101 protein-coding genes (2 of these 101 running past the window's edge) are annotated in these 114,175 nt (G+C 71.2%); 48 read left to right on the forward strand and 53 right to left on the reverse strand.

From position 1 onward, the window contains the following. The 7 genes from AB0I28_RS13555 to AB0I28_RS13585 all read left to right on the forward strand — a co-directional run. Positions 1-1,534, forward strand: the 3' portion of a protein-coding gene (locus AB0I28_RS13555) for a pectate lyase (RefSeq protein WP_357492931.1). 17 nt of this gene lie to the left of the window's left edge; the window shows 1,534 of its 1,551 coding nt (coding positions 18-1,551); its start codon lies beyond the left edge, outside the window; the stop codon is at positions 1,532-1,534. 135 nt (positions 1,535-1,669) lie between these two features. Next, a complete protein-coding gene (locus AB0I28_RS13560) occupies positions 1,670-4,372 on the forward strand; it encodes a tetratricopeptide repeat protein (RefSeq protein WP_357492933.1) in 2,703 nt (900 codons plus the stop codon). Positions 4,373-4,411: 39 nt separating this feature from the next. After that, positions 4,412-4,846: a GNAT family N-acetyltransferase gene (locus tag AB0I28_RS13565; RefSeq protein ID WP_357492935.1), complete on the forward strand. Its 435-nt coding sequence runs from the start codon at positions 4,412-4,414 to the stop codon at positions 4,844-4,846. Positions 4,847-4,949: 103 nt separating this feature from the next. Continuing rightward, positions 4,950-7,748: a family 78 glycoside hydrolase catalytic domain gene (locus AB0I28_RS13570; RefSeq protein ID WP_357492937.1), complete on the forward strand. Its 2,799-nt coding sequence runs from the start codon at positions 4,950-4,952 to the stop codon at positions 7,746-7,748. A gap of 119 nt (positions 7,749-7,867) precedes the next feature. Next, entirely contained in the window at positions 7,868-9,187 is a 1,320-nt protein-coding gene (locus AB0I28_RS13575) for an ABC transporter substrate-binding protein (protein WP_357492939.1), read from the forward strand. A gap of 58 nt (positions 9,188-9,245) precedes the next feature. Continuing rightward, positions 9,246-10,136 carry a sugar ABC transporter permease gene (locus AB0I28_RS13580; protein WP_357492941.1) on the forward strand — a complete coding sequence of 297 codons (891 nt, stop codon included), beginning with the start codon at positions 9,246-9,248 and terminating at the stop codon, positions 10,134-10,136. Continuing rightward, positions 10,133-10,969 carry a carbohydrate ABC transporter permease gene (locus AB0I28_RS13585; RefSeq protein ID WP_357492943.1) on the forward strand — a complete coding sequence of 279 codons (837 nt, stop codon included), beginning with the start codon at positions 10,133-10,135 and terminating at the stop codon, positions 10,967-10,969. Before AB0I28_RS13580 ends, AB0I28_RS13585 begins: the two co-directional genes overlap by 4 nt. Positions 10,970-10,973: 4 nt before the next feature. On the opposite strand, the gene AB0I28_RS13590 is transcribed toward AB0I28_RS13585, so the two are convergent. Beyond that, entirely contained in the window at positions 10,974-12,002 is a 1,029-nt protein-coding gene (locus tag AB0I28_RS13590; RefSeq protein ID WP_357492945.1) for a LacI family DNA-binding transcriptional regulator, read from the reverse strand. A 126-nt stretch (positions 12,003-12,128) separates the two neighbouring features. Between AB0I28_RS13590 and rhaI the strand changes: the two genes are divergently transcribed. The 3 genes from rhaI to AB0I28_RS13605 are packed head-to-tail and all read left to right on the forward strand — an operon-like array spanning position 12,129 to position 16,739. Continuing rightward, entirely contained in the window at positions 12,129-13,286 is a 1,158-nt protein-coding gene (gene rhaI / locus AB0I28_RS13595; protein WP_357492947.1) for an L-rhamnose isomerase, read from the forward strand. 1 nt (position 13,287) lies between these two features. Then, a complete protein-coding gene (locus AB0I28_RS13600; protein ID WP_357492949.1) occupies positions 13,288-15,312 on the forward strand; it encodes a bifunctional aldolase/short-chain dehydrogenase in 2,025 nt (674 codons plus the stop codon). Next, entirely contained in the window at positions 15,309-16,739 is a 1,431-nt protein-coding gene (locus tag AB0I28_RS13605) for a rhamnulokinase family protein (protein WP_357492951.1), read from the forward strand. The genes AB0I28_RS13600 and AB0I28_RS13605 overlap by 4 nt, the downstream gene beginning before the upstream one ends. Positions 16,740-16,745: 6 nt before the next feature. Here AB0I28_RS13605 and AB0I28_RS13610 read toward each other — a convergent pair whose 3' ends face one another. After that, the gene (locus tag AB0I28_RS13610; RefSeq protein WP_357492953.1) at positions 16,746-18,863 is read right to left on the reverse strand and encodes an Hsp70 family protein; all 2,118 of its coding nucleotides are present in this window, start codon (positions 18,861-18,863) and stop codon (positions 16,746-16,748) included. 502 nt (positions 18,864-19,365) lie between these two features. Between AB0I28_RS13610 and AB0I28_RS13615 the strand changes: the two genes are divergently transcribed. The 3 genes from AB0I28_RS13615 to AB0I28_RS13625 all read left to right on the forward strand — a co-directional run bounded on the left by AB0I28_RS13615 (position 19,366) and on the right by AB0I28_RS13625 (position 23,012). Beyond that, a complete protein-coding gene (locus tag AB0I28_RS13615) occupies positions 19,366-20,058 on the forward strand; it encodes a glycoside hydrolase family 11 protein (protein WP_357492955.1) in 693 nt (230 codons plus the stop codon). Between the two features lie 361 nt (positions 20,059-20,419). Beyond that, positions 20,420-22,279 carry a S8 family serine peptidase gene (locus tag AB0I28_RS13620; RefSeq protein WP_357492957.1) on the forward strand — a complete coding sequence of 620 codons (1,860 nt, stop codon included), beginning with the start codon at positions 20,420-20,422 and terminating at the stop codon, positions 22,277-22,279. 163 nt (positions 22,280-22,442) lie between these two features. Next, a complete protein-coding gene (locus AB0I28_RS13625) occupies positions 22,443-23,012 on the forward strand; it encodes a hypothetical protein (RefSeq protein WP_357492959.1) in 570 nt (189 codons plus the stop codon). An 85-nt stretch (positions 23,013-23,097) separates the two neighbouring features. On the opposite strand, the gene AB0I28_RS13630 is transcribed toward AB0I28_RS13625, so the two are convergent. Then, positions 23,098-23,904 (reverse strand): oxidoreductase, encoded by an 807-nt coding sequence (locus tag AB0I28_RS13630; protein ID WP_357492961.1) that lies wholly within the window; start codon positions 23,902-23,904, stop codon positions 23,098-23,100. 257 nt (positions 23,905-24,161) lie between these two features. Here AB0I28_RS13630 and AB0I28_RS13635 point away from each other — a divergent pair, with 257 nt between their 5' ends. Next, positions 24,162-24,554 (forward strand): universal stress protein, encoded by a 393-nt coding sequence (locus AB0I28_RS13635; protein WP_357492963.1) that lies wholly within the window; start codon positions 24,162-24,164, stop codon positions 24,552-24,554. 291 nt (positions 24,555-24,845) lie between these two features. Then, positions 24,846-25,499 carry a response regulator transcription factor gene (locus tag AB0I28_RS13640; protein WP_357493265.1) on the forward strand — a complete coding sequence of 218 codons (654 nt, stop codon included), beginning with the start codon at positions 24,846-24,848 and terminating at the stop codon, positions 25,497-25,499. 3 nt (positions 25,500-25,502) lie between these two features. On the opposite strand, the gene AB0I28_RS13645 is transcribed toward AB0I28_RS13640, so the two are convergent. The 3 genes from AB0I28_RS13645 to AB0I28_RS13655 all read right to left on the reverse strand — a co-directional run bounded on the left by AB0I28_RS13645 (position 25,503) and on the right by AB0I28_RS13655 (position 28,812). Then, positions 25,503-27,227, reverse strand: coding sequence for a GAF domain-containing protein (locus AB0I28_RS13645; RefSeq protein ID WP_357492965.1), 1,725 nt, complete (start codon positions 27,225-27,227; stop codon positions 25,503-25,505). Positions 27,228-27,448: 221 nt separating this feature from the next. Then, entirely contained in the window at positions 27,449-28,315 is an 867-nt protein-coding gene (locus AB0I28_RS13650; RefSeq protein WP_357492967.1) for a universal stress protein, read from the reverse strand. A gap of 35 nt (positions 28,316-28,350) precedes the next feature. Then, a complete protein-coding gene (locus AB0I28_RS13655; RefSeq protein WP_357492969.1) occupies positions 28,351-28,812 on the reverse strand; it encodes a cyclic nucleotide-binding domain-containing protein in 462 nt (153 codons plus the stop codon). Between the two features lie 202 nt (positions 28,813-29,014). Between AB0I28_RS13655 and AB0I28_RS13660 the strand changes: the two genes are divergently transcribed. After that, a complete protein-coding gene (locus AB0I28_RS13660; RefSeq protein ID WP_357492971.1) occupies positions 29,015-29,911 on the forward strand; it encodes a universal stress protein in 897 nt (298 codons plus the stop codon). Between the two features lie 131 nt (positions 29,912-30,042). On the opposite strand, the gene AB0I28_RS13665 is transcribed toward AB0I28_RS13660, so the two are convergent. Then, on the reverse strand, positions 30,043-30,570 hold the full coding sequence (locus AB0I28_RS13665; protein ID WP_357492973.1) for a flavodoxin: 528 nt from the start codon (positions 30,568-30,570) through the stop codon (positions 30,043-30,045). 344 nt (positions 30,571-30,914) lie between these two features. Here AB0I28_RS13665 and AB0I28_RS13670 point away from each other — a divergent pair, with 344 nt between their 5' ends. Genes AB0I28_RS13670 through AB0I28_RS13685 form a run of 4 tightly spaced genes read left to right on the forward strand, consistent with a single transcriptional unit; the run spans position 30,915 to position 33,467 of the window. Next, complete coding sequence (locus AB0I28_RS13670; RefSeq protein ID WP_357492975.1) at positions 30,915-31,949, forward strand: zinc-dependent alcohol dehydrogenase family protein; 1,035 nt, start codon at positions 30,915-30,917, stop codon at positions 31,947-31,949. Between the two features lie 18 nt (positions 31,950-31,967). Beyond that, the gene (locus tag AB0I28_RS13675; RefSeq protein WP_357492976.1) at positions 31,968-32,840 is read left to right on the forward strand and encodes an aldo/keto reductase; all 873 of its coding nucleotides are present in this window, start codon (positions 31,968-31,970) and stop codon (positions 32,838-32,840) included. 19 nt (positions 32,841-32,859) lie between these two features. Next, complete coding sequence (locus AB0I28_RS13680) at positions 32,860-33,075, forward strand: hypothetical protein (protein WP_357492978.1); 216 nt, start codon at positions 32,860-32,862, stop codon at positions 33,073-33,075. Positions 33,076-33,080: 5 nt separating this feature from the next. Further along, complete coding sequence (locus AB0I28_RS13685) at positions 33,081-33,467, forward strand: DUF2255 family protein (protein WP_357492980.1); 387 nt, start codon at positions 33,081-33,083, stop codon at positions 33,465-33,467. Here AB0I28_RS13685 and AB0I28_RS13690 read toward each other — a convergent pair. From AB0I28_RS13690 to AB0I28_RS13720, 7 genes are all read right to left on the reverse strand, one after another. After that, positions 33,462-34,184, reverse strand: a complete 723-nt coding sequence (locus AB0I28_RS13690; protein ID WP_357492982.1) for an ABC transporter ATP-binding protein — start codon at positions 34,182-34,184, stop codon at positions 33,462-33,464. The genes AB0I28_RS13685 and AB0I28_RS13690 overlap by 6 nt on opposite strands. Next, a complete protein-coding gene (locus AB0I28_RS13695) occupies positions 34,181-36,010 on the reverse strand; it encodes a branched-chain amino acid ABC transporter ATP-binding protein/permease (protein ID WP_357492984.1) in 1,830 nt (609 codons plus the stop codon). Before AB0I28_RS13695 ends, AB0I28_RS13690 begins: the two co-directional genes overlap by 4 nt. Next, the gene (locus AB0I28_RS13700; protein ID WP_357492986.1) at positions 36,007-36,876 is read right to left on the reverse strand and encodes a branched-chain amino acid ABC transporter permease; all 870 of its coding nucleotides are present in this window, start codon (positions 36,874-36,876) and stop codon (positions 36,007-36,009) included. The genes AB0I28_RS13695 and AB0I28_RS13700 overlap by 4 nt, the downstream gene beginning before the upstream one ends. Positions 36,877-36,959: 83 nt before the next feature. After that, the gene (locus AB0I28_RS13705) at positions 36,960-38,108 is read right to left on the reverse strand and encodes an ABC transporter substrate-binding protein (protein WP_357492988.1); all 1,149 of its coding nucleotides are present in this window, start codon (positions 38,106-38,108) and stop codon (positions 36,960-36,962) included. 33 nt (positions 38,109-38,141) lie between these two features. Continuing rightward, positions 38,142-38,519, reverse strand: coding sequence for a cupin domain-containing protein (locus tag AB0I28_RS13710; RefSeq protein ID WP_357492990.1), 378 nt, complete (start codon positions 38,517-38,519; stop codon positions 38,142-38,144). 13 nt (positions 38,520-38,532) lie between these two features. Beyond that, positions 38,533-40,275, reverse strand: a complete 1,743-nt coding sequence (locus AB0I28_RS13715; protein WP_357492992.1) for a thiamine pyrophosphate-binding protein — start codon at positions 40,273-40,275, stop codon at positions 38,533-38,535. Continuing rightward, positions 40,272-41,747, reverse strand: a complete 1,476-nt coding sequence (locus tag AB0I28_RS13720) for an aldehyde dehydrogenase family protein (protein WP_357492994.1) — start codon at positions 41,745-41,747, stop codon at positions 40,272-40,274. The genes AB0I28_RS13715 and AB0I28_RS13720 overlap by 4 nt, the downstream gene beginning before the upstream one ends. Before the next feature lie 267 nt (positions 41,748-42,014). Between AB0I28_RS13720 and AB0I28_RS13725 the strand changes: the two genes are divergently transcribed. Genes AB0I28_RS13725 through AB0I28_RS13735 form a run of 3 tightly spaced genes read left to right on the forward strand, consistent with a single transcriptional unit; the run spans position 42,015 to position 44,896 of the window. Beyond that, positions 42,015-42,824, forward strand: a complete 810-nt coding sequence (locus AB0I28_RS13725) for an IclR family transcriptional regulator (protein ID WP_357492996.1) — start codon at positions 42,015-42,017, stop codon at positions 42,822-42,824. 51 nt (positions 42,825-42,875) lie between these two features. After that, positions 42,876-44,087, forward strand: coding sequence for a CoA transferase (locus AB0I28_RS13730; RefSeq protein WP_357492998.1), 1,212 nt, complete (start codon positions 42,876-42,878; stop codon positions 44,085-44,087). Then, a complete protein-coding gene (locus AB0I28_RS13735) occupies positions 44,084-44,896 on the forward strand; it encodes a citryl-CoA lyase (RefSeq protein WP_357493000.1) in 813 nt (270 codons plus the stop codon). The genes AB0I28_RS13730 and AB0I28_RS13735 overlap by 4 nt, the downstream gene beginning before the upstream one ends. Here the strand turns inward: AB0I28_RS13735 and AB0I28_RS13740 are convergent. Beyond that, positions 44,886-46,712: a TIM barrel protein gene (locus AB0I28_RS13740; RefSeq protein WP_357493002.1), complete on the reverse strand. Its 1,827-nt coding sequence runs from the start codon at positions 46,710-46,712 to the stop codon at positions 44,886-44,888. The genes AB0I28_RS13735 and AB0I28_RS13740 overlap by 11 nt on opposite strands. Next, positions 46,705-47,601 carry a shikimate dehydrogenase gene (locus AB0I28_RS13745; RefSeq protein WP_357493004.1) on the reverse strand — a complete coding sequence of 299 codons (897 nt, stop codon included), beginning with the start codon at positions 47,599-47,601 and terminating at the stop codon, positions 46,705-46,707. The genes AB0I28_RS13740 and AB0I28_RS13745 overlap by 8 nt, the downstream gene beginning before the upstream one ends. A gap of 117 nt (positions 47,602-47,718) precedes the next feature. Between AB0I28_RS13745 and AB0I28_RS13750 the strand changes: the two genes are divergently transcribed. After that, entirely contained in the window at positions 47,719-48,372 is a 654-nt protein-coding gene (locus AB0I28_RS13750) for a TetR/AcrR family transcriptional regulator (RefSeq protein ID WP_357493006.1), read from the forward strand. A 43-nt stretch (positions 48,373-48,415) separates the two neighbouring features. Here AB0I28_RS13750 and AB0I28_RS13755 read toward each other — a convergent pair whose 3' ends face one another. The 4 genes from AB0I28_RS13755 to AB0I28_RS13770 all read right to left on the reverse strand — a co-directional run bounded on the left by AB0I28_RS13755 (position 48,416) and on the right by AB0I28_RS13770 (position 52,903). Next, positions 48,416-49,399: a ThuA domain-containing protein gene (locus tag AB0I28_RS13755; RefSeq protein WP_357493008.1), complete on the reverse strand. Its 984-nt coding sequence runs from the start codon at positions 49,397-49,399 to the stop codon at positions 48,416-48,418. A 13-nt stretch (positions 49,400-49,412) separates the two neighbouring features. Next, positions 49,413-51,521, reverse strand: coding sequence for a PQQ-binding-like beta-propeller repeat protein (locus AB0I28_RS13760; protein ID WP_357493010.1), 2,109 nt, complete (start codon positions 51,519-51,521; stop codon positions 49,413-49,415). Between the two features lie 294 nt (positions 51,522-51,815). Continuing rightward, entirely contained in the window at positions 51,816-52,766 is a 951-nt protein-coding gene (locus tag AB0I28_RS13765; RefSeq protein WP_357493012.1) for an N-acetylmuramoyl-L-alanine amidase, read from the reverse strand. After that, entirely contained in the window at positions 52,766-52,903 is a 138-nt protein-coding gene (locus AB0I28_RS13770) for a hypothetical protein (RefSeq protein ID WP_357493014.1), read from the reverse strand. Before AB0I28_RS13770 ends, AB0I28_RS13765 begins: the two co-directional genes overlap by 1 nt. Positions 52,904-53,056: 153 nt before the next feature. Here AB0I28_RS13770 and AB0I28_RS13775 point away from each other — a divergent pair, with 153 nt between their 5' ends. The 3 genes from AB0I28_RS13775 to AB0I28_RS13785 all read left to right on the forward strand — a co-directional run bounded on the left by AB0I28_RS13775 (position 53,057) and on the right by AB0I28_RS13785 (position 56,191). Beyond that, complete coding sequence (locus AB0I28_RS13775) at positions 53,057-54,049, forward strand: CehA/McbA family metallohydrolase (protein ID WP_357493016.1); 993 nt, start codon at positions 53,057-53,059, stop codon at positions 54,047-54,049. Between the two features lie 82 nt (positions 54,050-54,131). Beyond that, entirely contained in the window at positions 54,132-54,860 is a 729-nt protein-coding gene (locus AB0I28_RS13780; RefSeq protein WP_357493018.1) for a peptidase E, read from the forward strand. A gap of 149 nt (positions 54,861-55,009) precedes the next feature. Beyond that, positions 55,010-56,191 carry an MFS transporter gene (locus AB0I28_RS13785; protein WP_357493020.1) on the forward strand — a complete coding sequence of 394 codons (1,182 nt, stop codon included), beginning with the start codon at positions 55,010-55,012 and terminating at the stop codon, positions 56,189-56,191. Positions 56,192-56,198: 7 nt separating this feature from the next. On the opposite strand, the gene AB0I28_RS13790 is transcribed toward AB0I28_RS13785, so the two are convergent. After that, positions 56,199-56,591: a hypothetical protein gene (locus AB0I28_RS13790; RefSeq protein WP_357493022.1), complete on the reverse strand. Its 393-nt coding sequence runs from the start codon at positions 56,589-56,591 to the stop codon at positions 56,199-56,201. A gap of 77 nt (positions 56,592-56,668) precedes the next feature. Then, positions 56,669-57,130 carry an Lrp/AsnC family transcriptional regulator gene (locus AB0I28_RS13795; RefSeq protein ID WP_357493024.1) on the reverse strand — a complete coding sequence of 154 codons (462 nt, stop codon included), beginning with the start codon at positions 57,128-57,130 and terminating at the stop codon, positions 56,669-56,671. A 102-nt stretch (positions 57,131-57,232) separates the two neighbouring features. Here AB0I28_RS13795 and AB0I28_RS13800 point away from each other — a divergent pair, with 102 nt between their 5' ends. Further along, a complete protein-coding gene (locus AB0I28_RS13800) occupies positions 57,233-57,850 on the forward strand; it encodes a LysE family transporter (protein WP_357493026.1) in 618 nt (205 codons plus the stop codon). Positions 57,851-57,868: 18 nt separating this feature from the next. Here the strand turns inward: AB0I28_RS13800 and AB0I28_RS13805 are convergent, their stop codons facing one another. The 3 genes from AB0I28_RS13805 to AB0I28_RS13815 all read right to left on the reverse strand — a co-directional run bounded on the left by AB0I28_RS13805 (position 57,869) and on the right by AB0I28_RS13815 (position 61,933). Continuing rightward, positions 57,869-59,965 carry an InlB B-repeat-containing protein gene (locus AB0I28_RS13805; RefSeq protein ID WP_357493028.1) on the reverse strand — a complete coding sequence of 699 codons (2,097 nt, stop codon included), beginning with the start codon at positions 59,963-59,965 and terminating at the stop codon, positions 57,869-57,871. A gap of 151 nt (positions 59,966-60,116) precedes the next feature. Further along, the gene (locus AB0I28_RS13810) at positions 60,117-60,563 is read right to left on the reverse strand and encodes an N-acetyltransferase (RefSeq protein WP_357493030.1); all 447 of its coding nucleotides are present in this window, start codon (positions 60,561-60,563) and stop codon (positions 60,117-60,119) included. An 86-nt stretch (positions 60,564-60,649) separates the two neighbouring features. Further along, on the reverse strand, positions 60,650-61,933 hold the full coding sequence (locus tag AB0I28_RS13815) for an MFS transporter (protein ID WP_357493032.1): 1,284 nt from the start codon (positions 61,931-61,933) through the stop codon (positions 60,650-60,652). 121 nt (positions 61,934-62,054) lie between these two features. Between AB0I28_RS13815 and AB0I28_RS13820 the strand changes: the two genes are divergently transcribed. Together AB0I28_RS13820 and AB0I28_RS13825 are read left to right on the forward strand one after the other, a co-directional pair. Then, positions 62,055-62,558 (forward strand): NAD(P)-dependent alcohol dehydrogenase, encoded by a 504-nt coding sequence (locus AB0I28_RS13820; RefSeq protein WP_357493034.1) that lies wholly within the window; start codon positions 62,055-62,057, stop codon positions 62,556-62,558. Between the two features lie 68 nt (positions 62,559-62,626). Further along, entirely contained in the window at positions 62,627-63,853 is a 1,227-nt protein-coding gene (locus AB0I28_RS13825; protein ID WP_357493036.1) for an MFS transporter, read from the forward strand. 35 nt (positions 63,854-63,888) lie between these two features. On the opposite strand, the gene AB0I28_RS13830 is transcribed toward AB0I28_RS13825, so the two are convergent. The 3 genes from AB0I28_RS13830 to AB0I28_RS13840 all read right to left on the reverse strand — a co-directional run bounded on the left by AB0I28_RS13830 (position 63,889) and on the right by AB0I28_RS13840 (position 65,618). Continuing rightward, entirely contained in the window at positions 63,889-64,197 is a 309-nt protein-coding gene (locus AB0I28_RS13830; RefSeq protein WP_357493038.1) for an AzlD domain-containing protein, read from the reverse strand. Beyond that, positions 64,194-64,913, reverse strand: a complete 720-nt coding sequence (locus tag AB0I28_RS13835; protein ID WP_357493040.1) for an AzlC family ABC transporter permease — start codon at positions 64,911-64,913, stop codon at positions 64,194-64,196. Before AB0I28_RS13835 ends, AB0I28_RS13830 begins: the two co-directional genes overlap by 4 nt. 63 nt (positions 64,914-64,976) lie before the next feature. Further along, a complete protein-coding gene (locus AB0I28_RS13840) occupies positions 64,977-65,618 on the reverse strand; it encodes a 3'-5' exonuclease (protein ID WP_357493042.1) in 642 nt (213 codons plus the stop codon). A 123-nt stretch (positions 65,619-65,741) separates the two neighbouring features. On the opposite strand from AB0I28_RS13840, the gene AB0I28_RS13845 reads away from it, so the two are divergent. The 10 genes from AB0I28_RS13845 (at position 65,742) to AB0I28_RS13890 (ending at position 75,450) form a co-directional block, all read left to right on the forward strand. After that, on the forward strand, positions 65,742-66,272 hold the full coding sequence (locus tag AB0I28_RS13845) for a type II toxin-antitoxin system PemK/MazF family toxin (RefSeq protein ID WP_357493044.1): 531 nt from the start codon (positions 65,742-65,744) through the stop codon (positions 66,270-66,272). A 99-nt stretch (positions 66,273-66,371) separates the two neighbouring features. Then, a complete protein-coding gene (locus AB0I28_RS13850; RefSeq protein WP_357493046.1) occupies positions 66,372-67,016 on the forward strand; it encodes a GNAT family protein in 645 nt (214 codons plus the stop codon). A gap of 145 nt (positions 67,017-67,161) precedes the next feature. After that, positions 67,162-68,661, forward strand: coding sequence for an arylsulfatase (locus AB0I28_RS13855; protein ID WP_357493048.1), 1,500 nt, complete (start codon positions 67,162-67,164; stop codon positions 68,659-68,661). A 13-nt stretch (positions 68,662-68,674) separates the two neighbouring features. Next, positions 68,675-69,892: a class I SAM-dependent methyltransferase gene (locus tag AB0I28_RS13860; RefSeq protein ID WP_357493050.1), complete on the forward strand. Its 1,218-nt coding sequence runs from the start codon at positions 68,675-68,677 to the stop codon at positions 69,890-69,892. Then, complete coding sequence (locus AB0I28_RS13865) at positions 69,889-70,851, forward strand: formylglycine-generating enzyme family protein (RefSeq protein ID WP_357493051.1); 963 nt, start codon at positions 69,889-69,891, stop codon at positions 70,849-70,851. The genes AB0I28_RS13860 and AB0I28_RS13865 overlap by 4 nt, the downstream gene beginning before the upstream one ends. Next, positions 70,848-71,765 (forward strand): HAD family hydrolase, encoded by a 918-nt coding sequence (locus AB0I28_RS13870; protein WP_357493053.1) that lies wholly within the window; start codon positions 70,848-70,850, stop codon positions 71,763-71,765. The genes AB0I28_RS13865 and AB0I28_RS13870 overlap by 4 nt, the downstream gene beginning before the upstream one ends. A gap of 68 nt (positions 71,766-71,833) precedes the next feature. Further along, a complete protein-coding gene (locus AB0I28_RS13875; protein WP_357493055.1) occupies positions 71,834-72,670 on the forward strand; it encodes an alpha/beta hydrolase in 837 nt (278 codons plus the stop codon). A 9-nt stretch (positions 72,671-72,679) separates the two neighbouring features. After that, positions 72,680-73,573, forward strand: a complete 894-nt coding sequence (locus tag AB0I28_RS13880; RefSeq protein ID WP_357493057.1) for an AraC family transcriptional regulator — start codon at positions 72,680-72,682, stop codon at positions 73,571-73,573. Beyond that, positions 73,570-74,766 (forward strand): DUF6357 family protein, encoded by a 1,197-nt coding sequence (locus tag AB0I28_RS13885; protein ID WP_357493059.1) that lies wholly within the window; start codon positions 73,570-73,572, stop codon positions 74,764-74,766. Before AB0I28_RS13880 ends, AB0I28_RS13885 begins: the two co-directional genes overlap by 4 nt. A 42-nt stretch (positions 74,767-74,808) precedes the next feature. Then, positions 74,809-75,450, forward strand: coding sequence for a hypothetical protein (locus tag AB0I28_RS13890; protein ID WP_357493061.1), 642 nt, complete (start codon positions 74,809-74,811; stop codon positions 75,448-75,450). 27 nt (positions 75,451-75,477) lie between these two features. Here the strand turns inward: AB0I28_RS13890 and AB0I28_RS13895 are convergent, their stop codons facing one another. Together AB0I28_RS13895 and AB0I28_RS13900 are read right to left on the reverse strand one after the other, a co-directional pair. Continuing rightward, positions 75,478-75,762, reverse strand: a complete 285-nt coding sequence (locus AB0I28_RS13895) for a hypothetical protein (RefSeq protein WP_357493063.1) — start codon at positions 75,760-75,762, stop codon at positions 75,478-75,480. Positions 75,763-75,766: 4 nt separating this feature from the next. Beyond that, positions 75,767-77,794, reverse strand: a complete 2,028-nt coding sequence (locus AB0I28_RS13900) for a hypothetical protein (protein ID WP_357493065.1) — start codon at positions 77,792-77,794, stop codon at positions 75,767-75,769. A gap of 167 nt (positions 77,795-77,961) precedes the next feature. Here AB0I28_RS13900 and AB0I28_RS13905 point away from each other — a divergent pair, with 167 nt between their 5' ends. Then, positions 77,962-80,406, forward strand: a complete 2,445-nt coding sequence (locus AB0I28_RS13905) for a tetratricopeptide repeat protein (protein WP_357493067.1) — start codon at positions 77,962-77,964, stop codon at positions 80,404-80,406. Positions 80,407-80,479: 73 nt separating this feature from the next. Here AB0I28_RS13905 and AB0I28_RS13910 read toward each other — a convergent pair whose 3' ends face one another. The 5 genes from AB0I28_RS13910 to AB0I28_RS13930 all read right to left on the reverse strand — a co-directional run bounded on the left by AB0I28_RS13910 (position 80,480) and on the right by AB0I28_RS13930 (position 86,803). After that, a complete protein-coding gene (locus AB0I28_RS13910) occupies positions 80,480-81,367 on the reverse strand; it encodes an NlpC/P60 family protein (RefSeq protein WP_357493069.1) in 888 nt (295 codons plus the stop codon). Positions 81,368-81,413: 46 nt separating this feature from the next. Beyond that, positions 81,414-82,046, reverse strand: a complete 633-nt coding sequence (locus tag AB0I28_RS13915; protein ID WP_357493071.1) for a peptidoglycan-binding protein — start codon at positions 82,044-82,046, stop codon at positions 81,414-81,416. A 311-nt stretch (positions 82,047-82,357) separates the two neighbouring features. Further along, positions 82,358-84,796 carry a tetratricopeptide repeat protein gene (locus AB0I28_RS13920; protein ID WP_357493073.1) on the reverse strand — a complete coding sequence of 813 codons (2,439 nt, stop codon included), beginning with the start codon at positions 84,794-84,796 and terminating at the stop codon, positions 82,358-82,360. Between the two features lie 61 nt (positions 84,797-84,857). Next, a complete protein-coding gene (locus AB0I28_RS13925; protein WP_357493075.1) occupies positions 84,858-86,060 on the reverse strand; it encodes a peptidoglycan DD-metalloendopeptidase family protein in 1,203 nt (400 codons plus the stop codon). After that, positions 86,057-86,803 carry a hypothetical protein gene (locus tag AB0I28_RS13930; RefSeq protein ID WP_357493077.1) on the reverse strand — a complete coding sequence of 249 codons (747 nt, stop codon included), beginning with the start codon at positions 86,801-86,803 and terminating at the stop codon, positions 86,057-86,059. The genes AB0I28_RS13925 and AB0I28_RS13930 overlap by 4 nt, the downstream gene beginning before the upstream one ends. Before the next feature lie 479 nt (positions 86,804-87,282). Here AB0I28_RS13930 and AB0I28_RS13935 point away from each other — a divergent pair, with 479 nt between their 5' ends. Then, entirely contained in the window at positions 87,283-88,926 is a 1,644-nt protein-coding gene (locus AB0I28_RS13935; RefSeq protein WP_357493079.1) for a discoidin domain-containing protein, read from the forward strand. Here AB0I28_RS13935 and AB0I28_RS13940 read toward each other — a convergent pair. The 3 genes from AB0I28_RS13940 to AB0I28_RS13950 form a co-directional block, all read right to left on the reverse strand. Beyond that, positions 88,923-91,502 (reverse strand): excinuclease ABC subunit UvrA, encoded by a 2,580-nt coding sequence (locus AB0I28_RS13940; protein WP_357493081.1) that lies wholly within the window; start codon positions 91,500-91,502, stop codon positions 88,923-88,925. The genes AB0I28_RS13935 and AB0I28_RS13940 overlap by 4 nt on opposite strands. 149 nt (positions 91,503-91,651) lie before the next feature. Further along, positions 91,652-92,029, reverse strand: a complete 378-nt coding sequence (locus tag AB0I28_RS13945; protein ID WP_357493083.1) for a DUF4267 domain-containing protein — start codon at positions 92,027-92,029, stop codon at positions 91,652-91,654. A gap of 10 nt (positions 92,030-92,039) precedes the next feature. Continuing rightward, entirely contained in the window at positions 92,040-92,951 is a 912-nt protein-coding gene (locus AB0I28_RS13950) for an alpha/beta hydrolase (RefSeq protein ID WP_357493085.1), read from the reverse strand. A 108-nt stretch (positions 92,952-93,059) separates the two neighbouring features. On the opposite strand from AB0I28_RS13950, the gene AB0I28_RS13955 reads away from it, so the two are divergent. After that, positions 93,060-93,545: a MarR family transcriptional regulator gene (locus tag AB0I28_RS13955; protein ID WP_357493087.1), complete on the forward strand. Its 486-nt coding sequence runs from the start codon at positions 93,060-93,062 to the stop codon at positions 93,543-93,545. 13 nt (positions 93,546-93,558) lie between these two features. Here the strand turns inward: AB0I28_RS13955 and AB0I28_RS13960 are convergent, their stop codons facing one another. Further along, complete coding sequence (locus AB0I28_RS13960) at positions 93,559-93,816, reverse strand: hypothetical protein (RefSeq protein WP_357493089.1); 258 nt, start codon at positions 93,814-93,816, stop codon at positions 93,559-93,561. Between the two features lie 385 nt (positions 93,817-94,201). Here AB0I28_RS13960 and AB0I28_RS13965 point away from each other — a divergent pair, with 385 nt between their 5' ends. Next, the gene (locus tag AB0I28_RS13965) at positions 94,202-94,345 is read left to right on the forward strand and encodes a hypothetical protein (protein WP_357493091.1); all 144 of its coding nucleotides are present in this window, start codon (positions 94,202-94,204) and stop codon (positions 94,343-94,345) included. A gap of 66 nt (positions 94,346-94,411) precedes the next feature. Here the strand turns inward: AB0I28_RS13965 and AB0I28_RS13970 are convergent, their stop codons facing one another. Beyond that, a complete protein-coding gene (locus AB0I28_RS13970; RefSeq protein WP_357493093.1) occupies positions 94,412-94,639 on the reverse strand; it encodes a hypothetical protein in 228 nt (75 codons plus the stop codon). A gap of 153 nt (positions 94,640-94,792) precedes the next feature. Beyond that, a complete protein-coding gene (locus AB0I28_RS13975) occupies positions 94,793-95,755 on the reverse strand; it encodes an NADP-dependent oxidoreductase (RefSeq protein WP_357493095.1) in 963 nt (320 codons plus the stop codon). 91 nt (positions 95,756-95,846) lie between these two features. Between AB0I28_RS13975 and AB0I28_RS13980 the strand changes: the two genes are divergently transcribed. Further along, positions 95,847-96,440: a TetR/AcrR family transcriptional regulator gene (locus AB0I28_RS13980; RefSeq protein WP_357493097.1), complete on the forward strand. Its 594-nt coding sequence runs from the start codon at positions 95,847-95,849 to the stop codon at positions 96,438-96,440. A gap of 42 nt (positions 96,441-96,482) precedes the next feature. Here the strand turns inward: AB0I28_RS13980 and AB0I28_RS13985 are convergent, their stop codons facing one another. Further along, positions 96,483-97,448, reverse strand: a complete 966-nt coding sequence (locus AB0I28_RS13985; RefSeq protein WP_357493099.1) for a WYL domain-containing protein — start codon at positions 97,446-97,448, stop codon at positions 96,483-96,485. Positions 97,449-97,544: 96 nt separating this feature from the next. On the opposite strand from AB0I28_RS13985, the gene AB0I28_RS13990 reads away from it, so the two are divergent. Then, positions 97,545-97,910, forward strand: a complete 366-nt coding sequence (locus AB0I28_RS13990; protein ID WP_357493101.1) for a VOC family protein — start codon at positions 97,545-97,547, stop codon at positions 97,908-97,910. A 130-nt stretch (positions 97,911-98,040) separates the two neighbouring features. On the opposite strand, the gene AB0I28_RS13995 is transcribed toward AB0I28_RS13990, so the two are convergent. From AB0I28_RS13995 to AB0I28_RS14045, 11 genes are all read right to left on the reverse strand, one after another. Then, entirely contained in the window at positions 98,041-98,451 is a 411-nt protein-coding gene (locus AB0I28_RS13995) for an SgcJ/EcaC family oxidoreductase (RefSeq protein ID WP_357493103.1), read from the reverse strand. Between the two features lie 115 nt (positions 98,452-98,566). Next, a complete protein-coding gene (locus tag AB0I28_RS14000) occupies positions 98,567-98,962 on the reverse strand; it encodes a nuclear transport factor 2 family protein (RefSeq protein ID WP_357493105.1) in 396 nt (131 codons plus the stop codon). A 118-nt stretch (positions 98,963-99,080) separates the two neighbouring features. Further along, positions 99,081-99,449, reverse strand: a complete 369-nt coding sequence (locus tag AB0I28_RS14005) for a sigma factor (protein ID WP_357493107.1) — start codon at positions 99,447-99,449, stop codon at positions 99,081-99,083. A 116-nt stretch (positions 99,450-99,565) separates the two neighbouring features. Continuing rightward, entirely contained in the window at positions 99,566-100,201 is a 636-nt protein-coding gene (locus AB0I28_RS14010; protein ID WP_357493109.1) for a carbonic anhydrase, read from the reverse strand. Between the two features lie 79 nt (positions 100,202-100,280). Next, entirely contained in the window at positions 100,281-101,837 is a 1,557-nt protein-coding gene (locus AB0I28_RS14015) for a hypothetical protein (protein ID WP_357493111.1), read from the reverse strand. Further along, complete coding sequence (locus tag AB0I28_RS14020; protein WP_357493113.1) at positions 101,834-103,054, reverse strand: hypothetical protein; 1,221 nt, start codon at positions 103,052-103,054, stop codon at positions 101,834-101,836. Before AB0I28_RS14020 ends, AB0I28_RS14015 begins: the two co-directional genes overlap by 4 nt. Before the next feature lie 249 nt (positions 103,055-103,303). After that, complete coding sequence (locus AB0I28_RS14025) at positions 103,304-104,665, reverse strand: ricin-type beta-trefoil lectin domain protein (protein ID WP_357493115.1); 1,362 nt, start codon at positions 104,663-104,665, stop codon at positions 103,304-103,306. Between the two features lie 95 nt (positions 104,666-104,760). Then, positions 104,761-106,278: a non-reducing end alpha-L-arabinofuranosidase family hydrolase gene (locus tag AB0I28_RS14030; protein WP_357493116.1), complete on the reverse strand. Its 1,518-nt coding sequence runs from the start codon at positions 106,276-106,278 to the stop codon at positions 104,761-104,763. Beyond that, positions 106,275-107,993 carry a ricin-type beta-trefoil lectin domain protein gene (locus AB0I28_RS14035; RefSeq protein WP_357493118.1) on the reverse strand — a complete coding sequence of 573 codons (1,719 nt, stop codon included), beginning with the start codon at positions 107,991-107,993 and terminating at the stop codon, positions 106,275-106,277. Before AB0I28_RS14035 ends, AB0I28_RS14030 begins: the two co-directional genes overlap by 4 nt. A gap of 127 nt (positions 107,994-108,120) precedes the next feature. Next, positions 108,121-109,557: an endo-1,4-beta-xylanase gene (locus AB0I28_RS14040; protein ID WP_357493120.1), complete on the reverse strand. Its 1,437-nt coding sequence runs from the start codon at positions 109,555-109,557 to the stop codon at positions 108,121-108,123. A 62-nt stretch (positions 109,558-109,619) separates the two neighbouring features. Further along, on the reverse strand, positions 109,620-111,554 hold the full coding sequence (locus tag AB0I28_RS14045) for a family 43 glycosylhydrolase (RefSeq protein WP_357493122.1): 1,935 nt from the start codon (positions 111,552-111,554) through the stop codon (positions 109,620-109,622). A 699-nt stretch (positions 111,555-112,253) separates the two neighbouring features. On the opposite strand from AB0I28_RS14045, the gene AB0I28_RS14050 reads away from it, so the two are divergent. Both AB0I28_RS14050 and AB0I28_RS14055 read left to right on the forward strand, forming a co-directional pair. After that, positions 112,254-113,294 carry a LacI family DNA-binding transcriptional regulator gene (locus tag AB0I28_RS14050; RefSeq protein ID WP_357493124.1) on the forward strand — a complete coding sequence of 347 codons (1,041 nt, stop codon included), beginning with the start codon at positions 112,254-112,256 and terminating at the stop codon, positions 113,292-113,294. A gap of 350 nt (positions 113,295-113,644) precedes the next feature. After that, positions 113,645-114,175: the beginning of a sigma-70 family RNA polymerase sigma factor gene (locus AB0I28_RS14055; protein ID WP_357493126.1), read on the forward strand. It continues 999 nt past the right edge of the window; 531 of the gene's 1,530 nt are visible here — the first part of the coding sequence; it begins with the start codon at positions 113,645-113,647; its stop codon lies off the right edge, out of view.

A 114,175-nucleotide genomic window follows, 5' to 3' on the forward strand; every position in this document is an offset into this window, starting at 1 on the left:
ATTACGGCTCTACGCGATGCTGGGCCTCACGGCTCTGGCGGCGCTGTCCGGTGTACTCCTCCTGGTGGTGCCCGGCGCTTCGGCCGCCACCGGCGGCGTCACCGGGTACGCGACCCAGAACGGCGGGACCACCGGCGGCGCCGGCGGGCAGACGGTGCGGGCCACCACGGGCACCGCGATCCACACCGCGCTGTGCGGCCGGGCCAGCAGCAGCACCCCGATCATCATCGAGGTCACCGGCACGATCAACCACGGCAACACCGCCAAGGTCTCCGGCGACAGCTGCAACACCGCCGCCGGCGTGATCGAGCTCAAGCAGATCAGCAACGTCTCGATCATCGGCGTGGGCAGCGGGGCGGTCTTCGACCAGCTCGGCATCCACATCCGCGAGGCGAGCAACATCATCATCCAGAACGTGACCATCCGCAACGTCAAGAAGTCGGGCTCCCCGACCTCCAACGGTGGCGACGCCATCTCCATGGAGAGCGACGTGCGCAACGTCTGGGTCGACCACACGACCCTGGAGGCCTCCGGCGGCGAGTCGGAGGGCTATGACGGCCTTTTCGACATGAAGGACAACACGCAGTACGTGACGCTGTCCTACAGCATCCTGCGCAACTCCGGCCGCGGCGGACTGATCGGCTCCAGCGAGAGCGACCGCTCCAACGGCTTCGTCACCTTCCATCACAACCTGTACAGCAACATCGACTCGCGCACCCCGCTGCTGCGCGGCGGCATCTCCCACATCTACAACAACACCTATGTGGACCTGCACGAGTCGGGGATCAACTCACGGGCCGGCGGCCGGGCGAAGGTGGAGAACAACCACTTCAAGAACTCCAAGGACGTCCTGGGCACCTTCTACACCAGCGAGGCCGGCTACTGGCAGGTCGCCGGGAACATCTTCGACAACGTGACCTGGTCGAGCCCGGGCGAGGACAACAACCCCGCCGGCCCGAACCCGCAGTCCAACACCAGCGTGAGCATCCCGTACTCCTACACCCTCGACGGCGCGTCCTGCGTCCCCGCCGTGGTCGCCCAGACGGCCGGCGCGAACAAGGGCAACCAGGTGTCCGACGGCAACTGCACACCGCAGAGCCCGTCGCCGACGACCACCACCTCGCCGACGACCAGCCCGACCGTCTCACCGTCGCCGACCCAGCCGCCCGACGGCACCAACCTGAGCATCGGCGCGGGCTCCGACGGCTCCAGCAAGGCCGACGGGACCAGCTACGGCAACGTCCGCGACGGTTCCATGAGCACCTTCTGGTCGCCGAGCGGCTCGACCGGCGACATCTCGATCAAGTGGAGCTCGGCCAAGACGATCTCCTCGATCAACATCCGCGAGGCCGCCGGCTCGACGGGCGCGATCGGTTCCTGGCAGGTCGTGAACGCCGGTAACGGCACGGTGCTCAAGTCGGGCAGTGGGGCGGGCGTCATCAGCTTCTCCGCGACCTCGCTGACCAAGATCACGTTCCGGATCACCGGCTCGTCCGGCGTCCCGAAGGTCGCCGAGTTCGAGACCTACGCCTGACCCTCCCGAGGCAGGGCACGGCCACACGGGGACCGTCACGGCGACGGTCCCCGTTCCATGTCGCACGATCCGGACCCAGCGGCGCGATCCGGCTACTCTGAGAGCCGGGCTCATGTCGGCTCAGGGGGTATCGCCGTGCTACCGGAACTGCTCACCGAGGGCTTACTGCAGGCCCTGACCGCGATCTTCGGCGACCGCATCCGGCCCGACCCGGTGACCCGGGCGATGAAGTCGGCGCTGTCCGAGGCGATCAAACGGACCGCACAGGAAACGGGTTCGAGCGAGGCCGAACGGGCCGCCATCGTCGAACTCCTGCGCCGACGGCTGCGCGGACTCGACGCCCGCGCGGCCGCCATCACGCCCGACGTGGAGGGCGACGTCAGCCGCACCCTGACGGCCGCGGTGACCAGCTGGGTGAACGCCGGCGAGACACCGCCGGAGGCGCCCGCCGAGGCAGAGGCCATGATCGAGGCGCTCGACCGCAACATCCGCGTCGCCGTCGCCAAGCACGGCCGTCCCGGCGGGCCGCTGGAGACCTTCCACGACCGCCTCATCGCCACCGGCCGCCACCGCGAGCAACTCGCCGCCATCGACGCCACCCGCGAGGACGTCCGCGACATCGCCCGCCGCATGGACGAGCAGTTCCAGAAAGGCTGGCTGTCGGGAGACCTGTTCGCCCTCCCCGCCTCCGGCGAGGTCGCCGGCCGCGACGAGGATCTGCGCGCCCTCCAAGAACTCGTCGAAGGACACGAGCCCACCCCCGGCCGGCCGCTCGTGATCGTCATCCACGGCATGCCCGGTGTCGGAAAGACGACGCTGGCCACGGCGCTCGCCTGGCGCCTCAGCCGGGCGCAGGGCTGCGACGTCCCCTTCGTCGCCCTGCACGGCTGGGAGGCCGACGCGAACGGGGAACTGCTCCCGCCCGCCGACCCGGCCTCGGTGCTCGGCGAACTGCTCGTCGCCTGCGGTGCGGCCACCGACAACGTCGTGGCCTCACCGGCGATGCGCGCCAACGCCTGGCGCGCCGAGGTAGCGCGACACGGATTCCCCGTCGTCATCCTGGACAACGCCCGCGACGAACAGCAACTGCGCGAGCTGCTGCCGAGTTCGAGCGGCTGCCTGGTCCTGGTCACCAGCCGCGACCGCCTGTCCGGCCTGCGCGCCCACGAGTACCGGCTGCGCACCCTGTCCACAGAGGACACCCGGCGGATGCTCACCACCGCGCGGCCCACCGCCGCTCCCGACGCGGTGAACCGGCTGGCGGCCCTCACCGCCGAACTGCCACTGGCCATCGACATCGTGCTGGCGACCCTGCGCCGCTACGAGGACCTGCCCGTCTCCGACATCGCCGCCGAACTCGCCGACGTGTGGGCGGTGCGTGCCGCGCCCGGCTCCCCGGACGCCGACCTGGAGTCACCGCTCGCCCCTGCGGCCAAGGCCGTCTGGGCGGCCTTCGACATGTCCTACCGGCGGCTGCGCGACGTGGAGCGCCGGGCCCTGTGCCTGCTGGTGCGCAAGCCCGGCCGAACCGCGACCGCCTTCGCCCTCGCGGCGCTGCTGGGCACCACTGAGGCGCGGGCGCGCCTGCTGCTGTCGGAACTCGCGGCGGCCAACCTGCTGGAGTTCCACCACGGTGCCATCTGGCGCTTCCACAACCTCATCGCCGCCTACGTCGCCGAGCGCGCCGCCGCCGACCTCGACGAGGGCCGTTGGCGGCAGGCCTTCCGGCGGCTGCTCACCGCCCAGGCCGAGACCGCCGCCGAGGTCGCCGGGCACCTGCACAGCTCCCCCTACGCCCTCGTGCACCCCGGAGCCGCCGACGGCGGGCCCGAGCACCCGCCGCCCACCGGCGAGACGGTCGCCGCCGCACGGCGCTGGCTGGCCGACGAGCGCGAGAACCTGCTGGCCTCGCTGGTCACCGAACCCGCCGACGACGTGGCACGCTCGGCGCTGGTGACCGTCGCGCTGTCGATCGGCGGGCCGCTGCTCAACCTCGGCTTCACCGACGACGCCGAACTCTGCCACCGCTACGTGCTGGGCACCGGCGAGCGGCTCGGCGACGCGCGCGGGCAGGCCGCGGGCCTCGTCGGGCTCGGCAACGTCGCCCGGCTGCGCGACCAGTACCGCGACTCCACCGGCTACTACGGCCGGGCGCTGGCGATCTATCGCGACCTCGGCGACGACTTCGGCGTCGCCAGGGGTCTCACCGGTCTGGGACACGCGGCCCGGCTCAACGAGCGCTACGCCGCCGCCGCCGGACACTTCGCCGAGGCGCTGGAGATCTACCGGTCCGCCGACGACGCCGAAGGAGAGGCGGGCTGCCTCACCGGTCTGGGCGAGGTGGCCATGATGCGCGGCGACACCGAGGGCGCGGCGGCGCACTACGGCCGGGCTCTCGACCGCTACCGCGAGGCGGGAGACCGCAGGGGCGAAGGCGAGGGACTCTGGGGCTTCGCCGAACTCGCGCGGCTCCGGGAGGACTGGGCCGAGGCCGGCCGCCTCTACCAGCGCTCGCACGGCCTGTACCGAGAGGCCGGTGACCGGCTCGGTGAGGCCGACAGCCTGCGGGGACTGGGGGAGGTGGCGCGGGTCGAGGGCCGTCACGCCGAGGCGGCCGAGCTGTTCGAGCTCGGCCGTGCCCTGCACCGGCGGCTCGGCGACCGGATCGGTGAGGCCGACGCACTGCGCGGACTCGGTGACGTCGCCAGGGACGCCGGTCACCACGACGTCGCGCGCATGCGCTGGACCGAGGCGGCCCGCGTCTACGCGGCCATCGGGTCCTCCTTCGAGGCCGTCGTCGCCGCATCCATGTCCACATTGGGCAAGGACCCGGTGTGATGGCCGTTTTCCATGACTTTAAGGCGGTATCCTCGCGCCATGCCGATCGACGCCGACGAGTACGTCATCTCGACCGACCGGGAAAGACTCGACCTCGACTGGTTGCACGACCGGCTGTCGAGCGACACCTACTGGGCCCCTGACCGCCCGCGTGAGCGCGTGGAACGCGCCCTCGCGCACTCGGTCTGCTACGGCGTCTACCACCCCGACGGCCACCAGGTCGCCTTCGCGCGCCTGGTGACCGACCACACGATCATCGCGTGGCTCGGCGACGTCTACGTCGACCGCAGCGTCCGGGGCACGGGCATCAGCAAGCGGCTCATCGCGCGCATCATGGCCGACGTCGAGCCGATGGAGCTGCGGCGGATGATCCTGTCCACGAAGGACGCCTCCGGCCTCTACGAGCGCTTCGGCTTCGGTCCGCAGGAGGACCGCGACGAGTGGATGCAGATCGTCTGGGACGACCACCTGTAGGGCCCGAGAGTCCGTCGAGGGCGGGCATCGACCTCTTGACGATGACGCGGTGATTGCTGAAAGATCTCCGCTGAATCGTTTCAAGCGTTTGAGGAGTCCCTCCATGCCACGCGCCGCCGCTCCCTCAGCCCCACGTTTCGAACACCGCACGGACGCGGGTCCCGCCCTGGGGGTCGGCACGGCCGTGCCCCGGCTGTCCTGGACGGTGCCCGAGGCCGAGCCGGGCTTCGTCCAGCGCGCCCGCGAAATCCAGATCAGCCGCGCGGGGGAGACGGTCACCGCGGTCGTCGAGTCGCACGAGCAGGTGCTCGTACCTTGGCCGGCCGAGCCGCTGAGGTCGCGCGAGCGCGCCGAAGTGCGCGTCCGAGTCCGCGACGACGAGTGGTCGGGCTGGAGCGAGGCGGGCGTCGTCGAGGCGGGCATGCTGTCGCCCCAGGACTGGACGGCCCGGTTCGTCAGCCCCGGCGCACTCGGCGGACTCGACCGGCCCGCACCCGTCCTCCGCGGTGAGATCGACATCCCCGAAGGGATCGTCAGCGCACGCCTGTACGCCACCGCGCACGGCGTCTACGAGGCCGAACTCAACGGGCGGCGCGTCGGCGACGAGGTCCTGGCCCCGGGATGGACGTCCTACCCCAACCGGCTGCGCTACCAGTCCCACGACGTGACCGAGCTGGTCACGGCCGGCCGCAACGACCTGACCGTCACCCTCGGCAACGGCTGGTACCGCGGCCGCCTGGGCTTCCTGGGACGCCGCGCCCTCTACGGCGACCGCCTGGCGCTCCTGGCGCAGCTGGAGGTGACGACCGCCGACGGAGCCGTCCACGTGCTGGCCACCGACGAGTCGTGGACGGCCGGCGAGAGCCAGGTCGTCTACGACGACCTCTACAACGGACAGCACACCGACCTGCGGCGGCCGGTTCCGCGAGAACCGGACGGAGCCGTCGTGATCGTCGACGCGGATCTGGGACTGCTCGTCGCGCCCGACGGCCCGCCGGTGCGCGTCACCGGCGTACTGCCCGCCGTAGCGGTGTGGACCTCGCCGTCGGGCCGCACACTCGTCGACTTCGGACAGAACATCGTCGGCCGGGTCCGCCTGCGCACACGCGGGCACGACACCGGCCACGAGATCGTCCTGCGCCACGCCGAAGTCCTCGACGACGGCGAACTCGGCGTGCGCCCCCTGCGGACCGCCGACGCGACCGACCGCTGGATCCTCGCCGGGCCCGGCGAGGTCGCGCTGGAGCCCACACTGACCTTCCACGGCTTCCGCTACGCCGAGATCACCGGCGTCGAGGACCTGCGCGCGGCCGACGTCGAGGCGATCGCGGTCGGCTCCGACCTCAAGCGCACCGGCTGGTTCGACTCCTCCCACGAACTCCTGAACAAGTTCCACGAGAACGTCGTGTGGGGCATGCGCGGCAACTTCCTCGACGTTCCCACCGACTGCCCCCAGCGCGACGAACGGCTCGGCTGGACCGGCGACATCCAGGTCTTCTCGCCGACGGCCGCCTTCCTGTTCGACAGCACCGGATTCCTGCGCTCCTGGCTTGCCGACCTGGCCGCCGAGCAGCTGCCCAACGGCGCGGTCCCCTTCGTGATCCCCGACGTCCTGCACGGCGCCGACCCGGCCGCCGCGGCCTGGGGCGACGCCGCCGCCGTCGTCCCCTGGGTGCTCTACCAGCGCACCGGCGACCTCGGTGTGCTCGCCGCCCAGCTCCCCTCCATGCGCGCCTGGGTCGACCGGATCTCGGCGCTCGCCGGCACCGACGGACTATGGGCCGGCGGTTTCCAGTTCGGCGACTGGCTCGACCCCACCGCACCGCCCGAGGCGCCCGCCGACTCCCAGGCCGACCCCGACGTCGTCGCCACCGCACACCTGGCGCACTCGGCGGACCTGGTGGCGCTCGCCGCACGGGCGCTCGGTGAGACCGGGACCGCCGAGCAGTACGAGAAACTCGCCGCGCGTACTCGCGACGCCTTCGCCCGGGAGTACGTCACCGGCGGCGGGCGCGTGCTCAGCGACTCGCCGACCGCCTATGCCCTGGCACTTCAGTGGGACCTGCTCCCCAACGCCGAGCAGCGGCGCCGGGCCGGCGCGCGTCTGGCCGACCTGGTGCGCGCGAGCGGTTTCCGCATCAGTACCGGCTTCGTCGGGACGCCGCTGATCGCCGACGCCCTGACAGCCGCCGGTGAGGTCGGCGTCGCGTACCGCCTGCTGTTGCAGACCGGATGCCCGTCCTGGCTGTACCCGGTGACCATGGGCGCCACGACCGTGTGGGAGCGCTGGGACAGCATGCTCCCCGACGGCCGGATCAACCCCGGCGAGATGACCTCCTTCAACCACTACGCGCTCGGCGCGGTCGCCGACTGGCTACATCGGACGGTCGCGGGCCTCGCTCCCGCCGCGCCGGGATACCGGTCCATCGAGGTGCGGCCGCTGCCCGGATCGCGGCTCACCCACGCCTCGGCGCGGCACCTCACGCCGTACGGACCGGCCGCCGTGTCATGGGAGCGTGCCGAGGGCCGCTTCCGGCTGTCCGTCGAGGTTCCGGTCGGGGTGACCGCCGCGGTCCACCTTCCCGACGGACGGGACTTCCCCGAGGTCGGTCACGGCCGCCACGAGTGGGAGTCGGCCGATCCGTTCGCGGAGGCGGTATCCGGCCGCCGGGCGACCGTCCGCGACGTCCTCGACGACGAGCCCGCGTGGCGCGGCATCGTCGAGGCAGCGGTGTCGGCCGGACTGGCGGCCGACGAGGCGGGCGTCGCCGCGTCGCTGCGCGCCCACTTCGACGCCCCGGCGTCGTCCCTTGTGGACGCGCTGGTCCCCGGCGACGTCGTGCGCGGCGCCGAGGAACTGCGCCGCGTTCTGGGCGCCGCCTTCGACGCAACAAATCCGTGACAAAGGCTTGACGCCCCCGTAACGGGGTCCTAAAGTCAGGCAACTCGATGAATCGTTTCATATCCGTGTCCGGGATGTGGACCCCAGGTATTCCACCCCTTGCCTTGGAGGTATCACCCATGTTCACCGCCAAGCCGCGACGCCTCACGGCGCTCGTGGCCGCCACGGCCGCCGTGGCGATGCTGAGCGCCTGCAGCGCCGGAAGCCTCGGCCCCAGCGACGAGGAGGGCGTCACCACGCTGTCCTTCCTCGTCGACAACGAAGCCTCGACGGTCAAGACCGCCGAGGCGCTCGCCGCCGCCTTCAGCGCGGCCAACTCCGATGTGAAGATCGACATCGAGACCCGGCCGCAGGGCGGCGAGGGCGACAACATCGTCAAGACCCGCCTGGCCACCGGCGACATGACCGACATCTTCCAGTACAACTCCGGGTCGCTCTTCCAGGCGCTCAACCCCCAGCAGAACCTCCTTCCCCTCGACGACCAGTCCTACGTGGACGCCCTCGACCCCGCCTTCAAGGTCACCGTCACCACCGAAGGCAAGCTCTACGGCGTCCCGTCCGGCGGCGCCATGGGCGGCGGGATGCTCTACAACAAGCGCGTCTACGCCGAACTCGGCCTGACCGTGCCCACCACCTGGGCCGACTTCATGGCGAACAACGCCGCGATCGCGAAGGCCGGCCCGGCCCCCGTCGTGCAGACCTACCAGGACACCTGGACCTCGCAGGTCACCGTCCTTGCCGACTTCCACAACGTGCTCACCGCCCAGCCCGACTTCGCCGAGCGCTTCACCGCCAACCAGGCGAAGTTCGCCACCACCCCGGCGGCCCTGCGCAGTTTCCAGAAGCTCCAGGAACTCCACGACGCCGGATACGTCAACGAGGGCTTCGCCTCACTGAAGCTCGAACAGGGCCTCAAGCTCCTCGCCGAGGGCGAGGGCGTGCACTTCCCGATGCTCACCTTCACCGTCGCCACGCTCGCCGCCGCGCACCCCGACAAGGTCGCCGACATCGGCTTCTTCGCCCTCCCCGGCGACGACGCGGCCGGCAACGGCCTGACCGTCTGGGAGCCGGGCGCGATGTACATCCCGACGACCACCACCGACGCCAGGCTGGAGGCCGCCAAGCGCTTCCTGACCTTCGTGGCGAGCAAGGAGGGCTGCGACGTGATGGCCGGCGCCAGCACCCCTTCGGGCCCCTTCGTCGTCGCCGGCTGCACGCTTCCCGACACCGTTCCCCAGGCGATCAAGGACATGCAGCCCTACTTCGACGGCAAGAAGACCAGTCCCGCGCTGGAGTTCCTCTCGCCGGTCAAGGGCCCGGCGCTGGAGCAGATCACCGTCGAGGTCGGCTCGGGCATCCGCCCGGCGATCGAGGGAGCCGAACTCTACGACCAGGACGTGGAGAAACAAGCCCAGCAACTCGGCCTGCCCGGTTGGTAGACGGACTTCGGTCCCGCGGCCGCCGTTCGCGCGGGCGCGGGACCGAGAGGGAAACGACATGACAACGCAAGCGATCCCGCGCAGGCGGCGTCGGCCCGGCGGCCCGTACCCGCTGTGGTTCTACCTTCCCGGCGCGGTCGTCTACGGCGTGCTCTTCCTCGCGCCGACCTTCGCCTCCTTCTACTTCAGCCTCACCCGGTGGAGCATCTTCGACCACTCCTTCATCGGCTTCGACAACTTCGTCCAGTTCTTCCAGGAGCCCGCGCTGGTCAAGGGTTTCACCAACACCTTCGTCTACGCCGTGGTCACCTCGGTGTCGAAAGTGGTCCTGGGCTTCGGCCTCGCCGTCCTGCTGACGTCGCGGATCGTCGCCAGGGGATACCTGCGCTCGGTGGTGTTCTTTCCCGTGCTGGTGTCCACGATCGGCGTCGGCCTCACCTTCACCGTGCTGATGAACCCCGACACCGGCCTGATCAACCGATCGCTGGCCCTGCTCGGCGTCGAAGGCCCGGGCTGGCTGACCGACCCCTCGCTGGCGCTGCTGTCGGTGGCGATGGTCGACGTGTGGAAGGGCGTCGGGCTGGCCACCCTCATCTACATCGCCGGGATCGTGTCGATCCCGCAGGAGTACTTCGAGGCGGCGCGGGTCGACGGCGCCGGCTCGATGGGCGTGCTGCGCCACGTCATGATCCCGCTGGCGCGCCCGGCGACGGTCACCGTGATCATCCTGTCGCTGATCGGCGGGCTGCGCTCCTTCGACCTGGTGTGGGCGATGACCCGCGGCGGGCCCGGGTTCACCTCCGACGTCACCGCCTCGGTGATCTACAAGCAGTACCAGGCGGGCTTCTACGGGCTGTCCACCGCGGGCAACGTGGTCCTGTTCGTGGTCGTCACCGCCATCGTGGTGCCGCTGTTCTGGTTCCTCAACCGCAAGGAGGTCGAGCGATGACCGGCCGCCGCAACAAGAACAACCACTGGCTGAGCACCGTGGCGATCGTGGTGTCGACGGTCGTGTTCGTCGTCCCCTTCGCGTTCATCGCGCTGACCGCCGTCAAGGACCAGTCGCAGGCCGCCGAGCTCGACTTCTCCTGGCCGCGCAACTTCCAGTTCGTCGAGAACCTCGTCGCCGTGGTCGAGGCGCGCGACTACATGCTCATCATCGCCTTCATCAACAGCACCGTCCTGACCGTGTGCAGCGTGGCCCTGATGGTCCTGCTGTCGGCGATGATCGCCTACGTGCTGGCGCGGCGGCGCAGTCGCTGGAACGGGCTGGTGAACTTCCTGGTGCTGTCGGGGCTCATCATCCCGCCGGCGGTCGTGCCGACCATCTGGGTCCTGCAGGGCCTCGGACTCTTCCGGACGATGCCCGGCCTGATCCTGGTCGAGGTCGCCTTCGGCATGTCCTTCAGCATCATGCTGTTCCGCGCCTTCGTCTCGACGGTTCCCCGTGAACTCGACGAGGCAGCGACGCTCGACGGCGCCGGACCGGTGCGGCTGTTCTTCCGGGTCATCCTGCCGCTGCTGCGGCCGGTGGCGATCACCGTGGTCGTCGTGCAGTCGGTGACGGTCTTCAACGACTTCACCAACCCGCTGTACTTCCTGCCCGGCGACGACAACGCCACCGTGCAGCTGACCCTCTACAACTTCCAGAGCCAGCTCGGCACGCGCTACAACCTGCTGTTCACCAACATCCTGCTGATCACCATCCCGCCCCTGCTGATGTTCCTGTTCTTCAACCGGCGCATCGTGGCCGGCATGACGGCCGGGGCGATCAAGGGATGAGTACCTACGCCGGGCGCGACGGCTCGCTGGACCTGCGCACCACCAGTTCGGGGTCGAAGAGGGTGCGGCGATGCTGATGCCCGGCGTCCTCGACCTCTTCGAGCAGCAGCTGGGCGGCGGTCCGGCCGAGCAGTTCGCGCGGCTGCCGCACCGAGGACAGCGGCACGGCCGCCGCCGCAGCGAACTCGATGTCGTCGTAGCCGACGATCGCCATGTCCTCGGGGACGCGAAGGCCGCGCGTGATCAGCTCCTGGAGTACGCCGAGGGCGAGCAGGTCGTTGGCGCAGAACACCGCCGTCGGCCGCTCTCCGGGCGCGATCGCGGCCAGTTCGGCGGCGGCCTTGCGGCCCGCGGCCACGGTCAGGTTGGCGGTGTCGACGACCGTCAGCCGGGCCGGCGGGTTCTCGGCGGCGAACTCGGCGAGGGCGGCCGTCGTGCCCTGGTGCCGGTCGCTCACCTGGGGCAGGGTGAGCGGCCCGCCGGCGAAGGCGATGTGCCGGTGCCCGGTGCGCAGCAGGTGCTCGGCGGCGAGCTGGCCGCCGAGCACGTCGTTGACCGAGACCGAGCAGAAGGCGCCCCGGCCGGCGCCCCGGTCGACGAGCACGACCGGGATCCCGTGCCGCGACAGCCGTTCGAGGCGCGCGGTGGACGACGTGCCGACTGGGGTGATGAGCAGGCCCTGGACGCGTTGCTGTTCGAGCATCTCCAGCAGGCGTTCCTCGCGGGCCGGGCTCTCGCCGCTGTTGCAGACGATGAGCATGCTGCCGGCGGCCTCGACCGTCTCCTCGGCTCCCCGGGTGACGTCGGTGAAGAAGGGGTTGCCGCCGTCGAGGACCACGATGGCGACGGTGCGGCTGCGTCCGGCGCGAAGCTGGCGGGCGGAGTCGTTGCGCACGTAGCCCAGTTCGGCGATGGCCTTGAGCACACGCTCGCGGTTCTCCGGCGTGACCTTCTCGGGACGGTTCAGCACGTTGCTGACGGTGCCGAGCGAGACTCCGGCACGCCGAGCCACCTCTTTGATGCTGGCCGTCATGGCCGCCTTCCGATCCTCGCTCGCAGACGCGCGGCGTTACGCCTCGTCGACTATTGACCGCCAACTTTCCGGCTGTTAGCTTATACGACGTTTGATGAAACGTTTCACTGCCGCTTTGGAGTAGACATGGCCGATCCCGCCCCCGCCTTGCGAACGCAGCAGATCGAAACCCCCTCCTGGGCCTATGCCAACTCCGGCACCCGCTTCCGCGTGTTCCCCCAGCGCGGTGTCCCGCGTGACCCCTTCGAGAAGATCGCCGACGCCGCGGTCGTACATCGTTTCACCGGTGTCGCGCCGAGCGTGGCGCTCCACATCCCGTGGGACCGCGTCGAGGACTACACCGTGCTGGCAGCCTTCGCCGCAGAGCAGGGCGTGCGCCTGGGAACCATCAACGCCAACGTCTTCCAGGACGTCGACTACATGCTCGGCAGCGTCACGCACCCCGACCCGGCCGTCCGCCGCAAGGCTCTCGGCCACCTGCTGGAATGCGTCGACATCATGGACGCCACCGGCTCGGCCGACCTCAAACTCTGGTTCGCCGACGGCACCAACTATCCCGGCCAGGACGACATCCGCGCCCGGCAGGACCGGCTGGCCGAGGCGCTGGAGGCCGTCTACGCGCGGCTCGGCGAGGGACAGCGCATGCTGCTGGAGTACAAGCTCTTCGAACCGGCCTTCTACGCCACCGACGTGCCCGACTGGGGCACGGCGTACATGCACTGCGCACAGCTGGGGGAGCGCGCCCAGGTCGTCATCGACACCGGCCACCACGCGCCGGGGACCAACATCGAGTTCATCGTCGCGGTGCTCCTGCGCGCGGGCAAGCTCGGCGGCTTCGACTTCAACTCCCGCTTCTACGCCGACGACGACCTCATGGCCGGCGCCGCCGACCCCTTCCAGCTGTTTCGGATCATGAACGAGATCGTCGCCGCCGACGCCCTCGACCCGGCCGCCGGCATCGCCTTCATGCTCGACCAGTGCCACAACATCGAGCCGAAGATCGCCGCGATCATCCGCTCGGTCATGAACGTGCAGGAGGCGACGGCCAAGGCCCTGCTCGTCGACCGCGACGCGCTGGCCTCGGCGCAGGGGTCCGGCGACGTGCTCGGCGCCAACGCGGTCGTCATGGACGCCTACAACACCGACGTGCGGCCCCTTCTGGCGCAGGTTCGGGCCGACATGGGCCTCGACCCCGACCCGATCGCCGCCTACCACCGCTCGGGCTACTTCGAACGGGTCCGCGACGAGCGCGCCGAAGGCGCCCAGGCCGGATGGGGCGCGTGACGTGACCGCCGTCGACGACCTCATCGCACGCTCGCACCGGCTCGGCGCCGACCCGAGCACCACCAACTACGCCGGCGGGAACACCTCCGCCAAAGGCGAGGCGACCGACCCGGTCACCGGCCGGCCCATTCCGCTGATGTGGGTCAAGGGCTCCGGGGGAGACCTCGGCACGCTCACCCCGGGCGGTCTGGCCGCGCTGCGGCTCGACCGCCTTCGCGCGCTGACCGACGTCTATCCCGGCGTCGAGGCCGAGGACGACATGGTCGCCCTCCTCGACCACTGCCTCCACGGCCGTGGAGGCGCCGCGCCCTCCATCGACACGGCCATGCACGCACTCCTCGACGCCGTCCACGTCGACCACCTCCACCCCGACGCCGGAATCGCCATCGCCACGGCCGCCGACGGCCCGCGACTGACCCGGGAGATATTCGGCGAGCGGGTCGCCTGGGTGCCCTGGCGCCGTCCCGGCTTTCAGCTCGGCCTCGACATCGCCGCCGTACAGCGCGACAATCCGCGCGCGATCGGCTGCATCCTCGGCGGTCACGGGATAACCGCTTGGGGCGATACCAGCGAGGCATGCGAGGCCAACTCCCGCGAGATCATCGCCACCGCCACGGCCCACATCCGCGAGCACGGCGCGCCCGAGCCCTTCGGCCCGGTCGTCCACCCGCCGCTCGCCGACGCCGAGCGCCGCGCGCGGGCCGCGGCCCTGATGCCGGTGCTGCGCGGGCTCGCCTCGACCGACCGCGCCCAGGTCGGGCACTACGACGGCGGCGACGTGATCCTCGACTTCCTCGCCCGTGAGCGGATGCCGGAACTGGCCGAGCGCGGCACCTCGTGCCCCGATCACTTCCTGCGCACGAAGGTCCGGCCCATGGTCGTCGACCTGCCCCCCGACGCCGAGTTCGATGAGGTCGTGGCCAGGGTCCGCGAACTGCACGAGACCTACCGGGCCGAATACCGGGCCTATTACGAGCGCCACGCCGATCCGGCGAGCCCGCCCATGCGCGGCGCCGATCCGGCGATCGTCCTCGTGCCCGGCGTCGGCATGTTCAGCTTCGGCCGCGACAAGCAGACCGCCCGCGTCGCCGGCGAGTTCTACCTCAACGCCGTCAACGTGATGCGCGGCGCCGAGGCGATCTCGGCCTACGCGCCGATCGGCGAGGCCGAGAAGTTCCGCATCGAATACTGGGAACTGGAGGAGGCCAAGCTCCGCAGGATGCCCGCGCCCGCTCCGCTGGCCACGCGCGTCGCCTTCGTCACCGGAGCCGGGTCGGGGATCGGCAGGGCCATCGCCCACCGCCTGGCGGCCGAAGGCGCCCGCGTCGTCGTCGCCGACCGCGACGGTGACTCCGCGCGCGAGGTCGCCGCCCAGATCGGCGGAGCCGACAGGGCCGTCGCCGTGACGGCCGACGTGACGGACGCCGCGCAGATCGCCCGGGCCTTCGAGGAGGCGGTCCTCGCCTTCGGGGGCGTCGACCTCGTCGTCAACAACGCCGGCCTGTCGATCTCCAAGCCGCTGCTGGAGACCAGCGAGGCCGACTGGGACCTCCAGCACGACGTCATGGCCAAAGGCTCCTTCCTGGTCGCCCGGGAGGCCGCCCGCGTCATGATCGCCCAGGGCATGGCCGGCGACATCGTCTACATCGCCTCGAAGAACGCGGTCTTCGCCGGGCCGGACAACATCGCCTACAGTGCCGCCAAGGCCGACCAGGCCCACCAGGTCCGGCTGCTCGCCGCCGAACTCGGCGAGCACGGCATCCGCGTCAACGGCGTCAACCCCGACGGGATCGTGCGGGGCTCGGGGATCTTCGCCGGCGGTTGGGGCGCGCAGCGCGCCGCCGTGTACGGCGTGCCCGAGGAGGAGCTGGGCGCCTTCTACGCCAAGCGCACGATCCTGAGAAAGGAGGTCCTTCCCGAGCATGTCGCCAACGCGGTGTTCGCGCTGACCGCGGGGGACCTGTCGCACACCACCGGACTGCTCGTCCCGGTCGACGCCGGCGTCGCCGCGGCGTTCCTGCGGTGAGCACCGTGCGAGTCGCCGCGGTCGATCTGGGCGCGTCCGGCGGGCGCGTCGTCCGCGCGGAGGTCGGCGACGGTGTGCTGGATCTGGCCGAGGCGCACCGCTTCGGCAACACGCCGGTGCGCGTCGGCGGCACGCTCCACTGGGACGTGCTGGGTCTCTACCGGGAGACGGTCGACGGTCTGCGGCGGGCCGGGACCCTCGACGGGATCGGCATCGACGCCTGGGCCGTCGACTTCGGCCTGCTCGACTCCACCGGCGCGCTGCTGGGCAACCCGGTGCACTACCGCGACGCCCGCACCGACGACGTCTGGCACGGGGCGCGCGAGCGGCTGGGCGACGAGCGCCTGTACGGCGTCACCGGTCTCCAGCAGATGCCGTTCAACACGCTCTACCAGCTCACGGCGATGGCGGGAACGCCGCAGCTCGCCGCCGCCGAGCGGCTGCTGCTCATCCCGGACCTGCTCGCCTACTGGCTGACCGGGACGATCGGCGCGGAGCACACCAACGCCTCGACCACGCAGCTCTACGACGTGCGGCGGCGGGCCTGGGCGACCGGCCTGGCCGAGGAGGCGGGAATCCGGCCGTCGCTGCTGCCGTCGCTGAGGGAGCCGGGCACCACCGTCGGGCCGGTCGTGGCCTCGGTGGAGCTGCCGGGCGAGCCGCAGGTCATCGCCGTCGGGTCCCACGACACCGCCTCGGCGGTGGTCGCGGTCCCCGCCGCCGACGAGCGCTTCGCCTACATCTCCTGCGGCACCTGGTCGCTGGTGGGCGTCGAGCTGGACGCGCCGATCCTGACCGACGCCGGGCAGGCGGCGAACTTCACCAACGAGGGCGGGGTCGACGGGACCATCCGTTACCTCCGCAACGTCATGGGCCTGTGGCTGGTGCAGGAGTCCATGCGCGCTTGGGGGGAGACCGACGTCGCCGCCCTCGTGCGCGCCGCCGCCGCGGAGCCCGCCTTCGGCTCGCTCGTCGACCCCGACGACCCGGCCTTCTTGCCGCCGGGCGACATGCCGGGGCGCATCCGCGCGGCCTGCCGGGAAACGGGCCAGCCCGCGCCGGTGACGCCCGCCGCCGTCCTGCGGTGCGTCCTGGAGAGCCTGGCCCTGGCCCACCGCCGGGCCGTGCGGCAGGCACAGGCGCTGTCGGGGAAGGACGTCGACGTCGTGCACATCGTCGGCGGCGGTTCCCGCAACTCCCTGCTGTGCCAGCTGACCGCCGACGCCTGCGGGTTGCCTGTCCTCGCCGGTCCCGCCGAGGCGACCGCGCTGGGGAACGTATTGGTTCAGGCTCGCGCGCTCGGGGCCGTCGCCGGTGACCTCACCGCGCTGCGGGCGTTGGTGCGCGGTTCCCAGGCCCTCGTGCGGTATGAGCCGCGCGGTGACGCTGCGGCCTGGGACCGTGCCGAACGGCGGGTGTGGTCCTGAGGGCCCTCACCGCAGCGGCGGCGAGCGCGTCTCCCGAACGCCTGGCAGGCGCGTGAGTCGCACGATGACCAGCACCGCCGGGACGGCCGCGATGACGGCCAGCCACAGGGCGAGTTCGTTGAATCTGTCGGCGACGCCGAAACCGGACCCGTCCTCGGCGACGGCGGCGAAGATGTCGCCGTCGATGACCGGTTCGATCGGCAGGAGCCGGTGCCGGCCGCTGTAGAGCCACGGGATCGAGTACAGGACGGCGATCGCCACCCAGGCCCACTCGAAGGACCGCAGGCGCTGTCGCCTTTCCGGCTCGCCGATCGTTGCCCAGGTCCGGAGGTTCGCCACGAGGACGGCCGGCATGGTGAACACGGCGAGAGTGAACAAGGCGGCGACCAGCAGGTCGGCGCCCATGCCGTCGCTCGCCCTCTCGGCGGCCAGGAGTCCGGTGCCGGTGGGGGAGTGGCCGATGGCGCCGGTCGAGGAGTTGGCGGCGAGCAGGTCGGCCCACCAGACGACGACCACCACGCCGACCGCCGACAGCAGCGCGAGCTGCAGCACGAGGGTGTCGCGGAGCCCTCGCAACGCCGAGGACGGCGAGGCCGGTTCCAACTGCGAGAGGCCGAGCGTCACTCCCGCGACGACGAGGAGTCCACAAAGGAGCGCCCGGATGACGGGGAAGTTCGGGACCCCGGCCGCGATGATGAAGGCGGCTTCGAGCCCGGTGAAGCAGATGACGGCCGTCTGGGTGATCGTGACGGATCGCCGCGTTCCCACGGCTCCGCGGTCGATGCGGACGGCGTTCACGGCGGTCATGACCGCCAGTGCGAGCGCCGTCGGCACGGCGAGGATCGTGATGACCAGGACGTAGGTCGGCGGGGGCTCGATGAGCGCCATCACCAGCCCCGCGAGGCACTGGGCGGACAGCAGCGCGAACTGGAGCCAGTGCAGCGACTTGAGCGCGGTCGGCGCGGGGGGTGGCGGCGGGTTCGCCGGGGGTGGTGCGGTCGGCCATGCCGGCGCGGGGCGTGGAGGTTGCGGTGCCGGTGCCGGTGCCGGTGCCGGTGCGGGCGTGCTGTCGAGGGTCGCGCCGGTCGCGACCACGAGTTCGGGCTGGTCGAGGACGGTCGGGGCGATCCCCAGACCGCGGTGCAGGGTCGTCGCGGTCAGCGGCATCCGGGAGGCCCCGCCGACCAGGAACACGCCGGTGAGTCGTTCCCTGGGGACGTCGGCCGAGCGGATCACCGCCTCGGTGAGGCGGACCGCCTTGCCGAGCAGCGGGCCGGTGAGCGCGTCCAGCTCGGGGCGGGTCAGATGGGTGTCGACCTCCAGGACGGGGACGAGAAGGTCCACACTCGACTGTCGCGACAGACGCTCCTTGGCCCCGCGCACGTCGTCGAGGAACTGCCGCAGCTGCCGGCGTCCGGTGGCGTCCGTGGGATTCATCAGCGCCGACCAGCGCTCGTCGCCGGCGAAACGCCGTCCGATGTGGAGCGTCAGGGCATGGTCGATGTCCACACCGCCGAGTTCGCCCGAACCGTCGACGGCGAGGACCTCGAAGCCCGTCGGCGTCGCCGCCACCACCGACGCGTCGAAGGTGCCGCCACCGAAGTCGTAGACCGCGACGGTCTCGCCCGCGGTGAGCGCGGCGCCGGGCCGCTGTGCGAAGTACCGGGCGGCCGCCACCGGTTCCGGCACGAAGGTGACCGGGCCGAGGCCCGCCAGCTCGCAGGCGTCGGAGAGCGTCAGGCGCCGCACGGGTCCCCAGGCGGCCGGATGCGTGACGACGGTGCGGTTCGGCCGCGCGCCCGCCACCCGCTCCGCCTCCTCGCGCACTCGCCCGAGCACGGCCGCGAACAGTCGCGGCACCTCGAACTCGACGTCGCCGAGCAGGACCGTTCCGTCGTCGACGCGCCGCTTCGGGTTCGGCTCGAAGCGCTCCGGCCGCAGCCGCGCCGAGTGCACCGCGTCCCGCCCCGCCAGCAGCGTTCCCGGCCCCTCCGCGTACACCGCCGAGGGCAGCAGGGGAGAGCCGTCGAACAGCAGGGGAGAGGCGGCCCCACCGGCCGGCCGCAGGACCGCGACGGTGTGGGACGTTCCGAAGTCGACGCCGAGCACCACCGGGGAGGACATTCCGGAACCCTAGCAACAGCAAGGGATCCGACGGCACGAAGCGGGTGGGGGTGATCCGGAGGTCCCCCTCAATGGCAGGCCGGCGGAGTTCGCCGTGAGCCCGCGCTCAAGCGGCGGCGAGTGCTCCGCCGAGATCGCGGGCGCGGCAGGGGGACTCCGCTGCCGACGGCGACGTGGCGAGCATTGCCGAAACTTCCGGAACCATAGTTGGCCGACCAGTGCGGCGCATGCCGAGTTCTCTCCGTTCGATGCTTGCGGAGGACCTGGAAAGACTTCATTCCGCAAAGATCACCCGATTCCGAAACTTCCGGAAAATCATCGCAAGAATCGTTGACAGCCTTCCGAGCGTCCACTTAGTCTTGACTTCCAACTAAACCGTCGCTCACGCCACCTCGTGAGCCGCGGATCCCGGTCCCCGAGCACCCGGGGGCCGCCGCATCCCATCGCGTCGAGCGTCCCGGCGAGTACCGGCCGGCCCCGCCGGCGCACGCAGGGAGGAACAATGTCCGAAGACAACTCGCGCTTAAAACCCTTCAACCGCAGGAGTCTCCTGCTCGGCGGCGCCGCCGCTCTCGGCGTCGGCGCCTCGGCGATGCTGCTGCCCGGCACGGCCCACGCCGACCAGACCGTCACCAGCAACCAGACCGGCACCCACGAGGGCTACTACTACTCCTTCTGGACCGACGCGCCCGGCACGGTGACCGCGGTCCTCAAGGCCGGTGGCAACTACACCGTCAACTGGTCCAACACCGGCAACTTCGTGATCGGCAAAGGCTGGAGCAACGGCGGGCGCCGGACCATCAACTGGTCGGGCAACTTCAGCCCCTCCGGCAACGCCTACATGTGCGCCTACGGGTGGACGTCGAACCCGCTCGTCGAGTACTACATCGTCGACAACTGGGGCAACTATCGCCCGACCGGGCAGCACAAGGGCACCGTCTCCAGCAACGGCGGCACCTACGACATCTACAAGACGACGCGCTACAACGCCCCGTCGGTCGAGGGCAACAAGACCTTCGACCAGTACTGGAGCGTCCGGACCTCGAAGAACTACTCCGGCGGCCAGATCACCACCGGCAACCACTTCGACGCCTGGGCGAGCAAGGGCATGAACCTCGGCGCCTTCCGCTACTACATGATCATGGCCACCGAGGGCTACCAGAGCAGCGGCTACTCCAACATCTGGGTGAGCTGAGGCCCACCGCCGACGGCCGGGGTGCGGGCTACCACCGCGCCCCGGTTCGTCGTGCGCCCCGATGCCCGCGAGGCTGCCCGCCCCTCTCAGCGCCTCCGACCGCTGAGACCGCGCCGCTTCGGAGCCCGTCGCATCGCACCCCAATGTGCGACCCACCAGCACTTCCGCCAATAATCCGACGCTTCCCTTGACCCTGCGCGAGCGCTGGGCGACTCTTCGTCCACGGGCCTCAACCGCCCGTGCCCCTCGTCGCGACGGCCGTCGGCCGCGCGGCGAACCCGCCCTGCCCGAGCGGACTGCCACGACCCGCCAGCAACACCTCCGTCGTGGTGCCCGCATGCCCGCAACCCAAGGAGAGACCATGCATTCGAGCCCTTTAACCCTCGCCCGACGCGCCGCCGTCGCGGCGGCGGCGCTCGCCACCGCGGTCGGCGTCCTCGCCTCGCCCGCCCAGGCCGCACCCGAGACCGGTGAGATCCGGCACGCGGGTGAGGCCACCGCCATCGCCGGCTCCTACATCGTCGTCCTCAACGACGTCGCGGCGTCCGCGGACGCCGGATCCCTCGCCGACGGCTACGGCGCCGATGTCGAGGTCGTCTACACCGACGCCCTGCGCGGCTTCAGTGCCACCATGTCCGAGGCCGACGCCGCCCGGCTCGCCGCCGACCCGGCCGTCGCGTACGTCGAGCAGAACCGCACGGTCACCTTGGCTGGCACGCAGTCGCCTGTGCCCTCATGGGGCCTTGACCGCATCGACCAGCGGGCCCTGCCCCTCGACACCTCCTACACGTACCCGAACACCGGCGCGGGTGTGCGCGCCTACGTCATCGACACCGGAATCCGCCTCACCCACGGCGACTTCGGCGGCCGGGCGGTCTCGGGCATCGACACCGTGGACAACGACAACGACGCCACCGACTGCAACGGCCACGGCACGCACGTCGCCGGCACCACCGGCGGCACCGCGCACGGTGTGGCCAAGGGCGCCACCACGCTCGTCGGCGTCCGCGTGCTGAACTGCGGGGGCAGCGGCTCCTACGCCGGTGTCATCGCCGGCATCGACTGGGTGGCGGCCGACCACGACCTGGGTGAGGCCGCGGTGGCCAACATGAGCCTCGGCGGCGGCTACGACCAGGCCACCAACGACGCCGTGACGGGCGCGATCGCCGACGGCGTGACCTTTGTCGTCGCGGCCGGCAACTCCAACGCCGACGCCTGCGGCGCCTCGCCGGCGAGCACGCCCGACGCCATCACGGTCGGCGCCACGACCGCCGCCGACGCCCGCGCGAGTTTCTCCAACTGGGGAACCTGCCTCGACATCTTCGCGCCGGGCCAGGACATCACCTCGGCGTGGCACACCACCGACACCGCCACCAACACCATCAGCGGCACCTCCATGGCCGCACCGCACGTGGCGGGCGCGGCGGCGCTGGTCCTGAAGGCTTACCCGAGCTACACGCCACAGCAGGTCCGCGACAAGCTCGTCAACGACGCGACCCCCGACGTCGTCACCGACCCGGGAACGGGCTCGGTGAACGAGCTCCTCTACGTCGGCGGAATCAAGCCTCCGCTGCTGGACTTCTCGGTCTCGGTGACCCCCGACTCCGGCTCCACCCTCCCCGGTGGCGTCCTGCAGGCGAGGGTCCGCACCGCCACCACCGCAGGCATCCCGCAGCCGCTGGCCCTCACGGCGTCCGGCCTGCCGGCCGCAACGACGGCCGGGTTCCTTCCGAACTACGTCATCTCGGGCATGTCGTCGAGGCTGACTCTCCAGACGTCGGCGGCCACCCCTGCGGGCACGTACGCGATCACCGTGACCGCCACAGGACTGTTCGGCAGCCGCTCGACGACGTACACGCTGACGGTCATCCGCCCGCCGGGCTGCACGCAGACGAACGACGCCAACTACTCGATCGGCGACAACATGACGGTCGAGAGCCCGGTGACCGTCGCCGACTGCCCGGGCGCCGCCCGGGCCGACGCGACCGTCGACGTCCATATCGTGCACACCTACATCGGTGACCTGATAGTGAAACTCGTCGCGCCCGACGGCACGCACTACTTCCTGCACAACCGTGCGGGCGGGAGCGGCAACGACCTCAACCGGGTCTACAACGTGGACCTGTCCTCCGAGACCGCCGACGGTGAGTGGCGGCTCCAGGTCACCGACGCGGCCGCGGCCGACGTCGGATACATCGACGGCTGGACCCTCTCCCTCTAGCGGCTGAGAACGATGAAGGCGCCCGCCGTGCGAACCCGCACGGCGGGCGCGCCGCCAATTCCCCCGCCCGAGGGAGGCGCCCACCCCGGCGGAGCGAGGCGAGCGGCCCCCGCGCGAGGCGATGCTGGCGGGACAAGGAAATCGACGCGAAAGGCCGTCCAGCATGCCGCACACCTCACGAAATTCCCGACGACTCCGCCGCTGGGGCCTGGCCGCGGTGGCCGGTGTCGCGCTGGCGACCACCGCCGTGGCCGGCGCCGGTGCCAGCCCGGCCGGTCCCGGAAAGCCCGACCCCTCCACCGCCTCCGGGGAGCCTCGGCTGCACGGCTCGGCGGGCGGGCACCTGCCCGAGTTCTTCGGGCAGTGGGCGGGCGACGCGGTCGCCTTCGAGATCGACGCACGGGGCATGACCGGGACCTTCGACGTGTCCCACACCAAGCCCGACGGCGCTTTCGTCGCCGAGTTCGACGGCGACATCACGTGCCTCGCGGTCGGCGGCGACGTCGCGGTCGCCACGGGCGTCATCTCCGCGGGCAGCGCCGACGTGCCCGGCAGCGGGATCACCGACCTGACCGGCCAGAAGGTCGCCTTCACCGTCTACGACGACGGCAGGCAGGACCGCTTCTTCTGGCAGTGGGAGTTCCTCGGCGCGCCCATCAACGACTGCCAGGGCACCGCGCCGGTGTTCGACCCGTCGTGGGGCGGCTTCAAGGTCTCCGGCGAGATGTTCTGACCCGAACGCCGACCGGACGCGGGCGGTCGCCGCGTACGGTCGGCTCACGGCCGCCGACACCGCACGGTGTCGGCGGCCCTCGGGTTCAGTCCGGGAAATCCGCCGCCGCGGCGGTGTCGCGGCCGACCTCCACAAGGGACTCGTAGTCCTTCACCCGCTGCTGGAGCATGTCGACGGCCTGGGCGCCGAGCAGGAGCCGCAGCGGCGGCTCGGGGGAGCGCACGGCCTCGATGATCGCGTCGGCCGCGCGGTGCGGATCTCCGGCCTGATGCCCGGTGACCGTGGGGATGAACGCCCGGTTCTCGGCGACGACCTGGTAGTCGGGGATCGTCACCGGCGACACGTCCAGTGAGCCCGCCGCCCAGTTGGTCCGAAAGCCCGCCGGTTCCACGACCGTCACCTTGACGCCGAGGGGCGCGGCCTCCATGGCCAGCGCCTCCGAGATCGCCTCGACGGCCCACTTCGTCGCGCAGTAGTAGCCGATCGCGGGGAAGACGACGAGCCCGCCGATCGACGAGATGTTGACGATGTGGCCCGAACCGCGCTCGCGCATCCCCGGCAGGACGGCACGGGTGAGGGCGGTCAGCCCGAACACGTTGGTCTCGAACACGGCCCGGATCCCGGCGTCCTCGCCCTCCTCGATCCCGGCGAGGTAGCCGTAGGCGGCGTTGTTGACGAGGACGTCGACCGGCCCGGCGGCGGCGACCGCCGCGGAGATCTGCTCGGGATCGGTCACGTCGAGGCGTAGCGCGAGGGCGTTGTCGCGCTCGGCGAGGTCGGCGATCGCCGACGGGTTCCGGGCGGTGACGACGACGCGGTCGCCGCTGTCGAGGACGCGTTCGGCGAGTGCGCGCCCCAGCCCGGTCGAGCAGCCGGTGATCAGCCAGTTCACGATGTCTCCTTCACTGTCGGTGACACCACTGTGCGCGCGGCGAGAGGGTCGCATCCAGGGCTTTCGCGCTGAATCGACTGCCTCTTCAGGCTCCGCTTCGGTCCGGAACCGGACACGCGCCGACCGGGGCCTCCATGGACTTTGGTCATCGTCGGGCGCCTACCCACGGCACTCCCGCGGACCCGCCGCGCCCTCCGAGAATGGTGACGGGCCGGCCGGCCAACCCGCCGGCCGTCCGGTACCGAGTGGAGACCGCCATGCCCGCTTCCCGCCCGATCGTCGCCGGTGTCGACGGATCGCCGGCGAGTGTCGCCGCCGTCCGTTACGCCGTCCGCCTCGCCGAACGGCGGCGGGCGCCGCTCCACCTCGTGCACGCCTCCCAGCGCCCGGCCGGAGGGTACGACCCCGGCGAGCTCGTCGAGCGGATCCGCGCCGAGCATCCCGGTCTGCCCGCCGTTCATGGCGGGCAGGTCAGCGGGGCGGCCGCCGACGTGCTCATCCAGCTCGGCCGAAACGCCGAGATCACCGTCGTCGGGGCGCGCGGCCACGGCGGCTTCGCCGGCCTGCTGCTCGGCTCGGTCGGCCACACGCTCCTGCGGCACGCCCGCGGCCCGGTCGCCGTCGTCCGGGCGGGCGGGGCCGGGAGATGAGGGTGCTGGTCACCGCCGCGATCCGGTACGCCGACGCCGTCGTGCTCGGCGGCGCCGTCCACTGGTGCGGATGACCGGCGCTCGCGGGCACCGGGTCTTCGGCCGCGACCTCGGCGAGGTCCGCGGGTGGGCGGCCTCGGTCGCCATGTCGATCAAGGCCGAGATCGGCCAGGGCATTTAGTCCTTGATCACCGATGCCCGAGGACGCGTGCGGGCGCCGCGCGTCGGCGGTAGCGTTCATGTCCCGACGTGACCCGCAACCGTGGCGGTCGCGCGGTGAAGGGAAGCGCGATGCCGATCCGGGTGTTCCTCGTCGACGACCACGAGTTGGTGCGGCGCGGTCTCAGCGACCTGTTCGAGTCAGAGGCCGACCTCGAGGTCGTGGGCGAGGCCGCCTCGGTGGTGGAGGCGCTGGCGCGGATTCCCGGCTCGGAGGCCGACGTGGCGATCCTCGATGTGCGCATCGGCAAGGGCGACGGCGTCGAGCTGTGCCGGGACCTCAAGTCCGTCCAGCCGGATCTGAACTGCCTGATGCTGACCTCCTTCGACGACGACGAAGCGCTGTTCAACGCGATCATGGCGGGTGCCTCGGGCTTCGTGCTCAAACAGGTTCTCGGCGCCGACCTGGTCGACGCGATCCGGACGGTGGCCGCGGGGGGTTCGCTGCTCGACCCTCGCGCCGCCGCAGCTCTCATGTCCCGCCTGCGCCGCGAGCAGGAACAGGCCGACCCGTTCAAGACCCTCACCGAGCAGGAGCGCGCCGTCCTCGAACTCATCGGCGACGGCCTGAGCAACCGCGAGATCGCCAAGAAAATGTTCCTGGCCGAGAAGACCGTCAAGAACTATGTATCCCACTTGTTGGCAAAACTCGGCATGCGGCGCCGCACCCAGGCTGCGGTCCTCCTCACCCGCCTGCGGTCAGGGGAACGGGACCGGGGCGAGTAGCCGCTACGGCAGGGGCACTCGCCAGGCGAGGCGCGTTCCTCCGCCGTCGCCGGCGGTGACGGTGAGGTGACCGCCGAAGGACCCGGCGCGTTCGGCGAGGTTGGCCAGGCCGCTGCGCGCGATGTTCCCGGGCAGCCCGCGCCCGTCGTCGCGGACGTCGATCGTGAGGTGGTCGGTGACGTCGACGGTGACGATCACCGACGAGGCGCCCGCGTGGCGGATGACGTTGCTGATCGCCTCGCGCACCACCGCCTCGGCGTGCACCGCGAGCTGCGGCGGGACCATCGTGTCGACCGCGCCCGACATGCGCACCGAGCAGGTGACTTCGGTGTCGGCGGTGCGTTCGGTGACGATGTCGAGGAGCCGGCGCCGCAGGCTGCCCGCCTCGTCGCCGGTGGAGTGCAGGTCGAAGATGGAACCCCGGATGTCGCGGACGGTGTGGTCGAGCTGCTCCACGGCCGAGCTGATCCGCGCGCGCACCTCCGGATCGGTGACCCGCCGGACGGTTCCCTGCAGGCTCATGCCGACCGCGTAGAGGCGCTGAATGACCTGGTCGTGGAGGTCGCTGGCGATCCGGTCGCGGTCGGCGAGGACGTCCAGGAGCCGCCGGGTCTGCTGCCGGTCGGCGGCCTCCAGCGCCAGCGCCGCCTGGTCGGCGAAGGACGCGAGCAGCGGGACCTGCTCACTGTCGAAGGGGACCGCGCCCTTCTCCTTTATGGCGAGCAGGACACCGCTGATGCGCTGTGTCGAGCGCAGCGGTACCGCCACCGCCGGGCCGAGCGCTCCCGGGTGCCCGCCCAGCTCCGCGCCGAGCAGTTCCTCCAGGTCCGGCACCGGCATCGGGGAGCCGTCCCGTGCGACGGCGAGCAGCTCGGGCGAGCGCGTCGCCGCCGAGGTGGCGACGAGCGGGTCGATGGTGTCCCCGGAGCCGGTCCGGACGGTGAGCACCTCACCGGAACCGTGCGTGTCGATCAGGATGAGGACGCTGTCGGCGCGGCTGAGCTGCTTGGCGTGGCGGGCGACGAGTTCGAGCGCGTCGTCGGTCGAGACTCCTGACAGCAGCTCCGAACGCACCTCCGAGGAGGCCGCGAGCCAGCCCTGCCGAAGTTTCGTCTCCTCGAAGAGGCGGGCGTTCTCCACGGCGAACCCGGCCGCCGAGGCAAGCGCACCGAGAACGATCTCGTCGTCGGCGGTGAACTCCGTCCCGCCGCGTTTCTCGGTCAGGTACAGGTTCCCGAAGACCTTGTCGCGCACCCTGACCGGCGCGCCCAGGAAACTGTGCATCGGGGGATGGTTGGCCGGGAAACCCACCGAGGCCGGATGCGCGCTCAGGTCGGGCAGCCGTATCGGATGGGGGTCGTCGATGAGCAGGCCCAGCAGGCCCCGGCCTTCGGGGAGGTGGCCCATCTTCTGCCGCTGTCCGGGATCGATGCCGACGTAGACGAACTCGCTGAGCCCTTCGTGCGGCCCGAGAACACCCAGCGCGCCGTAGCGGGCGTCGACGAGTTCGACGGCGGCCTGGACGATCCGCTGGAGAGTGGAGTCGAGTTCGACGCCGGCGCCGACGGCCATGATCGCGTCGATCAGGCCTTGCAGGCGGTCGCGGGTCTCGGCGATCTCGTCGAGCCGGTCGCGGACCTCGTCGAGGAGCTCGCCGAGCCGGAGGTCGGCCAGGCGTGCGGTGGCATGGCGGCCCGACTTGTCGGGCTCACCGGCTTCTTCGGCCATGCTCTGCTCCCGTCGTGCCGTCGGCCGCGGGCCGGTCCGGTCGGCGCCGACAAGAATCCCACGGCCTCCGCGCCCCGGCCACCCCGGGCGAGGGCGGGTTCCTTCGCCATCTGACGCCGCCGTGGGAACGCCGGTGACCACGTCATTCTACGAAGACGCGAGTGGCCGGAGCCCGCTCGCGCGAACTCCGGCCACTGATGAGGGCCCCCGTGGCGGGGCCGTCAGCCGTCGTTTTGGTCCCGCACCTCGCGCGGGTGGACCACGGCGATCGGTCCGTAGGCGTGGTGCAGCAGGGTCCGCCCGACCGAACCGAGGAGCATCCCGGTGAAGCCGCCCATTCCCCGCGAACCGACGACGGTCAGCGCCGCACTGCGGCTGCGGGTGATCAACCGGAAGGCCGGGTCCATGCCCTCCACGGCCTGGCCGTCGACCTTCAGGTCCGGGTGGCTCGCCGTGAGGCGGCGCACGGCGTCGGCGACGATCTCCTCGGCCTTCGGCCGCTCCTCATCGTCGCCGGGCGTGTGGAAGCACAAGACCTCCAGCACCGTCCCGCGCGAGAGCGCCTCGTCGGCGGCGAACAGCAGCGCGGACTCGGAGCCCTCGGAAGCGTCGTAGCCCACCGCCACCGGCGCGTCCTCCGCCCGCTCGCCGTCCCGGTCGTGGACCACCACGACCGGGCCGCTTCCGTGCCCGGCGACCTGCGTGGACACCGAACCGAGGAGCAGGCCGGCGAAGCCGCCGTGGCCGCGCGAACCGATCACCGTCACGGCCGAGCCCGCCGAACGCTCGACGAGCGCCGCGGCTGCCGTGCCGTCCACGAACTCGCCCTCGACGTCCAGGCCCGGGTTGTCCGCGCGGACGCTCTCGACGAGTTCGCGGAGGATCCGCTCGGCGTGCTCGCGCATTTCGACGTCGGACGGGTCGCCGGCATAGGCGAGCATCGGGTAGCTGTACAGGGGGTTGAGGTAGGCGTGCACGATCCGCAGCGGCGCCCCGCGCCGGGTGGCGATCGCCGCGGCGTGGGCCGTCGTGGCGGGGCTGGAAGACGAACCGTCGACGCCGACGGTGATCGGCGGTGACTCGGTCATGGGAATGTCCTTCCGGAGGTGTTGCGGGGGAGTGCTCACCTGTCGGCGCCGTCGGGCCGCGCCGGTGGGGAGGCCGATAGCCGGGCGCGCGTGGCCTGCAACCGGCTGAGGAGGACCGCGAACAGCGCTTTGGTGACCGCGTGGCCGAGGCTCGGGTCGGCGTCGGTGAAGTTCTTCAGGCGGTCGGTGTCCAGCAGGATCGCGGTGACGTCGGTGACCGCCGTCGCGGTGAAGTGCCAGCGGTAGGGCGGCACCAGCCACGACCAGCCGAGCACGTCGCCGGCACTGAGCGACTCGACGGCCGGCGAGGTCCCGTCGTCCAGTGCGACCCGCCCTGACGTGATCAGCCAGCAGCCCCACGCCGGCGTGCCCTCGTCGAAGAGCCGGTCACCCGTCCGGTAGCGCACGTCGCGAGCCGTCGCCGCGACCTGGGCGAGATGGTCTCGCTCCAGGTCTTGGAACAGCGCGAAAGCGCCGAGTTCGGTCAGAGTCGCCATGATCATCGCCCTCCACGGTGTCAGGAGTCCATACCCCCAAAGTGCGCTGTCCACACGTCGGCGTACAGGGACGCCTGGTGGCTGCCGGCAGGGACTTTCGGCCCCGCCGACGGAGGTCCCTGTCCCAACGGGGTCCAAAGTCCCTGCCGAGAGCCCTGTTTCGTCCCTGACGTCACGGTCGGCGCCGCCGGATGCTCGATCCATGCGATCCCACCCCGAGAAACTCCCGGTCGTCGTCGGCGTCGACGAGGACCCCGAGAGCGTCGTGGCCCTGCGCTGGGCGGCCGAGGAGGCGGCCGCCACATCGAAGGAACTTGTCGTGGTGCACGCCTTCGAGTGGCTGACGGCCGTCGCCCGCCTCGGCCGCGACGACCATGACTTTCCTCTTTACGGCGAACACGCCGATCCGAGCGCCCGCACGCAGTACGTTCGCCACGCCGAGGGGTTGTTGGAGACCGCCGCCGGCATCGTCGCCGAGACCGGGACGGGCGTCGGGGTCTCGACGAAGAACATCGAAGGCAGACCCTTCGAGGTCCTCAGCGACGAAGCGCGCGACGCTTCACTTTTGGTTCTCGGCAGTCACGGACGAGGGCTGCTCGGCCGCATGCTCCTCGGCTCGGTCAGCAACGCCATCGCCTCCGACCCGCCCTGCCCCGTGGCCGTCATCCGCCCGCATACCCGCGCCGTACCGGTCGAGGTCACCGACATGCCGGTCGTCGTCGGATTCGACGCCACCGCCGCCTCCCACGCGGCACTCGCCTACGCCGCCGAACACGCGGCCCTGCGCGGCGCGACTCTCGTCGTCGTGCACGCCTTCCAGCCGGTCGGCCAGCGGGCCGCCGGCAGCGTCGCCGGTCAGACCGCCCGCCGCGCCGAGCTGCTGCGAGACCACGTCGCACCTTTCGTGAAGGACCACCCCGCCCTCAAGGTCACCTGCATCGTCACGGAGAAGCGCGCCGCGCAGTCCCTCGTCGAATGGTCGACGGCGGCCCGGCTCGTCGTGGTCGGCACCAGCGGAAGACGCTCCCACACCGGCTCGGTCAGCCAGGCCGTGCTGCACCACTCCTGGTCACCTGTCGCCGTCGTCCCCGAACCCTGAAGTGAAGAGGCAAACGCCATGACCCTTCGAGAACCCGTGACCATGACCGGCACCGAGACCAAAACGGGGTGAGGTAGGCGCCGGCGGCTGGAGCACGCCTGGTCGCGACACCGTCGGCCCGTAGGCCGGCGTCACACCAACCCAGCCCCGCGCAGCCAGTCCTCCACGGCCGCGCCCGCGTCGGCGGACTCCTCTCCGCGGACGGCCAGCCCCGTGCCGATCTCGGCCGAGGGGAGCGCCGTCCGGTAGTCCTCGTCGACGCCCGCCATCCCGCTGACCGCGTAGGTGACGAAGGGCAGGACGGTCTTGCCCGTGAAGTCGAGGCCCTCGACGAAGGTCGACATGATCATCGGTGCGCGGACGTTCCAGACGGGACTGCCGATCAGCACGGTCCGGTAGCCGGACAGGTCGGGCAGGGTGCCGGCGATCTCCGGTCGCGCGTCGGTTTCCTGCTCCTCGACGTTGCGGTCGACCGTCTCGTCGTAGTCGTGCGGGTAGGGGTCGGCGGCCTCGATGCGGTAGACCTCGCAGTCGACGCGCTCACCGATGAGACCCGCCACGACCTCGGTGTTTCCCACTTCGAGGACGGTCCTGCCGCCTTCGAGGTAGTTCTCTCCCGCCCGCGAGAAGTAGGCGAGCAGGATCCCGTCGCCGGACATCGGTGCCTCCTCCGAACCGATCGGTGCCGGGGGACGCTCCGCACAACCGGCCAGGGACGCGCCCGTGAGCAGGGCGGCTCGCAGAACCGTGCGTCGCGTCGACCCGACCATGATCGTCCCCTTCGCCCGCCGCCGTCCGGGAAACGACCCGGAGGGGCCGCCTGTCGTTCCACGTTAGGCGAGCGGTGACGGGTGAAGCAGGTACTGGCGTTACCTGGAACGACAGGCACTGCCCCGGCCGGCGGAAGAGGCGTTAGCTGGACTCGGCCGTCTCGGCGGCCCGGCCCGCCTAGGCTGATTCCCAGCGTCGGTGAGGCCCTGAACAGCGAGAAGGGTTTTCCAGTATGCGAGCTACGTTCATGTACGGCGCGGGCGACGTGCGGATCGACACGGTCCCCGACCCCGTCCTCCAACAGCCGACGGACGCTCTGCTCCGCGTGGTCGCCGCCTGCGTCTGCGGTTCGGACCTGCACCCCTACCACTCGATGCCCGCGGGCGAGGCGTCCCCGATGGGCCACGAGTTCATCGGCGTCGTCGAGGAGACCGGCTCGGAGGTCTCGACCGTGCGCACCGGCGACCTGGTGATCGCCCCCTTCGCGTGGTCCGACGGCACCTGCGAGTTCTGCCGCGAAGGCCTCCAGACCTCCTGCCTGCACGGCGGCTTCTGGGCCGGCGACGGCATCGGCGGCGGGCAGGCCGAGGCGATCCGCGTGCCGCTGGCCGACGGAACCCTCGTCAAGGCGCCCGTCGGGGAGGACTCCGAGCTGCTTCCCGGCCTGCTGACGCTGTCCGACGTCTACGGGACCGGCCACCACGCAGCCAAGACCGCCGGCGTCGAGCGCGGCGACACGGTCGTCGTCATCGGCGACGGCGCGGTCGGGCTGATGGCCGTCCTCTCGGCCCGGCGCCTGGGCGCCGAGCGGATCGTGCTCATGGGACGGCACAAGTCCCGCACCGACCTCGGCATCGAGTTCGGCGCGACCGACGTGGTCGCCGAGCGCGGTGAGGAGGGCATCGCCAAGGTCCGCGAACTCACCGGCGGGCACGGCGCCCGCAGGGTCCTGGAGGCCGTCGGCCACATGCCCGCCTACGAGCAGGCCGTCGGCGTGGTCCGGCCCGGCGGCGTGATCTCTCGCGTCGGCGTGCCGCAGTACTCCGAGGCTCCGGTCGGCTTCGGCAGCCTGTTCGGCCCGAACATCACCCTGACCGGCGGCCCCGCCCCGGCCCGCGCCTACATCGAGGAGCTCATGCCCCACGTCCTGGACGGGACCGTCCAGCCGGGCAAGGTCTTCGACCGCACCGTCGACCTCGACGGCGTCCCCGACGCCTACCGCGCCATGGACCGCCGCGAGGCCCTGAAAGTGCTCATCCGCCCCTGACACCGGGAGCCACACGACATGAACCTCACCCTCAACAACGGCGTCGAGATGCCCGCACTGGGCTTCGGCGTGTTCCAGACACCGCCCGGGGAGACGGTCGAGGCGGTCCGCACGGCCCTGTCGACCGGATACCGCCTGATCGACACCGCCGCGGCCTACGGCAACGAACGCGAGGTCGGCGAGGCGATCATCCGCTCCGGCCTGCCGCGAGAGGACGTGTTCATCGAGACGAAGGTCTGGATCAGCGACTTCGGCTACGACCAGACCCTGCACGCCTTCGACAAGAGCGCCGGCAAGCTCGGCGTCGACCGGATCGACCTGTTCATCCTCCATCAGGCGCTGCCCGGCCGCTTCGAGCTCACCCGCGAGGCCTACCGCGCGCTGGAGACCCTGCTCGCCGACGGGAAGGTACGCGCGATCGGCGTCAGCAACTTCATGCCCGACCACCTCGACGCGCTGCTGGAGAAGGCGACGGTGGTTCCGGCGGTCAACCAGGTCGAGGTGCACCCCTACTTCACGCAGCCGGACGTGCGGGCGGCCGACGAGGCGCGCGGCATCGTCACGCAGGCGTGGTCACCGATCGGCGGGATCACCAGCTACCGGGGCACCGGGACCAGCACCTTCGACGACCCGGCCATCGGCGAGATCGCCGCCGCGCACGGCAAGACCCCCGCGCAGGTCATGATCCGCTGGCATCTGCAGGAGGGCCGCTCGGCGATCCCCAAGTCCGTGCGCGCCGAGCGCATCGTGGAGAACTTCGACGTCTTCGACTTCGAGCTCACCGACGACCAGATCGCCGTCCTCGAGGGCCTCGACACCGGCGTCCGGGGCGGTCCGGAGCCCGCCGACGTGACCCTTGAAACCTTCGGCCGGGACATCCCCGAGGCATGAGCGGGAGGGAGGAGACCCGATGAGCGACGGCAGCGCCGAACGGACACCGCGCACCTGGCTGATCACCGGTGTCAGAAAGCGAGGGGCCATGGAGATCCTGACACCGCCGCCTACCAGCAAGGCGCCCGCCGAGTGGTTCACCGGCGACCCGGAGACGCCCGAGACCGTGTGGGGAGCCAAGGTCGGCGACGACGAGTACAACGGCCCGCGCGAACGCCCGAGCCAGGGAGGATGACCGTGATGACGGCCTGGACGAGTGCCGAACTCGGCACGATCGAGGAGACCGACGAGCTGGACCTGCGCTCGGAGCGCGCCGACGGCAGCCTGCGCGACCCGGTGACCATGTGGGTGGTCCGCCACGGCGACGCGGCCTATGTCCGGCCCGTCAAGGGCCCCGGCGGCTGGTACCGGGGTGTCCTCACCCGCCATGAGGGCAGCGTCAGCTGCGGAGGCGTCACCAAGGACGTGACCTTCGTCGAAGTCGACGACGACCCGGCGCTGAACGCGGCCATCGACGACGCCTACCGTGCGAAGTACCGCAGGTACGCCGACGACATCGTCGGCTCGGTCACCAACGACCTGTCCCGCTCGGCGACGCTGCGTCTCGACCCGCGCCGACCGTCATAGCCCGAGGTAGATCTTGCGCACCCTGGGGTCGTGCTGCAACTCCTGCGAGGTCCCCGACAGCGCCACCGCGCCGTTCTCCACGACGAGGCACTGCGAGGCCGCCTCGAAGGTGAGCTTCGCGTTCTGCTCCACCAGGACCGTGCTCAGTCCTTCCCGGTGCAGCCGCTGGAGTACGGCGAGGATGTCCTCGACGAGCTTGGGCGACAGGCCCATCGACGGCTCGTCGAGGAGGAGCAGCCGGGGCCGCGACATGAGGGCGCGGCCGATGGCGAGCATCTGCTGCTGCCCGCCGGAGAGCGCTCCGGCGAGGCGGCCGCGCATGTCGCGCAGCATGGGGAAGAGGTCGTATGCCTCGTCGAGGCGGGACCTGGTCGCCTTGTTCCACGGCCGGCAGTAGGCGCCGAGGAGGAGGTTCTTCTCGACGCTCAGCCCGACGAAGACGTGGCGGCCCTCCGGCACGTAGCCGATGCCGTGGCGGACCATGTCGTGCGCCTTGACCTTGGCGAGGTCGGTGTCGCCGAAGCGGAGTCCGCCGACCGTGCGCGGCACGAGGCCGAGCAGTGCCTTGAGGGTCGAGGTCTTCCCGGCGCCGTTGGCGCCGATGACGCCGACCGCCTCGCCGGCCGCGACGTCGAAGCTGATGTCGCGCACCGCGTAGACGCCTCCATAGTGGACCGACAGGTTCCGGACGCTGAGAGCGGCGGGTGCCTCGTTCATCGTGTCTCCGTACGGGTCGCCTGGGGAACGTCGTGGGACATCGCCGAGTCGCCCAGGTAGGCCTCGATGACCTGTGGCGCGACGGCGACCTCGGCGGGCGTGCCCTCGGCGATGACACCGCCGCCGGCGAGCACGGTCACGTGGTCGCACAGGGACATGACCAGTCCCATGTTGTGCTCGATGATCACGACGGTGACACCGCTGTCGCGGATGGAGCGGACGATCTCGCCGAGCTGGCGGACCTCCTCGCCGTTGAGCCCGGCCGCGGGTTCGTCGAGCAGGAGGAGCCGGGGCCGCCGCGCCATCGCACGGGCGATCTCGACCCGGCGCTGGATGCCGTACGGCAGCGCGCTGGGCCGCAGCGGACCGTAGCCGCCCAGACCGAAGCGGTCGAGGACCTCGGCGGCCTCGGCGCGCATGCCGCGGTCGCGCCGGACGACGCCGACGGGCCACAGCGGGTACCGCCAGATCCACGTGGTCCGGGTGCGGTCGAGGGCCACGAGAATGTTGTCGGTGACCGTGAGGTCGCCGAACAGGCGCAGGTTCTGGAAGGTGCGGGCGATGCCGGCCTGCGCGATGCGGTGGGGCCGCGCGCCGGAGACGACGCGGTCGTCGAGCAGGACCCGCCCCGCCGTGGGCTTGTAGAAGCCGCTGACCACGTTGAACAGGGTCGTCTTGCCCGAGCCGTTCGGGCCGACGATGCCCCGGATCTGACCGGCCGGCACGGTGAGGCCGACCTCGGTGAGGGCCTTGACGCCGCGGAACTGCTTGCTCAGGCCGTCGACGGTCAGCAGCGGCCCGTCGCCGGCCTCGGTGTCCGGTGGAGTCACGGGGTAGGGCGTGAACTCGCCGAGCGCGGGAACGTCGGCGGACGAGCCGCGGCCGCGTCGCCGCAGGAAGGCGGTGACGCGGGCGGGGAGCCCGGCCAGCCCGGTGGGCGCGAAGACCACCGTGAGCACGACGATCGAGCCGTAGCCGATCTGCGCGTAGGTGGGGTAGTCGATGAGCAGCTCGCGGACCAGCGTCAGCCCGGCGGCGCCGATCGCGCAGCCCACGAGGTTCTGCCGCCCGCCGATGATGACCATGGCCAGCAGCAGGAACATGTTGGCGATGCTGAAGGTCTCGGGCGCGACGTAGCGGATGAGGCCGGCGTAGAGGACGCCCGCCGCTCCGCCGTAGACGCTCGCGATCAGGAACGCCGTCATGCGCAGCATCGGCACCTCGGCACCGACCGCTCCGGCCGCGAGCGCGTCGTCGCGCATGGCCCGCATGCGCCGCCCGAGGGGCGTGCGGACCACGAAGAGCCCGAACGCGAGCGCGATGGCGAAGACGATGAGTTCGACATAGTAGAAGAGGTACGGGCTGGACAGGTCGACGCCGGGCATCGGCGGGACGGGTATCGCCGAGATGCCCTCGGCGCCACCGGCGATCTCGGCGTTGGTGGTCCAGTTGGTGAAGGCGAGTGCCAGACCGAGGGTGACGATGCCGAGGTAGTGGGACTGCATCCGCAGGGCCGGCAGGCCGACGGTGAGCCCGGCGACGGCCGTCGCGGCGATGGCCAGGACCGCCGCGGTCCAGAACCCGAGACCGGCCTTGGTGGTGAGGATCGCGGTGACGTAGGCGCCCAGGCCGAAGAAGGCGATCTGGGCGAGGTTGATCTGGCCGGCGATGCCCATGACGAGGCCGAGGCCGACGGCGAGGATCGCGAACAGCAGCATGACGTCGACGACGTGGATGGCGTAGGTGTCGAGCCGGTACGGGAGGAGCCACGCGAGGGCCCCGGCCGAGACGAGTGCGGCCAGACGGAACTTGGCGGATCTGGTCATGCCCGGTTCACCGTGGTCTCTCCGAAGATGCCGGTCGGCCGGATCATGATGATCGCGGTGAACACGACGAAGGTCACCAGGTCGGAATAGCCCTGGAAGTGTCCGGCCGAGAAGGAGTCGAGGATGCCGATCGCGAGGCCGCCGAGGATCGCGCCGGGGATGTTGCCGAAGCCGCCGAGGATGGCGCCGGCGAAGCCCTTGATGCCGAGCGTCCCGCCCATCGCGGGGCTCACGTAGAGCATCGGCCCGACCAGGCCTCCGGCGAGCGCGGCCAGTCCGGCGCCGATGACGAAGGCGATGGCGTTGCTGCGCCCGACGTGCACGCCGACGGCGGTGGCGGCCTCGTGGTCCATGGCGACGGCCTGCATCGCGGCGCCGCGCTTGGTGCGCTGCAGGAAAGCCATCAGCAGGAGCGTCGCGGCGGCGGCGATGCCCAGGACCATGATGTCGTAGGTGCGGATGCGGATGCCGAACACGTCGAGCGGCTGCGTGGCGACCGGTGAGGGCACGGCCCGGCCGGTCGCGCCCCAGATGAGGATCGCCAGGGCCTCCAGGACGATGCCGAAGCCGATGGTGCCGATCAGCATCAGGTCGAAGTCCTTGTTCTCCAAGGGCCGCAGGGCGCGTTCGATGATCACGCCGATCAGTCCGGTCACGGCGATGGCGACGACCATGGCGACGGCGAAGGGGACCTGCGTCGACAGGTAGAAGGTGGAGACGAGGTAGGCGCCGACCATGACCACGTTGCCGTGCGCGAAGTTGACCAGCCCCATCGTGCGGTAGACCAGGGAGAAGCCCATGGCCACCAGGGCGTAGACCGCGCCGAGGCTGACACCGCCGATGAACGTCTGAATGGTGAGCTGCATGGTTCTCCTCATGCGTGCCGCCGACGGGACCGCCCGCGGCGCGGTGACGTGGGCGGCCGTTGACCGGCCGCCCACGTGTCGGCTCAGGAAGGCTCGGCCACGAGTTCGCCGTTGGTGATGACACCGATCGACGTGGCGGTGATGCCCACGCCGGTGCCGTCGAAGGCGAAGTCGCCGAGCAGCCCGGTGTGCTTCGTCGCGCGGATCGCGTCGGCCAGCGCCTGCCCGGTCGCGACGTTGCTGGTCTTCAGCGCGGTCAGCAGGATCTGGGCGCCGTCGTAGGCCTTCGCGCCGTGCATCTCGGCCTCCTCGCCGTAGGCGGCGAGATAGGCCGCGGCGAAGGTCTTGGCGGCCTCGCTGACGTCGTTGCCGAGGTAGGGGGAGCTGACGATGGTGCCCTCGACGTTGGCGGCGCCGGCGGTGTCGGCGAACACGGGCGTGCCCTGCGGGGCGGCGCCGGCGAAGGGGACGGTGATGCCCAGGGACCGGGCCTGCTTGACGATGAGTCCGGACTCGACCTCTTCGGCGCCGAGGAAGATCAGGTCGGGCTTCTGCTGCCCGATCGTGGTCAGCGCGGCGCTGAAGTCCTTCTGCTCGGTGGTGACGACCTGGTCGGCGACCGGTGTCACGCCACGGGAGGCGAGTGCCGCGGTGAACGCGTCGTGCTCGCCCTTTCCGTAGGAGCCGTTGTTGGTGATGAGGGCGATCTTCTTGTAGCCCTTGGTCGTCACGACGTACTCGGCGAGGGTCTCGTCGTAGGTGACGCTGGTGGGGCCGTTGAGGAAGAGGAAGGGGCTCTGCACGGCGATGAGGCCGGGCGACTGCCCGGAGGTGATGTTGGGGATCGCGGCTTCCTTGAGGATCGGCGCCATCGCGATGGTCACCGCGCTCTCGGCGGTGCCCAGCATCGCGATGTAGCCCTCGCTGGCGATCTTGCGGGCGATGTTGGTGCCGACGGTCGGGTCGCCCTGGTCGTCGAAGACGTCGAGCTGGATCGGGCGCCCGTTGACGCCGCCGGCGTTGTTCCACTCGTCGACGGCGAGCTTGGCGCCCTTGAGCTCCCAGGCGCCCAGCGAGCTGAGCTGGCCGCTCTGGGCGTCGACGAGCGCGATCTTGATGGGGCCCGTGCCGCTGTCGGACGACTCGTTGTTGCTTCCGGGTGCGCTACAGCCGGCCGACAGCGCGGCGGTGAGGAGGACGACGGCGACACGCCGGCGCACGGATGGTGACATGGCAGTACACCTCGAATTTCGCGAGAGGGTCGGTCAGTTGACCGGCAGCCGGCCGTGTGGGCCGTAGATGAAGACGAGCCACAGCGGCTCCCGGCCGGTGTTGCGGTGCTGGTGCATCACGCCCTTGGGGATGAACATGAAGCTGTGCTCGGAGAAGGGGACCGGCTCATCGGATCCCTCGGTGAGCACCTCGCCGTTGCCCCGGACGATGAAGTCGATCTCCTCCGACTCCGGGTGGTTGTGCAGGGAACTCGACTCCCCGGGCTCGAAGATGGTCAGGCCGCCGGTGAGGAACTCGCTGCCGAGGCTGTGCTCGTCGACGATCTTGAAGACCTTGCGGCGAAAACCCGGATCGTCGAGACCGAGCCAGAGCGGATGGGACACATCGAAGGGGTCGATCACGTGAATCATGGCGGTGCGCCTCTCAGTCGAAGACTCCCTGGTAGATGTCGGTGATGTTCCAGTGGCCGGGGGTCGGCACCGGTTCGTTGACCATGGGCACGTCGAGGACGACCGTCCGGCGGCGCCCGACCGCGCTCCGCAGTGCCGGGGCGAGATCGGCGGCCCGCTCGACCGTGACGCCGTCGGCTCCGCAGGCGCGGCCGAGGGCGGCGAAGTCGGGACTGTAGGGCTCGCCGTCGGGGTCGCGGAACTCGCAGCCGTACCCGCGCCCGAAGTTCGCCCGCTGCAGGTCGGCGATGGTCCCGTGGGCACGGTTGTTCATGACGAGGAAGATCACCGGCAGTCCGCGCTCGACGGCCAGCGGCACCGCCGGCAGTTGCGCGCTCATGCCGCCGTCCCCTACGAGGGCCACCACGACACGGCCGGGGTCGGCGATCTGCGCGCCCAGCGCGGCGGCCGGGCCGAAGCCCATCGTGGACAGCCCGCCCGGAGTGATGAAACGGCCCCCGGCCGGCAGGGGATAGCACTGGGCCACCCCGTTCTTGTTCCAGCCGACGTCGGTGACCAGGACCGCGTCGGCGGGCAGGGCCTCACGTACGTCCCGCAGGATCCGCTCGGGACGCAAGGGGAACTGCTCGCTCGTGCCGCGGTGGGCGCTCGCGGCGAACAGCTCGCTTCTCGCCTCGTGGATCCGGGCGCGCAGGTCCGGCCGCGACCGGTTGACGCCGCGCTCGCCCATCACGCGGTTGACCGCGGTCAGGGCGAGGGTCGCGTCGGCGACCGCGCCCAGTTCGACCGGGTAGTTGCGGCCGATCTCGGCGGGGTCGACGTCGATCTGGAGCAGCCGCGACGGAGGCATCCGCCAGGTGTGGGCGGGGTTCCACGAGCTGGAGTCGGTCTCGGCGAAGCGGGTCGCCACGGCGAGCACGACGTCGGCTTCCCGCGTGTAGTCGTTGGTGAGTTCCAGGCCCCAGAAGCCCGTCATGCCAAGGACGAGGGGGTGGTCGTCGGGTACCGAGCCCTTCGCCATGAGCGAGTGGGCGATCGGCACGTCGAGCGTCTCGGCGAGGTCGAGGAGCGCCCGTGCGCCCTCGGTGCCGCGAAGCCCGCCGCCGACGTAGATCAGCGGGCGCTCGGCGCCGATGAGCGCGTCGGCGATGTGCGCCGCGGCGTGCTCCTCGATGTCGGGCCGCGTCCGGTTCTCCGGTAAGGGATGCGCGGTGGCGAACTCCGCGGCCAGCGGCCGGGAGAACAGGTCCATGGGGATGTTGAGCAGGACCGCGCCGGGGCGGCCCGAGGTGGCCGTCCAGAACGCGCGCTCGGTGAAGCGGGGCAGGTCCTCGGCGCGGTGGGCGTGCCAGGCGCGTTTGACGAAGGGCCGCAGGATCGCGGTCTGGTCGGCGTCGGCGTGGAGGTTGACCTCCTGGTGCGGGCCCCGCCCATGCATATAGGAGGGGACGTCGCCGGCGATCGCGATCAGCGGCACCGAGTCGAGCGCGGCGGTCGCGACACCGGTGACGGCGTTCATGAGCCCCGGGCCGACGTGGGTGAGCAGGACACCGGGCCGTCCCGAGGCCCTGGCGTAGCCGTCGGCGGCGTGCGCGGCGGTCTGCTCGTGGCGGGCGATGACGAACTCGATCGAGCTGGGGCCCAGCGCGTCCAGCAGGGCGATGTTGGTGTGGCCGCAGGTCCCGAAGACGTACTCGACGCCGTAGGACTCCAACTGGGCGACCAGTACCTGCGCGGCCGTCGTCGGGGCGCTCACGACTCCTCACCCCAGATCGACATGCCGCGCAGGAGAAGGGTCTTGACCACCGTGTAGTCCTCGATCATCCAGCGCGGGGATTCGCGGCCGAAGCCGGAGTCCTTCATCCCGCCGAAGGGCACGTGGTCGAGGCGGTGGTTCGACGAGCCGTTGACGATCAGGCCGCCGACCTCCAGTTCCCGCCAGGCGGTGAGGATGCGGCCGACGTCGCGGGTGAACAGGCCCGCCTGGAGCCCGTACCGGCTGGCGTTGCACGCGGCGACGACCTCGTCGAACGAGTCGTAGGGGAGGACCGCGACGAGCGCGCCGAAGACCTCCTCGGTCACCACCGAGGCGTCGGGCGGCGGGTCGGCGACGATGGTCGGCGCGACGGTGGCGCCGTCACGGGTCCCGCCCAGCACGACCCTGGCTCCGCCGGCGGCCGCCTCACCGGCCCAGGCCACCACGCGTTCGGCGGCCGCGTCGTCGACCATGGAGCCGACGTCGGTGGCGGGGTCGAGCGGGTCGCCGACCTTCAGCGCGGCGACCTCCGCGGCGAGCGCGTCGACGAACTCGCCGAAGCGCGACCGGTGCGCGTAGACCCGCTGCACCGATATGCAGCTCTGCCCTGAGTTGGTGTATCCGGTCCGGGCGCACACCTTGGCGGCGTGGGCGATGTCGGCGTCCTCGCAGACGATGGTGGCGGCGTTGCCGCCGAGTTCGAGCACCAGGCGCTTCGGCCCGGCCGCGCGGGCGACGGCGGCGCCGGTGGAGACGCTGCCGGTGAAGCTGACGACCCCGACACCGGATCCGGCGCACAGCGCGGCGCCGACGTCTCCCTCACCGTGCAGGAGCTGGACCGCGCTGTGCGGCAGGCCGGCCTCCAGCATCAGCGCGACCAGCGCCGACGAGGTCGCGGGCGCCTGCGGCGGGGCTTTGACGATGGTGGTGTTGCCCGCCGCGAAGGAGGCGCCGAGCTTGTGCGCCAGGAGGTTCGCCGGAGCGTTGAAGGGGGTGATCGCGAGCGTGACGCCGACGGGAGCCCGGTAGGTCAGCGCGGTGTCGCCGACCCCTCGCTCCCAGCCCGCCACGGGCAGCACCTCGCCGCCGATGCGCCGCGTCTCGGCGGCGCACACGCGCAGGGTGTCGGCGACGCGGTCCATCTCGCCGAGGCCGTCGCGGACGGGCTTGCCGAGTTCGAGCGCTATGAGGCGGGCGATGCGTTCGCGGGCTTCGGCGGCCAGGATCGCGGCCTTCTCAAGGATCCCGGCGCGGGCGGCCGGTGACATCCGGGCCACCTCGCCGGCGTTGTCCCGGGCGAAGTCGAGGACGCGCTCGACGAGTGCCGGCGCGGCGGACCAGGTCCGGCTGACGACCTCGCGTGTGTAGGGCCCGGTCCGCTCTAAGGGCGCACCGACGGTCGTCCACTCGCCGGCCGCGAGGGCGGGCGCCTCGGTCACTCCATTCCCGGTCGCCGGGATCGCGTCGAGCATGCCTTCACCCTTTCTCTCCGGGATCACTTCTCGGGAAGTGCTGCCTCTCAGGGACCGCTACATCTCAAGGACCGCTAGGTAGTACTTCTAGACCGTTGTACGGACTAGGTGTACCGTACGGTCATCCGGTGGCCCCGTGCAAGGGGCACGGCCGTGAAAGTTACGAATGTGTGAAGCGGACACCGAGGCCACAGAATTGGTCTGCGGGACGGGCCCGCGGCGGCGCCGAGCACGCGCCGCCGATACGCGCGAAAGGGTGAGCACACTGTGAGGTCGGCACCCCAGCAGAACCACGCCGCCGACGGCGAGACCCCGGCCGAGCCGGCCGAGTCCGGCGGCGTGCGCAGCGTAGGACGCGCACTCGACATCCTGTCCCTGCTCACCGAGGACCGGCCGACGATCACCGTCCGCGAGATAGTCGAGGCGACCGGACTGGCCAAGACGACCGTCATCCGCCTGACCGCGACCCTCGAACACAATGGACTGCTGTGGGCGACCGCCGGTGGCTACATGGCCGGGCCCGGCCTCTGGCGCTGGGCCCACCTCGTCCGCCACAGCTGGGAACTCCCGCCGGAGACCCGCCGCATGATGCGCGAACTCGCCTCCCGCCGGCGCGAGACGGTCAACCTCTACGTCGCCCGCGACATCGTGCGCGTCTGCATCGCCCAACAGGAGAGCCCGCAACCCTTGCGCCACGTCGTCCACATCGGAGACGAACTCCCGCTGTGGGGCGGCGCCTCGGCGAAGGTACTGCTCCACGACGCCTCGCCCGCCCTGCTCGCCAGGATCGCGCGCAGTTCCCCGTACGGCGAAGGCCACGTGCGCCGCCTCGAAGAATGGATCGCCGAGGCCGCCCACCAAGGCCACGCCGTCAGCCACGGCGAACGCGAGGACGGCCTGTCCGCCGTCGCCGCTCCCGTCCGCGGTCCCTCCGGCGCCGTCGTCGCCGCGCTCACCCTCAGCGGCCCCACCGTCCGCTTCACCGAGACCAAGACCGAAGAGTTCGCCGCCGACCTCAGGCAGGTCGCGCGCCACATGTCCGAGCGGGGATTCGAACACCCACTGGCCGCGATCTAGACCCCGGACCGGCGGCTCACCCCGCGACCGATCCAAGGAAGAGGTTGAGGAATGGACGACCGCCCGCTGACCGGCATCCGCGTACTCGACTTGACCAACGTCCTCGCCGGACCGTACTGCACCTACCACCTCATGCTCCTCGGTGCCGAGGTCGTCAAGATCGAGGTGCCCGAGCGCGGCGACCTGGCCAGACGGCTCGGACCCGAGGCCGGCCTCAACGCCGCCGGCCTCGGTACCTCCTTCCTCGCCCAGAACGCCGGCAAGAAGTCGGTCGAACTCGATCTCAAGGACCCCGCCGGACAGGCCGTCCTCGCCGAACTCGTCACGCTCGCCGACGTCCTCGTCGAGAACTTCCGCGCCGGCGTCCTCGCCCGCCTCGGCTTCCCACCGGCTCGCCTGCGCGAGCTCAACCCGGCCCTGGTCTACTGCGCCATCAGCGGTTTCGGCCAGACCGGGCCCATGAGCGAGGCGCCCGCCTACGACCAGGTCATCCAGGGCCTGTCGGGAATGATGAGCATCACCGGCACCCCCGACACCGCGCCCCTGCGCGTCGGATTCCCCATCTGCGACACCGTCGGCGGCCTCACCGCCGCCATGGCCGTCACCGCCGCGCTCGCCGGGCGGGCACGGCACGGCGAAGGCGCCCACCTCGACGTGTCCATGCTCGAGGCCTCGATGTCGGCGATGGGCTGGACGGTGTCCAACTACCTCGTCGCCGGCGTCGCGCCGGAGCCCATGGGCGATCAAAACGCCACCGCCGTCCCGTCGGGCACCTTCGAGACCGCCGACGAACCGCTCAACATCGCGGCCAACCGGCAGTCCCAGTTCGAGACCCTCTGCGCCCTCCTCGACCGCGGCGACCTGCTCGCCGACCCGCGTTTCAGCCGGCCCGAGGAGCGCAAGGCGCACCGCCGGGAACTCAACGACGAGCTCAACGCCGCGCTGCGCACCCGGTCAGCGGAGGAGTGGGAGCGTGAGCTCTCGGCCGCCGGCGTGCCCGCCGCGCGCATCCTGACCGTGCCGCGGGCGCTGGACTCACCGCAGCTGGCGCACCGCGAGTTCCTCGCCGACCTGCCCTTCCCCGACGACGACGCCGACCGCCGGCTGCGCGTCACCGGCAACGGCGTGCTCGTCGACGGCGCCGCCCTGCATCCGCCGAGCCCGCCGCCGCTGCTCGGGCAGCACAACGGGGAGGTGCGCGAGCTGATCGACCGCTGGCGCGCCGTCACGGACGGTCCGTCCGCCGCGAGCGTGAAGCCATGACACCGGCGCCCGAGCGCCCCACCACCGTCGGGGACGTCGCCGACTGGTGGGGCACCGCGATCTCGCGCATCGAGCCCGGTGTCATCGAACTGCGCGGGCGGCCCGTCCAGGGCCTCATAGGCTCGGTCGGACTGGCCGACATGATCTGGCTGCTGCTGCGCGGCGACCCGCCGCGCCCCCACGAGAAGCTGCTGCTCGAAGCGGCGCTGGTCGCCGGAGTCGACCACGGCCCGCACGCGCCCTCGATCGCCGCCGCCCGCATGGCCGTGACCTGCGGGGTGGACCTCAACGGCGCGGTCGCGGTCGGTGTGTCCATGCTCGGCGACGTGCACGGCGGCGCTGGGCAGCAGTGCGTGGAGCTGCTCGAAGAGATCTGCCGGCGCCAGGACGAGGGGTCCGGCCTGGAAGAGGCGACGGCGGCGATGCTCGCCGCCTGGCGGACCCACTCGCGCTACGTGCCCGGTTTCGGCCACCGCTTCCACCCCGTCGACCCGCGCCGGGAACCCCTGCTGTCCCTGGTGGCCGAGGCGGTCGCGCGCGAAGAGGTCTCCGGCAGGTTCCTCGAAGCCGCCGTGGCCGTCGAGACCGCTCTCAATCGCGGCCGGAAGCGGCCGATCCCGATGAACATCGACGGCGCCACGGCCGTCGTCTACGCCGAACTCGGCTTCGCGGCGCCGCTGGCCAGGGGCTTGTTCGTGCTCAGCCGCAGTGTCGGCATCCTCGCCCATGCCTGGGAGGAGAGCGGGCAGGGCCGCCGCAACAAGGGGCCGATGCCGCCGGGCATCCAGCCGACCCGGCTCACCAGCTGAGGTCCGCCAGCGCCATGCGGCGATGCTGCGCCGCCACCCGTACACCGGCGTTGGTGGCTCCGTACCCGTCATAACCGTTCACCCGCTGCACCGTCTCGAAGAAGATCCGGCGCCCGAGGACCGCCGTGTGGAAGTGGAAGAACTCGCCGTGCGCGTCCCGGTCGTAGAGGACGCCGAAGGAGCGCATCGCCTCGATCGCGTCGTCGTCGAGGTCGAAACGCGCGGCCAGGTCGCGGTAGTAGTTGTCCGGGATCGCCGGCATCGGCAGGTCCCGGATGCGCATGGCGACCGCGGCGGTGAAGATGTCGTCGCAGCCGAAGGCGATGTGCTGGAGGGGCGCCGTCTCCGGCAGTAGACCGCCGGTGGGCGCGGGCACCCTCAGTACGAGCCGGATGCCGCCGGCGCTCAGGGCGCGGGGGCCGTTCGGGCGGAACACGCCGAGGCCTTCGGCGTGTTCGTGCGGGCGCAGGCCCAGGACCGACCGGTAGAACAGGGCCGCCTCGTCCAAGGCGTGCGGAGGTCGGGAGAGCGTGACGTGGTCGATGTGGGTGAGGCTCGCGCTGCCGTCGGGCGGCACCGGTGGCAGGGGCTCGAAAGCCTTGAGCCAGCTGGGATCGGCGCCGGACTGGCAGAAGAGGACCTCGACGCCGCCGGGGGCCGCGGCGGCGAAGGGTCCGGGATCGCCGGAACCGGACGAGCGGGGCAGGGCCGGTGACGGCAGCCGCCGTGCCAGGGTCGCGCATCGCTCCGGGTCGCCGACCGCGATCCCGAGCGCCGAGATCGACAGGTCCTGCCCCACGGACGTGCCGACACGTCTGAGCAGCACGCGCGCCTCGCCCTGCCGCCACATCCGGACGGGTTCGGTGCGGTGGTCGGCGACGTGGACGAAACCGGAGCGGCGCAGCAGGTTCTCGGCCGAGGGCTCGGCGAGCGGGCCGGCGGAGATCTCCACGAAGGCCGCCCCCGACGGCTCGGCCGGCGCGGCCGGCTGGGCGAGTTCGCTCCGCTCGGTGACCTGGGTGGGCGGACGTGCCGTCGCGGTGGTGGTCCTGCTCAGAAGATCGTCCTCCAGCGCGATGAGCGCGCGCATCCCGTTGGCCGCGGCGCGTTCGGGGTCGGGGTCCGCCTCGCCGGGGACGTCCAAGGTCACCGCGCCCCGGTAGCCGGTCGCGAGGACGTGGCCGAGGAGACCGGCCAGGTCGAGCACACCCTCCCCGGGCAGGCGGCGGAGGTAGCCGGCGGCGGCGTGCGAGTCGGTGTGCACCGGCAGGGCGTCGGCCAGCTTCACGGCGAGGATCCGCTCGGCGGGCAGGTGGAGTACTCGGTGCGGTCCTGCGGCCGGATCGGCACCTCCGGTGAGGATGTGGAAGCCGTCGACGGATACGCCGAGGCCGGGGTGGCCGGTGTCGGCGACGGTCCGCCAGACGCGCGGAGCGTCGTGCCGGGCGCGCGCGTCGGCTTCGACGGCGACCCGGATGCCCGCCTCGGCGGCCGGTCCGGCGAGCCGGTGGAGTCGTTCGGCGAGCGCGGGATCCGCCCTCGCGGCGACCGTCAGGACGCCCGCGCCGAGTTCGGTCATGACCGCGAGGATGTGCCGCACGCGGCGCTCGGTGAGCTCGGGCGGCACCGACGGCCGGTACGCCTCGATCGCCAGCCCGTGGCCCGCCGCGCGGGCGGCGATCTCGGTGGGGGAGAGGGCGCAGCCGAGGAGTTCGGCCTCGACGATCTCGACGCCGTCGAAGCCGGCGCGGGCCGCCGCGGCGAGCTTCTGTTCGAGCGGACCGCCGAGAGAGCGGCTGGTGATGAACCTACGCATCGACGCCTCCCGGGGGACGCTCGCCGATGGCGGCGGCCAGGTGCCGGTACATCCGCTCGGGGTCGGGTGCGCGTCCGGTGAACAGGCGCATGGCCTCGGCGGCCTGGTAGGCGACCATGCCGCCGCCGTGCATGGTGCGGCAGCCCCGGCGGCGGGCGTCGCGCAGCAGCTCGGTCTCGATCGGCCGGTAGACGACGTCGGCGACCCACAGGTCCGGCCGGAGCAGTTCGGGCCGCACGGGGGTCCCGTGGTGGGGTGTCATGCCGATGGGGGTCGCGTTGACGAGCCCGTCGGCGGTGAGCAGGCGGTCGGGGAGTTCATCGAGAGGGCGGGCCCGCACGGGTTCCCGGCCTGCCCCGGCCTCGGCGGTGAGTGCCGTGGCGACGCGCTCGGCGCGGGTCAGATCGGCGTCGATCAGGGTGAGCCGCCCGGCGCCCGCCCGCAGCATCGCCTGGGCGACGGCGGCGCCCGCCCCGCCGACGCCGAGGATCACCACGTCCTCGATCGCGGCGCCGGGCATGTTGCGGTGGAAGCTCGCGGAGAATCCGAGCCCGTCGGTGTTGTGGCCGATACTGCGTCCGCCGGTGAACACGACGGTGTTGACCGCGCCGATGGCCGCGGCGTCGTCGGAGAGTTCGTCGAGGTGCCCGACCACGAGCTGCTTGCAGGGGTGGGTGATGTTGAGGCCGCGGAAGCCCAGGTGGTGCGCCGAGGCGACGAGGGAGCCGACGTCGTCGGCGCCGAGGCCGAGGTCGGTGATGTCGATGAGCTGGTAGATGTAGCGCAGGCCTAAGTGGCGGGCCTCGTGCTCGTGGAGTGCGGGACTCAGTGAGGAGCCGATACCGGCGCCGACGAGCCCCACGACGTAGCGTCCTTGCTCAGCGCTCATCGCATCTCCCGTCCAATGTACGAACTGGTACGTTAGTTATGCTCTCGGAATCGAGCGATGTCAATACTTGTGGGAGACTCGGTCGGCGATCGAGCACCACCGTCCAAGGAGGACCGCATGACCGCGCCGGTCCCCCCGGCCGGCGAGGAGCGCAGGCGGGACCGCGACCGGACCCGCGCCGACATCCTCGACACGGCCGCCGCCGAGTTCGCCGAGCGCGGTTTCGACGGCGCGCGCGTCGACGAGATCGCCGCCCGCACCCGGACCACCAAGCGGATGATCTACTACTACTTCGGCGGCAAGAAGCAGCTCTACATGGAGGTCCTCGAACGCGCCTACGCGCGCATCCGCGCCGCCGAGCAGACCGTCAGCGTCGGCCACCTCGACCCGCTCACCGCGATCCGCCGCATCGCCGAGGTCACCTTCGACCACCACGAGGCCAACCCCGACTTCGTGCGCCTGGTCAGCACCGAGAACATCCACAACGCCGAGCACGTCGCCGAGATGACCGGCCTGGTTCGCGTCAACACGCCCGCCATCCTGCTGCTCGACGAGATCCTGGCGCGGGGCAGGGAACAGGGGATCTTCCGCGACGACATCGACGCGATCGACGTCCACATGCTCATCAGCGGATTCTGCTTCTTCCGGGTCGCCAACCGGCACACCTTCCGCGCCATCTTCGGCCGCGACCTCGTCGACCCCGCGCGGCGCGAGCACTACCGCAAAATGCTCGGCGACCTGGTCGTCGACCACCTGACCGCGCTCGGCTGACGCCTCGCGGGTGTGTGCCGGCGGCCGGCACACACCCGAAGCGCTATCGGCAGAACGGCCGCATGCCCGCGCTCGACTGGATGCCGCCGACGAGCAGGCGCTGGAACTCCGCCGCGCCCGCGAAGGACCCGTCGGTGGCGAAGGCCCCTGCGTCGTGGCCGAGGGTGGTCAAGAAGGCCCGCCCGCCGTCGTAGTACTGGCACCAGGCGACCGGGTGGTCGCCGCCGTGCCCCGGATGCCCCATGGAACCGGCCGCGCCCTCAGACATCGTCGACTCCTCCACCGCGGCCAGCACGCGGACCTTCGACGGGAAGGGCACCAGGTTGTACCACTCGTCGGTGAAGGTCCACCGCTCCGGAAGACCCTGGGTCGAGGCGTCCCGGCGGCTCAGCGTCCGCACGGTCGCGGTCTGCGCCGGCCCGTGGTCGTAGTAGTTCGCGCCGCCCAGCAGGCCCTCGTACCAGGGCCAGTTGTACTCGGTGCCGAAGGCGTTGTGGACCCCGACGAAGCCGCCGCCACCGCGGATGTACTGCCGCAGTGCGGTCTGCGCGGCGTCGTCGAGCGTGTCGCGGGAGGTGCTGAAGAAGATCACCGCGTTGTAGCCGAACAGCCTGGCGGGCGAGGAGACCCGCTCCAGGTCCTCGGTGTAGTCGACCGCGAACCCGTTCTCCAGTCCCAGCCGCACGACGGCGTTGTGGACCACGTTCGCGGCGGTCAGGGGCGGATTGAGGCCCGCGGCGAGCGCCGGGCCGAGATTGCCGTGCCGCGGCCCGGCGGTGCGCGTGTAGAGCAGCACCTTGAAACCGTCGGCGGGATCGAAGTTGCCCCAGTCGTGGTAACAGCGCTGGTCGGTGCCTCGGCAGACGCCGTACTCGGGATCGCCCAGCTGCCGCGCGCCTCCATCGTCGTGCTCGCCCTGCGCGGACGAGGGCACGCCCGCGGCGAAGGCGGCCGCCAGTGTCGCGACGGCGGTGGTCACGGCGGTGGCGAGGGTCAGCAGCACGTTCTTTCTCGTGGGTCGGTGCACTGCGAGCTCCTTCCTAGGCCGTGTCCTGGTAGACCTCGACCTTGCCGGTCGGGCGCGGGCTGTGGCAGTCGTTGAAGAAGTACTCGCCCGCGGCCGTGAACGTGTGCGTGCAGGACTCGCCGGGGCGCAGGCGCACGTCGAAGAGACCCTCGAAGAACTGGGTCGCGCCGTGGACGTACGCGTTGTCGGCGGGATTGACGAAGGTGACGGTGGTGCCCACCGGCACCCGGAGGTGCGTCGGCGCCATCGCGTTGACGGCGGTCGACTCCACCGCGCCGACCTCGCCGGTGGCGGCGTCGTAGGTGCGCGCGAGGACGACCGTGTTGTTCACGACCGCGCCCTCCACCGGTCCGCCGGACACCGGACGGCGCACCGTCGGCGGCACGGGAACCGGTGCGGGCGGGACCTTCCCGCCGAGCTTGAAGGCCCACAGGAAGTCGCCCCGGGGCGCCGAGTTCCCGTACGGGATGCCGGTTCCGCCCGCGTAGACGGCGATGTACTGCTCGCCGTCGATCTCGTAGCTGATCGGGCTGCTGCTGATCGCCGCGCCGGTCTGAAAACGCCACCGCTCTCGCCCGTTGCCCGCGTCGAGGGCGAGCAGGTACCCGTCCGGCTGGCCGATGAGCAGCAGGTCCCCGGCGGTGGTGAGGATTCCGTTGCCGTGCGCCAGCGAGTAGGGCATGCGCTTCTTCCACCGCACCAGGTTCGTCGACGGGTCGACCGCGACGATGCCCCCGGTCTGGTACTCGCCCGGCGGGCGCAGGCCGTTGCTCGACTCGGTGAGCGAGTGGGCCGCGGCGACGTAGCCGAAACCCGTGTACACCAGGCCGGTGCGGTGACTGAACGACTGGTGGCTCCAGTCGGCGCCGCCGCCGTGGCCGGGAATGCTCAGCACCGGCACGTCCCAGTGCGGGTCGTAGAGCGAGCCCCGCACATAGTTGGGCACCGCGCGGTTCGGGTCGCCCGGCACGGACGTGCCGAGAGGCTGGTCGACCACACGGGTCTCCGTCCAGGCCCCCTGGCGGGGGAAGGGCTGCGTCGGCCAGGTCTTCTGCCGCGGCTCCTGCGGGACGGGCACCTCGTCGACGCCCAGGGGAGCCGTGCCGTTCTCGCGGTCGAGGATGAAGTACATGCCCGACTTGCTGCCGTAGATCACGATCTTGCGCGTACGGTCGCGGATGCGAACGTCGGCCAGTACCGGCGCCATGGTGTTGTCCATGTCCCAGATGCCGTGGTGGATCGACTGGAAGTGCCACCGGTAGGCGCCGGTGCGCAGGTCAAGGGCGACGATCGCGCTGGAGAAGAGGTTGAGGCCGCCGCGCTCGGAACCGTCCTGTGAGGACCGTGCGCCCCGCGCGTTGCCGAAGGCCCAGTAGACGAGGCCGAGCTCCGGATCGACCGCCGGGTGCATCCAGGGAGTCGCGCCCCCGGTTTGCCAGGAGTCGCCCTCCCAGGTGTCGTTGCCGAACTCGCCCGGGCCGGGTGCGCCCCAGAAGTGCCAGAGCACCTCGCCGTCCTCGGCGCCCAGGGCCAGCGCGGCGCCCCGGTCGCCGTCGTGCGTGCCGACGAGGAGCATGCCGTCGTGGTGGGTGACGGCGACCTTCTCGGCGTTGCCGTAGCCGGTGATCTGCTTCTCCCAGACCACCGCGCCGGTCTCCTGGTCGAGGGCGATCAGCCGGCTCCCGCGCCCGTGGGTGAAGACCTTGCCGTCGCCGACGGCCACGCCCCGGCGGGTGAGGGTGCCGTGCGTCTGGGTGTACTTCCACTTCGCGGCACCGGTCCTGCCGTCGACGGCGAAGACGTTGCCGAGGGCCGACTCGATGTACAGGACACCGTCGACGGCCACGGCCGTGCTCTGGTTGGTGCCGGTGGTGATCCCGCCTTCGATGCGGTTGAGCCACGCCCCGCCGAGACGCCGGACGTTGTCGCGGTCGACCCGCCGCAGCGCGCTGTAGTTCTGGTTGCCGAGGTTGCCGCCGACTTTGGGGAAGTCCCCGCCGGCCGGGTTGGTGCACCGCTCGGGCCGGGCGTCGGCGGCCGTCGCGGTCTCAGGGGCTAAGGAGGCGCCCAGGGCCGCCGCCGCGGTGCCTTTCAGGAGGGTCCTGCGTTGCAGTCTCGCCATCTCGTCCACCTCACGTGGTCCGCTAGATGGTCCAAGTGTGCCACCTAGAAGTACCGTGAATATACGGCCGGGATCGGGTGGGCGCAAGGACACACCGGGCGGCCGCCGTGCACGAGAGAAGGCCCCCACTGCGCGGTGGGGGCCTTCCGTGGTGCTGCCTGCTTCACGCCGGGGACGGCAGCCCTTGGCGATGAAGACGCAGTGCCGCCAGGTTAGGGGCCGGCGCGCACACGGGTCCGCACATGCCGGCGCCGCCCGCGGGAACGGGCGGCGCCGGGTCGTGCGTTGTCGATGTCAGCCGACGAGTGCCAGCCAGGTGGCCGGGCCGACGACGCCGTCGACGACCAGGCCCTTGTTCGTCTGGAAGGAGCGGACGGCGGTGTTCGTCGCCGTCGCGAAGTTCCCGTCCACGGACAGGCTGAACCCGTGCACCACCGACAGGCGTCGCTGGAGGGCCTTCACGGCCTCACCCTGCGAACCCTGCCGGACGGTGACGATCAGCTTCGGCCAGGACTGCGCGCCCACGACACCGTCGACGGTGAGGCCCTTGGCGCTCTGGAAGGAGCGGACCGCGGTGTCGGTGATGGTGCCGAAGTCGCCGTCGACGGTCAGCGTCGAACCGTGCTGCCGGAGCAGGAACTGGAGGGTGCGGACGTTCTCTCCCGTCGCGCCCTTGCGCAGCACCGGCCAACTCGGCGGCTCGCCGAGCAGCCCGGCGATCTCCGACCTCAGCAGGTCGAGGTCGATGAACGACGGGTCGATCTTGCCGCTCGTGCTCGTCTCGCGGTGGCCCCGCACGTATGCCGAGCCGCGCCCGAGGCGGCGCAGGACGGCGACGGTGGCCTTCACGGAGTTGCGGTACTGCGCGGCGGTCATCTCCTGGCTGACGCCGTTGTAGTCGATCTCCCAGCCGATGAGCATCGTGTTGCCGTCACCGGCGGGGATCGGGCCGCTGCCGCGGCTGGTGCCGGCGTGGTTGGAGCGGCCGGCGGAAATGATGTGGAAGACGCCGTTGTAGTCGACGAGCGCCTGGCACAGCGGCCCGGGCAGGTCGGAGCGCCCGTTGATGCAGGTGTTCAGCGCGGGTGCCGGGTTGCTCGCGCTGGAAGTGGCGGCGGTGTGGTGCCACAGCACGCCGATGGGGTCGAAGGAGCCGGGACGCATGCGGTTGCGCCAGTCGCCCTCCTCCACGACGGGGACACCGGCCTGGCGGAGGACGTCGGCGAGCCAGGGGATCGTGGCCATCACGAACCTCCCATGAGGTCGGCGACGCACTCCGGCTCGGGGTCGGAGGCGGTCGCGGGGGAGGCGACGGCGGTGGCGGGGATGACCACGGCCGCGACCGCTCCGGCGGCCAGCGCGAACGCGTGCCTCCGGGTCACGGGAATAGAGGGGGCGGGCGCGTCGGCGCCCTCGGGGACGGGGATGCGCCCGAGGGCGCTGTCATGAGGTAACGACATGTCCGGGAGAGTAGAGGAAACCGGGCCGCGGCTCCATAGCCCGCGGCGACCGATCACTCCGGCGAAGGGGAGCGGATGCCCGAAACGGACTTTCCGCCACCGCGGTTGCCCGGCCGGGGCCGCGCCTGGTACCGGGGCGACTGCCACGTCCACTCCCTCCTGTCGTCGGGCGGCGAGCTGACACCCGCGCGGCTCGCGACCGCGGCCCGTGCCGTCGGCCTGGACTTCATCGCGATCACCGAGCACGGGTCGGCCGGCACGCACGGCGCCTGGGGAGGGATCGCCGGGGACGACCTGCTGGTGATCCTCGGCGAGGAGGTCACCACCGAGACCGGGCACTGGCTCGCCCTCGGCCTGCGGCCGGGACAGGTGATCGACGGGGACTACGGCGTTCGGGACGACGTGATCGACGGGCACGTGGACGAGGTCCACGCCGTCGGGGGCCTGTGCGTCGTCGCCCACCCGCACGCGCCCTACCCGTCGGGGACGTTCATGTACTCCTTCGAGGCCTTCGACGCCGTTGAAGTATGGAACGGGCCCTGGGGAGCCGAACTGCCCTGGAGCGCCGACAACGAGGCCGCCCTCGCCGAATGGGGCCGCGGCCTGGCCGCCGGTGTCCACGCCGGACGGTGGCGGCCCGCCGTCGGCAACAGCGACACCCACCTCGAAGGCCAGCTGGGCATGCCTCACAACGTCGTGTTCGCCGAGGAACTGGGCGCCGGCGCCGTCCTCGCCGCCATCCGCGCGGGCCGCACCTGGATCGCCGAGTCCACCGCCGTCGAACTCGCCTTCACCGTGTCCACCGGCGAGCACACCGCCGACATCGGCGAACACCTCCCGACGCGCGGCGAGGAGGCCGTGGTGCGAGCGGCCGTCGGCGGAGTGCCGTCGGGGAACGTCGGCTTCCACACCGAGCGGGGAAAGGCGCACCATGCCGCGCTTCCGGCGTCGGGGAGCGGTGTCGTGGAGTGGAGCGTCGGGGCGGGGGAGACCGGCTTCGTCCGCGTCGAGGTCCGCCACCCCGACGGACGCATGGCGGCGCTGAGCAACCCGGTGACCTTGGGGTGAGCGGCGAGAACATTCCCGATCCCCGAACCCCGATGACCCGAAGATCCACACCCCCACCCCGCCGTTGATATCGTCCCTCCCCATGACCGCCACCGAGCCCACGATCCTCGCCACCTCCGGCGGCCTGCGCGCCGGTGACCGCACTCGCGTCGCCTTCGGGCCGCTCGTGCACCACGCGGTCGACCTCGCGGGGGTGCGGGGACGGCGGCCGCGGATCATGTACGTCGGCACCGCGATCGGCGACTCCGAGGGCTTCGCGGCGCGGGCGGGCGAGGCGGCGCGGGTGGCCGGCTACGACCTGACACCGCTGATGCTCTTCCCCATGCCGAACCTCGACGACGTCGAGTCCGCCGTGCTCGACCACGATGTGGTGTGGGTGATGGGCGGCTCGGTCGCCAACCTCCTCGCCGTGTGGCGGGTCCACGGCCTCGACGCGATCCTGCGCCGCGCCTGGCGGTCCGGCGTGGTCCTCACCGGCGTCAGCGCGGGTTCGATCTGCTGGTTCCAGGGCGGCACCACCGACTCCTTCGGCCCGGCCCTGCGACCGGTCACCGACGCCCTCGGCTTCCTCCCGTACGGCAACGGCGTCCACTACGACAGCGACCCCGGCCGCCGTCCCCTGGTCCACCGCCTCGTCGCCGACGGCACGCTCCCCGAGACCCACTGCACCGACGACGGCGTCGGCCTGCTCTACCGGGGCACCGAGCTGGTCGAGGCGCTCACGGAGATCCCGGGCAAGGGTGCCTACATCGTCACCCGCGACGGCGAGACCGCGACGGAGAAACGCCTCGAACCGCGCGTCCTGACCTAGGCCGTGTCCGGGTGATCACTGCGGGGCCGCGGCGGGCTCGCACCCACAAGATCACCAGGACAGACCCTAGACCCGCCCCGGGCGCGTCCAAGTTTCCGCACACCGGATAGAAATAGCTGATCTTCTATCCTCTTGAAGCTTGGCGGCCCATGGATCCCCGACGCGCACGCATCGCGACAGCAGTCATCTTCGCCGCCCACGGCGCCGTCACGGGCAGCTTCGCCGCCCGCCTCCCGGCGCTCAAGTCCGAACTCGGCCTCGGCAGCGGCGCCCTTGGCGCGGCGTTGATGGCGCAGGCGATCGGGGCCTTCACCGCGATGACCCTGACCAGCCGCCTCATCCACCGCTTCGGTGAACGCGACGCCCTGCGGATGACGGTGCTGGCCTGGACGCTGGTGCTCCCGATCCCCGCGCTGATGCCCGAGGCCTACAGCTTCGCCGCCGCCATGTTCGTCTTCGGAGCGGCGGCCGGCTCGGCGACCGTCACCACCAATGCCGCGGCGGTCCTCACCGAAGAGGCCGTCGGACGCTCGATCATGACCGGCCTGCACGGCATGTGGAGTGTCGGCAACCTGGCCGGCGCGGCCGTCGGCGCTCTCGCCGTCGTCGTAGGCCTCGACGTGCGCGTCCACTTCGCACTCGTGTCGGCCGTCCTCGTCCCGCTCGCGCTCATCGGCTGCCGTTTCGTGCCCCATTTCGAACGGCGCGGCGCCCAGGACGCCCCCGCCCGTTTCGCGCTGCCGACCCGGGCCGTTCTGGTGATCGGCTTCATCGGACTGTGCTCGGCGTTCATCGAGGGCACCACCCAGAACTGGTCGGGCATCTACCTGGAGCAGATCACCGGCGCCACCGCCGCCCTCGCCGCGTTCGGCTACACCGTTTACATGACCGGTTCGGTGGCGGTCCGGATCCTCGGCGACTTCGCCGTCCGCCGCCTCGGGCCGGTACCGACGGTCCGAATCGGCGCCTCGGTGGCGGCGCTCGGCGCGCTGCTGGTCACCGTGGCATCCGTTCCGGCGGTCGCCATCGGCGGCTTCGCCCTCATCGGCGTCGGAACGGCCGTGATCGTGCCACTGGCCGTGGCCGCCGGTGGCCGCGCCGCCGCCGTGCCCGCGCACGGCGTCGCGGGCGTCATGACCGTGACCTTCACCGGCTCGCTCGTCGCGCCCGGAGCCGTCGGCGGCATCGCCGACCTCTCCTCCCTGCGGGTCTCCTTCGGCGTCGTCACCGCGGTCGGACTCGCGATGGTGTTCCTGGCGGGAGTGGTGCGACCCCGCGAACGCCCCTCGGCGACCCCGCCGCCCGCCAAGGCCGACAGCTCCTGCGCCTGAGGCGTCGTCAGACGACGGTCAGCGTGTACGTGGTCGTGTCGCTCCCGCCGGCGACCGTCCCCACCAGCGTGAGGACGTAGACACCTTTCGCGGCCGACGCGGCCACCTCGATGTCGAGCGAACGCGTCCGTCCACACAGGAACGGCTCGTCCCCCGTCTTCGCCACGACCCCCGCCGGCGCGCCGGAAACGGCGAGGGTCACGTCCTCGGGAACCCCGGGCTGGACCGTGTCCACATCGGTCCTGCCGCTCCCGCCGCGCGCGACCGTGCCGGCGGACGGATAGGTCTCGATGTCACAGACGGCGTCGGCGCCCGAAGGCACGGGGCTCGCCGAAGCCGGCGCGGCGGCCGCGCCGGCGGCGAGCAGGGCGAGAGCCGCGGTGAAAGTCAAAGCGCGCAAGGGATCGACTCCTTCGGTTCGGTGACGGCCACGTTACGCCCTCGGGCGCCGGTTCGCTGTCCCGTGAACCCGAGCCCTCACGCCTCCGGTGCCGGCAGCGGGCGGTCGTTGACGACGTGCTTCATCACCAGCGTCGAGTTGAGCCGCTGCACACCGGGGAGCGCGGAGAGGACGTCGTCCTCGAGCCGCTGGTAGGCGGCGAGGTCGGCGGTGACGATGCGCAATAGGTAGTCGGGGTCGCCGAACAGGCGCTGAGCCTGGACGACGGCGGGGATGCCGGCGACCGCGGCCTCGAACCCCAGCAGCGTCTCGCGGTCCTCCTGGCGCATGGTGACGAAGACGAGCGCCTGGAACGTCAACCCGAGTGCGTCGGCGTCGACGATCGCGCGGTAGCCGACGATCGTGCCGGCGGCCTCCAGTTCGCGCAGTCGGCGGTGGCACGGCGAGACGCTCAAGCCCACGCGCGAGGCCAGTTCGGTGACGGTGAGGCGGCCGTTCTCCTGAAGCAGCGCAAGGATTTTGCGGTCGATGGCGTCCATGCGCGAGATCCTTCCACCGAGGGCCCGGATCACGCGAGAAGTCGCAAACACCTTCTGCCCCGATGGCGATAGTTTCCCCCCACGTCAACCGAGGGAGGCGCCATGGCCGCCGGATCGATCGCCGCGTTCTGGGGCGTGGCACTCGTCCTGATCTCCACGCCGGGCGCCGATTGGGCCTTCACCCTCGGCGCGGGTCTGCGCGGAGGCTCGGTCCTCCCGGCGGTCGGCGGGCTGGTGCTCGGCTACGTATTGATCACCGCCGTCGTAGCGGCCGGCGTCGGCGCGCTGGTCGCCTCGACACCGGCCGTCCTCGCCGGACTGACCGTGCTGGGCGGGGCCTACCTCGTCTGGCACGGCGTGGTCACCTGCGCCAGACCGGCCGTCCCCGCGACAGCGGCCGACGGCCCCGCCGGGACCGACTGGAACACCCTCCTCAAAGGCATCGGGGTCAGCGGACTCAACCCCAAGGGCCTGCTCCTCTTCCTGGCGCTCCTGCCGCAGTTCACCGACCCGGCCGCCTCATGGCCCCTCGCCGGTCAGATCGGCGTGCTCGGCATGGCCTTCGTCGTCACCTGCGCGGTCTTCTACACCGGCATGGGACTGCTCGCCCGGATCGTCCTGCGCGCTCGCCCGGCCGCCGCCCGCGCGCTGGGTCGCGTGTCGGGGGCGGCCATGGTCGTCCTGGGAGGGACGCTTCTGGCGGAGCGGCTCATCGCCTGAGTCCCGCCGCGACGGGCCTCAACGCCGGCGTTCGGCCACCCATGCCATCGCCGACGAGAGCATGCCCGCCATGCGACGCCGCGCGATGTCGAAGGCCGGAAGCCGTCCCGGCGCCGCGAGGAGCAGCGGACGCGTGCGCCGGGCGGCGACGAGCAGGACCGTGCCCAAGGCGACGAACGCGATGCCCGTGGTCACCACGGCGTGCATGGCCTCGGAGCCGGTGACCGGCAGGATCCAGTCACCGTAGTCGTCACCCGGCTGCGCGCCGGGCACGGGGACGGTGATCGGGAGTTCGCCGCTGTCCGAACGGATCCAGGCGGAGCCGGCGGGGATGAACTCCACCGACAGGACGTGGTCGCCGGCGGTGACGTCGGGGTAGGTGAGGACCGCCTTGCCCTCGGCGTCGAGCGTGACCGGAGATCCGACGGCCTTGCCGTCGACGTAGAGCCGAACCTCGCCCTGCGGAATCCCTGCCGACGGCTCCTTCGCGGTCACCTGGACGTCGACCGGCAGGTCCGCGCCGGCGGTGGGCGTCCCCCTCGGGACGGCTTTGGTGACGGTCTGCGCGGCCCACTGGGCGTAGACGGTCAGGTCCGCCGACAGCGGAGTGTCCGGCCCGATCTCGATGGCCGCCTCCCGGCGCCCGCCGTCGGGCTGGGTGTTCCAGCCGAGGAACGCGAAGCCCTCGCGGGTGGGGTCGGCCGGAATGACCCGGGCGCCGGCCCGAAACGAGGTGGCGAAGACCCGGACGGCGTTGGTCGGAGTGCCGCCGTTGGCGTCGAAGGTGATCAGGTAGTTGTGGGGGAGTACGCCCAGGTCCGCCCAGTCGACGTTGGCGGTGGGCAGCTGAATGGCGCCGTTGTTGACCACGGTGCCCGCGCCGCGCAATTCGCCGTCGCCGGGAAGCGTGACGCCGTCGGGCACCCGCAGCGTCGCGTCGGCGGGGATGATCAGGGTGCCGGGGGCGTTGACGGCCAGGGACCCGAAAGCGGTGCCGAGGTCGCCCGGCCCGACCGCCGACGAGGACGACCCGGTCGGGCCGTTCTTCGCGGTGACGGTACCGCCGTCGATGACGACCTCGCCGCCGGCGCCGCGGTTGCCGCCCCCGATGCCGGCGCCCGCGCCGATGCTCGCCGCCGTCACGGCCGGGTTCCCTTCGATGGTCACCGATCCGCCGGAGCCGTAGCCCCCGCCGCCGATGCCCGCACCGCTTGCCGAGCCGGTCGCGGTCACGGTCGCGTCACCGCCGATGGTGATCGTGCCGCCGCTCCCGCCCGTGCCCGAGGAGGTGTTGGCGTAGCCTCCGCCGATGCCGGCGCCCCGTTCGGTGCTGGTCGCGGTCACGGTCGCGCTGCCGTCGATCGTGATGGTCCCGCCGCTGCCGCCGAAGTAGCCTCCGCCGATTCCGGCGCCGGCCCTGCTCTGGGCGGTGACCGCGGCGTTGTCGGTGATGGTGATGGTGCCGCCGTCCTTGTAGTCGCCCCCGCCGATCCCGGCGCCGTCCTCGGCCGTGGCGGTCACCGTCGCGTTGCCGCCGATGGTGATCGTGCCGCCCGTGCCGTTGTCGGCTCCGCCGATCGCGGCGCTGAACTGCCCGCCGGTCGCGGTCACGGTCGCGTTGCCGCGAATGGTGATGTCACCGCCGGACGAACCCGATGTGCTGCCACCGATTCCCGCGGCGGCGTTCGAGCCCGAGGAGGCGACGACGATGGCGTCGCCCTCGATGACCAGCGTCGCACCGCTCGTCTGGATCCCCGCACCACCGCCGGACGGGGGATCGGCCGTCAACGTGCCGGTAGCGCCGCCGGGAGCGTCGGTGATCGTGAGTGTCGATCCCGCGGCGAGCGCGATCCGCGCGGTGTCGAGGGTGTGGCCGTTGAGGTCGAGCTCGAGGGTCCCGCCTGCGGCGAGGATCAGGCCCGGCGACCCGCCCTGGGCCATGTCGACCGTGAGCGTCGCCACGCCGCCCGCGCCCGCCGGGTCGCTGAACGCGGCCTGGAGCCCCGGGTAGTCGGAGACGGTGACCGCGTAAGCCGGCGCGGGCACCGCCGGGAGTGCGGCGCATGCCAGCGCGGCACCGACGAGAAATCTGCGTACCGCGAGACCAGACATCATCGGACGAGTCTATCGATACCGTCCATAAAGGATATGTGGCACCAAAGCATTCAGGAACACCGATGCCATGAACGGACGCAGCGCCGTACGGCGAACACGATCGCCTGGTCGCGGGCGGCGAAACCCCGTCGATGTCGGTTTCAGCCGCCCCTCACCTGGCGGCGTAGCTCACGCTCGCCAGCGGCCACCCCGCCAGCCATTCCGACACGAGTCTCCACAGTGGCTTGTCGAGGGCCGCCTGGCTCTCGCACACCCAGGAGCGCACCGCCGCCCCCTCCACGCCGTCCTTGCGCGGGAGGATCCCGACCGAGCCGATCACAATGCGGGTTTCGCTGTGCAGGACGGTGTAAGTGAAGCCCTCGCGCGCGGCGAAGTCGGCAGCGAGTTCGGTCAGGTCTTGGCGGTTGGCGCCCGGACTCATGCTGTCGACGGGCGGCCAGCCGCGCTCGGTGAAACCCGGGGTGGCGTGAATGTGCTCGATGGACGAGGTCCAGGCGGCGTGGTCGTCCTGATTGTGCTGCGGGCCAGCGGGTTCGAGGTAGAAGGGCGGCGAGTCCAGGAAGAGGGGGACGTCGAAGTCCTCGGGGACGAGTGGCATGCGCGCCAGCATAGGGAGGCCGGCCCAGGCTCAGTGCCGACGCGCGTGCCCGCCGTGTGCAGCCTCCGCACGGCGGGCGTCGCGACTCAGTCCGCTCCGCTCGCCCTGCCCGCCTCACCGACCGAGATCTGCCGCAGTGAAGGCAGCAGCAGCGGCAGCAGCATGGCGACCGCGAGCAGCGCGCCGCCGGTCGTGGCCACCGCCGCGGTGCCGAACACGGCGGCGAGGAACGGCACCGACATCTGACCGAGGGGAATGGACGCGAAGGACCCGAACTCGTCGTACGCCCCGACCCGCGAGCTCAGCCGCTCCGGGACGTGCACGGCCCACACCGTCGACCACACCACGGTGAAGAACTCGGCGGCCACTCCCGCCGCGAACGCCGCCACGGCCAGCCATAGGGCGTCGGCGCCGGCCCCGAGGAGGACCAGCGGGACGGCGGCCAGCGTCATCGACGAGAGGGCCGGCACCATCGGCCGGCGCGGCAGCGTCACTCTCACCAGCACCAGCGTGGCCAGCAGCGATCCCGCACCCCGCACGCTCAAGACCAGACCCCACCCTTCCGCGCCGATCGTGTCGTAGGCGATGACCGGGCCGAGGATGTGCCACACGCCCATGTTGACGGCGTTGAGGACCGCGAAGGCCAGCGTCACCGACCAGATCCACGGCCGAGACCCGAAGTAGCTCCAGCCCTGCCGCAGCTCGGCGGGCATCGTCGGACCGCCCGCGGTGCGGGCCGGCAGCGCAGGCAGTGAGATCCGGGCGAAGCACGCGGCCGCCAGCAGGAATGACGCGGCGTCGGCGGCGATCGCCCAGCCTCCTCCGGCCGATACGGTCAGCAGCCCGGCCGCCGCCGGACCGGTCATCCGGGTGATGTTGCGCGCCGAGGCCAGCAGCGAGTTCGCCTGCTGGATGCCGCGCCCGCTCGCCAGCTGCGGGACGATCCCGCGCAAGGCCGGCGTCGTCAGCGCCTGGAAGAGCCCGTTGAGCGCGGCCAGTGGCAGCAGCAGCGCCGGGTGCTGATGGGTGAGCAGCAGAACCGCGACTCCCGCCTGGCTGACGCCCGCGCCGAGGCTCGCCAGGCGCAGCACCTTGTCGCGGCGGTAGCGGTCGGCGATACCGCCGCCCAGGATCATCGTCGCGATCATCGGGATCATCGAGGCGGTCAGGACCGCCGACAGCCAGCCGGCGCTCCCGGTGACCTCCAGAACCCCGAAGGCCAGTGCCACCGGCGCCATCGCGCTGCCGGCCATCGACACCGACCAGCCGGCGAAGAACCACCGGAAGGCCGGCGACCGCAGTGGACGGTCCGAGGCGAGCGCGGCCGGGCCCGGCTCGTCGGGGATCTCGCGCGACTCGGCTTCGGGCACAAGCGGCGATGCTGTCAGCGGCGGCCGGATCCGGCAAGCCGTTTCTCTCAGTCGCGTCACAGCGGGCCCGCCGCACCATCGGACTACCGGCAAGACGCCGAAACTGCGCCCCGGGCAGAAGGTGCTGATCATCGGAGCCTCCGGCAGCGTCGGCTCCTACGCCGTCCAGCTCGCCGCGCAGTTCGGAGCCGAGGTCACCGGAGTGTGCAGCGGCCGCAACACCGAACTCGTCTCCTCGCTCGGCGCCCACCATGTCATCGACTACACCGCCACCGACTTCACCGCCTCCGGCGAGACCTACGACGTCGTCTTCGACACCGTCGGCCGCAGCACCTTCGCGCGCGCCAAGGGATCCCTCACCCGCCGCGGCTGCTACCTCGCCACCACCGGCCTCGACAACGCGCTGCTCGCGGTGTGGACCTCGATCACCGGCGGCCGGCAGGTGCGCGGCGGACTGTCGGTCGACAAGCGGGCGGCCCTCGCCTACCTGCGCGAACGCGTCGAGGCCGGGGCCCTGCGCGTCGTCATCGACCGCACGTACCCGCTCGACCGCATCGCCGAGGCCCGCCGCCACGTCGACACCGGACACAAACGCGGCAACGTCGTGATCACCGTTCACGAGTGACCCCGCGAGGATCGGGCCCGAGTACGCTTCCGCCTCGTGCCCAGCCCGATCCGACCGCCGGAGCCCGCGTGACCGTCCAGCATTTACCCGTCAGCGGACACCGCGACTTCCGTCGACTGTGGACCGGCCGGGCCGTCAGCCAGTTCGGCTCCGACATCGGCGCCGTCGCGCTGCCCCTGATCGCCGTCACCGTCGTCGAGGCCACCGCCTTCCAGGTGACCCTCCTCGCCGCCGTCGCCGCCTGCTCCACCCTGCTGTTCTCGTTCCCCATCGGCGGCCTCGTCGAGTATCGCCGCAAACGCCCCGTCCTCATCGCCACCGACCTGATCCGCGCGGTCGCGCTCGCCTCCGTGCCGCTGGCGGCGATGACGGGGTGGCTGACCTTCGCACACCTGTGCGTCATCACCGCGATCAACACCGTCTGCCAGATCGCCTTCGCCTCCGCCTCGGCGGCGCACCTCAAGGCACTGGTCTCGCCGGAGCGGATCCTCGACGCCAACAGCCGTCTGGAAGGAACGACCTGGCTGAGCCTGACCGTCGGCCGCTCCCTCGGCGGAGTACTGGTGGCGGCGCTGAGCGCGGTCGGCACCCTCCTGCTCGACGCCGCCTCCTTCCTCGTGGGCACCCTGGCCATCCTCCGACTGCGGGCCCCCGAGCCCGAGCCGCCGAAGCGGCGAGCCGACCGGAACCGGCGGGACGAGCTGCTCGCCGGTCTCCGCTTCGTCCGCGCCGACCCCTACCTGCGGCGCCTGCTGGCCGCCTGGATCGTGTTCGCCGGCGCGTCCGGCATGGCCTTCCCCATCAGCACCGTCTTCTACCTGCGCGACCTCGGCTTCACCCCGTGGCAGTACGGGCTGCTCATGGGGATCCCGTCCCTCGGCGGCTTTCTCGGGTCGCGGGTCGTGCGTGTTTCGGCGGCTCGCTGGGGGACCACCCGCATCCTTCGCTGGACGAGCGTCCTCAGGGCCCTCTGGTACGCGCTCATTCCGCTCGCGCAACCCGGGGTCGGCGGGCTCGTCCTCGCCGGTGCCGGCTTCACCGGCGTGCTCTTCTTCTCCTCCATCGCCAACTCCACGATGAACGGCTACCGCCAACTGCGGACCCCCGACGACCTCCAGGTCCGCGTCGCCGTGCTCTGGACCTTCGCGACCACACTCACCCAACCCGTGTTCATCCTGCTCGGCGGTGTGGTCGCGATGGCCGTCGGCAACCGCACGGCGCTCCTCGTGGCGACGGCCGTGATGGCCTCGGCGACGCTCCTGCTGCCGCGCAACCGGCACGGTGAGGGTGGGTAGCCGGGCCTCGGCTGCCGCCGGGTGTGGCCGTACCGTCACCCGAAGGCCAGCCGGACCAGAGCCGTCACGACCATTCCCGCCGCGATCGAGAGGATCATCGGAACCCGGCGCAGGTAGGCCACGGCCACCGTCGCGAGTCCCGCGAGCAGGGCCCAGTCCAGGCCTGTCCACCGTGGACCCGCCACGTCCACGATCAGCAGTCCCGCGAGCAGCACCGGCGCCAGCAAGGCGATGACGCCCCGTGCCGAGCGGGGGAGTTCACGGTCGCCGAGCAGCGCGGGGCCCGCCGCCTTGAAGGTGAAGCTGATCAGCGCGACACACGCGATGGCTCCCCACAGGTTCACGAGGCCTCCCCACCGCCGCTGTCGCCGCCGCGCAGTCCGAGCAGGGCCGCGACGCTCGCCCCCACCAGCGCCAGCCCCGCCGGGACCACGAACACCAGCCCCGCGGCGATCGACGCGCCCAGCCCCGCCGCGACGCGCGCCATCCGCGACCGGCGCAGCTCGTCGATGAGCAGGAGAAGGAAGAAGGCGGGGAAGACTAGGTCGAGGCCAAGTGCCTCCACCAGCTTCTCCGGCGGCGCGACCAGGACGCCGAGCGCCGTGCCTGCCACCCACGCGGGCCACTGCACCGCCGTCGCGCCGAAGAGCTTCCAGCGGTCGAAGCGCCCGTCGCCCAGGTGCGCCGAGGCCCAGGAGCCGTCGACGACCGTCTGCCCCTCCAGCGCGCGCCGGAAGCGTCCGCCCCGCAGATCCCCGGCGACGGCCACTCCCATGGGGATGAAGCGGCCGTTGATGAGCGCCGCCGCCATGATCGCGGTCGGGATGCCGCCGCCACCGGCGAGCGCGGCCGCCAGCGCGAACTGCGCCGAGCCCGAGAAGACCACCAGCGAACACACGATCGGCGCCAGCACTCCCCACCCCTCGGCCCGCGCCAGCGCACCGAAGGTCACCGCCAGGACGAATGCGGCCGACGCGAGGCCGACGCCCACCTTGACACCCGCCAGGAAGCGGAGCCGGGGCGAGACATCGTCGATGTCGGCCGAGGGATTCGCGTCCATCCGGCGAGGCTAACTCGATCTCGCGGGGCAGGCGAGGGTGGAAGGCGCGGATTCCCTCTCAGCTCAGGGGAGCGCCGCCATCTGGCGGAGCCGTTCGAGGACGGCGTGGACGTCGGCCGCGGCGCGGTGTCCACCGTCGAGCGGATGCCAGCGGTAGTGGTCGCGGCAGTCGTCCCACTCCCCGGCCCAGGCGGCGTGGGCGTGCATCGCACATGACGTGCGGTCGCGCAGGTCGATGAGCCACGCGAAGGGTTCCGGGCGCCGCACCCGGATGCCGAAGACCCAGCCGAGGACATTGAGTACACCGCGCCACGCGGAGGAGGGCGGACTCGGGTGCGCGACATCCGCGCGGGCGATCTCCCGGGCGAGGACGCCGAGGTCGAACGCGGAGTTGTAGATGATGACGTGTCTGCCGCGCAGCGCGCGCACGAGCTTCGGGTAGAGGTCCACCCACCGCATCGCGCCGGCGACGTCCGCGTCGCGGATGCCGTGGACGCGGGTGGCGCCGGCGGGAATGGCGAACCCCGGATCGACCAGCTCGTCGAGGAGCATTCTCCCGCCCGTGGTGACAACGGCGATCTCGACGAGGTATCCGCCCAGGCCGGTGGTCTCGGTGTCGAGGACGACCGCGTTCGGGTCGGCGAGGACATGGCGCGCCCAGTCGGTCGGCCTCCAGCCGGGGATGCCCCGACTCCAGTCGCTCATCGATCCTCAACGGATGGCGCCGCCACGCCGACCAGACTATTCGGCGACCCCCGCCGCCACCGCCCGAACGAGCCGACCCCGCACCCCCGCCGCGAACTGGCGCAGGCCAGCCATGATGTCTCGATGCAGGAAACCGTCGACCCGAACAGCATCCTCCTTCGCCTGTGCTGCGCGTTCGTCACGGGCGCGGCCATCGGGGGCATCGTGGTCGCGGTGGTGATGACCGCCAGGTCGCGGGCGCTCCAGGTGCCCGCCGCGCCGCCGTCCTGGCCCCGGCTCTCCTACGAACTGCGCCCGGCCCGCCCCGGCAACGCCTGGAAGGGCCGCCCCGAACCCGGCGAGATCTGGTGGGCGCGGGTGCCGGCCAGGGGAGGCAAGAGGGTCGACCGGCCCTGGCTCGTGATCAGGACGCACCGCAACATCGTCGAGGCGCTCGCCATCACCGAACGAGCCGAAGGCCCCGACGGAGACCACCTCGCGATCGCCACCGCCTCGTGGAACCGGAAGGCCGTCCACGACACCGTCGTCGACCTCGGCGAGCCCGCGATCGTGACCGACCACGCCCTGCGGAGAATGGCCGCCCGCTGCGACGACGAGACCTGGGCCGCCGTCGCCGCGCGGCACGACGTCGGCTGGGCCGTCCCACCGGAGTGACGCCCGCGCAACTCCACGACGCGGCCGAGTGGCCGGACCACGAACACGGCCCGACATAACCCCGTTGCGGCGCCCCGGGCTCGTGCCTAGCGTGACACCGTGCACAGCTACCCGCCCCTGAACCTGCGAGTGACCACCCCCCGCCTGGAACTCGCCGGTGCCACCGACGACCTCCTCGACCGCCTGGCGCCTCTCGTCCGCGAGGGCAAGGCCATGGCCCGGCCGGCGCCCTACGACGACCCGATCTCGCTGTACGAGGAGGACCCCGACAAGCGGGTCGCCAAGTGGCTTCGAGGCATCTGGAGGGGGCGCGGCAAGGTCGACGCCGACTTCTGGCGCCTGTACCTCGTCGTCCTCGTCGACGGCGCCCCCGTGGGGATGCAGGACCTGATGGGGGACCGGTTCGCCAGTTTCGGCACCGTCACCAGCTTCTCCTGGCTGTCGGCGGACCTGCGCGGCCGGGGACTCGGGCGGGAGATGCGCCAGGCGGTCCTGCACCTGGCCTTCGACGGTCTCGCGGCCAAGGAGGCGGAGAGCGACGCCTTCGCCGACAACCTCGCGTCCAACGGCGTCTCACGCGCCCTGGGCTACGAACCCAATGGAACGACCTGGGACACCCGCCAAGGCGAAGCGGGCGAGATCCAGCGCTGGCGGCTCACCCGGGAAGCGTGGCTGCCCCGCCGTCGCGGCGACATCGGGATCGAGCACCTCGACGAAACGAAGGCCACGCTCGACCTGCCCTGACCAGCACTCCGCGAAATCATCCTCTGTCGTCTCATTTCCGGTGATATCGGACGCGTTTTCGCTACGATACTCGCTGTGGGCGTGCCGTCGCTTCGGGCTGTAGCGCCAGACCGGTCCCGGCTAGACGACCCGAGGGAGAGACCGCATGGCCGAGCAGCCGAACATCCTGATCATCTGGGGCGACGACATCGGGCTCAGCAACCTGAGCTGCTACAGCGACGGCCTGATGGGATACCGCACCCCGAACATCGATCGGCTCGCCGACGAGGGGGTGCGGTTCACCGACTACTACGGCGAGCAGAGCTGCACCGCCGGCCGCGCCGCGTTCATCACCGGCCAGAACCCCTACCGGACCGGCCTCACGAAGGTCGGCTTCCCCGGCGCCAAGATCGGCCTGGCGGCCGAGGATCCGACGATCGCCACGGCGCTCAAGGAGCAGGGTTACGCCACCGGCCAGTTCGGCAAGAACCACTTCGGCGACCGCGACGAATACCTCCCGACGATGCACGGCTTCGACGAGTTCTTCGGCAACCTCTACCACCTCAACGCCGAGGAGGAGCCCGAGCACCCCGACTACCCGCCGGCCGAGGACTTCCCGAACTTCCGCGAGCGGTTCGGTCCGCGCGGCGTCATCAAGTCGTGGGCCAACGGCGACGGCACCCAGCGCATCGAGGACACCGGCGCCCTGACGCGCAAGCGGATGGAGACCTGCGACGAGGAGTTCCGCGACGCGACCGTCGACTTCATGCGCCGCCAGCACGAGTCGGACACGCCTTTCTTCGTGTGGTTCAACACCACGCACATGCACTTTCGGACCCACACCAGGGAACAGGACCTCGGCCGGTCCGGGCGCTGGCAGTCGCCCTACCACGACACGATGATCTACCACGACGAGATCGTCGGCCAGGTGCTCGACGAGCTCGACGCGCTCGGCATCGCCGACAACACGATCGTCATGTACTCCACGGACAACGGGCCGCACATGAACTCCTGGCCCGACGCCGGCATGACGCCGTTCCGCAACGAGAAGGACTCCAACTGGGAGGGCGCCTACCGGGTGCCCTGCGTGGTGCGCTGGCCGGGCAAGATCCCCGCCGGGACCGTGCTCAACGGCATCGTCAGCCACAACGACTGGTTCGTGACGCTGCTGGCCGCCGCGGGCAACCCCGACGTCGCCGAACAGCTCAGAGAGGGCACCGACCTGGCCGGCACCTCGTACCGGGTGCATCTCGACGGCCACGACCAGCTGCGGTACATCACCGGCGAGAGCGACGAGAGCGCCCGTCGCGACTTCTTCTACGTCTCCGACGACGGCGACCTGACCGCGCTGCGCTTCGACAACTGGAAGATCGTGTTCCTGGAGCAACGCGCCCCGGGAACGCTGCAGGTCTGGGTGGAGCCCTACACCGAGCTGCGGGTACCCAAGATCTTCAACCTGCGCACCGACCCGTACGAACGGGCCGACATCACCTCGAACACGTACTTCGACTGGCTCATCAGCCACGCGTACCTGCTGGTGCCGGCACAGATGTACGTCGCCAAGCTCCTCCAGACGCTGCAGACCTTCCCACCGCGCCAGGAGCCGGCGTCGTTCAACATCGAAAAGGTGATCGCGAAGCTGAAAGCCGGTATGCAGAGCGCATGACACGGTCACTGTGATGTCCGGGACTCCGCCCGTGCGCGGACTCGGCGACGTCGTCGAGCGGTTCTACGACCGACACCCCTACCCGCCACCGGCCAAGGACCTCGAAGCCGTCGCGGCGCGCACGGGCGCCCGGCTGGAGCGGCGGTCGGCTCACCACCTCGTGTGGCCCGAACGGCCCTACGGGGCGCCCCAGCGCGTCCTGATCGCCGGGTGCGGCACCAGCCAGGCGGCCCGCCACGCGCTGCTGCGCCCCGACGACGAGGTCGTCGGCATCGATGTCAGCTCCACCGGCATCGAACACACGCGACGGCTCGCCGACCGCCACGGATCGACGAACCTGACCCTCCACCGGCTCGCCGTCGAGGACGTCGCCGAACTCGGCGAGACCTTCGACCACGTCGTCTGCACGGGAGTGCTGCACCACCTGGCCGACCCGCTCACCGGGCTGCGCTCGCTGCGGTCCGTCCTCGCGCCCGGGGGCGCCGTCACGCTCATGGTGTACGCGCCCTACGGCCGCGCCGGCGTCTACCTGATACAGGACTACTGCCGGCGGCTCGGCGTCACCACCAGTGGGGACGACCTCGCCGACCTGGTGGCGACGCTCCGGGAGATACCCGGCGCCCACCCGCTGAGCCGCCTGCTGCGCGAGTCGCGGGACTTCCTCGACGACGACGCCCTGGCCGACGCCCTGCTGAACCCGCGCGACCGGGCCTACACCGTCGGCGAGCTGCTCGAACTCATCGCCGCCGCCGGGCTGCGCTTCGGCCGCTGGGCCCGCCAGGCGCCCTACCTCCCGGACTGCGGGTCGATCAGCGAGACACCGCACGCCGCCCGCATCGCCGCGCTTCCCGTCGCCGAGCAGCACGCCGCCCTGGAACTGTTCCGCGGCACGCTCGCGCGCCACACCGTGATCGCCTACGACGAGGCCGACGAGACCTCCGGGCGGGTGGACTTCGCCGACCCCGCCGCCGAGCGCTGGCGGCCGATCCGGGTGCCGACCGCGATCGCCATCGAGGAACGGCTTCCGCCCGGAGCCGCCGCGGCCCTGCTGAACCGGGCACACGGCGAGACCGACCTCGTCACCTTCGTCACCGAGGCCGAACTGGCCATGTTCCGCCGCGTCGACGGCAGCCGGACCGTCGGCGAGCTGGGGCCGGACGCGCGGCCGTTCGCCGAGCGCCTCTACCGGCACGACCTGGTGGTCATCGACGCGTCAGGAGCGACACCATGACCCAAGTCCTCACCGGCCACGACGTCGTCCGGCTGGCCGGCGGCGCGTTCACCATGGGGTCGGACGAGCACTATCCCGAGGAGGCACCGGCGCACCGCGTGCGGGTGGGCCCCTTCGGGATCGACCGCCACCAGGTGACCAACCGGCGGTTCGCGGCCTTCGTCGCGGCCACCGGCTACCGCACGGTCGCCGAGCGGCCCCTCGACCCGGCCGACTTCCCGGGCGCGCCGCCCGAGAACCTCGTGCCCGGCTCGATGGTGTTCACGCCCACCGCCGGTCCGGTCGACCTGCGCCACCTGAGCCAGTGGTGGACCTGGCGGCCGGGTGCGTGCTGGTCGCGGCCCGAAGGACCCGGCAGTTCGATCCGCGACCGCCTCCACCACCCGGTCGTCCACGTCTCGCACGAGGACGCGGCGGCCTACGCCGCCTGGGCCGGCGCGCGGCTCCCGACGGAGGCCGAGTGGGAGCTGGCGGCCCGCGGCGGCATCGAGGGCGCCGCGTTCACCTGGGGCGACCGGGCCCGGCCCGACGGCCGGATCATGGCCAACACCTGGGACGGCCCCGACTTCCCCTGGCGCTCGACCGGCGAGTCCGGGTGGGAGCGGACCTCCCCCGTCGGAACCTTCCCGCCCAACGGCTTCGGGCTGCACGACATGGCGGGCAACGTGTGGGAGTGGACCGACGACTGGTGGTCGGCGCGCCACCCCGAGGACGCGGGCAAACCCTGCTGCGTCCCGACCGACCCACGCGGGGGAGGGCCGGAGGGCAGCTTCGATCCCGCCCAGCCCCAGTTCCGCGTCCCCCGCAAAGTGATCAAGGGCGGCTCGCACCTGTGCGCCGACACCTACTGCCTGCGCTACCGCCCCGCCGCGCGACGCCCACAGGTGATCGACACCGGCATGAGCCACGTCGGCTTCCGCTGCGCGTGGACCGAACCCGCCGACGAGGAGAGCACATGACCACCGAACGACTTCCCTCATGGCGCCCCGGAGCGACCAGGGACGCCATCCTCGGCTACCTCGACGGGATCGGCGACGTGCCCGTGGAGGACCGGGTCGCCTACCTCGACAACGACGGCACGATGTGGTGCGAGCGGCCCCACTACGTCCAGTACGACTTCTTCGTCGACGTCCTGCGCCGGCTGGCACCGGACGACCCGACACTGGCGCAACGCCCCGAACTCGCCGCCGTGCTCGACAACGACGCGGCGAAGATCGGCGAACTCGGCCTGGCGAAGGTCGCCGGTGCCCTCGCCGCGCTCTGCGACGGCCAGAGCCCCACGGAGTTCGCCGCGGTCGTCGACGACTTCACCGAGCGGTACCGGCACCCGACGCTCGGCGTCCCGCTCGCCTCGCTCGTCTACCGGCCGATGCTCGAACTCGTCGAGGAGCTGCGCGCACACGAATTCACCGTCGGGATCGTCACCGGCGGCGGCACCGAGTTCGTGCGCCGGATCAGCCCGGGACTCTACGGCGTACCGCCCGAGCGCGTCGTCGGAACCATGATCGGCTACGAACTCCAACGCGACGACGACGGCCGGCCCGTCCTGCGCCGCACCATGGCCTCGATGGGAACACCCAATGAGGGGGCCGCCAAGGTCGCCCACATCCAGTCCCAGACCGGACGCGCGCCCATCGTCGCCGCCGGCAACTCCAGCGGCGACAAGGAAATGCTCGAGTGGGCGCAGGCCTCCCCGCACGGCGGCCTGGCCATCCTCGTCGACCACGACGACGCCGACCGCGAGTTCGCCTACCAGAGCAAGGCCGCCACGTTCCAGGACGACGAGCCGGTCACGGCCGTCGCCCAACGACTCGGCTGGACCACGGTGAGCATGGCCCGCGACTGGGAGCAGGTGTTCCCCCCAGCCTCCTGACCCGGCGCCGGCCACCACGACGACATTCGTCCAAGACGGCCGGCCGCCCACTCCCGCATCATCGCCCCATGAACGAGCACGAGACCGAGTACCTGCACGGGATGCACGTCGTCCACGCCGGCCCGCGCCAGGCGCCGCCGCTGTTGCTGATCCACGGATCAGGCGCCTCGGGAGGCTTCTGGAACCCGGTGGTCCCGGCCCTCGCCGAGCGCCACCACGTCATCCGGATCGACCTCCCGGGCTGCGGCCAGTCCCCGCCCGCGCACTCCTACGACGTGCCCGCACAGGCGCACCGGGTGGCGGCGATGCTCGACGACCTCGGCCTCGGCCCCGTCGCCGCGGCCGGACACTCCAGCGGCGGCTACATCGCCACCGCGCTCGCCGAACAGCGACCCGACCTGGTGCGGTCGCTGGCGCTGCTCAGCTGCGGCCCGAGCCCCGACGCGCTCCTGCCGCAGCCGGCCGCCCTGCGAATTCTGCTGGCACCGCCTTTCGGCCGGCTGCTGTGGTCGCGGCGCTCGGACGCGATGATCCGCAGGGGCATCAGCGCCACCGCCGCCCTCCCGGTCGAGATCTCCGACGAGTTGGTCGCCGAGGTCAGGGGCATTTCCTACCGCACGTTCAGGACGCTGCTGCGACGCAACGGCGAGTACATCGCCGAGCGGAGCGTGCCCGAGCGACTCGCCGCCCTCGGGGTCCCGGTGCTGGTGATCTTCGGCGACGCCGACCCTCGCTGGGAGCCGTCCTCGGCGCACCGATACGACGCGGTGCCGAACGCGCGGATCGAGCTGCTGCCCGGCGTCGGCCACATGCCCGTCCTCGAAGCGCCGGAGACGACCGGCGAACTGTTGCTGGACTTCACCGCCGCGACGGCTGAGATCCCGCCGGCGAAACCCGGTACATAGACTGGCCGGATGCTGCCCACCGGGACATTCGACTGGTCGAGGGTGGACGTCGCCGTCCCGCCCCCGTCCGGCCGGCTGCCCGGGATCGACATGGCCGGGTTCGGCCATCGCGGGCAAGCGCTCGCCGACATCACCATGGTCGCCCACCCCTCGGTCACCCTGCTCGTCGATTTGAGCGAGGAACCGGGCACCGTTTTCGAGGCTTCCGGCCGTCACGTTCGCGGCAGCGTCGTCGCCGGTCTCGCCCCCGGCGACCTCCGTGTGTCGGGCCGAGGGGCACGCGAGTGCCTCCAGATCCGGCTGGACCCGGTCGTCGCGGCGGCGGTGTTCGGTGCGTCGACCGACCTCGGCGGGACGCTGCTCTCCCTGGCCGACGTCTGGGGCCCCGACGCCGGGCGGGTCGAGGACAGGTTGCGCGCCGCCGCGTCGTGGGACGAGCGGTTCACGCTCGCGGCGGGAATCCTCGCCCGACGGCTCGACGCTCGTCCACCGGTGGATCCGGAGGTCGTCCACGCCTGGAGGCGGATGTCCGCCGGCCGGGGACAGGTGCGGGTCGACGACCTGGCCGGCGAGGTCGGCTGGAGCCGCAAGCGCCTGTGGTCCCGCTTCCGGGCCCAGCTCGGCATCGCCCCCAAGCGCGCCGCTCGTCTGGTGCGCTTCGACCACGCCGCCCACCTTCTCGCGGCGGGCCGCTGTGCCGCCGGCGTCGCCGCCGAAAGCGGCTACGCCGATCAGTCGCACCTCCATCGTGAGGTCAAGGCGTTCACCGGACTGACGGCCACGGCGGTCGGCGCGGCGCCATGGCTCGCCATCGACGAGGTCGCGTGGCCGGCCGGTGTATCGAAGCTCCGCCGTGAAACCCGCGCGGCGTTCCGAAGCCCGACATACCGAGGACGACCATGAGAGCACTGACCTTCAGTGACGACAAGGGCAATGAGGCGGAGTGGGCCCCGGGCGGCCCGCAACCCGCCTTCGACGCGTTCCAGGAGTTCGTCGACCGGCACCGCGGCGACGGCGCCACGACCCTGCGGGTCGAGGACAGGGAGAACGGCGAGGCCCTGCTGTTCCTGCCGGAGGCCGGCGCCGTCTGCCGGACCAAGGGCGCGCCGGACACGCGGACCGAGTACCGCCCCGCCGGCGCCCGTGACCGCCGCGCCCAGCTGGCCCTCTTCGCCCACCGCGGCTTCTCCGGTCTCGACCGGCAAGGCACCTGGTTCCCGGACCTCGCGGGCCTCGCGCGGGAACGAATCCGGGAGGAGTTCGACGCCTCCGTGCTGCGACGAACCCACCCGCGCGAGCTGCGCCGTCGCCTGGAGATCCTGACCCGCGCCGACGGCCGCGAGACGGCGACGGTCGACGGGGTCACGCACTACGGCTTCGGCGCCGGCGGCGGCGACACCGTCAACGCCTGGTTCGGCGCCGACGGTCGCGGGCTTGTGGTGGTGTTCGACCACGCCGGCGCGCTCAACCGCGTCGACGACCCCGACGCGCACGCGGCGCTGTACGACGGCATACCGGCGGACCTTCTCGATCTGGTCAAAGACGTGCCGGAGGCGGGCACAGCGCTCAACGTCGCGCATCCCGGCGGCGGCACCCTGGCGGCCGCGACGGGCGTCTTCTCCTTCGCGGGCCCCTGCGCCATGGCCGACGGCGTGGTGGCGGGCTTGCAGGAGGCGGGGCTCGGCGTCGAGGAGACCGGGCTCGGCCGGCTGCTGGAGAGGTTCCTCGCGATGGGGGACTTCACCCCCGCCGGGATCGCGGAGGCCGCGGAACGGTGGAGCGCCGCGGACGTAGAGAAGGGCTTCGCGGCGGCTACCGCGCTCGAACAGGAGCGGACCGCGCCGCTCGACCGGGAGACGCTGAACCGCTTCTGCCGGATCTGGGCCGACTCCGGCTACAACGACCGCTGGGACACCCACTATGTCCTCTTCGACGGCGACACGCTGGAGGACGTCGGCGAGATTCACGACGAGCTTCTGGCCCTGGTCGAGACCCTCGGTCTCGAACGCGTCGACTCCCCGCCGCGAGCCGCCGACGGCGAGGTGTGGATCCGCACCGACCCCCGCGTCGACGCCGAGCTGGAGCGATGGTCATGACCGGCCGCCGTGTGCCGCCGCTCTCGTTGAGGGGATGAGACCGTGCCGAAGTCCAAGCGCACCAAGGCGAGGCCGGCGCCGGCCCCGGCCCCCTACGAGACCTTCGCGAACGCGCTGGGCAAACCCGTCGACGGCGTCGAGGCCCGCAAGGTGATCGACGCGCTGGGCGGGGTCCACCGGGTGCGGGCTCTCCGGCAGACGGTCTCGCGCTACGACCCCGACGAGGCGCGAACCGTGGCGTGGGACTTCCCCTCCGCGCCTCCCGCGCACCGCGACGTGCCCACGCACATCGGCGTGCGAGACGGCAGGATCGTCTGGATGACCCTGCCGCCGTCGCTCGTCGACGGGGTCATCAGCGACCGCGCCGCCTCCTTCCGGCTGCCCGAGGACGACGAGGAGGTCTTCCGGCCGCGCGGTGCCGACTGGAGTTGGGCGCCCGCGATCATCCGGCGTGCGGGGGTGTATCTGCTCGACCTCGATGTCATGCAGGGCCACTGGGACGGCAACTACAAGTTCCCCCTCACACCGCGCCAGGCGGAGAGCCTGCGGACCGATCCCCTCCTGTACCGCGAGGTGTGGGACCGCCTCGTGCGGATCTGCCAGTCTCGCCGCTTCTTCGACGACCCGGCGACCCTCCCGGCCGACGCGCATTCCCACATCAACGCGCGCTGCGGCCGGGGCTGAACCGGACGGTGCCCTGCATGCGTGCTCTCACCGCCACTCGTACGTGAACCTCTGAAACAGCGCCTCCAACGCGTCGCCGCCCAGCTCCGGGTGCCGGGCGGCCATGATCCGTTCTGCCTCCCGTCCACCTTCCACAAGGGAGTGAGTCGACCAGTCGATCTCGATGGACCAGAAGTCCGCGACGATCGCCCGCACCCTGGCCGACAGCGCCGCCGAATCAGCGTCGTCGGGCCCCGCGGAGTCCTGAGGTGGCGACGGTCGCCCGCTCCCGAGATGCGCGATGACCGCCCGGCTCAACTCCCGATCCTCCACGCCCTCAGGCTCCCTGTCCCGCGAGCCATTCCCGGGCCGCCGCGACATCGGTGTCCGTCGGGGGAGGGAAGACCTGCCCCGGCCATTTCGTCATGCTGTGCGCACGGGCGAACGCGACACCGGCCCCGCGTGCGTCCGCCGACAACTCCGGGTTCTCCGCGATCTCCACGGCGCGGTCCCACCATCCTCGGACGCGGTCGTATTCTCCGTGGCTCCACAAGGGCTGTGCCGGGTCGGAGACGGCGATGAGGACCTTCTCCACGAGATGCCGGGGCAGACTGGAGGCCAGCAGCCGGTCGGCCGCGACCGCGGGCGTCACGCCGTCGAGCCGGGCCCGCATCAGCACCCAGGTGGTGATGCGGCCGGGTTCCCGCCGGCCCGACTCGATCTGCTTCCACAGCCGCGATGCGCGGTCCTCGTCCGGCTCCCCGAGATACGTGTACGCGAACAGCTCGTCCTTCCACCTCGGCGCCGCCTTGGTCCACCACTTGTCGAGCGCGTCCGTCAGCGGGTGGCCGAGATCGCGGGCGAGGCAGGTGAGGGTGACCATCGGATGCCGCCAGAGCGTCCACTGCGTGGGGTACTTCTTGGCCAGGACGGTCTTCCAGCGCGGCACGAGGGCGTCGACGTCCTCGACGGTCGCCAGGCCGTGCGAGTACAGCAGTTCCAGGCAGAAGGCGACGCCCTGCAAGCCGGTCTCCGGGTGGCCGATCCGGCCGCGGAGCCACGCGACGTCCGTCTCGTCCAGTGTCCGGTAGGACCACCACGCCCTTCGAAGCTCCGAGGGGTGCGCGGTCAGGTCGGGTCCGGTGCCTTCCAGCAGGTCGGCGGCGACGGCCTCGAAGCGGTCGAGTTCCGCCGTCAGCTCCTCGGTGGTCGAGCCGATACGGGCGGCGTAGTCGGCGTGCTTCCCGGTGACGGCCTCCCGCAACACCGTCGACCACTCCGCGGCCACGCGTCCCGCCATCACGCGGAAGTCGTGCGGCAGGCGCTCGTCGAGGGCGAGCCGCACCGCCGCGATCGTGGCGCCGAGCCGGGCGCCCGAGGCGGAGACGTTGGGCCAGCCGGTGGCGACCGCCCACTGCGCATCGCTGTACAGCGCCCGCATCGCCTCGTCCCGCTCGGGAGCGGGCAGCTCCAACAGGTCGGGTGCGATCGCGGCGACGGCTCCTCCCGCGTCGGTGCCGCGCAACGCCCGGTGGTTCGCGAGCCACGCGCTCACCGCGCTGTGCTCCCCGCCGAGGGTCATGCCGCGCGCGACCGCCATGCCCGACTCGGTGGCGTGCTCACGAAGCAGCCACTGCCCGAACGGGCCGTACTCGGCGAAGGCCGCCGGCATCTCGGGATGGTCGAACCGCAGGAGCGCGCGCAACAGGTTCCGCAGGCCACCCCAGGCTCTCAGGTACTTGCCGTACGAGGCCCGGGCGGCCGTCAGCAGCCGATCGGCCTCGTCGTAGGTCAGGGCCTGCCGCCGCTCCAGCGCGTTGACGTACCCGGCGACCTCCTCTACATCGAAGGGCTCGCGCAAGCGCGCGTGCAGCCACGCCTCCTCGGCCTCGGTGAGCGGCTCGACCGGAAGCTCGCGGACTTTGCGGTCCTCGGGGGCGAGCCGTTCGAGCAGTTGGCGCACGCCCACGGCGTCGTCCGGGTCCGGGAAACCCTCGGCGTCGAGGATCACGGCCTTGTCGAGCACGAACGGGCCGTCCGCGCCGCCGTCGGCGATCGCGAACCCGGAAGGCCCGTCGCCGAGAACCGCGCGCACGACCTCATGGTCGCCACCCCAGTGGAGGACCAGCCCGGTCTTGAGGCTGTCGTAGTAGTCGAAGGCGGAGCCGCGCTGCTTGAGCCAGTAGGCGAACGAGGTCGTGGCGGGCAGGCCGCGCTTGGCCAACAGCTCCCGCGCTTCCGCCTCGGCAGCGAGAGTGCTGTACCGGCTGGTCTTCGGCAGCGGCAGCGTCACGAATCCAGGCGCCTTCAGCCTGCGCCACCACGCCTTGATGTCGTCGAGATCCGACGGGTCCTTGCCGGTCATGTGCTCGGTTCCTTCCTGGCCCACGGGCGCGCGATCCTCTCGGCCGGCGTCGACGAAGTCAGCGGCGGCACACGCGGCGTCCGCCCACCGTCGACGGGCCCGGCGGAGGTCCACAACGTAGACAATCGACGCCACCTCGCCGGACACGGGAGGCCTATCATTGCCGCGTGCCAGATGGAGCGCCCCGCGCGGGCAGGAACCTTCGGCCGCTCCGGCTGCGGGCCGCCATGACGCAGGAGGAACTCGGCCTCAAGGCCGGCGTCGGCACCCGGACCATCCGCGACATCGAGTCGGGAAAGGTCCGCCCGCAACCGAGGACGCTGCGCCTGCTCGCCGAGGCGCTCGGACTCGGCGATGCGGACAGGGCACTGCTGACCCGGCCGGCGGGCAGCCCCGAGGCGACGGCACCGCGGGAGCTGCCGCGAGCCCTGACGGCGTTCACCGGCCGTCAGACGCACCTGGACGCGATCGTGACCGCCGTCGGCGAAGGCACCACCGTCGTCGCGCTCCACGGCATGGCCGGAGTCGGGAAGACCTCCCTGGCGGTCTGGGCCGCACACGCCTTGACCGACCGGTATCCCGACGGCCAGTTATTCGTCGACCTCCACGGCTTCACCGGCTCCGTCGCGCCCCGCCCGAGCCTGCGGACGGTCCTGACGAGAGTCCTGCGCGCCCTCGGCGTGCCGTGCGACCGCGACACGCCCATCGCCATCGACGAACTCACCGCCCGCTACCGCACCGCCCTCGCCGACCGCCGCATCCTCCTGGTGTTCGACAACGTCGCGAACGCCGCGCAACTGGAGGCGCTGCTCCCCGCGACACCGGGCGGCCTCGTCCTGGCGACCAGCCGGCGCGACCTGTCCCCGCTCGCCGGCGCGCACTCGGTGCGGCTCGAACCGCCGCCCGCGGCCGAGGCCGCGGCGATGCTGACCGCGGCCGTCCCCCACCGCGTCACCGACGAGCAGGCCGTCCTGGTCGCCGAGCGGTGCGGGCGCCTCCCGCTCGCCATCGGCCTCGCGGCGGCACGCCTGCGCAGCCGTCCACAATGGCAGATCGAGGACCTGCTGGCCCGCTTCGCCGACGAAGGCCGCCTGCTCGACGAACTCGACATGGACCACCAGGGCGTCGCGACCGCACTGCGCGCGTCCTACCTCGAACTCGACACCGCCCACCGCCGCCTACTACGCCGCCTCGGCCTCATCCCGGGCGACGACCTCGACGCCCACGCCGCCGCCGCCCTGTGCGGGGCCGGCGAGAAGCGCGCGGCCGCGATGATGGAATCCCTCGTGGACGTGCACCTGGTGGAGACGCGCTCGCCGGGAAGATACCGGCTGCACGACCTGGTCCGGCTGTTCGCGGCCCGGCTGGCGAGGCTGGAGGAGACCGCGGGCGAACTCGACGAGGCCCTACGGCGGCTCATCGACGTCTACCTGCACTTCGCGTTCCAGGGCGCGGTGCTCGCCCGCCCGGGCAAGCCGATCCTCTTCGAAGGCGCGCGAGCGCACGACCTCGGCCTGCCGGGCTTCGCCGACCAGCGCGGCGCGCTGTCGTGGTTCCAGGCCGAACGGGGAAACCTGGAGGCCGCCGTGACCGTCGCCGAGCGCGCCGGACTCCTCGAACAGGCCTGGCAGCTGGCGGCGGCGTTCAACGCCTTCGACCTCTACGACTCCGACCGCGCTCCGCACACGGCCGTCGCCAGGATCGCGCTGGACATCGCCGTTCGCCTCGACGACCGCAGGAAGGAGGGCTATGCCCTCGGCTTCGTGGGGCGGCAGCTGATGACGGTCGGCAGGCAGCAGGACGCGATCGACTACCTCAGCCGGGCCGTGGCGCTCAAGCGCGATGTCGGTGAGGTCGCCGACGCGGCCTTGACGCTCGTCAACATCGCCATGCTGCACCGGCACTCCGGACGTTTCACCGAGGCGGTGGAGGTGTACCGGGAGGCCCTCGCGCTGATCGGAGAGAACGGCGAGTCGATGGACGCGCGGCGCGTCAGCCTGAACATGGTCGCGCCGCTGCTGACCCTCGGACGTCTGGAGGAGGCCGAGCGGATCCTCTCGCGGGTGGAGGAAGGGCTGGCGCCCGACGACGCGCACAACCGCACCCGCCTCGACGCCTTCCGCGGGGTCCTCGCCCGCCGAAAGGGCGATCCGGCAACGGCGGTGGCGATCCACACCGTCTGCCTCGAAGACTGCCGGCGGCGGGGCCTGCCGCACGGAGTGACATCGCTGCTCCTCGAACTGGGCGAGGATCTCCTGCGTCTCGGCCGCCACGCCGAGGCGGTCGCACATCTCGGCCACGCCGTCGAGTGCGCCGAGGAGCAGAGCGACCGGTTCCTGGAGCGGGCGACCCGCAACGCTCTCGGCCGGGCGCTGACGGCCGCCGGCGACCCCCGGGAGGCGATCGGCCAGCACGAGCGGGTCGCGCTCCTCGCCGAGTCCGCCGATGACGTCTACGAACTCGCGCGTGCACACCACGGTCTCGCCGAGGCCCTCCGCCGGTCGGGCGATCCGGTGGCCGCGCGGCGGCACCGGGAACGAGCCGCGCGCGGATACGCCGAGTGCGCAGTGCCCGAGGCCGAGGCGGTCGCCGAACAGCTGGGTGGGAATTAGCGCTGCCGGCACATCGGCGCACTGTCCCGGCGTCCGTGGACCGGACGCCGGGGCGGCTCGTCGGGTGCGCCCGTCAGACGGTGGCGATGCCGATGATGCGGAACATGCCGACGGCGCTGCCCAGACCCTGGGAGCGAATGGAGACGCCGTCACTGCGCGCGGGGCCTTCCGCGTCGAGGATCTTGCCGTCGCCGGCGTGGAATCCGACGTGGCCGGCATAGGTGTCGCTGCCGTCGTCGAAGTTGAAGAAGATGAGATCGCCGAACTGGAGATCGGCCGCGGAGGTGATCCTCTTCGCGTAGAACTTGCCGCCGTCGTCGTGGGTCCTCGCCCAGTCGAACATGGCGTCGGCGGTGCGCACCGGCCAGCCGGGGGAGTTCGTGATCGGGTTGTAGGACGCGTAGACGAGCCCTGAGCAGTCGTAGGTGTCGGGGCCCTCGGTGCCGCGCACGTACTCGGCGCCGATCTTGTTCTTCGCCAGCCCGTAGGCCATCTTCGACCAGTTGTAGATGTTCTTGGTGATCTGGCAGTCGACCTCCTGTTGGCTGGTCCCGTTCTGGACGCTGACACGCAGGTGGTTGACGACCGTCACGTCGGAGGGGTTCCAGCCGAGCTTGATGCCGCTGTGCGAGCTGCCCATCCCGCCTTCGAGGACGTAGTAGGCGTGCCCGTTGCCGAAGATGTAGGGCGCGGTCCCGCTAGGGCCTTGGGCCGCGATCCGCAGGACCGGGTGTCGGCCGTAGGCGCTGGTGGTGTCCTCCAGGCGCCAGTGGACCGAGACCTCGTCCGAAGCGATCCAGGTGACCTGGATCGTGGCCTTGGCTCCCGTGCAGCCGAAGTCGTGCTCGGCACTCGGATTGGACAGGGGGCCGGCGGCCGAGACGGCCGTCGGGACCGTGAGGATCCCTCCCACGACCGCGGCGGCGAGCGCGACGATCCAGGTCTTCCAGCTTGTTCTCAAGGGGATCTCCTTTCGGGGGGTTCGGGTGGGCGGGAAACGATCGGTTTCAGGCGCAGAACCACGGCTGCCAGCCGCGGTCGAGGAAGAGCCGGTAGGCGGCGTGGATGTTGGTGTCGGAGTGCAGGGCGTTGTCGATCTTCGCTGCGAGGGTGCTGCCGGGCAGGTACTCCTGGAGCGTCCCGCCGGTGTTGAACTGGAATACGCCGACGTCCTTGGTCGCGTTGGTGTTCAGGCCGACGGCGATGGCGCTGAAGCGTGATTCGCAGCGGGCGACCGAGATGGCCTTCTCCTCGTGTTCGGCGGGGAACACCGCGCGGATCTGGGCGATGATCGTCGAGTCGCAGGCGACGGCCAGGCCCTCGTCGGGGGCGGCGAGTCTGGACCGGGTCACCGACCCGACGACGCCGACGAGGTCCAGCCGGTTGCGTCCCTGGAACGCGATGACGCGTGCCCGGGTCGCCGTTCCGAAGTTTCCGTCGACGGCCAGTTGATTGCCGCAGTTGAGGCCGATTTCGTTGAGGCGCCGCTGAAGACGCTCGACACAGCTGCCGGATTCGCCGTACTCCAGGTCCACATCGCACAGCGTCGCGTTCGTGCCGGCGTCGGCCGACGCCTGCGCGGCGGGTCCGGCCACGATGAGGCCGAGCAGGAGCACCAGGATGCCCAGTGGCCTCCCCATTGATGTCCATTGTGGACGAACGAGTGAAACGGGTGTGGTCATGTCGGCCTTCTCGGGGCTGGGGGAGGGGTGGTGATCGGGTCGTGGGCGCTCGTCGTGCATGCTGGGACGCACCGTTCGGCGCTGGGGCTCCGCGACCGATAACCGCAAGTCAAGCAGCCGCTCACAGGCCGGTCGAGGCGTTGAACCGGCAGGAGACGGGCGGTGAGGTCACTCGCCGGAACGGGATCGTCACCAGTGTCTGCCGAGGTCCCGGCCCGCGAAATCCGCTGTCGGGGCCGGACGGCTCGCTTCACACGGCGTGGTCTCGTTCAGGCGCCCAGGTCGCGCAGACGCCCGAGCACGTCCACGGCTTCGGGCACACCGCACTCGGTGTAGCCGTCGGCGGCTCGGCGCAGGTGGCGCCGTTCGGCCTCCACGTCGGCCAGCCGCCGGTGGGCGACGGCAAGGCCGCGGTGGGCGCGGGCGAGCTCATAGCGATCGCCCTGGGACTCGGCGAGCCGCGCCGCCCGCTCGTGCTGTTGGATCGCGGCCTCCGGTTCACCGGCCGCGGTGAGCGCCTCGCCGAGATGGTTGCGGACGTCGCGTTCGGTGTCCCGCACACTCGTCCGGGCGATGTCGAGCGCTTCACGCAGCCGGGCGACGGCCTCGTCGTGGCGTCCGGCGCACAGCAGGTCCTCCCCGAGCATGGTCATGGCGGACACGATGCCCACCGGGATGCCCTCCCGAAGGCAGAACTCCAGGCAGTCGGTATGGATGCCGACGGCGGCGGCGAGGTCGCCGCGTTCTCTGGCGACGACGCCCTGGTAGACCCGGATCCGGGCGCTTGTGTAGGTGTCGTCCGGCTCGATGAGGCTCTGGGCCTCATGGAGCCGGCGCGCGGCTTCGTCGACCCGGCCGAGTTTGAACAGAACGATGGCGATGTTGATGTGCACCGGGCCGACGACGGGCCCCCGCTGCGTCCCGATCAACGCGAGCGCCGCCTCGTACTGTTCGAGGGAGCGCTCGAAGCGTCCGGTCAGCTTGTGGAGCAGGCCCAGGTTGCCCAGGGTCCGGGCGGTGTCGACGTGATCTCCGGCCTCGCGTTTGAAGGCCACCGACTGTTCCAGGCACGTCACGGCCTCCGGGTAGCGCCCGGCGGCGATCATGAGCGCGCCCCGGTCGGCGAGTGTGTGCCCCTTCTTGAAGGGGTCGCGCAGTCGTTCGGCGATCGCCAGGGCCACGCCGTTGACCTCGGCCTGAGCGTCGAGGTCGCGGTCGTAGGCGGAGAACGCGTTGACGGCGACGGCCAGCTCCCAGGCGCGTTCGAACTCCCCGGCCTTCTCCGCCACGGCGACGGCGGCGGTGAGGTTGCCCAGTTCGGCCCGGTACCAGTCGAGGGCCTCCTGTTTGCCGCTCAGGGCGGCGAGTCCGATGTCGAACTCCTCGGCGCCGGAGGTGAAGATCCGCTTGCCGGGCCAGAGCTCGGCCGCCGCCTGGTAGGCGTGCTGCCGGTAGGCGGCCAGCAACCGCAGCAGCGCTTTGCCCCGGTCCGCTTCGGAGTTCTCGAGTGCGACGAGGCGTTCGGCGAAGAGGCGGACGAGATCGTGCAGCCGGTAGCGGCCGAACGACCGGGTCTCGATCAGATGGACGTCCACAAGGGACTCCAGTAGGCCGTCGACGGTGTCCTCGGGCAGCCCGGACAGGGCGGTGGCGGCCGTGCGATCGAGGTCGTCGCCGGGCGCGAGGCCGAGGCTGCGGAAGACGAGCCGCTGCTCGGCGCCGAGTTCGAGGTAGGACGCGCGAAGCGCCGCGGTGACGCCCCGGTAGCCGATGTCGAGCGCGTCGAGCAGTCTCTCCTCGTTCGAGAGCCGGACCAGCAGGTCGGCGGCGGTCCACTTCGGACGGCTGCGCAACCGCGCTGCGGCGAGTCCGATCGCCAGTGGCAGCCGACCGCACCGTTCGGCGATGGCGGTGTCCTCGCCGGGTTGTGTGTGGCCCGGAAGCGCGGCCCGCAACATCGCCGCCGCCTCGGTTCGGGAGGCCGGTTCGAGCGCCACGGCGAACGCACCGGGCAATGTGGACAGCTCGCGGCGGCTCGTGGCGATCACCAAACTGCCCGGCGACGCCGGCAGCAGCTCCTGAAGTGCGGCCGCCCCGGCGATGTTGTCGAACACGAGGAGGACGCGGCGGTCGGCGAGAATGCTGCGATAGCGGGCGAGCAGCTCACCGGATCCGGTCGGCACCGCTTGATCCGGAACGCCGAGGGCGCGCAGGACCCGTGTGAGCACCGACCGCGTACTCGGGCGCGGTGCGACCGAGGTCGTGAAGCCGTGCAGGTCGACGAAAAGCTGCGCGTCGGTGTATCCGTCACCGATCTCGTGCGCGAACTCGACGGCCAGCGAGGTCTTGCCGACGCCGGCCATGCCGTGCACCGCGATGACGCGCGCTCCCTCGGTGACCGCCGTGCGCATCGCGGCGAGCTGCGCTTCGCGCCCGGCGAAGCCGGCGAGCGGCGGCGGCAGTTCGCGAGGCACGATCGTCGGCCTCGCCGTCGATCGCATCAGCGTTTCGCGATCGGCGTCGCCGAGTTCCAGTGCCTCGATGAGCAGCCGCAATGTCCGCGGTTGGGGCGTCGCCCGCCCGGTCTCGATGTCGCGGATCGTGCGGGTCCCGACTCCCGCCTTGGCGGCGAGTTCCTCCTGGCTGAGTCCCGCGGCGAGTCGTAGAACGCGCAGATCGCGCCCACGTCCAGGCACATCGCTTCGCATGGCGCCACTCTAGGACGCGGCCGCCCGCGAAAGCCGCTCGTCGCCGGCCGCCTGCCCGGGCTCAGTGGTCCGCGGCCAGCCAGGGCAGCGGATCGACGGATCCTCCGTTCACGCGGACCTCGAAGTGCAGGTGCGGGCCGGTCGAGGCTCCGGTGCTGCCGACGAGGCCGATCGCCGCACCGGCGTCGATCCGCTGTCCTTTGTGGACGTCCAAGCGGGACTGGTGCGCGTAGCACGTCCACACGCTCTGTCCGTCGATGCTGCCGTGGTCGATACAGGTCAGGAGCCCGTAACCGCCGTTCTCGGCGGCGTAGACGACGGTGCCGGCCGCGGCGGCGTGCACGGTTCGGCCCGGAGGGGCGGCGATGTCGATCCCCTCGTGGACCTGCCAGCGGTGGTAGTACGGGTCGTGCCGCGCTCCATGTCCACTGAGGACCGGACCGGCCACCGGTGCCTGCAGACTGCCGCGGCGCGGCCGTTCGATCTCTCCGCGCAGCGTCGCGGCCTCGTCCTCCAGGCGCTCGATCTCCTCGTCGGCACCGTCGACCGCGCCGGTGACCACCGTCGCGGCTTCCTGTCGTACACGCATGTCGGCGGCGAGTCCACCGACGAGGGCGGCCAGTTCGGCGGCCTCACGACGGTCGGTGTCGGGCAGGTCGCCGCGGGCCGCGACGCCTTGAAGCAGGGACGCCGGATCGGCTCCCGTGGCCGGCAGCCCCCAGCGCGCGTCCGCCTCGGCGAGCGTGGCGCCGATGGTGTCGGCGAGGCCGACGAGGTCGCCGATCAACTGGTCGGCGTCGTGGCCGGAGCGGTCGATGGTCTCGTGGAGGTACACGATCCGCTCGTGGATCAGGTGGAGTCGCGCGGTGTCGAGGTTCGCCCCGCGAGGCAGGCGCAGCCACGGCAACGGCTCGGCGGGGGCGCCGGACGGGCCGGACGACGGCTTCGGTTTCGCGGGCCCGGGCTTGTCCGGCCCGGGCTTGTCCGGCTTGGGCTTGCCCGGCCTGGGCTTACCCGACGGATCGGACGGCGACGGCGGTCGTTCGGACGGGCTCTCCGACGGCGAGGCCGAGTCACTGTCCGATGGGGACGGTTCGTCGGGGTGCGACGGGGAAGGCTCGTCGGGGCTCTGGCTCGCGGAGGGTTCGTGCCGCGGCTCGGACGACGAGGGCCCGGCGCTCGGGTCGGCCGAAGCGGTGCCGGGCACCGCCAGCAGCGAGGCGGCGAGAGCCGCCGCGACCATCGTGCGGTATCGGCGCGTCATCGGCCCGCCTGCTCGGTGATGCCGGGACGGCGGCGCGCGAAGCGGCCCGTGAGACGTTCGGCGATGGTCTTCGCGGGTTCCCGCAGTGCGGCGAACGGGTCCCTGCGCCGGGCGAGGGAGCCCGCCGCGATCACCGCCAGTGCCATCGCCGCGAGCAGTGCGTACAGCGTGAACAACGGTATCGGCGACGGCTTCGTCGGTGCGGCCCCGACCGGTGCGGGCTGGACGGGCGCGTTCTCGGCGACGGGCACCGAAGCAAGGAGGTAGGCGTTGGCGGAGGTGCCGTCGGCGGCCGTCGCTTCCGGAGCGGCCGTGCCGACCGTCGCGGTGTTGCGGACCAGCCCACCGAGCGGGGGAGTGTCCCCGAGTTTCCCTCGAAGCACGACGGTGAGCGGTGTGGCGCCGTCGGTCGGCCGCAGCTTGGACCAGCGGCAGGACAGCGTCGTTGCGTCGGTGAACGTGCAGTGGCCGCCGCCGTCCTCGACCTTCGGGGTGATGATCGGCAGGCTAGTGGTGAAGGAGACGGCTATGTCGGCCGCGGTCGCCGGGCCCCGGTTGCGGACGGCGATGCGGTGCTCGACGGCCTCCCCGAGTCCGGCCCCGAACGGCGCGGTCGTCAGCTCGACGGCGACGTCGGCGGTCGGCGGAGCTTTCGCGGCACCGGCCGGGGTGGCGGCGAAGGCCGACACGAGCGCGGTCCACACGAGTACGTGCCGGGCGGCACGTGCGAGGTCCATTGTCATCAGTGGTCTCCCTGGCGGCCGGTTGGATCGTCGTTCGTGCCTGCCTGCCGCACGGCTCCGCCCGCACCCGGGGCGTCACCGCCCTCGGCCTCGGCGGCGACCGGGCCGATCGACCTACGAGCACGGGTCCGCATCGGCCCAGATTAGCAACATCTGCGTTGTTTACCCGCTTATAAGCTGTTTCAGTGGAATGCGAAGGCGAGGACGCCCGCGCGGACGCGGAGGGCCCGCCGACGTTTCGCGACCGGCCAGTCGCTGATCTTCGGTGTGGCGAGCCGGATCAGCGCAATGCCGATCCGCCTCAGGTGATCACGACCCGCGGTCGTTCTGAACGCGCAGCCGATCGCAACGGAAAGGCAGCGAGGTCAGGTTTCAAACAGGTTGCCGTCTGGTTATTGCAGAATTTTGTCGCAGTCCCTACGCTTGGCGGGGACGTGAACGCGTCGCACCCCGCCCATCCACGAAGGGGAGTGCCGTCCATGACCATCTCTCGCAGAACCCTCCTGGCCGCGTCCGCCGCGGCGGCGTTATCCGGGATCCCCTCGCCCGCGTCCGCCGCGAGCCCGGTCGGCGACGTCGTCGGCAAGATAACCGTCGGCTACCAGGGATGGTTCGCCGCCATCGGCGACGGTTCACCGCTCAACGGCTGGTGGCACTGGAGCGACAACTGGGGGCAGCCGCCGTCGGCGGGTAACAACGCGATCGTGTCCTGGCCGGACATGCGCGAATACACCAGCTCCTACGCGACGGCCTGGCCCGATCTCGGCGACGGACGGCAGGCGCGGCTGTTCTCACAGCACGACGCCCAGACGATCGACACGCACTTTCGCTGGATGCAGGAGAACGGCTGCGACACCGCCGCTCTGCAGCGCTTCAACCCGGTCGGCGGCGAGGGCCCGATCCGTGACGCCGTCACCGTCAAGGTCCGCGCGGCGGCCGAGGCGCGGGGCCGCAAGTTCTACATCATGTACGACGTGACGAACTGGCTGAACATGCAGTCGGAGATCAAGGCCGACTGGGTGAACAAGATGTCGGCCTACACTTCGTCACCGGCTTACGCGCGCCAGAACGGCAAGCCCGTCGTCTGCATCTGGGGCTTCGGCTTCGCCGAGCCGAGCCGCCCCTTCGCACCGGCGCCCTGCCTTGAGGTCGTCAACTGGTTCAAGTCCCGGGGCTGCTACGTCATCGGCGGAGTGCCCACGTGGTGGCGGTCGGGGATCAACGACTCACGGCCCGGCTTCTTCGACGTGTACACGGCGTTCGACATGATCTCCCCGTGGATGGTCGGCCGTGCGAGCAACCTCGGCGAACTCGACTCCTACTACAACAACGTCAACCTCGGCGACCAGGCCGAGTGCGACAACCGGGGCATCGACTACCAGCCCTGTGTCATGCCGGGAGACCTGTCCAACCACGCCAGATTCCATGGCGACTTCTACTGGCGCCACTTCTACAACATGACCCGCCTGGGCGCACAGGGCATCTACATCTCCATGTTCGACGAGTACAACGAAGGCAACCAGATCGCCAAGACCGCCGAGAACGCCTCCCAGATCCCCGCCGGATCGAACTTCGTCACCCTCGACGAGGACGGCACCGCCTGCTCCTCGGACTACTACCTGCGCATTACCAAGGACGCCGGCGCCATGTTCAAAGGCGCCGCCCCGCTGACCCCCGTCCGTCCGACCCTCCCCATGCTCGGGCAACCGCCCGACCCTCCCGCGGACCTGGCCCGCAACAAACCGACCCAGGCGAGCACCACCAACGGCGGCTACCCCGCCTCGAACGCCGTCGACGGCGACCAGGGCTCCTACTGGGAGAGCGCCAACGGCTCCTTCCCGCAGTGGCTCCAGGTCGACCTCGGCGCGGCGGTCTCCATCAACCGCGTCGTGCTGAAACTGCCGGGCCACTGGGGCAGCCGCGTCCAGAACATCGCGGTCTCCGCCGGCACCGACGGATCCGCCTTCACGCCGATCGTCGGCACGACCGCCTGCACCTTCAACCCGGAAGTCACCATCACCTTCCCGCCGACGGCCCAGCGCCACGTCCGCCTCACCATCACGTCGAACACAGGCTGGCCCGCCGGACAGATCTCCGCCTTCGAGGTCTACCGCACCCCCTAGCCGCCGGCCGGGTCTCGCGGCGGTCGGCCCGAGGGTGCGAGCACCTCGCGCAGGTAGCGGCCGGTGACACTGCCGGGGCTGCCGGCGACCTGGCCGGGGGTGCCGGCGGCGGTGACGCGACCGCCGTCCACGCCGCCGCCGGGACCCAGGTCGAGCACGAAGTCGGCGTTGGCGATCATGTCGAGGTCGTGCTCGATGAACACGACCGTGGCTCCGTTGTCGAGCAGCCGTTGCAGCACGCCGAGGAGGACGCGGACGTCGAGGGGGTGCAGGCCGACGCTGGGTTCGTCGAGGACGAACAGGGAGTCGTGCTGGTCCCGGTCGAGTTCGGTGGCGAGTTTGAGTCGCTGCGCCTCGCCGCCGGACAGGGCGGGGGTGGCCTCGCCGAGGGTGAGGTAGCCCAGGCCCAGGTCGACGAGGGTCTGGAGGCGGGCGCGGACCTTGTTCAGATCGCCGGTGTGCTCGACGGACTGGGCGACGGTGCACGCGAGCAGCCGCGGCAGGGTCAGCCCCTCCTCCTCGTCGCCTCCGCGCGGTACACGGCGGATGGCGTCGGCCTCGGGGGAGTAGCGGGAGCCCTCGCAGTCAGGGCAGGCGATGTCGACGTCGGGAAGGAACTGGACGTCGAGTTCGATCTGGCCGGTGCCTTCGCAGGTGGGGCAGCGCAGGCTGCCGGTGTTGTAGGAGAAGGCGCCAGCGGTCAGACCGCGCTCCTTCGCCGCGGGCGTGGCGGCGAAGGCGCGGCGCAGGTCGTCGAGGACACCGCTGTAGGTGGCGACGGTGGAGCGCACGTTGATGCCGATGGGGGAGGCGTCGACGACGTTGACGCGGGTGATCCCGTCCGGGGTGATCTTCCGGATGTGCTCCGGGAGCGGCCGGCCCGAGGCCCGCGCCTTCAGCGCCGGGACCAGGCTCTCCAGGATGAGGGTGGTCTTGCCGGATCCGGAGGCGCCGGTGACCGCGGTGAGCCGGCCGCGCGGGATGTCCAGGTCGAGGGCGTGGACGGTGTGCAGCGGCGCGGTGCGCAGATGGATGCGGCCCGTCGCGAACACGTCGTTCGCATCGGGCCGGGAGCGGACGAGGATCTCCTCGCGGCCGTCGAGGAAACCGGCGATCAGCGACGCCTCGCTGCCCACCACGCTGTCCAGGGCGCCCTCGGCGATGACGGTGCCGCCGTCGCGCCCGGACCCGGGCCCGAGTTCGATGAGCCAGTCGGCCTGGCGCAGCACCCGGACGTCGTGGTCCACGACGACGACCGAGTTCCCGTCCGCCAGCAGGCTGCGGACGACCCCGAGGAGACCGTCGACGTTGGCGGGATGCAGGCCGATCGACGGTTCGTCCAAGACGTAGAGCACACCGGTGGTCTGGTTGCGCACCGCGCGCGACAGCGCGACACGCTGGCGCTCGCCGGTGGACAGGGTGGACGAGGCGCGGTCGAGGGTGAGGTATCCCAGACCGAGTTCGATGAGCCGCCGGGCGGTGGCGACCATCTGGGAGACGATGCTCTGCGCCATGGGGACCATCGGTTCCGGCATGGTGGCGGGGATCGTCCGCACCCACGCGGTGACGTCGTCGAGGGTCTTGGCGGTGGCCTCGGCGAGGTCGATGCCGTCGACGAGGCTGGAGCGGGCCGCCTCGCTCAAGCGGGTGCCCCGGCAGTCCGGGCAGGTCTGCACGGAGAGGAACCTGTCGACACGGTCGAGCCCTTTCTTGGTGGTCGCCTTCTTCAAGGCCTCCTCGACCGCCTGGCGGGCGTTGCGGTAGGCGGCGTTGAGTTCGAAGAGCTTGCCGTTCCTGGCCGGGTACAGGATGACGCGCTTGACCGCCGGACCGTCGAAGACGATTCCGCGTTCCTTCTTCGTCAGCTTCGAGAAGGGCACGTCGGTGCGCACACCGAGTTCGGCGGCCACCTTCGGCACGGCCGCCAGCCCGAACATCGACCACGGCACGACCGCGCCTTCGTCGATGCTGCGCGAGCGATCGGGTACGAGGGAGTCTTCGTCGATCTCCCGCACGGTCCCGGTGCCGGCGCAGCGGGGGCAGGCGCCCTCGCTGTTGAACGCGAACGATTCCGCGCTCGGCGGCCCGAACACCGCGCCGCATTCGGGGCAGGTCAGCGGCAGGTCGAGCGCGACGTCCACGGTCGGCTGGAGGAGGTGTCCGTTGGGGCACCGGTGGTGTCCGAGCCGGGAGAAGAGCAGACGCAGGCTGTTGAGCAGTTCCGTGGAGGTCCCGAACGTGCTGCGCACCCCGGGCACGGCGGGCCGCTGCCGCAGCGCGAGCGCGGCGGGCACGTGCTCGACCCTGTCGACGTCCGCGTGCGCCGCCTGGGTCAGGCGGCGCCGGGTGAAGGTCGACAGGGCCTCCAGATAGCGGCGGGACCCCTCGGCGTAGAGCACGCCGAGCGCGAGCGAGGACTTGCCCGAGCCGGAGACGCCGGCGATCGCGACGAGCCGTCCCAGCGGCACGGTGACGTCGATGTCCTTGAGGTTGTGCACGCGGGCCCCGTGGACTTCGATCGCGTCCGGAGCGGGAGCCGGTCCGGGGCCGACCGTCTGCTTCGCTCGCTTTCCCACGGACCGGTCCCCTCCCTGCCACATCGTGCTCGTGTTCGCCGCGGCGCCTCTCGATCTTGTACCAGGCTCCGGCGCGTCGCCGGGTGAACCGCGGACATCCCGTCTTCGGTGGGGCGGCCGCCGCGCGGATCACCCGGCGCGGCGGGTGCTCACGCGATGAGCAGGAGCACGCTGATCACGAGCATCACCAGCGCGGTGGCGCCGTGGACGCCGTAGGCGGCCGACTTGGGTCCCTTGGCGCGCAGCACGATCACCGCGTCGCCGACGGGTATGGCGGTGGCGGCCAGCAGGGTCCAGCCCAGCAGCGTGGTGCTTCCGCCGAACACCACGACGAGGATGAGGAGCCCCGCGCCGATGTCGCGCATGCCTTTGACGGCGAGCCAGGAGCGGAAGGCAGGATCCTCGGTCGGGCTGTCGGGGATCCCGAACCCGGCCGCGCCCTGGGGCGCCCAGAAGGAACCCGTGCCCATGAGGATGACGCCGGCGCCGATGAGTCCGGCGAGAACGGTGGCGATGGTGGCGAGCATGGCGTGTCTCCTAGTCGCGGGCCGGCGCCTGGCCGGACGGGATGGTGTGGTCGAGGCGGAAGGTGTTCCGCGGGTCGTGGACGGCTTTGAGGCCACCGAGCCGGGCGGCCAGGAACCGGCCGGCGCGTTCCAGCGCCGCCCGTGCTTCGGCCGATCCGTCGTTGTGCTGGAACACGTGCGGTTGGCCCGCAGCCACCTCCAAGGTCACCGCGACCTCGTCGGTCGCGGCGCGTCCGGCGAGCCGTACCGCGTCGTCGAGGAGGAGTTCGCTGGAGCCGACCTGGATCAGCAAGGGCGGCAGCCCGGTGAGATCGGCGAAGAGAGGGCTCAGCTCGGGTGCCGCGCCGTCGGCGCCGTCGAGGTACTGCTCGAAGAGCCACGCGAGATCGGCCGGGGCGAAGATCGGATCCACCCCGTCCTTGGATCGCACGCTCGACCCGCTCAGGGTCAGGTCGACCGCCGGAGAGAACAGGACCGCCGCCGCGGGCATCGGCAGGCCGGCCTCGCGGGCGCGCAGCATGGTGACGACGGCCAGTGCGGCACCGGCCGAGTCGCCGGCGATCACCAGCCGTCGCGGGTCGGCACCGGCGTCGAGTAGCTCGCGGTACGCCGCGAGGCAGTCCTCGGGGGCGGCGGGGAAGGGGTGCTCGGGCGCCAGTCGGTAGTCGAGCGAGACCGCCCGGCCGTCCAGGTGGCGCAGTAGGGCGGCGGGGAGGTGGGCGGTGGCCCGCGCCGATCCGACCACGAACCCGCCGCCGTGGAGATACAGCAGCACGTCCTCGCCGGTGGTGGCGGGTGCCGCCGGGCGCAGGTCCAGCGCGGGCCGACCGCCGAGTGTCGTCTCCGACGCGTGGACGTCGGTGGGAAGAGGACGGGTGAACAGCGTCGCGAAGTGCTCGCGTCGTGCGGTGATGACGGACATCGCTTCCTCCTGGAAACTAGTCATGCTTCCTGACAGTCAGGCCACCTTATCAAGTTGCCTGATATTGTCAAGGCGCCTGATCAATCCGGCTGGAGGGGGCGCACGACCATGGCGACGCGATCCGGGGCACCCCAAGGGCAGGGCCGGCCGAGGCTGCCGTTGCCCACGCTGCTCACGCAGGCGAGGGACATCGTTCTGGGAGGACTTCACGACCAGCTGGCCGAGGAGGGATTCGAGGGGATCCGCTTCGTCCACGGATCCGTCTTCCGGACCATCGATCCCGAGGGGTCGCGGCTGACCACGCTCGCCGAACGCTCCGGGCTCACCAAACAGGCGATCAGCGAACTCGTCGACGACCTACAGGACCACGGCTACCTTGAGCGGGTGGTCGACGAGGCGGACCGCCGCGCGAAGATCATCCGGCTCACCGAGCAGGGCAGGAGGGCGCAGGCCGCGGCCGGCCGGATCCTCGCCGACATCGAGCGGCGATGGTCGCGGCTCCTCGGCGGGGACCAGGCCGCCGCGCTGCGCGGCGCCCTGGAACAGGTCATCGCCCTCGAAGCGGAGGATCCGGTCGCGTCCCGCGCACGGTAGAACCGTTGTGCGGTCAGGCCTGCGGCGCTCGTCCGATCTGGAGGATCCGGAAACGGTCGGGGTCGGCCGGCTCGGCCTTCTCGGCGACCTGGACGGGCGGCCGGGCCCACTGCCACACGCCGATGCCGCGCACCTTGGTGAATCGGATCGGGCCGCGAGTGCCCTCGACGGCGATGGCCGGCCATGCCGCGGCGATTCCCGCCGGGTCGGCGCCGCGGGTGCGCAGGACTTCGGCGAGGACGGCGACGGTGTCGTAGCCCTCGAAGGCCACAAAGGACGGTGCTGCGCCAAGGCGCCGCCGGAGGGCCGTCTCGACCCGCGTGCCCAGCGGGCCGAGGGTGCCGGGCAGGTAGCGCAGGAACGGGATGGCCGGCCAGCAGAAGAAGGGCGGTCGCGCCGCCGGCCGCCGGCCGTGCGACTGCGCCGGGGCGATGCGGCGGCGGCGCGGGTGGCGACGCTGTGAGATTCCCCCACGACGACGACGACGGCCGCGCCGAGGCCGGCGAACTCGCCGACGGCCGCCTCGGCCTTCTCGGCGCCCTCGCCAACTCTCGACGCGCCCCGAGAAAGTTCTCCCGACCGTTTCGAAAACGCGGCGACGGCTCCGGCCAATGGGCGAAGGATCGGGCACGCCGGTCCGCGAGCCAGGAGACACCGTGTCCCGTACCGTCACGCTGTGCCCGGAGCTCGTCGGCGGCGGCCCCAGGGTCTTCGAGGACGGCACGCTGTCGTCGGGGACGCTCGCCGAGTCGTATCCGACGCAGAGCGGCGCGATCTGCCTGATGTACGAGCGCAAGTAGCCCGATGTCTTCCCTCGCCCGCGGCGATCGGCCGGGTGGGCGGCGTCGCCGCCGCCCTCCCTCCGCTCAGATCCGCCCGGTGGTCAGCGCCCGTGAGTCCGGTGCCTGCCGTACCTCCGGCACGTCCGTGCTCTCCAGGCCCATGACCTGTCCGGCGACGTACTGCGCCGACACCATGGCGCCCTCCTTCCAGCCGGGGAGCGGGGACACCTGGTCGCCGATGATGTGGAAGCGGCCGTCGGGAGATTCGGAAGAGCCCTCGGTGTCGGGGGCATGCGGGGGTGTCTTCGCCATGGCCGGCTCGTCAAGTGGGGGTGGGAAGCGTTTACCCACCCCGCACCGACGGGACACCCCGCCCGAGGCCTTTCTTGATCCGCTCCGCCGCCGCACCGTCCATTTAGGATGAATCGAGCGCCTTCCTCGACGGCGAAGGCCCCGCGGGCGGCGTCACATCCGCACGACGAGTTTTCCGGTCGTGTGCCGGCGGGCGAAGTCGACGACGGCCTGCGGCCCTTCGTCGAGGTCGTAGCGGCGTCCGATCGTGGCCTTGAGTTCTCCGCGCGCGGCGGCCTCGGCGACCTCGCGCATTCCCCCGAGGGTCCCGTCCATGTCGAGTACGAAGCTCAGTTCGACGTCGTCGCGTCCCAGCCACTCCGGCCGCGTCACGGGGAAGGTGATCGTGACCAGCCGGCCGCCGGTGCGCAGTGCCGCCGCGAGGTCGACCAGCTCGTCGCCGGGCAAGGTCAGGTTCAGCGCCACGTCCACGTCGGACGGATAGTCGCCGTAGGCGATGGTCTCGTCGGCGCCGAGCCCGCGCAGCAGCTCGGCGTCCTCGGCCTTCGCGGTGGCGATCACCGTCGCCCCGGCCGCGGCCAGCATCGGCAGCACCGCGGTCCCGACACCTCCGGTCGCGCCGACCACGAGCACGGTCTCACCGGCCCGCACCCGCGTGGTCGCCATCAGGGCCCGGGCGGTCAGGCCGACGGTGGGCAGGGCCGCGGCGTCCTCGACGCCGAGCCCGTCGGGCCGGTGCGCCAGGAACGGCGTGTCGGCCTCGAACACCGCGTACTCCGCGAGGGAGCCCGTGCTCAGCGACGGCCGCGAGGTCCCCGCCATGGCGCGCAGAGCGCGCGGCACGGCTTGCCCGAAGATCTCGTCGCCGACGCGCCAGGTGGACACACCGGGCCCGAGTTCGGTGACGGTCCCGGCGAAGTCGTTGCCCGGCACGTGCGGGAACGGCAGCGGGAAGCTCTCGTGGAAGTCGCCGCTGGGCAGACGCACGTCGGCGGGGTTGATCGAGGCGGCGGCGATACGGACGAGGATCTGTCCCGGCCCCGGGGCCGGGACGGGAACGTCGGCGACGCGGTAGGTCTCGGGCGGGCCGTATTCGCTCGCGACGACTGCCTTCATGGTGCTCCTCCAATAAGCGGACCGTGTGGTCATGTTCGTCGGGACGCTAGCACTAAGCGGACCGCGCGGTCAACTTGCTAGTCTGGGCACCATGAACCGCCCCCTGCGCGCCGACGCCGCCCGCAACAGGCGCGCGCTCCTGGCCGCCGCCGCCGACGAGTTCGCCGAACACGGCCTCGACGCCTCCGTCGCCGACATCGCCCGCCGCGCAGGCGTCGGCAAGGGAACGGTCTTTCGGCACTTCGCCACCAAGGACGACCTGATCGCGGCGATCCTCACCGACCGCATCGACGCCCTCAACACCCTCGGCGAGAGCCTGATCACCGCCGAGGACACCGGCGCCGCGCTCGCCGAGTTCCTTACCGCCGCCGCCAGACAGCGCCAGGAACGCGACCTGTCCTTCCTCGCCGAGGCGAGCGAGGCGATGACGGAGGTGACGCGCGTGCGCGTGCGCATGCTGGCCACGCTCGACCGTCTCGTCGGCCGGGCCCGTGAGCAGGGAACGGTCCGCGACGACGTCACCGGCGCCGATGTCTTCCTGCTCATGTGCGCACCGAACTACGTCGCCGGTTACGTCCCGGACGCCTCGCCCGACCTGTGGCGCAGATACCTCGGCATCATCCTCGACGGCCTGCGCCCCGAAGGCGCCCGGCCGCTTCCGGAGCAGTCGCCGAACCTGGGGTGAGCTTCCAAGACTCCCGGCCGAGTCCCGTTCGGTCGTCACCGGTCATGGCCCCGCCGACCTCGCGTAATGGCGGGCGAGTTCGACGGCGAGGTCGCGCAGACGGGCCTTCGCTTCGATGGGACCGTGCACGGTGATCGCACTCCCGAACGGCAGTAGTGCCCGCACGTCCTCCACCTCGCGGAAACGGATGGTGACCTTCACGACGGAGGCCGCCGCGTCATGGTCGTCCGGGACGATCCGAGGGCCGAAAATCCGTCGCGCTCGGTCCAGCTGCGCCCGGTCAATGGTGGCGCTGACCTCCACGGCGTGGTCGTGTGCCCATTCCCCAAGGAGCGCGGCGGCGACGGTGGCCAGGGACTGGTTCTCCCGGATCCGCCGGGGCTCGGCGACCTCGCTCCAGGTCGTGATCCGTTCGAGCCGGTACATCCGCGGCACTCGCGTGTGGTCGGCGACGAGATACCAGGTCCCCGCCTTGGCCAGCAGTCCGTAGGGATCCACGATGAGGTCGCGCGGGTGCGAGCGACGTGTGCCGCTGTACTCGATGCGCAGCCGGCGGCCCCGCCGCACGGGGCCGATCAGCGCGGCCGGGGACACGCCGTCGGCGCGCGCCTGGAGCCAGGGACGGCTGTCCACGTGCACCACGTCGGTGAGCGGCAGCAGCCCGTCCCCTCGACGTGAGCGCGAGGCGGCGATCTTGGTGAGCGCACGCCGAGTCTCCGCCGAGGCCTCCAGCTCCTCCCGTTGTTTCTCGTCGAGGCCAACGAGCGACAGGTGGTCACGCTCGTCGGGAGTGAGGCGCGTGAGATCGGGGCCCGACCCGGGCAGCATGGTCACGCCTCCGTGGCGCCCCCGCTGCGCGGTCACCGGAAGTCCGGCGTCGCGGAGCCAGTTCAGGTCCCGGGTGACGGTCCGAAGGGACACACCGAGCGCCGAGGCGAGGTCGTGCGTGGTCACCGCGTCCCTCGATTCGAGGAGCAGCATCAGGGAGAAGAAGCGGTCCGGAGTCACGCCCCGAAGTATTTCCGAAAATCACGCCGCAATGCGGCGCATATTCTCGCCAGGCTGATGGACGCGTTCAACAGCGACGAACTGAAGGGAACGACCATGACCGCATCCATCGTCTCCATCGTCTATGTCACCGACGCTCCGGCGGCGGCCCGCTTCTACGGCGAGCTGCTCGACCTGAAGCCCTCTTTGGAGACGCCCTCGTACATCGCCTTCGACCTCGGCCCCGGCGCCGACCTCGCCCTGTGGGCGGACCGGTTCGACGGCCTCACTCCCGACGTCCCCCGCACCAGCGAGATCTGCCTCGCCGTCGACGGCGGGTCCACCGAGATCGACGCGATCCATGAACGGTGGCGCGCCAAGGGGGTCACCATCCTGCACGGGCCCCAGGACGCGATGTTCGGCCGCACGTTCCTGGCCGCCGACCCCGACGGAAACCGCATCCGCGTCGCCCCGCAGGACTGACGCCGGAGGGAGGCGGGCGCGACATCGAGATGCCGCGCCCGCCTCCGCCCTCACCGTGGCGGTGCTCGAAAGTCCTCGCGCAGCCCATGCCCCATCAGGCCCGCTTCTGCCAGAGGCTCCACCTCGGGACTTACCGCCCGGGCGCCGGTTCCGGGCTGTTGTGACAGGCGGCGATCAGCCACCGGCCGTCCCGCTTCTCGAAGACCCAGGTCGCGTTCACCTTGCCGGTGTCGGCGACGTCGGTCTCGCCGGGGAACAGGATGCCGGATTCGCTGACGACGATCGCGGCGTCCTCCCCGACGAAGCGGAGGCTTAGCCGCTCGTTGTGGGTCGAGGTGCCCTTGAGCGGCCCGACGAAGGCCATCGCCGTGTTCTCCGCGATCACCGTGCGGCTGTCGCGGAGCGAGCCGGGCATGATGGCGGTCGCGTCCGCGGTGTAGTCGGCGACCATGCCGTCGGCGTCGCCGAACTCCCAGGCCTTGTAGGAGTCGGCGAGAACGGCGTTGATGGCGGCCTCGTCCTGCGCGCGACTGTGTGGCACCCGAATTCTCCCTTGTGGCCGGGTCGCTCGGGTGGTCCGGCGAACTCGGTGGTACATACCGGCGGCGGGGCCGAAACTCATCGCGGCGGCGGCAAGAGAACGCGGTGTCGGGCTCTCAGCGTGGCGGGGAGCTCGAAGGAGGCGAACACCTCGGCGTCCGGAACACCGAGCTGCGGCTGATGCCGTTCTCCGTGACCGTGAGGACCTGGAGCGTGTGCAGCTCGAAGGCGCCACTCGCGGCGCGGTTGAAGGCGGCGAACGCCGGCTGCGCGTTGGCGCCGACCGGCAGGAACCGCCACTGGTCGCCGTTCTCGGCGAACACCCAGCCCATGAACACGCCGTAGTTCTCGTGCCCGGCGAACCAGCTGACCATCGGGGGCATCTCCATGCGGACGTCATCGGTGAGCAGTCGTTTCAGTCCTTCGACGTCAGCGGACGCGAAGGCCTCCATGTACCTGTCCACCCAGGCGCGCTGCTCGCTCTCGGATGGTTCGGCGAGCCGCTCCCGCACGATCCCCGCCTCCCTGGGGCCGGCTCTGGCCCGTTGCAGGGAACTGTTGACCGAGGCCGTGGTGGTGTCCAGGATGTCGGCCGCTTCGGCCGCGGAGAAATGGAGCCCTCACGCAGGATCAACACCGCGCGCTGCCGGGCGGAGAGAGGTGCTGCGCGGCGGCGACGAAGGCGAGCCGGAGGCCGCTGCGGTCGATCGCGGCCGCTTCGGGTTCACCCAGGCCCAGCCGAGAGTCGGGGAGCGGCTGAAGCCAGGTGACCTCACCACCGTGGACGAACTCCCGGCGCGGGTCACTCTCGGAGACCAGGCCGGAGGGCGGCGGACGGCTACCGCGGCTCTCCAGCGCGGTGAGGCAGGCGTTGGTCGCGATGCGGTACAGCCAGGTCCGCGGGGAGCCGCGGCCCTCGTCGTAGCGGTCCTGCGCGCGCCACGCTCGCAGGAAGGTCCCCTGGACCGGATCCTCGGCATCGTGGACCGAGCCGAGCATCCGCTAGCAGGGGGCCGGCAGCTCCGGCCGGTATGGATCGATCCTGCGATCGAATTCCTCCACCGTCGGCGCGTCGACTCCATGGCGGTCGAGACTAGACGGCCGGCCTCCCGCGGTCAGGAGTCGAGGCCGAGGTCCAGCCCGCGTGCCATGACCACGCGGGCGCTGCCGTCGGCGAGCCGGTAGCTGAGGCCGACGACAGCGGTTCGCCCGTCGGCGACGCGTTCGGACAGCGTCCGGGAACGGTCGAGGAGAAGGTCGGCGGTGTGCCCGACATGTTCGGCGATGATGTCGTCGGGCTTCACGTGGCCTGCGGCCCGCGCGGCCAGCACGCTGGGGGTGACGCGCTCGACGATGTCCCGGACGTACCCGGTCGGCGTGGCCCCGCCTTCCAGCGCGGCCGACGCCGCCGCTATCGCCCCGCAGGAGTCATGGCCGAGGACCACCACGAGCGGGCAGTCCAGTATCTGCACCCCGTACTCGATGCTGCCCAGCACTTCCGCGCCCACGACGTGACCGGCCGTTCGCACCACGAACAGGTCGCCCAGGCCACGGTCGAAGATGATCTCCGCGGCCAGCCGTGAGTCAGAGCACCCGAAGAGGACCGCGAAGGGGCGCTGACCCGGCGCGATCTCGGCGCGGCGCGCGGCGTCCTGATTGGGATGCTCCGAGTCGCCCGCCACGAAGCGCCGGTTGCCGGCGAGCAGCAGTTCGAAAGCTTCACCGGGGGCCGGAGAGTCGATCATCGCCATGGCCGCAGCTTAGGGCAACGGCAGCCACAACGAACAGAGAAGCATCCGGTCCTTCCCGCGAAGCCGGAGCACGACCGTCTCATCGATCGCAGTACCTCGGCCGCGAGCCGTCCTCCGTGGGCCAGGTCGGCTTCACGAACACGCTCTGCCCATCGGGCTGCAACGTCACCAGCGGCATGTACTTGCGCTGCGGGTTACCGCCCTTGTCGAGTGCGATCGTGCCGGTGACGCCGTCGACGACGGTGCATTCACCGAAGCGGCCCCAGGCCTGTTCGACGTGTTCGAGGCTCGGTGCGGTCTCACCGCTGAGGCGGACGGCGATGATGGCGATGCGCGCCGAGTCATAGCCGATCATCGCGTGTCCGTCGTTGTCGGGACCGCCGGCGAAGTGAGTTCCGTAGGAGTCGAGGAAGCGGCTGAACTCCTGCACGCTCGGGTCCTTGCCGGCGGCGAAGTTCCACTGGGAGGGGTGCGCGAGCGCGGTGTACTCGACCGTCACGTTCCCATTGGTCAGCGCGGCGTGTCCGCTGTCGGTGAGGATCGTCTCGGTGGCGTCGTCGCCGGTGATGACGCGGATCGGGTTGGCGCGGCACTCGGCGTTGCGGGAGGCCAGGCTGGTCAGGAACTCCGACAGGCCGACGCGTCCGCGGCCGGCGAACAGCACGACGTCGGGCGGGCGGCTGCAGATGTTGTTGCGGATGTCGTCCATGGTCTGCAGCAGTCCGTCAAGACTGCTGTCGTACTCCTCGTACATCTCCGCCAGGTCGGGGAAACGCGCGATGAACTCCTGGGCCAGGGTCTCGGTGTAGGTGTCGCCGGCCCGCACGTCGACGATCATCGTCGGCCGTTTCGCCCCCGTGCCGAGCACGTTGGCCAGGGCGGCGACCTCCTGCGCGTTGGTCGGGCCGACCCGCGCGAAGTAGCGCAGCGGTCCGACGTCGGGGTCCACGGCGGGGTCGGCCGTCATCGCCGCGGCGACGGTGGGGATACCGGCGGCGTCGAGGGCGCCGATGGCCTCGAATGTGCCGTCGAAGCTCGGACCGAATCCCACCACGGCCCGCAGCCGATCCCCGCCCTGCGCCCTTCGCGTCAGTTCGTCGACGACGAACCGCCACTCGGCGGTCTCGGCGCCCGGATTGGCCAGCAGGAGCCGCAACTGCGGTTCGACGGGATTGTCGGTGCCGGTCTCGCGATTCCAGTTGTACTGCGCGAGGTAGGCGCCCCGGAGCTCGTCGTTGATGGCATCGTGGTCCTGCGTGTCACCCTCCCCGAGGGTCATCGGGATGAAGTAGGCGATGCTCACCGACGACAGACCGGACTCCTCGACCCGCCGGTTCTCCGCGAGGATCTTCGCCGAGGCCTCGGCGAATTCGGGCGCGAAGACGAACTCCCCGTCGGTGACGCCGACGCATTCGTCGCGCTCCCCGGTCTCCTTGAGCGCCTCGTCCCCGAATGCGCCGGTGCAGCTGACGATGTCCGTCTCGACCCACCAGTAGACGCCGTATCCGGCGGCCAGCAGGAGCACCGCACACACTCCGGCCACAGCGCGCCGAAACCGCCGCCGCCGCTCGTTCTGCGCCGACGTCGGCGGGGTGACCGGGACGTCCGACTCGGGTGCGGACTGCGACTTCTTCACGATGGGGCCCCTTCGCCGATCGGATCGTCGAGGACACCCGGGCCCTCTGCGCGCATGCGGTCGATGAGCTCGCCGACCGCGCTCACCTTGCCGCCGGTCCGCCGCAGGATCCGGTCGGCGGTGTCGGCGTTCCTGGGCAGACCGGCCGCGGTGAGCAACCGGATCACGTCGAGGTCGTCGAGGCCGCCGACGGCGACCTCGTAGTGCCAGGCGTCTTCACGGTGCAGTTGTCCGGCCGAGCGCCGGGCCCAGTCGTCGTAGGAGGCGGTGCCGAGCGTGACGGGGCCGGTCGCCGGTTCCCGCGTGTTGACGGCGATGACCAGGAGCGGGTCGAAGGAGTCCTGGGCATGCCGTTCGGCGCGGATCTCGGTGAGATGGCGGCAGAAGAGTTCGGGGGCGGTACCCGGCTGGATGTCGTGGATGAGCACGCGGCCGGGACGAAGGAGGCGCAGGCGTCGCGGGCCGCGGGTGAAGGCGTCGCGCAGGTCGGCCATGAGAGCCCGGCACAGGGCGCGGTCCACATTGTCGGCGCGTTGATGGAGGCTCTCGTCGGCAGGTTTCGTGAGGCCGCCGGTGTCCAGGAACTCCTGGACCAGCCAGGCGAGCACGCGCAGGACCTGCCGGTGGGTCTCCGCGGTGCGTCCCTTGTGGTCGGTCAGGCCGACGGCGCTCTTCATCGCGCGCACCCATCGTGCGTAGGTCATGCTCCGGCTCGCGACGACGGTGGTGACGTCGACGGCCGCGTCGGTGATGCCGGGAACGTTGCTGACCTGGGCGAGCAGGCTCAGGCCCAGCCGGGTGAGCGAACCGGGGAGGTCGCCGGGCGCGGCCAGTGCCGCGCGGATGTCGGTCTCCAACTGCTCCCTGGTCAGGCCGGGGGAGGACTTGTCGTGCTGGCTGATGATCCCGAGTACGACGAGGCCGAATCGCGGCAGAGGCAGTGCGTGGTAGCCGGGTTGGTACCAGGTGAGGTTGTCGTAGACCTCGAAGATGACCTCGCGAACGGAGCGGTTCTCGTATTCGGCGGTGGTCAGCGAGGCTTTCGGGAAACCTTTGGACGCCGCGAGCAGGTATTCGAAGATCTCGTCGCCCCCACCGCCGGATTCGGTGTGCAGCGACAGGACGGGCAGCCGTCGGGACTCGCCTGGTCGGGGGCGATTGCTCAGGTCATTGACGAGATTGAATGATCGCGTTAATAGGGAAAGTTGCTCGGGCACCGGTGACTCCCACATTCCTAGGCCGTCGTGCTCATCGTAGCCAGAGAGGTCCAGGAGGGATGGAAATGTGAGTCCGGCGTGAATCCTCGCCGCATTGTTCACAACGGTGCACTGCAAACTCGCATTCGCAGGACTGCCGGGGGACCGGACGTCCCCATTCTTGAGGCCCACTGCGCGGCGGTCAGCGAGGGGAACAGGTCACCGCCGTGCGGAGGGCGGGCAGTGGAGACGCCCGGCTCCCGATGGTCGTCAGCTGCGCGTACTCCACTGCTGATCGGTGCTGCCGGTGCAGCTCCACAACTGAACCTTGGTGCCGTTGGCCGTGCCCGCCGCGGCGACGCACAGTCCGGACTGGACACCGGTCATCGTGCCGTTGGCGTTGAGGTTCCACTGCTGATTGGACTGCCCGTTGCAGTCCCAGATGATCACCGCGGTACCGTTCGCGGTGCCTTGACCACTGGCGTCGAGGCACTTGTTCCCGTACACCGTCAGCTGCTTGCTCGCCGTGTAGGTCCAGCGCTGGTTCGTTCCGCCGTGGCAGTCCCACAGCTGGAGTTGGGTGCCGTTGGCGGTGCTGGATCCCGGTACGTCGAGGCATCGACCGGACTGCCCACCGGCGATCATCACGTTCTGCTTCGTCGGAGGCGGCTCCGTCGGCGAGCCGAACTGCGAAACGAACCGCCAGGCTTCGCCCTTGGTCCACGTCCGGACTCCGTCCTCACAGCCGCAACCGTCCACCGGGCCGGGCATGTGACCGCCGTCGAAGGCGGCCCACTGGACGGGGTAGCCGGTCCGGCAGCCCGAGTAGACGGTCGTGATGTGGTTCCGGCCGCCAGGCGAGGGCTCCGCGGGGTTCTGAGCAGTACACCCGTTGGTCCTGACGAACGTGTCCCTCAGGCTGCGGCCGAGCCCGATGCCGAGCACGTTGTCGGAAAGGCCGTGGATCCCGAAGTACCCGATGGGCTGCGTGCCGCCGGCACATCCGCTGAGCTGGGCGCCGGAGAACACGACGACGGCCCGGAACACGTTCGCCCGGCTGCACGCGATGGAGTAGCTCATGCCCCCGCCGTAGCTGAATCCCATGGCGAACAGCTGCGAGCTGTCAACGCACAGGTCCGCCTGGATGCGGCCGATCATGGCGTCGACGAAGGCGATGTCCTCGCCGTTGGTGTTCGCCCACCCGTTGCCGAAGCCCTGGGGTGACACGAGGATCGCCGCGCCGTTCGACTGTTCCTGCATGCCGTAGTAGGCCCACGCAGCTCCGCTGCTGCCGCCGGAGGCCACGTCGTACATGGTGCCGCCCCGCCAGTGGAAGGCGAAGATCAGGCGATACGGGGTCGTGTTGTCGTAGTTGTTCGGGAAGCGCAGGACGAAACTGCGGTTGGTCCCGTTGCTGGAGATGGTGTTGGTTCCGTTCGCCAGCGTGGGGTTCTTGCCGCAGCCGGCCGTCGGCGCCTCGACGGAGGGACCGGCGGCCGAAGCCGGTGGTGCGGCCGTCGTGACGACGGTGCCGACGGCGACGATCGCGGTCAGTGCCAGTGCCACCGCCAGAAGGCGGCCGGCCGAGCGTCGAGGAGTACCGGGCCGGATGCGACCCGAGGTGGCTGTCATTGCGGATCTCCTTTTGTCCATGCGAGTGCTGCGACCCGGGCGAGTGCGGCCGGAGCCGGGGCCGAGTTCTGAGCTCGGCCCCGGTGAGCGGCGGGTCAGCAGGTGGAGTTGGACTGCGTCAGCAGGCCGAGACGCCAGGGCAGGCTGTTGTAGTCACCGCCGGCGGCGGGATCCTTGCCCTGGTAGAGGTACCGGATCTGGCATGGGTTGATGGTGAGGGTCTGGTCGACGACCGTGCGGACGACCTCGCCGTGGCTGATGTCGCGGCTCCAGGTGCCGCCGGGGAACGAGACGTTGGCCGCGCCCGCGAACGGGTTGCTCTCGCTGGCGGCCAGCGGCGTCCACGACCCGTTGAGCACACTTGACGTCCAGGAACGGAAGTAGCGGCCTTGCGCGCCGATGGCCTCGACTATCAGCAGGTACTGGTTTTGACCTTGGACCTTGTAGACGTTCGCCGCTTCGAACAACGCGTACGGGTTCGGATCGGACATGGCTATGACGGTGTTGGTCATGCCGTTGGGGAATTGGCCGACCGAGGTCTGCGACCGGTAGAGGTGGCCGTTGTCGTCCGAGGAGAACAGGTAGCAGTTCACCGAGTCGCAGACGACCCACATGTCGACCCAGTAGCCGTTGCCGATGTTGTCGCGAATGATCTGCGGCATCGACGAGTAGAAGTTCCTCGGCGCGGTCCAGCCGCCGGGGTTGCTGATATCCGGATTGGTGGAGTAGGACGCGTTGCCGGTTTGGTACACGAGGTACCACAACCCTTGCGGCGCGAAGTAGAACACCTCGGGGGCCGCTCGGTACCCGGCTCCGACGGGCGTTTGGTCGAGGTAGTGGAAGGTGGCGTTGTTCGCCTGCGACCAGTCGGTGAAGTTGAAGTAGACGAGGTTGTAGCCCGCGGCCTTGGCCGTGCTGGCGAAGACGTGGTAGCGGCCGTTGTGATGGACGACGGTCGGGTCCTTGATACCGGCGATGCCGCGGCCGTCGTTCTTCGGTCCCACCAGGGAACCGCTGGAGTTCCACCGGAAGCTGGACGGCAGCGTGCCGTCGCCCGGCCCGGTGCCGACACGGACGAGCTGCCATTGCTGGTTGCCGCCGTTGTGGTCGGACCACTGGACGATCTGGGCCCCGTCGGCGCTGGAGGCGCCGTTGACGTCCAGCACCTTGCCGCTGTTGCGGTTGACCAGCTTCACGTAGCCGTTGTCGGTGTCGACCAGACGGAACCTCTGGTTCGCGGCGTTGGTGTCCGACCACTGCACCACGCGTCCACCGTCGGCGGTCGAGGAGTTGTAGACGTCCACGACCTTGCCCGAATGGCGGGACTTCAGCCGGTAGTCGCCACCGCCGGAGTCGACGAACTGGAACTGCTGGTTGAGCCCGTCGTGGCGGGCCCACTGCTGGATCTGGGCTCCGTCGGCGGTGCTCGGACCGGCCACGTCGACGGCCTTGCCGCTCATGCGGTTGATCAGCACGTACCAGGCGGTCGGGTCGACCACCGCGGCCGACGCCGGTGGCGCGGAGACGATGAGGGTCGTGCACGCGAGGGCCACCGCAGCGGTGACGGCAGCGAGCCGCGGGGTGCGAAAGAGTCGCCGGGTTAAGGAGATCATCGGATTCCTCCATCGAGATGGTGTGAAACGGTCGCATGGCCGCCGCTCTCGCCTGTTTCGGAGCCCGTGGCGGCCACCCGGCTCCAGCGCTGGTTCGCCCCGCCGTGGCAGGTCCAGACGATCACGGCTGTGCCGTTCGCCGTCGCCGCGGCGTCGACGTCGAGGCACAGGCCGGCTCGGGCGTTGCTGATGCTGCCGTCGGCGTTGAAGGTCCAACGCTGGTCGGCGGCGCCGGTGCAGTCCCAGATCCGAGCTCGGGTGCCGGCGTCGCCGGGCGCCTCCAAGCATTTGCCGAGGACCTGCAGCGCCTGGCCGTTCAGGGTGAACCGCTGGTTCGTCCCGGTGTGGCAGTCCCAGATCAGCATGGCGGTGCCGTTGGCCGACGACGCGTGGTCGACGTCGAGGCAACGACCGGAGGCGTCGCCGCGCAGACGGAAGGAGGGCGGCGGTTCGGTGGTTCCGCCTCCACTGACGCGGAAGACGGCGGTGCCGTGTGCGGGGACGGTGGCGGAGATGCCGCCGGTGGTCGTCGAGGTCGCACCGGTCCACAGGTCGCGGAGAGTGAACGACGAACCGGTCTTCCCGATGGCGGCGGCGGTCGTGGAGACGGTGGTGCTGGAGCTTCCCTGGTTGAACAGTGCGACCGCGACGTCGCCGTTGCCGAGCCGTTTGGCGAGCACCCGGCGGGTGCCGTCGCTGGTCACCTGTATCGCCTGCAAGCCGAGGGGATCCTGGTTGACCGCGACGAGCTCGGCGTTGTTCAGGATGGCGAGGGTGGCGGCGTTGCTGCCGCGGATGTCGTTGCCCGCGATCAGCGGCGCGGCCATGACGGCCCACAGCGCGAAGTGGCTGCGCTGTTCGGTGTCGGTGAGGCCGCTGCGCCCGACCTCCATCATGTCGGGGTCGTTGAAGCCGCCCGGCGCGGCGTAGCCGGCGAGGGGAACGTTGACGTCGACGATGTTCTTGATGCCCATCGGGTAGCCGTTGCTCTGGCCGGTGTCCCACGCGTTGGTGATGTCCTCGGTGGTGCGCCAGAGGTTGGCGACGTCGCCCCAGTCGCGCAGCGGACCGGTCTTGGCGTGGATGCTGTTGGGGTTGATGCTGTAGACGATCGGGCGACCGGTCGCGGCCAGCGCGTCTCGCATGCGGGCGAACGTGGCGACCTGCTCGTCGATGCTTCCTTCGGGCGAGCACCAGTCGTACTTGAGGTAGTCGACTCCCCAGGCGGCGAACTGGCGGGCGTCCTGGACCTCGTGACCCCTGCTCCCCGTGGCGCCGGGGTAGGCGCCGAAGTACTGCGCGCACGTACGGTCGGCGGGCACCTGATAGATGCCGAACTTCAGGCCTTTGCCGTGCAGGTAGTCGCCGAGTGCTTTCATTCCCGACGGGAAGCGGTTCGGGTCGCCTTGCAGGTTGCCCGCCGAGTCGCGGTTGGGGTTGAACCAGCAGTCGTCGACCACCACGTACTGGTAACCGCGGTCGCGCATTCCGGTGCTCACGATCGCGTCGGCGGTCTGCCGGATCAGGGTCTCGTTGATGTTGCAGCCGAAGGTGTTCCAGGTGTTCCAGCCCATCGGCGGAGTGCGGGCCACCCCGTTGTCGTGTGCAGCGGCCGGAGCCGCGGGCTGGGTGATCACGGTGGCGGCGAACACCGCGGCCAGCGCGATGGACACCACTGTGGACAGCAGGCGAAATCGCCTTGTCGGTTCGTTCATCGCTGCTCCTGTGTCGACGTGGGCAGGGGTACGGCCTCTGCGGTCGGCCGTACCCCTGCCGGCGGTCGGGCGACGGCGCGCACCGCGCCGTTGAGGGTGAACGGGGTCGGCAACGCGGCTCAGCTACTCAGCTACGCGCCCATTGCTGGTTGGTTCCGCCCCAGCAGCCGTACAGCTGCAGTTGCGCGCCGTTGGCGGCCGATGCGCCGACAACGTCGAGGCAGAGACCGGACGCCTGGGCAGTGACGGTGCCGTTCGAGTTGAGGTTCCATTTCTGGTTGGCCGCACCGGTGCAGTTCCAGATGATCACCGGGGTGCCGTTGGCGGCTCCTCCGCCGGATGCGTCCAGGCAGCGTCGCGAGCTATCGGCGTACACCGACAACTCGCCCGCGCTGGTGTAGGTCCACTGCTGGTTGCCTCCTCCGGAGCAGTCCCAGATCTGCACCCTCGTACCGGCCGTGGTCGACGAGTTCGGGACGTCGAGGCACTTGCCCGAACCGGCGCCGCGAACCGGGTCCGCGCCGGGGCCCGGGCCGGGACCGGCGCCGTTGAGAGCGGCGAGCACGGAGTGGTAGGCCGCCTTCTTCTGGTAGTTGCCGTCGAACAGCAGCGGCGTTGCCGAGGCGCGCCACGAGTACTTGTCGGTGACGCCCCAGACGGTGATGCCGGTGCAGCGGGCGACGGCGAGGCAGGCCTGGGTGACGCGCTGATAGGCGGTGGCCTGTCCCGACCCGGAGCCGCCGATGTCGAGCTCGGTGATCTGCACGTCGACGCCCAGGTTCGAGAAGCGCTGGAGGTTCGACTGGTAACTGCCGAGGTCGGAGTTCTGGTCGAGGTGGCTCTGGAAGCCCACGCAGTCGATGGGCACGCCGCGGTTGCGGAAGTCGACGACCATGTTGTAGATCGCGGTGCTCTTGGCGTTGACGCCGTCGGTGCCGTAGTCGTTGTAGCAGAGTTTCGCGTTCGGGTCGGCCGCCCTGGCGGCACGGAACGCCTCCTCGATGTATCCGCCGCCGAGGCGCTGCTGGAAGATCGACTGCCGTCGGCTGCCGTCCCATTCGAAGGCCTCGTTGACCACGTCCCAGGAGTGGATCTTGCCCCGGTAGTGGCCGGCGACGCCGTTGATGTGCCCCGTCATGGCTTGGCGCAGGTCGTTGCCGGACAGGCCGCCGACCCAGCCGGGGTACTGGGCGTGCCACACGAGAGTGTGGCCGCGGACGGTCATGCCGCGGCTCTGCGCGCGGGAGACGATCTGGTCGCCGGCGCCGAAGGAGAACTGGCCGCGGTTGGGTTCGGTGGCGTCCCACTTCATCGCGTTCTCCGCGACGAGGCTGTTGAACTCGCGGTCCATCGTGGACGCGTAGCCGGACTCTCCGAAGTAGTTCGGAGCGACGGCGACACCGAAGTATCGGCCGCTCTGGGCGGCGGCCGCACCGAGGGTCTCGGCGGCGTGAGCGGGCCCGCTCAAGGCCGTGACGCCGGTCGCGGTGAGGCCAATGGTGAGAACGGCGGCGAGCGCCGTTTGGAGGCGGCGTCGCCGTCGTGGGGGTGAACCGGTGGACATGGTGACTCCTTGATCGTGGCTGAACGGGGTTGTCGGGGGATTGGTCGCGGTCGGGCTCGGGCTCATCCGGTGTCGATCGCGATGGTCGGTGTCGAGGCCGGTCCGGTGGCGGTGAAACCGAAGACCTCGCGGCTCTGGTCGGCCTCCACGCGGCCGTTCCAGCCGAGGTCGGCGGCGGTCACCGTCGATCCGGACTGCGACCACTCGGTGTTCCAGGCCGAGGTGACGGTCTGTCCGCCGGGCCAGGACCAGCGCAGGGTCCATCCGTCGAGTGCGGTGTCACCTGCCGTGACGGTCACGGTTGCCTGCCAGCCTTGGCCCCAGTCGTTGGTGACCGCGATCGCCGCGGTCGCCACGGGGCCGGGACCCGGCGGGTCACCATCGGGGTCCTCGCCCGGACCCGCCAGCACGAACCGCCGGACGGTCACGCGTCCGCCGAGAGCCTTGGTGGCGTGGTTGAAGACGGCGTAGCGGTAGCCCATGAAGAACTGCCAGGCGTTCTTCAAGGTGAAGGCGGGGCCGAGGCCGGTGAAGTTCGTGCCGTCGAGGCTGTAGGAGAAGCGTGCCTGCCGACCGCTTCCGGGGCGGATGTCGGCACTGGCGCGCAGCCAGATCCGGGTGCCGGTGAAGGCGGTTCCGGCCGTCTCGTAGCCGGTGTTCGTCGTGTTCCAGCCGGCGTCCATCTCGATCCCGGCGACGGTCACCACCCTGGTGGCGGACCCGTCGCGCTTGACGCCGATCCACGCCGAGGAGTCGCGGAGCATGGCCAATCCGGCCCGGTCGCCGTCGGCCATGCCGGTGAGGTCGAGTTCGACGGTCGCGGTGGAGTTCGGGCCGGGTATGCGGTGGGTGAGGGTGTTGCGGGCCCAGTACAGGTCGTTGGTGACCGTGGCGGTCTGGAGGGTCAGTCCATTGCCGACGGTGTAGCGGGCGGTGTCGGGGTTGTGGTTCCACTCCCAGCTCGGTCGCAGGGCGGTGCCCTGGAAGGTGTCGGTGCCGGTGAGCGGCGTGACCGGGTGGGGGGCGAGGTTCGGCAGTGGATAGGACGCGCCCCAGGCTCCGCCCACGGTCTGGACCTGTGGCCAGCCGTCGCCGGTCCAGGTGATCGGTGCCAGGGCCGGGACGCGTCCGCCGGGGTAGGCGTCGACGAAGGCCAGGTAATACCACTGCCCGCCGGGGGTGCTGACCAGGCCGCCCTGGTGGGGCACGCCGCCGCCGGAGATGGGGCCGGGCATGTTGAGCAGGACCTGCCGCAGCTCGTACGGCCCGAATGGACCGGCCGTCGACTTGAGGATGTACTGGCCGTTGGCCGGACGCGTGAGGAAGATGTAGTACCGGCCGCTGATCTTGTAGAAGCGGGCGCCCTCCAGTGTCCCGATGCTGGAGGGCGTCTGGAACACCTGCTGGGTGCGGACCTCGGTGCGCGCGTCCGCGCTGAGCCGGGCGACGTGGATGGCGGTGTTGCCGTAGGCGACGTAAGGCGTGTCGTCGTCGTCGAAGAGCAGCCCGGCGTCGTAGTAGGCGCGCGGTATCTCGGCGTGCCGGGTCCAGGAGCCTTCGACGGTGCGGGAGGTGTAGACGTAGGTGCGGGCGAAGTCGATCTGGCCCAGCCAGTAGAACGTGCTGTCCGCGCGGCGGTGGCCCAATGACGAGGCCCAGATGCCGCGGACGTATCCGCGGGCGCCGTTCAGATCGTACTTGGCGCCGAAGTCGAGTCGGGGTACCGAATGCCCGGCGAACTCCCAGTTCACCAGGTCCCACGAGCGCAGGATCGGCGCGCCGGGGGAGTAGTGCATCGTGGACGCCGAGGCGTAGAAGACGTCACCGACGCGGATGACGTCGATGTCGGCGAAGTCCTGCCAGATGACCGGGTTCGCATAGTTCGCGGTGACGACGGGTCCGGCGGTGGACGGCGCGCCGGCGGTGGTCGCGGCGAGCATGCCGGCACCGATGCCGAGGACCGTGCGACGGCTGGTGTTCTGGTCGAGCCATGACATGGGAAGTCAGCTTTCTCTCAGTCGGCGGTGCAGGTGACCCGTGGAGTCACCGGTGGGCCCGAGGCGATGAGGTAGAAGGCCTGGCGGGTCTGGTTCGCCTCCACGCGGCCCCGGCTCAGCGCCCGGGGACCCGTCCGACCGGCGGAGGCGACGGCAACGAGGGCACCGACCGCACCTGCCTCGCAGGCCGGAGCACACCGAAACGCCGGGGCGGTGAGAGGGCCGAAGGGACCGTCACCCCAGGCCGTGTCCTCGTTGAGTGTCGGACGTCCTACGTCGATGCCGCCGAAGACCACGGCGGTGAACCGGCCGCTGCCGATGAGCAGCGCTCGAAGCCACGCGGAGCCGGCGCCGGCGCACCTTAAGCGCGGTCGGTGGTCCGATACGACGCTGAGCGGATCCCGTGTCGGTGTGCGCGATCCGGTGACTCCCGCGGCGACGGTGGCCTCGGCGAGGAGACCCCTGCGGTCAGGTGGGGACACGGCCGTACCTTCCTGCTCGGAAACCAGGGCGCTTCGAGCGCGCCCCCGCCGTTGGACTGGAGACATCGAATGCCGGGAGTCGGCATCACCTTGGTGATTAACTTTCGGGATGTTTTCCGAAAGTTACGATTCCGCAACTATAGGGATCGGCCGAATGCCGGTCAAGACCTCGGCCGCGGGAACGCGGGCGCGACGCCGACGGCGCTAGACTCTCGCGATGGCTCCCACAGGCGAAGAGGCCCCGCTCGACGGCGCCCCGCTGACCATCGCGCAGCTCGCCGAACACGCGGGGGTCTCCATCGCGACGGTGTCCAAAGTGGTCAACGGGCGCCTCGACGTCGCTCCCGACACGCGCGCCCTCATCGAGAGCCTCATCCGCAGGCACGGCTACCGGCGCAAGAGGCGCGCCGGCGACTCGGCGCCACTGCTGGAGGTCGTCTTCCACGAGCTTCGAGGGCTGTACGGCGTCGAGATCCTCGGCGGTGTCGAACACGTGGCCCGCGACCACAACCTGGGCGTGGTCATCTCCGAGCTGCAGGGTCGACACACCCCCGGTCGAGGCTGGTTCGAAGACGTCTTGACCCGCCGCCCGCTCGGCGTCATCGCGGTGCACTCCGGGCTCACCGTCGAACAGAGCGACCAGTTTCGCAGCCGCGGCATGCCCCTCGTACTCCTCGATCCCACCGGTGACCTCGACGACGAGATCCCCTCGGTGGGCGCCGGGAACTGGAGCGGCGGCCTGGCCGCCACCCGTCACCTGCTCGGCCTCGGACACCACCGGATCGCGGTGATGACCGGCCCGGCGCACATGCTGTCCAGCAGGGCCCGCCTGGACGGATACCGCACGGCGATGGACATGGCCGGTGTTCCGGTCGACCCTGCGCTGGTATGCGTCGGCGGCCACCGGATCGCCGACGGCCGGCACCTCACCCGAGAGCTGTTGCGCCTGCCCGACCCGCCGACGGCCGTCTTCGCCGGCGACGACGGCCAGGCCCTCGGCGTCTACCAGGCCTCCGCCGAAGCCGGACTGCGCATCCCCGAGGATCTCAGCGTCGTCGGCTTCGACGACCTGCCGATGGCCGAGTGGAACATCCCCCCGCTGACCAGCGTCCGCCGGCCCCTCAAAGAGATGGCGGTGGCCGCCGCGACGATGCTCGTCACCCTGTCCCAGGGCGAGCAGCCGCCCCAGCGACGCGTCGAGCTCGCCACCGAACTGGTCGTGCGCAGCAGCACGGCTGCTCCGCGCGCCACGGAGTAGCCGCGCCGCACAGCCGGCCGTCATCTCCGAGAACGACCTCTCCGAGACCGAAACTTTCGGAAGCGTCACCGAATGGTGTTAACGCAAACATGGTTGATCTTGCGAAATACGGCTCCCCGAGCCCCGGGCCTCCATCGGCGCGTTGGCCACGAATCCGATCACGGTCGTCCGGGCGACACACGGTATTGACCGGTTCCGCCCGTCACGATAAGTTTCCACCCGAGTTCGACCGTGGGAGCGCTCCCCGCGGTCTGCGTGAAACCGTGGGCTCGGTCGTCGCTCGCCGGAGGGCACCGCTCGCGCCGGTCCGCCCACCATGCCCGGCGGGCTACTCCTCAAGGTGGTCGGGAATGCGCACCATGGACGCGAGCCACGTCGGGCTCGTCATCGCCGCCCGGGCGGGTGATCGCCGGGCGAGGGACGAGCTGGTCGCGGCCTACCTGCCGCTCGTCTACAACATCGTCGGCCATGCGCTGCGGGGCCATCCCGATGTCGACGACGTCGTCCAGGAGACCTTCCTGCGCGCCGTTCGCGACCTGCCGACGGTTCGCGACCCGAACAGCTTCCGGTCATGGCTCGTCGCCATCGCGGTACACCAGATCAGCAGTCACCTGCGCAGACACCGATCCGGCGGTGGAACGGTCGCCGACACCGGCGAGGAACCGAGGGCCCGGCACGCGGTCGCCGGCTTCGAAGAAGCCGCCGTCCTCCGGCTCCAGCTGTCCGATCAGCGCCGCCAGGTCGCCGAAGCGAGCCGGTGGCTCGACGCCGAGCACCGGGTCACGGCATCGCTGTGGTGGCAGGAGACCGCCGGCGAGATGAGCCGGCGCGAGGTGGCGACCGTGCTCGGGCTGACCGTCGCTCACACCGCCGTGCGGATG

This window comes from Phytomonospora sp. NPDC050363 (assembly GCF_040655735.1).
In the GTDB taxonomy this organism is placed as follows: Bacteria; Actinomycetota; Actinomycetes; order Mycobacteriales; family Micromonosporaceae; genus Phytomonospora.

Excerpts from the sequence above, each read along its gene's own strand:
- AB0I28_RS13750 (WP_357493006.1), top strand. The coding sequence starts at position 47,719 with ATGACCGCGCCGGTCCCCCCGGCCGGCGAGGAGCGCAGGCGGGACCGC.
- AB0I28_RS13700 (WP_357492986.1), bottom strand. The coding sequence starts at position 36,876 with ATGCAGCTCACCATTCAGACGTTCATCGGCGGTGTCAGCCTCGGCGCG.
- AB0I28_RS14045 (WP_357493122.1), bottom strand. The coding sequence starts at position 111,554 with ATGTCATGGCTCGACCAGAACACCAGCCGTCGCACGGTCCTCGGCATC.
- AB0I28_RS13675 (WP_357492976.1), top strand. The coding sequence starts at position 31,968 with ATGAACCTCACCCTCAACAACGGCGTCGAGATGCCCGCACTGGGCTTC.
- AB0I28_RS13970 (WP_357493093.1), bottom strand. The coding sequence starts at position 94,639 with ATGGCGAAGACACCCCCGCATGCCCCCGACACCGAGGGCTCTTCCGAA.
- AB0I28_RS13780 (WP_357493018.1), top strand. The coding sequence starts at position 54,132 with ATGACCGCCACCGAGCCCACGATCCTCGCCACCTCCGGCGGCCTGCGC.
- AB0I28_RS13860 (WP_357493050.1), top strand. The coding sequence starts at position 68,675 with ATGTCCGGGACTCCGCCCGTGCGCGGACTCGGCGACGTCGTCGAGCGG.
- AB0I28_RS13765 (WP_357493012.1), bottom strand. The coding sequence starts at position 52,766 with ATGGCCACGATCCCCTGGCTCGCCGACGTCCTCCGCCAGGCCGGTGTC.
- AB0I28_RS13730 (WP_357492998.1), top strand. The coding sequence starts at position 42,876 with ATGGACGACCGCCCGCTGACCGGCATCCGCGTACTCGACTTGACCAAC.
- AB0I28_RS13805 (WP_357493028.1), bottom strand. The coding sequence starts at position 59,965 with ATGATGTCTGGTCTCGCGGTACGCAGATTTCTCGTCGGTGCCGCGCTG.
- AB0I28_RS13710 (WP_357492990.1), bottom strand. The coding sequence starts at position 38,519 with ATGATTCACGTGATCGACCCCTTCGATGTGTCCCATCCGCTCTGGCTC.
- AB0I28_RS13665 (WP_357492973.1), bottom strand. The coding sequence starts at position 30,570 with ATGTCCGGCGACGGGATCCTGCTCGCCTACTTCTCGCGGGCGGGAGAG.
- AB0I28_RS14050 (WP_357493124.1), top strand. The coding sequence starts at position 112,254 with ATGGCTCCCACAGGCGAAGAGGCCCCGCTCGACGGCGCCCCGCTGACC.
- AB0I28_RS13565 (WP_357492935.1), top strand. The coding sequence starts at position 4,412 with ATGCCGATCGACGCCGACGAGTACGTCATCTCGACCGACCGGGAAAGA.
- AB0I28_RS13955 (WP_357493087.1), top strand. The coding sequence starts at position 93,060 with ATGGCGACGCGATCCGGGGCACCCCAAGGGCAGGGCCGGCCGAGGCTG.
- AB0I28_RS13745 (WP_357493004.1), bottom strand. The coding sequence starts at position 47,601 with ATGAGCGCTGAGCAAGGACGCTACGTCGTGGGGCTCGTCGGCGCCGGT.
- AB0I28_RS14040 (WP_357493120.1), bottom strand. The coding sequence starts at position 109,557 with ATGTCCACCGGTTCACCCCCACGACGGCGACGCCGCCTCCAAACGGCG.
- AB0I28_RS13610 (WP_357492953.1), bottom strand. The coding sequence starts at position 18,863 with ATGTCCTCCCCGGTGGTGCTCGGCGTCGACTTCGGAACGTCCCACACC.
- AB0I28_RS13680 (WP_357492978.1), top strand. The coding sequence starts at position 32,860 with ATGAGCGACGGCAGCGCCGAACGGACACCGCGCACCTGGCTGATCACC.
- AB0I28_RS13760 (WP_357493010.1), bottom strand. The coding sequence starts at position 51,521 with ATGGCGAGACTGCAACGCAGGACCCTCCTGAAAGGCACCGCGGCGGCG.
- AB0I28_RS13845 (WP_357493044.1), top strand. The coding sequence starts at position 65,742 with ATGCAGGAAACCGTCGACCCGAACAGCATCCTCCTTCGCCTGTGCTGC.
- AB0I28_RS13855 (WP_357493048.1), top strand. The coding sequence starts at position 67,162 with ATGGCCGAGCAGCCGAACATCCTGATCATCTGGGGCGACGACATCGGG.
- AB0I28_RS13840 (WP_357493042.1), bottom strand. The coding sequence starts at position 65,618 with ATGAGCGACTGGAGTCGGGGCATCCCCGGCTGGAGGCCGACCGACTGG.
- AB0I28_RS13975 (WP_357493095.1), bottom strand. The coding sequence starts at position 95,755 with ATGAAGGCAGTCGTCGCGAGCGAATACGGCCCGCCCGAGACCTACCGC.
- AB0I28_RS13900 (WP_357493065.1), bottom strand. The coding sequence starts at position 77,794 with ATGACCGGCAAGGACCCGTCGGATCTCGACGACATCAAGGCGTGGTGG.
- AB0I28_RS13865 (WP_357493051.1), top strand. The coding sequence starts at position 69,889 with ATGACCCAAGTCCTCACCGGCCACGACGTCGTCCGGCTGGCCGGCGGC.
- AB0I28_RS13640 (WP_357493265.1), top strand. The coding sequence starts at position 24,846 with ATGCCGATCCGGGTGTTCCTCGTCGACGACCACGAGTTGGTGCGGCGC.
- AB0I28_RS13775 (WP_357493016.1), top strand. The coding sequence starts at position 53,057 with ATGCCCGAAACGGACTTTCCGCCACCGCGGTTGCCCGGCCGGGGCCGC.
- AB0I28_RS13810 (WP_357493030.1), bottom strand. The coding sequence starts at position 60,563 with ATGCCACTCGTCCCCGAGGACTTCGACGTCCCCCTCTTCCTGGACTCG.
- AB0I28_RS13625 (WP_357492959.1), top strand. The coding sequence starts at position 22,443 with ATGCCGCACACCTCACGAAATTCCCGACGACTCCGCCGCTGGGGCCTG.
- AB0I28_RS13880 (WP_357493057.1), top strand. The coding sequence starts at position 72,680 with ATGCTGCCCACCGGGACATTCGACTGGTCGAGGGTGGACGTCGCCGTC.
- AB0I28_RS13570 (WP_357492937.1), top strand. The coding sequence starts at position 4,950 with ATGCCACGCGCCGCCGCTCCCTCAGCCCCACGTTTCGAACACCGCACG.
- AB0I28_RS13575 (WP_357492939.1), top strand. The coding sequence starts at position 7,868 with ATGTTCACCGCCAAGCCGCGACGCCTCACGGCGCTCGTGGCCGCCACG.
- AB0I28_RS13660 (WP_357492971.1), top strand. The coding sequence starts at position 29,015 with ATGCGATCCCACCCCGAGAAACTCCCGGTCGTCGTCGGCGTCGACGAG.
- AB0I28_RS13945 (WP_357493083.1), bottom strand. The coding sequence starts at position 92,029 with ATGCTCGCCACCATCGCCACCGTTCTCGCCGGACTCATCGGCGCCGGC.
- AB0I28_RS13645 (WP_357492965.1), bottom strand. The coding sequence starts at position 27,227 with ATGGCCGAAGAAGCCGGTGAGCCCGACAAGTCGGGCCGCCATGCCACC.
- AB0I28_RS13990 (WP_357493101.1), top strand. The coding sequence starts at position 97,545 with ATGACCGCATCCATCGTCTCCATCGTCTATGTCACCGACGCTCCGGCG.
- AB0I28_RS13875 (WP_357493055.1), top strand. The coding sequence starts at position 71,834 with ATGAACGAGCACGAGACCGAGTACCTGCACGGGATGCACGTCGTCCAC.
- AB0I28_RS13655 (WP_357492969.1), bottom strand. The coding sequence starts at position 28,812 with ATGGCGACTCTGACCGAACTCGGCGCTTTCGCGCTGTTCCAAGACCTG.
- AB0I28_RS13685 (WP_357492980.1), top strand. The coding sequence starts at position 33,081 with ATGACGGCCTGGACGAGTGCCGAACTCGGCACGATCGAGGAGACCGAC.
- AB0I28_RS13950 (WP_357493085.1), bottom strand. The coding sequence starts at position 92,951 with ATGTCCGTCATCACCGCACGACGCGAGCACTTCGCGACGCTGTTCACC.
- AB0I28_RS13705 (WP_357492988.1), bottom strand. The coding sequence starts at position 38,108 with ATGTCACCATCCGTGCGCCGGCGTGTCGCCGTCGTCCTCCTCACCGCC.
- AB0I28_RS13620 (WP_357492957.1), top strand. The coding sequence starts at position 20,420 with ATGCATTCGAGCCCTTTAACCCTCGCCCGACGCGCCGCCGTCGCGGCG.
- AB0I28_RS13785 (WP_357493020.1), top strand. The coding sequence starts at position 55,010 with ATGGATCCCCGACGCGCACGCATCGCGACAGCAGTCATCTTCGCCGCC.
- AB0I28_RS14005 (WP_357493107.1), bottom strand. The coding sequence starts at position 99,449 with ATGCTCGGCTCGGTCCACGATGCCGAGGATCCGGTCCAGGGGACCTTC.
- AB0I28_RS13590 (WP_357492945.1), bottom strand. The coding sequence starts at position 12,002 with ATGACGGCCAGCATCAAAGAGGTGGCTCGGCGTGCCGGAGTCTCGCTC.
- AB0I28_RS14035 (WP_357493118.1), bottom strand. The coding sequence starts at position 107,993 with ATGAACGAACCGACAAGGCGATTTCGCCTGCTGTCCACAGTGGTGTCC.
- AB0I28_RS13585 (WP_357492943.1), top strand. The coding sequence starts at position 10,133 with ATGACCGGCCGCCGCAACAAGAACAACCACTGGCTGAGCACCGTGGCG.
- AB0I28_RS13885 (WP_357493059.1), top strand. The coding sequence starts at position 73,570 with ATGAGAGCACTGACCTTCAGTGACGACAAGGGCAATGAGGCGGAGTGG.
- AB0I28_RS13835 (WP_357493040.1), bottom strand. The coding sequence starts at position 64,913 with ATGGACGCGAATCCCTCGGCCGACATCGACGATGTCTCGCCCCGGCTC.
- AB0I28_RS13580 (WP_357492941.1), top strand. The coding sequence starts at position 9,246 with ATGACAACGCAAGCGATCCCGCGCAGGCGGCGTCGGCCCGGCGGCCCG.
- AB0I28_RS13635 (WP_357492963.1), top strand. The coding sequence starts at position 24,162 with ATGCCCGCTTCCCGCCCGATCGTCGCCGGTGTCGACGGATCGCCGGCG.
- AB0I28_RS13935 (WP_357493079.1), top strand. The coding sequence starts at position 87,283 with ATGACCATCTCTCGCAGAACCCTCCTGGCCGCGTCCGCCGCGGCGGCG.
- AB0I28_RS13735 (WP_357493000.1), top strand. The coding sequence starts at position 44,084 with ATGACACCGGCGCCCGAGCGCCCCACCACCGTCGGGGACGTCGCCGAC.
- AB0I28_RS13695 (WP_357492984.1), bottom strand. The coding sequence starts at position 36,010 with ATGACCAGATCCGCCAAGTTCCGTCTGGCCGCACTCGTCTCGGCCGGG.
- AB0I28_RS13930 (WP_357493077.1), bottom strand. The coding sequence starts at position 86,803 with ATGACAATGGACCTCGCACGTGCCGCCCGGCACGTACTCGTGTGGACC.
- AB0I28_RS13870 (WP_357493053.1), top strand. The coding sequence starts at position 70,848 with ATGACCACCGAACGACTTCCCTCATGGCGCCCCGGAGCGACCAGGGAC.
- AB0I28_RS13920 (WP_357493073.1), bottom strand. The coding sequence starts at position 84,796 with ATGCGAAGCGATGTGCCTGGACGTGGGCGCGATCTGCGCGTTCTACGA.
- AB0I28_RS13650 (WP_357492967.1), bottom strand. The coding sequence starts at position 28,315 with ATGACCGAGTCACCGCCGATCACCGTCGGCGTCGACGGTTCGTCTTCC.
- AB0I28_RS13720 (WP_357492994.1), bottom strand. The coding sequence starts at position 41,747 with ATGCTCGACGCGATCCCGGCGACCGGGAATGGAGTGACCGAGGCGCCC.
- AB0I28_RS14030 (WP_357493116.1), bottom strand. The coding sequence starts at position 106,278 with ATGATCTCCTTAACCCGGCGACTCTTTCGCACCCCGCGGCTCGCTGCC.
- AB0I28_RS13670 (WP_357492975.1), top strand. The coding sequence starts at position 30,915 with ATGCGAGCTACGTTCATGTACGGCGCGGGCGACGTGCGGATCGACACG.
- AB0I28_RS13615 (WP_357492955.1), top strand. The coding sequence starts at position 19,366 with ATGTCCGAAGACAACTCGCGCTTAAAACCCTTCAACCGCAGGAGTCTC.
- rhaI (WP_357492947.1), top strand. The coding sequence starts at position 12,129 with ATGGCCGATCCCGCCCCCGCCTTGCGAACGCAGCAGATCGAAACCCCC.
- AB0I28_RS14010 (WP_357493109.1), bottom strand. The coding sequence starts at position 100,201 with ATGGCGATGATCGACTCTCCGGCCCCCGGTGAAGCTTTCGAACTGCTG.
- AB0I28_RS13915 (WP_357493071.1), bottom strand. The coding sequence starts at position 82,046 with ATGGGGAGGCCACTGGGCATCCTGGTGCTCCTGCTCGGCCTCATCGTG.
- AB0I28_RS14025 (WP_357493115.1), bottom strand. The coding sequence starts at position 104,665 with ATGACAGCCACCTCGGGTCGCATCCGGCCCGGTACTCCTCGACGCTCG.
- AB0I28_RS13980 (WP_357493097.1), top strand. The coding sequence starts at position 95,847 with ATGAACCGCCCCCTGCGCGCCGACGCCGCCCGCAACAGGCGCGCGCTC.
- AB0I28_RS13800 (WP_357493026.1), top strand. The coding sequence starts at position 57,233 with ATGGCCGCCGGATCGATCGCCGCGTTCTGGGGCGTGGCACTCGTCCTG.
- AB0I28_RS13740 (WP_357493002.1), bottom strand. The coding sequence starts at position 46,712 with ATGCGTAGGTTCATCACCAGCCGCTCTCTCGGCGGTCCGCTCGAACAG.
- AB0I28_RS13795 (WP_357493024.1), bottom strand. The coding sequence starts at position 57,130 with ATGGACGCCATCGACCGCAAAATCCTTGCGCTGCTTCAGGAGAACGGC.
- AB0I28_RS13690 (WP_357492982.1), bottom strand. The coding sequence starts at position 34,184 with ATGAACGAGGCACCCGCCGCTCTCAGCGTCCGGAACCTGTCGGTCCAC.
- AB0I28_RS13925 (WP_357493075.1), bottom strand. The coding sequence starts at position 86,060 with ATGACGCGCCGATACCGCACGATGGTCGCGGCGGCTCTCGCCGCCTCG.